Source organism: Haloferax sp. S2CR25, from assembly GCF_031624535.1.
GTDB classification, from domain to species: Archaea; Halobacteriota; Halobacteria; order Halobacteriales; family Haloferacaceae; genus Haloferax; species Haloferax massiliensis.
The window spans coordinates 606,102-714,589 of sequence record NZ_JAMQOO010000001.1 but is presented as its reverse complement, the minus strand read 5'-3'; the positions used below and the strand labels follow the sequence as shown (position 1 = coordinate 714,589).

General features: G+C 68.6%; 115 protein-coding genes, 1 tRNA gene, 1 other RNA gene and 1 pseudogene (1 of these 118 only partly in view). 48 read left to right on the top strand and 70 right to left on the bottom strand.

Going from position 1 to position 108,488, the window contains the following annotated elements; all coding sequences use genetic code 11:
- Positions 1-536 carry the 3' end of an NADH-quinone oxidoreductase subunit N gene (locus NDI65_RS03780; protein ID WP_042666518.1) on the top strand. Its footprint begins 985 nt before the window's first position, so only the last 536 of its 1,521 coding nucleotides appear in the window; the start codon falls outside the window, past its left edge; the stop codon is at positions 534-536.
- Positions 537-575: 39 nt separating this feature from the next.
- On the opposite strand, the gene NDI65_RS03775 is transcribed toward NDI65_RS03780, so the two are convergent.
- A complete protein-coding gene (locus tag NDI65_RS03775; protein ID WP_089778649.1) occupies positions 576-956 on the bottom strand; it encodes a hypothetical protein in 381 nt (126 codons plus the stop codon).
- 89 nt (positions 957-1,045) lie between these two features.
- On the opposite strand from NDI65_RS03775, the gene NDI65_RS03770 reads away from it, so the two are divergent.
- Both NDI65_RS03770 and NDI65_RS03765 read left to right on the top strand, forming a co-directional pair.
- Positions 1,046-2,503, top strand: a complete 1,458-nt coding sequence (locus NDI65_RS03770; protein WP_089778647.1) for a bifunctional oligoribonuclease/PAP phosphatase NrnA — start codon at positions 1,046-1,048, stop codon at positions 2,501-2,503.
- Between the two features lie 43 nt (positions 2,504-2,546).
- Entirely contained in the window at positions 2,547-3,329 is a 783-nt protein-coding gene (locus NDI65_RS03765; RefSeq protein WP_042666512.1) for a CBS domain-containing protein, read from the top strand.
- 1 nt (position 3,330) lies between these two features.
- Here the strand turns inward: NDI65_RS03765 and NDI65_RS03760 are convergent, their stop codons facing one another.
- From NDI65_RS03760 to NDI65_RS03745, 4 genes are all read right to left on the bottom strand, one after another.
- Entirely contained in the window at positions 3,331-3,558 is a 228-nt protein-coding gene (locus NDI65_RS03760; RefSeq protein ID WP_089778645.1) for a hypothetical protein, read from the bottom strand.
- Between the two features lie 30 nt (positions 3,559-3,588).
- A complete protein-coding gene (locus NDI65_RS03755; RefSeq protein ID WP_167344123.1) occupies positions 3,589-3,759 on the bottom strand; it encodes a hypothetical protein in 171 nt (56 codons plus the stop codon).
- Between the two features lie 165 nt (positions 3,760-3,924).
- On the bottom strand, positions 3,925-4,962 hold the full coding sequence (locus NDI65_RS03750; RefSeq protein WP_089778643.1) for a hypothetical protein: 1,038 nt from the start codon (positions 4,960-4,962) through the stop codon (positions 3,925-3,927).
- Positions 4,963-5,052: 90 nt separating this feature from the next.
- Complete coding sequence (locus tag NDI65_RS03745) at positions 5,053-6,384, bottom strand: S8 family serine peptidase (protein WP_089778641.1); 1,332 nt, start codon at positions 6,382-6,384, stop codon at positions 5,053-5,055.
- 132 nt (positions 6,385-6,516) lie between these two features.
- Here NDI65_RS03745 and NDI65_RS03740 point away from each other — a divergent pair, with 132 nt between their 5' ends.
- The 3 genes from NDI65_RS03740 (at position 6,517) to NDI65_RS03730 (ending at position 9,028) form a co-directional block, all read left to right on the top strand.
- Positions 6,517-7,620 carry a hemolysin family protein gene (locus NDI65_RS03740; RefSeq protein ID WP_089778640.1) on the top strand — a complete coding sequence of 368 codons (1,104 nt, stop codon included), beginning with the start codon at positions 6,517-6,519 and terminating at the stop codon, positions 7,618-7,620.
- 73 nt (positions 7,621-7,693) lie between these two features.
- Positions 7,694-8,800 carry a Xaa-Pro peptidase family protein gene (locus NDI65_RS03735; protein ID WP_089778638.1) on the top strand — a complete coding sequence of 369 codons (1,107 nt, stop codon included), beginning with the start codon at positions 7,694-7,696 and terminating at the stop codon, positions 8,798-8,800.
- A 39-nt stretch (positions 8,801-8,839) separates the two neighbouring features.
- Positions 8,840-9,028: a hypothetical protein gene (locus NDI65_RS03730; RefSeq protein ID WP_089778636.1), complete on the top strand. Its 189-nt coding sequence runs from the start codon at positions 8,840-8,842 to the stop codon at positions 9,026-9,028.
- A gap of 43 nt (positions 9,029-9,071) precedes the next feature.
- On the opposite strand, the gene NDI65_RS03725 is transcribed toward NDI65_RS03730, so the two are convergent.
- Both NDI65_RS03725 and acs read right to left on the bottom strand, forming a co-directional pair.
- Positions 9,072-10,175: a phosphotransacetylase family protein gene (locus NDI65_RS03725; protein ID WP_089778634.1), complete on the bottom strand. Its 1,104-nt coding sequence runs from the start codon at positions 10,173-10,175 to the stop codon at positions 9,072-9,074.
- Positions 10,176-10,201: 26 nt separating this feature from the next.
- Entirely contained in the window at positions 10,202-12,295 is a 2,094-nt protein-coding gene (gene acs / locus NDI65_RS03720) for an acetate--CoA ligase alpha subunit (protein ID WP_089778631.1), read from the bottom strand.
- A gap of 208 nt (positions 12,296-12,503) precedes the next feature.
- On the opposite strand from acs, the gene NDI65_RS03715 reads away from it, so the two are divergent.
- The 4 genes from NDI65_RS03715 to NDI65_RS03700 all read left to right on the top strand — a co-directional run bounded on the left by NDI65_RS03715 (position 12,504) and on the right by NDI65_RS03700 (position 15,099).
- On the top strand, positions 12,504-12,770 hold the full coding sequence (locus NDI65_RS03715; protein ID WP_089778629.1) for a hypothetical protein: 267 nt from the start codon (positions 12,504-12,506) through the stop codon (positions 12,768-12,770).
- 204 nt (positions 12,771-12,974) lie between these two features.
- A complete protein-coding gene (locus NDI65_RS03710) occupies positions 12,975-13,727 on the top strand; it encodes a hypothetical protein (protein ID WP_089778627.1) in 753 nt (250 codons plus the stop codon).
- Between the two features lie 237 nt (positions 13,728-13,964).
- Positions 13,965-14,762 carry a ZIP family metal transporter gene (locus NDI65_RS03705; RefSeq protein WP_089778625.1) on the top strand — a complete coding sequence of 266 codons (798 nt, stop codon included), beginning with the start codon at positions 13,965-13,967 and terminating at the stop codon, positions 14,760-14,762.
- 133 nt (positions 14,763-14,895) lie between these two features.
- Positions 14,896-15,099, top strand: a complete 204-nt coding sequence (locus NDI65_RS03700) for a hypothetical protein (RefSeq protein WP_007274736.1) — start codon at positions 14,896-14,898, stop codon at positions 15,097-15,099.
- A 28-nt stretch (positions 15,100-15,127) separates the two neighbouring features.
- Here NDI65_RS03700 and NDI65_RS03695 read toward each other — a convergent pair whose 3' ends face one another.
- From NDI65_RS03695 to NDI65_RS03685, 3 genes are all read right to left on the bottom strand, one after another.
- The gene (locus NDI65_RS03695) at positions 15,128-15,412 is read right to left on the bottom strand and encodes a hypothetical protein (protein ID WP_007274735.1); all 285 of its coding nucleotides are present in this window, start codon (positions 15,410-15,412) and stop codon (positions 15,128-15,130) included.
- A 101-nt stretch (positions 15,413-15,513) separates the two neighbouring features.
- Positions 15,514-16,269, bottom strand: a complete 756-nt coding sequence (locus NDI65_RS03690) for an ABC transporter permease (RefSeq protein ID WP_089778623.1) — start codon at positions 16,267-16,269, stop codon at positions 15,514-15,516.
- Positions 16,266-17,219: an ABC transporter ATP-binding protein gene (locus NDI65_RS03685; RefSeq protein ID WP_089778621.1), complete on the bottom strand. Its 954-nt coding sequence runs from the start codon at positions 17,217-17,219 to the stop codon at positions 16,266-16,268. The genes NDI65_RS03690 and NDI65_RS03685 overlap by 4 nt, the downstream gene beginning before the upstream one ends.
- Positions 17,220-17,360: 141 nt before the next feature.
- On the opposite strand from NDI65_RS03685, the gene NDI65_RS03680 reads away from it, so the two are divergent.
- Positions 17,361-18,752 carry a PQQ-dependent sugar dehydrogenase gene (locus NDI65_RS03680; protein ID WP_089778619.1) on the top strand — a complete coding sequence of 464 codons (1,392 nt, stop codon included), beginning with the start codon at positions 17,361-17,363 and terminating at the stop codon, positions 18,750-18,752.
- Between the two features lie 33 nt (positions 18,753-18,785).
- Here the strand turns inward: NDI65_RS03680 and NDI65_RS03675 are convergent, their stop codons facing one another.
- Positions 18,786-19,784, bottom strand: coding sequence for a Gfo/Idh/MocA family oxidoreductase (locus NDI65_RS03675; RefSeq protein WP_089778617.1), 999 nt, complete (start codon positions 19,782-19,784; stop codon positions 18,786-18,788).
- A gap of 79 nt (positions 19,785-19,863) precedes the next feature.
- Between NDI65_RS03675 and NDI65_RS03670 the strand changes: the two genes are divergently transcribed.
- Positions 19,864-20,085 carry a hypothetical protein gene (locus NDI65_RS03670; RefSeq protein WP_089778615.1) on the top strand — a complete coding sequence of 74 codons (222 nt, stop codon included), beginning with the start codon at positions 19,864-19,866 and terminating at the stop codon, positions 20,083-20,085.
- Positions 20,086-20,137: 52 nt separating this feature from the next.
- The gene (locus tag NDI65_RS03665) at positions 20,138-21,160 is read left to right on the top strand and encodes an aldo/keto reductase (protein ID WP_089778613.1); all 1,023 of its coding nucleotides are present in this window, start codon (positions 20,138-20,140) and stop codon (positions 21,158-21,160) included.
- Between the two features lie 51 nt (positions 21,161-21,211).
- Here NDI65_RS03665 and NDI65_RS03660 read toward each other — a convergent pair whose 3' ends face one another.
- The 4 genes from NDI65_RS03660 to NDI65_RS03645 all read right to left on the bottom strand — a co-directional run bounded on the left by NDI65_RS03660 (position 21,212) and on the right by NDI65_RS03645 (position 24,026).
- Positions 21,212-21,616 carry a metal-dependent hydrolase gene (locus tag NDI65_RS03660; RefSeq protein ID WP_042666490.1) on the bottom strand — a complete coding sequence of 135 codons (405 nt, stop codon included), beginning with the start codon at positions 21,614-21,616 and terminating at the stop codon, positions 21,212-21,214.
- Between the two features lie 12 nt (positions 21,617-21,628).
- Positions 21,629-21,862 (bottom strand): Rdx family protein, encoded by a 234-nt coding sequence (locus NDI65_RS03655; protein ID WP_089778611.1) that lies wholly within the window; start codon positions 21,860-21,862, stop codon positions 21,629-21,631.
- A gap of 73 nt (positions 21,863-21,935) precedes the next feature.
- Positions 21,936-22,592, bottom strand: a complete 657-nt coding sequence (locus tag NDI65_RS03650) for a hypothetical protein (protein ID WP_089778609.1) — start codon at positions 22,590-22,592, stop codon at positions 21,936-21,938.
- Positions 22,593-22,619: 27 nt separating this feature from the next.
- A complete protein-coding gene (locus NDI65_RS03645; RefSeq protein ID WP_089779904.1) occupies positions 22,620-24,026 on the bottom strand; it encodes a heme o synthase in 1,407 nt (468 codons plus the stop codon).
- A 162-nt stretch (positions 24,027-24,188) separates the two neighbouring features.
- Between NDI65_RS03645 and coxB the strand changes: the two are divergent.
- Positions 24,189-24,944: pseudogene (gene coxB, locus NDI65_RS03640) on the top strand (cytochrome c oxidase subunit II); the annotation flags it as partial.
- A 300-nt stretch (positions 24,945-25,244) separates the two neighbouring features.
- Here the strand turns inward: coxB and NDI65_RS03635 are convergent.
- Together NDI65_RS03635 and NDI65_RS03630 are read right to left on the bottom strand one after the other, a co-directional pair.
- Complete coding sequence (locus NDI65_RS03635; RefSeq protein ID WP_042666480.1) at positions 25,245-25,673, bottom strand: adenylyltransferase/cytidyltransferase family protein; 429 nt, start codon at positions 25,671-25,673, stop codon at positions 25,245-25,247.
- Positions 25,670-26,155, bottom strand: coding sequence for a Mov34/MPN/PAD-1 family protein (locus NDI65_RS03630; protein ID WP_310893409.1), 486 nt, complete (start codon positions 26,153-26,155; stop codon positions 25,670-25,672). The genes NDI65_RS03635 and NDI65_RS03630 overlap by 4 nt, the downstream gene beginning before the upstream one ends.
- A gap of 102 nt (positions 26,156-26,257) precedes the next feature.
- On the opposite strand from NDI65_RS03630, the gene NDI65_RS03625 reads away from it, so the two are divergent.
- Together NDI65_RS03625 and NDI65_RS03620 are read left to right on the top strand one after the other, a co-directional pair.
- Positions 26,258-27,112 carry a fructosamine kinase family protein gene (locus NDI65_RS03625; protein ID WP_089778603.1) on the top strand — a complete coding sequence of 285 codons (855 nt, stop codon included), beginning with the start codon at positions 26,258-26,260 and terminating at the stop codon, positions 27,110-27,112.
- Positions 27,113-27,217: 105 nt separating this feature from the next.
- Positions 27,218-29,119 (top strand): OB-fold nucleic acid binding domain-containing protein, encoded by a 1,902-nt coding sequence (locus tag NDI65_RS03620; protein WP_089778601.1) that lies wholly within the window; start codon positions 27,218-27,220, stop codon positions 29,117-29,119.
- 30 nt (positions 29,120-29,149) lie between these two features.
- On the opposite strand, the gene NDI65_RS03615 is transcribed toward NDI65_RS03620, so the two are convergent.
- On the bottom strand, positions 29,150-30,835 hold the full coding sequence (locus NDI65_RS03615; RefSeq protein ID WP_089778599.1) for a phospholipase D-like domain-containing protein: 1,686 nt from the start codon (positions 30,833-30,835) through the stop codon (positions 29,150-29,152).
- A gap of 126 nt (positions 30,836-30,961) precedes the next feature.
- Positions 30,962-32,221 carry a HEAT repeat domain-containing protein gene (locus NDI65_RS03610; protein WP_089778597.1) on the bottom strand — a complete coding sequence of 420 codons (1,260 nt, stop codon included), beginning with the start codon at positions 32,219-32,221 and terminating at the stop codon, positions 30,962-30,964.
- 118 nt (positions 32,222-32,339) lie between these two features.
- Here NDI65_RS03610 and NDI65_RS03605 point away from each other — a divergent pair, with 118 nt between their 5' ends.
- The 3 genes from NDI65_RS03605 (at position 32,340) to NDI65_RS03595 (ending at position 35,137) form a co-directional block, all read left to right on the top strand.
- Positions 32,340-33,104: a carbon-nitrogen hydrolase family protein gene (locus NDI65_RS03605; RefSeq protein ID WP_089778595.1), complete on the top strand. Its 765-nt coding sequence runs from the start codon at positions 32,340-32,342 to the stop codon at positions 33,102-33,104.
- A gap of 63 nt (positions 33,105-33,167) precedes the next feature.
- Positions 33,168-34,256 carry an NADH:flavin oxidoreductase/NADH oxidase gene (locus NDI65_RS03600; protein WP_089778593.1) on the top strand — a complete coding sequence of 363 codons (1,089 nt, stop codon included), beginning with the start codon at positions 33,168-33,170 and terminating at the stop codon, positions 34,254-34,256.
- Positions 34,257-34,330: 74 nt separating this feature from the next.
- Positions 34,331-35,137: a hypothetical protein gene (locus NDI65_RS03595; protein ID WP_089778591.1), complete on the top strand. Its 807-nt coding sequence runs from the start codon at positions 34,331-34,333 to the stop codon at positions 35,135-35,137.
- Between the two features lie 30 nt (positions 35,138-35,167).
- On the opposite strand, the gene NDI65_RS03590 is transcribed toward NDI65_RS03595, so the two are convergent.
- The 3 genes from NDI65_RS03590 to NDI65_RS03580 are packed head-to-tail and all read right to left on the bottom strand — an operon-like array spanning position 35,168 to position 37,204.
- Positions 35,168-35,635 (bottom strand): hypothetical protein, encoded by a 468-nt coding sequence (locus NDI65_RS03590; RefSeq protein WP_089778589.1) that lies wholly within the window; start codon positions 35,633-35,635, stop codon positions 35,168-35,170.
- 40 nt (positions 35,636-35,675) lie between these two features.
- Positions 35,676-36,053, bottom strand: coding sequence for an OB-fold domain-containing protein (locus tag NDI65_RS03585; protein WP_089778587.1), 378 nt, complete (start codon positions 36,051-36,053; stop codon positions 35,676-35,678).
- Positions 36,053-37,204: a 3-ketoacyl-CoA thiolase gene (locus NDI65_RS03580; protein WP_089778585.1), complete on the bottom strand. Its 1,152-nt coding sequence runs from the start codon at positions 37,202-37,204 to the stop codon at positions 36,053-36,055. Before NDI65_RS03580 ends, NDI65_RS03585 begins: the two co-directional genes overlap by 1 nt.
- A 93-nt stretch (positions 37,205-37,297) precedes the next feature.
- Here NDI65_RS03580 and NDI65_RS03575 point away from each other — a divergent pair, with 93 nt between their 5' ends.
- Both NDI65_RS03575 and ffs read left to right on the top strand, forming a co-directional pair.
- A complete protein-coding gene (locus NDI65_RS03575) occupies positions 37,298-37,711 on the top strand; it encodes a hypothetical protein (protein ID WP_042665380.1) in 414 nt (137 codons plus the stop codon).
- 121 nt (positions 37,712-37,832) lie between these two features.
- An RNA gene (ffs, locus tag NDI65_RS03570) (signal recognition particle sRNA) lies at positions 37,833-38,144 on the top strand.
- 177 nt (positions 38,145-38,321) lie between these two features.
- Here ffs and tatA read toward each other — a convergent pair.
- The 10 genes from tatA to NDI65_RS03520 all read right to left on the bottom strand — a co-directional run bounded on the left by tatA (position 38,322) and on the right by NDI65_RS03520 (position 48,086).
- Positions 38,322-38,597, bottom strand: a complete 276-nt coding sequence (gene tatA / locus NDI65_RS03565) for a twin-arginine translocase TatA/TatE family subunit (protein WP_089778583.1) — start codon at positions 38,595-38,597, stop codon at positions 38,322-38,324.
- A gap of 221 nt (positions 38,598-38,818) precedes the next feature.
- Positions 38,819-39,589 (bottom strand): SDR family oxidoreductase, encoded by a 771-nt coding sequence (locus NDI65_RS03560; protein ID WP_089778581.1) that lies wholly within the window; start codon positions 39,587-39,589, stop codon positions 38,819-38,821.
- Between the two features lie 114 nt (positions 39,590-39,703).
- Positions 39,704-39,774, bottom strand: a tRNA-Gly gene (locus tag NDI65_RS03555).
- 177 nt (positions 39,775-39,951) lie between these two features.
- Entirely contained in the window at positions 39,952-41,178 is a 1,227-nt protein-coding gene (locus NDI65_RS03550; protein ID WP_310893456.1) for a DUF4382 domain-containing protein, read from the bottom strand.
- A gap of 122 nt (positions 41,179-41,300) precedes the next feature.
- A complete protein-coding gene (locus tag NDI65_RS03545; RefSeq protein ID WP_089778577.1) occupies positions 41,301-42,329 on the bottom strand; it encodes an NAD(P)/FAD-dependent oxidoreductase in 1,029 nt (342 codons plus the stop codon).
- Positions 42,330-42,461: 132 nt separating this feature from the next.
- Positions 42,462-43,115: a class I SAM-dependent methyltransferase gene (locus tag NDI65_RS03540; RefSeq protein WP_089778576.1), complete on the bottom strand. Its 654-nt coding sequence runs from the start codon at positions 43,113-43,115 to the stop codon at positions 42,462-42,464.
- 88 nt (positions 43,116-43,203) lie between these two features.
- On the bottom strand, positions 43,204-45,330 hold the full coding sequence (locus NDI65_RS03535; protein WP_310893408.1) for a type II secretion system F family protein: 2,127 nt from the start codon (positions 45,328-45,330) through the stop codon (positions 43,204-43,206).
- Position 45,331: 1 nt separating this feature from the next.
- Positions 45,332-47,026 (bottom strand): type II/IV secretion system ATPase subunit, encoded by a 1,695-nt coding sequence (locus NDI65_RS03530; protein WP_310893407.1) that lies wholly within the window; start codon positions 47,024-47,026, stop codon positions 45,332-45,334.
- A gap of 101 nt (positions 47,027-47,127) precedes the next feature.
- On the bottom strand, positions 47,128-47,625 hold the full coding sequence (locus tag NDI65_RS03525) for a hypothetical protein (RefSeq protein ID WP_310893406.1): 498 nt from the start codon (positions 47,623-47,625) through the stop codon (positions 47,128-47,130).
- 95 nt (positions 47,626-47,720) lie between these two features.
- On the bottom strand, positions 47,721-48,086 hold the full coding sequence (locus tag NDI65_RS03520) for a cupin domain-containing protein (RefSeq protein ID WP_042665363.1): 366 nt from the start codon (positions 48,084-48,086) through the stop codon (positions 47,721-47,723).
- 209 nt (positions 48,087-48,295) lie between these two features.
- Here NDI65_RS03520 and NDI65_RS03515 point away from each other — a divergent pair, with 209 nt between their 5' ends.
- Together NDI65_RS03515 and NDI65_RS03510 are read left to right on the top strand one after the other, a co-directional pair.
- Positions 48,296-48,769, top strand: a complete 474-nt coding sequence (locus NDI65_RS03515; RefSeq protein WP_089778568.1) for a DUF5793 family protein — start codon at positions 48,296-48,298, stop codon at positions 48,767-48,769.
- Between the two features lie 127 nt (positions 48,770-48,896).
- Positions 48,897-49,523 carry a uracil-DNA glycosylase family protein gene (locus tag NDI65_RS03510; protein ID WP_089778566.1) on the top strand — a complete coding sequence of 209 codons (627 nt, stop codon included), beginning with the start codon at positions 48,897-48,899 and terminating at the stop codon, positions 49,521-49,523.
- Between the two features lie 404 nt (positions 49,524-49,927).
- Here NDI65_RS03510 and NDI65_RS03505 read toward each other — a convergent pair whose 3' ends face one another.
- Positions 49,928-50,602 (bottom strand): MBL fold metallo-hydrolase, encoded by a 675-nt coding sequence (locus tag NDI65_RS03505; protein WP_089778564.1) that lies wholly within the window; start codon positions 50,600-50,602, stop codon positions 49,928-49,930.
- A gap of 62 nt (positions 50,603-50,664) precedes the next feature.
- The gene (locus tag NDI65_RS03500; protein ID WP_089778562.1) at positions 50,665-51,762 is read right to left on the bottom strand and encodes a DnaJ domain-containing protein; all 1,098 of its coding nucleotides are present in this window, start codon (positions 51,760-51,762) and stop codon (positions 50,665-50,667) included.
- 163 nt (positions 51,763-51,925) lie between these two features.
- Between NDI65_RS03500 and NDI65_RS03495 the strand changes: the two genes are divergently transcribed.
- Both NDI65_RS03495 and NDI65_RS03490 read left to right on the top strand, forming a co-directional pair.
- Positions 51,926-52,924, top strand: coding sequence for an MBL fold metallo-hydrolase (locus NDI65_RS03495; RefSeq protein ID WP_089778560.1), 999 nt, complete (start codon positions 51,926-51,928; stop codon positions 52,922-52,924).
- A 26-nt stretch (positions 52,925-52,950) separates the two neighbouring features.
- Positions 52,951-53,241 carry a DNA-directed RNA polymerase subunit L gene (locus tag NDI65_RS03490; protein WP_004970976.1) on the top strand — a complete coding sequence of 97 codons (291 nt, stop codon included), beginning with the start codon at positions 52,951-52,953 and terminating at the stop codon, positions 53,239-53,241.
- Positions 53,242-53,292: 51 nt separating this feature from the next.
- On the opposite strand, the gene NDI65_RS03485 is transcribed toward NDI65_RS03490, so the two are convergent.
- Together NDI65_RS03485 and hisF are read right to left on the bottom strand one after the other, a co-directional pair.
- Positions 53,293-53,853, bottom strand: a complete 561-nt coding sequence (locus tag NDI65_RS03485) for a DUF1684 domain-containing protein (RefSeq protein ID WP_089778558.1) — start codon at positions 53,851-53,853, stop codon at positions 53,293-53,295.
- A gap of 164 nt (positions 53,854-54,017) precedes the next feature.
- Positions 54,018-54,830: an imidazole glycerol phosphate synthase subunit HisF gene (hisF, locus tag NDI65_RS03480; RefSeq protein ID WP_089778556.1), complete on the bottom strand. Its 813-nt coding sequence runs from the start codon at positions 54,828-54,830 to the stop codon at positions 54,018-54,020.
- Between the two features lie 177 nt (positions 54,831-55,007).
- Here hisF and NDI65_RS03475 point away from each other — a divergent pair, with 177 nt between their 5' ends.
- From NDI65_RS03475 to NDI65_RS03465, 3 genes are all read left to right on the top strand, one after another.
- Complete coding sequence (locus NDI65_RS03475) at positions 55,008-55,163, top strand: hypothetical protein (protein ID WP_167344122.1); 156 nt, start codon at positions 55,008-55,010, stop codon at positions 55,161-55,163.
- Positions 55,164-55,271: 108 nt separating this feature from the next.
- The gene (locus NDI65_RS03470; protein WP_167344121.1) at positions 55,272-55,439 is read left to right on the top strand and encodes a hypothetical protein; all 168 of its coding nucleotides are present in this window, start codon (positions 55,272-55,274) and stop codon (positions 55,437-55,439) included.
- A gap of 92 nt (positions 55,440-55,531) precedes the next feature.
- Positions 55,532-56,503, top strand: coding sequence for an NADPH:quinone oxidoreductase family protein (locus NDI65_RS03465; RefSeq protein ID WP_089778554.1), 972 nt, complete (start codon positions 55,532-55,534; stop codon positions 56,501-56,503).
- Between the two features lie 44 nt (positions 56,504-56,547).
- Here the strand turns inward: NDI65_RS03465 and purL are convergent, their stop codons facing one another.
- Entirely contained in the window at positions 56,548-58,656 is a 2,109-nt protein-coding gene (purL, locus tag NDI65_RS03460; protein ID WP_089778552.1) for a phosphoribosylformylglycinamidine synthase subunit PurL, read from the bottom strand.
- A gap of 225 nt (positions 58,657-58,881) precedes the next feature.
- Here purL and NDI65_RS03455 point away from each other — a divergent pair, with 225 nt between their 5' ends.
- Positions 58,882-59,565, top strand: coding sequence for a PHP domain-containing protein (locus tag NDI65_RS03455; protein WP_089778550.1), 684 nt, complete (start codon positions 58,882-58,884; stop codon positions 59,563-59,565).
- Positions 59,565-60,656: an asparagine synthetase B gene (locus tag NDI65_RS03450; RefSeq protein WP_089778548.1), complete on the top strand. Its 1,092-nt coding sequence runs from the start codon at positions 59,565-59,567 to the stop codon at positions 60,654-60,656. Before NDI65_RS03455 ends, NDI65_RS03450 begins: the two co-directional genes overlap by 1 nt.
- A 38-nt stretch (positions 60,657-60,694) precedes the next feature.
- Here NDI65_RS03450 and NDI65_RS03445 read toward each other — a convergent pair whose 3' ends face one another.
- Together NDI65_RS03445 and NDI65_RS03440 are read right to left on the bottom strand one after the other, a co-directional pair.
- Positions 60,695-61,177, bottom strand: a complete 483-nt coding sequence (locus NDI65_RS03445) for an NUDIX domain-containing protein (protein ID WP_310893405.1) — start codon at positions 61,175-61,177, stop codon at positions 60,695-60,697.
- A 96-nt stretch (positions 61,178-61,273) separates the two neighbouring features.
- Complete coding sequence (locus tag NDI65_RS03440; RefSeq protein ID WP_193310934.1) at positions 61,274-62,230, bottom strand: transcription initiation factor IIB; 957 nt, start codon at positions 62,228-62,230, stop codon at positions 61,274-61,276.
- A gap of 262 nt (positions 62,231-62,492) precedes the next feature.
- On the opposite strand from NDI65_RS03440, the gene gatC reads away from it, so the two are divergent.
- The 4 genes from gatC to NDI65_RS03420 all read left to right on the top strand — a co-directional run bounded on the left by gatC (position 62,493) and on the right by NDI65_RS03420 (position 66,512).
- Positions 62,493-62,771 (top strand): Asp-tRNA(Asn)/Glu-tRNA(Gln) amidotransferase subunit GatC, encoded by a 279-nt coding sequence (gene gatC / locus NDI65_RS03435; RefSeq protein WP_004064004.1) that lies wholly within the window; start codon positions 62,493-62,495, stop codon positions 62,769-62,771.
- Positions 62,771-64,042 carry an Asp-tRNA(Asn)/Glu-tRNA(Gln) amidotransferase subunit GatA gene (gene gatA / locus NDI65_RS03430; protein WP_089778541.1) on the top strand — a complete coding sequence of 424 codons (1,272 nt, stop codon included), beginning with the start codon at positions 62,771-62,773 and terminating at the stop codon, positions 64,040-64,042. The genes gatC and gatA overlap by 1 nt, the downstream gene beginning before the upstream one ends.
- Positions 64,043-64,170: 128 nt before the next feature.
- On the top strand, positions 64,171-64,851 hold the full coding sequence (locus NDI65_RS03425) for a TrkA family potassium uptake protein (protein ID WP_089778539.1): 681 nt from the start codon (positions 64,171-64,173) through the stop codon (positions 64,849-64,851).
- A complete protein-coding gene (locus NDI65_RS03420) occupies positions 64,851-66,512 on the top strand; it encodes a TrkH family potassium uptake protein (protein ID WP_089778537.1) in 1,662 nt (553 codons plus the stop codon). Before NDI65_RS03425 ends, NDI65_RS03420 begins: the two co-directional genes overlap by 1 nt.
- A gap of 34 nt (positions 66,513-66,546) precedes the next feature.
- On the opposite strand, the gene NDI65_RS03415 is transcribed toward NDI65_RS03420, so the two are convergent.
- The 3 genes from NDI65_RS03415 to NDI65_RS03405 all read right to left on the bottom strand — a co-directional run bounded on the left by NDI65_RS03415 (position 66,547) and on the right by NDI65_RS03405 (position 70,220).
- Positions 66,547-68,151: a TrkH family potassium uptake protein gene (locus NDI65_RS03415; RefSeq protein WP_310893404.1), complete on the bottom strand. Its 1,605-nt coding sequence runs from the start codon at positions 68,149-68,151 to the stop codon at positions 66,547-66,549.
- A 109-nt stretch (positions 68,152-68,260) separates the two neighbouring features.
- Positions 68,261-69,598, bottom strand: a complete 1,338-nt coding sequence (trkA, locus tag NDI65_RS03410; protein WP_089778533.1) for a Trk system potassium transporter TrkA — start codon at positions 69,596-69,598, stop codon at positions 68,261-68,263.
- 85 nt (positions 69,599-69,683) lie between these two features.
- Positions 69,684-70,220, bottom strand: coding sequence for an SRPBCC family protein (locus tag NDI65_RS03405; RefSeq protein WP_089778531.1), 537 nt, complete (start codon positions 70,218-70,220; stop codon positions 69,684-69,686).
- Between the two features lie 99 nt (positions 70,221-70,319).
- Here NDI65_RS03405 and NDI65_RS03400 point away from each other — a divergent pair, with 99 nt between their 5' ends.
- The 3 genes from NDI65_RS03400 (at position 70,320) to coaBC (ending at position 73,487) form a co-directional block, all read left to right on the top strand.
- Positions 70,320-71,327 (top strand): hypothetical protein, encoded by a 1,008-nt coding sequence (locus tag NDI65_RS03400; protein WP_310893403.1) that lies wholly within the window; start codon positions 70,320-70,322, stop codon positions 71,325-71,327.
- A 123-nt stretch (positions 71,328-71,450) separates the two neighbouring features.
- On the top strand, positions 71,451-72,230 hold the full coding sequence (locus tag NDI65_RS03395) for an FAD-dependent oxidoreductase (RefSeq protein WP_089778526.1): 780 nt from the start codon (positions 71,451-71,453) through the stop codon (positions 72,228-72,230).
- Positions 72,231-72,326: 96 nt separating this feature from the next.
- Positions 72,327-73,487: a bifunctional phosphopantothenoylcysteine decarboxylase/phosphopantothenate--cysteine ligase CoaBC gene (gene coaBC, locus NDI65_RS03390; protein WP_310893402.1), complete on the top strand. Its 1,161-nt coding sequence runs from the start codon at positions 72,327-72,329 to the stop codon at positions 73,485-73,487.
- 15 nt (positions 73,488-73,502) lie between these two features.
- Here coaBC and mnhG read toward each other — a convergent pair whose 3' ends face one another.
- The 8 genes from mnhG to NDI65_RS03350 form a co-directional block, all read right to left on the bottom strand.
- Entirely contained in the window at positions 73,503-73,916 is a 414-nt protein-coding gene (gene mnhG / locus NDI65_RS03385; RefSeq protein WP_089778522.1) for a monovalent cation/H(+) antiporter subunit G, read from the bottom strand.
- Positions 73,913-74,206, bottom strand: a complete 294-nt coding sequence (locus NDI65_RS03380; RefSeq protein ID WP_089778520.1) for a cation:proton antiporter — start codon at positions 74,204-74,206, stop codon at positions 73,913-73,915. Before NDI65_RS03380 ends, mnhG begins: the two co-directional genes overlap by 4 nt.
- Positions 74,199-74,801, bottom strand: coding sequence for a Na+/H+ antiporter subunit E (locus NDI65_RS03375; protein ID WP_089778518.1), 603 nt, complete (start codon positions 74,799-74,801; stop codon positions 74,199-74,201). Before NDI65_RS03375 ends, NDI65_RS03380 begins: the two co-directional genes overlap by 8 nt.
- The gene (locus tag NDI65_RS03370) at positions 74,801-76,498 is read right to left on the bottom strand and encodes a proton-conducting transporter membrane subunit (RefSeq protein ID WP_310893401.1); all 1,698 of its coding nucleotides are present in this window, start codon (positions 76,496-76,498) and stop codon (positions 74,801-74,803) included. The genes NDI65_RS03375 and NDI65_RS03370 overlap by 1 nt, the downstream gene beginning before the upstream one ends.
- Positions 76,495-76,836 (bottom strand): sodium:proton antiporter, encoded by a 342-nt coding sequence (locus NDI65_RS03365; protein WP_004043872.1) that lies wholly within the window; start codon positions 76,834-76,836, stop codon positions 76,495-76,497. Before NDI65_RS03365 ends, NDI65_RS03370 begins: the two co-directional genes overlap by 4 nt.
- Positions 76,833-77,306, bottom strand: coding sequence for an MnhB domain-containing protein (locus NDI65_RS03360; protein WP_089778516.1), 474 nt, complete (start codon positions 77,304-77,306; stop codon positions 76,833-76,835). Before NDI65_RS03360 ends, NDI65_RS03365 begins: the two co-directional genes overlap by 4 nt.
- On the bottom strand, positions 77,303-79,708 hold the full coding sequence (gene mbhE, locus NDI65_RS03355) for a hydrogen gas-evolving membrane-bound hydrogenase subunit E (RefSeq protein ID WP_042662204.1): 2,406 nt from the start codon (positions 79,706-79,708) through the stop codon (positions 77,303-77,305). The genes NDI65_RS03360 and mbhE overlap by 4 nt, the downstream gene beginning before the upstream one ends.
- Positions 79,709-79,864: 156 nt before the next feature.
- Positions 79,865-80,038, bottom strand: a complete 174-nt coding sequence (locus tag NDI65_RS03350) for a hypothetical protein (RefSeq protein ID WP_167344102.1) — start codon at positions 80,036-80,038, stop codon at positions 79,865-79,867.
- A 144-nt stretch (positions 80,039-80,182) separates the two neighbouring features.
- On the opposite strand from NDI65_RS03350, the gene NDI65_RS03345 reads away from it, so the two are divergent.
- The 5 genes from NDI65_RS03345 to NDI65_RS03325 all read left to right on the top strand — a co-directional run bounded on the left by NDI65_RS03345 (position 80,183) and on the right by NDI65_RS03325 (position 83,587).
- Positions 80,183-80,521, top strand: coding sequence for a winged helix-turn-helix domain-containing protein (locus NDI65_RS03345; protein WP_042662203.1), 339 nt, complete (start codon positions 80,183-80,185; stop codon positions 80,519-80,521).
- 276 nt (positions 80,522-80,797) lie between these two features.
- On the top strand, positions 80,798-81,199 hold the full coding sequence (locus NDI65_RS03340) for a hypothetical protein (protein ID WP_042662202.1): 402 nt from the start codon (positions 80,798-80,800) through the stop codon (positions 81,197-81,199).
- A gap of 166 nt (positions 81,200-81,365) precedes the next feature.
- The gene (hpt, locus tag NDI65_RS03335) at positions 81,366-81,932 is read left to right on the top strand and encodes a hypoxanthine/guanine phosphoribosyltransferase (protein WP_004970945.1); all 567 of its coding nucleotides are present in this window, start codon (positions 81,366-81,368) and stop codon (positions 81,930-81,932) included.
- Positions 81,933-82,032: 100 nt separating this feature from the next.
- The gene (locus NDI65_RS03330; protein WP_042662201.1) at positions 82,033-82,716 is read left to right on the top strand and encodes a type 1 glutamine amidotransferase domain-containing protein; all 684 of its coding nucleotides are present in this window, start codon (positions 82,033-82,035) and stop codon (positions 82,714-82,716) included.
- 103 nt (positions 82,717-82,819) lie between these two features.
- Positions 82,820-83,587, top strand: coding sequence for an HNH endonuclease (locus NDI65_RS03325; protein WP_310893455.1), 768 nt, complete (start codon positions 82,820-82,822; stop codon positions 83,585-83,587).
- Between the two features lie 9 nt (positions 83,588-83,596).
- On the opposite strand, the gene NDI65_RS03320 is transcribed toward NDI65_RS03325, so the two are convergent.
- Entirely contained in the window at positions 83,597-83,896 is a 300-nt protein-coding gene (locus NDI65_RS03320; protein ID WP_042662199.1) for an ArsR family transcriptional regulator, read from the bottom strand.
- A 113-nt stretch (positions 83,897-84,009) separates the two neighbouring features.
- On the opposite strand from NDI65_RS03320, the gene NDI65_RS03315 reads away from it, so the two are divergent.
- Positions 84,010-84,978 carry an NDP-sugar synthase gene (locus NDI65_RS03315; RefSeq protein WP_089778514.1) on the top strand — a complete coding sequence of 323 codons (969 nt, stop codon included), beginning with the start codon at positions 84,010-84,012 and terminating at the stop codon, positions 84,976-84,978.
- A gap of 42 nt (positions 84,979-85,020) precedes the next feature.
- On the opposite strand, the gene NDI65_RS03310 is transcribed toward NDI65_RS03315, so the two are convergent.
- From NDI65_RS03310 to purB, 8 genes are all read right to left on the bottom strand, one after another.
- A complete protein-coding gene (locus tag NDI65_RS03310) occupies positions 85,021-85,731 on the bottom strand; it encodes a diphthine--ammonia ligase (protein WP_089778512.1) in 711 nt (236 codons plus the stop codon).
- Between the two features lie 73 nt (positions 85,732-85,804).
- Positions 85,805-86,758 (bottom strand): phosphoadenosine phosphosulfate reductase family protein, encoded by a 954-nt coding sequence (locus NDI65_RS03305; protein ID WP_089778510.1) that lies wholly within the window; start codon positions 86,756-86,758, stop codon positions 85,805-85,807.
- A gap of 122 nt (positions 86,759-86,880) precedes the next feature.
- Positions 86,881-87,858 (bottom strand): phosphoadenosine phosphosulfate reductase family protein, encoded by a 978-nt coding sequence (locus NDI65_RS03300; RefSeq protein WP_089778509.1) that lies wholly within the window; start codon positions 87,856-87,858, stop codon positions 86,881-86,883.
- A 137-nt stretch (positions 87,859-87,995) separates the two neighbouring features.
- Positions 87,996-88,562 carry a hypothetical protein gene (locus tag NDI65_RS03295; protein ID WP_089778506.1) on the bottom strand — a complete coding sequence of 189 codons (567 nt, stop codon included), beginning with the start codon at positions 88,560-88,562 and terminating at the stop codon, positions 87,996-87,998.
- A 168-nt stretch (positions 88,563-88,730) separates the two neighbouring features.
- On the bottom strand, positions 88,731-89,075 hold the full coding sequence (locus tag NDI65_RS03290) for a glutaredoxin family protein (RefSeq protein WP_089778503.1): 345 nt from the start codon (positions 89,073-89,075) through the stop codon (positions 88,731-88,733).
- 80 nt (positions 89,076-89,155) lie between these two features.
- Positions 89,156-89,788: a transcriptional regulator GfcR gene (gene gfcR / locus NDI65_RS03285; RefSeq protein WP_042662191.1), complete on the bottom strand. Its 633-nt coding sequence runs from the start codon at positions 89,786-89,788 to the stop codon at positions 89,156-89,158.
- Positions 89,785-90,858 (bottom strand): glucose 1-dehydrogenase, encoded by a 1,074-nt coding sequence (locus NDI65_RS03280; protein WP_089778501.1) that lies wholly within the window; start codon positions 90,856-90,858, stop codon positions 89,785-89,787. The genes gfcR and NDI65_RS03280 overlap by 4 nt, the downstream gene beginning before the upstream one ends.
- A 327-nt stretch (positions 90,859-91,185) precedes the next feature.
- Positions 91,186-92,577 carry an adenylosuccinate lyase gene (gene purB / locus NDI65_RS03275; RefSeq protein WP_089778500.1) on the bottom strand — a complete coding sequence of 464 codons (1,392 nt, stop codon included), beginning with the start codon at positions 92,575-92,577 and terminating at the stop codon, positions 91,186-91,188.
- A 189-nt stretch (positions 92,578-92,766) separates the two neighbouring features.
- On the opposite strand from purB, the gene purH reads away from it, so the two are divergent.
- The 5 genes from purH to NDI65_RS03250 all read left to right on the top strand — a co-directional run bounded on the left by purH (position 92,767) and on the right by NDI65_RS03250 (position 98,804).
- Positions 92,767-94,344 (top strand): bifunctional phosphoribosylaminoimidazolecarboxamide formyltransferase/IMP cyclohydrolase, encoded by a 1,578-nt coding sequence (purH, locus tag NDI65_RS03270; RefSeq protein WP_089778497.1) that lies wholly within the window; start codon positions 92,767-92,769, stop codon positions 94,342-94,344.
- Positions 94,345-94,540: 196 nt separating this feature from the next.
- Positions 94,541-94,966, top strand: a complete 426-nt coding sequence (locus NDI65_RS03265) for a universal stress protein (RefSeq protein WP_089778495.1) — start codon at positions 94,541-94,543, stop codon at positions 94,964-94,966.
- Positions 94,967-95,098: 132 nt separating this feature from the next.
- A complete protein-coding gene (gene folP / locus NDI65_RS03260; RefSeq protein WP_089778493.1) occupies positions 95,099-97,606 on the top strand; it encodes a dihydropteroate synthase in 2,508 nt (835 codons plus the stop codon).
- 66 nt (positions 97,607-97,672) lie between these two features.
- Positions 97,673-98,425 carry an NRDE family protein gene (locus NDI65_RS03255; protein ID WP_310893400.1) on the top strand — a complete coding sequence of 251 codons (753 nt, stop codon included), beginning with the start codon at positions 97,673-97,675 and terminating at the stop codon, positions 98,423-98,425.
- 25 nt (positions 98,426-98,450) lie between these two features.
- The gene (locus NDI65_RS03250) at positions 98,451-98,804 is read left to right on the top strand and encodes a transcription factor (protein ID WP_058567171.1); all 354 of its coding nucleotides are present in this window, start codon (positions 98,451-98,453) and stop codon (positions 98,802-98,804) included.
- Positions 98,805-99,070: 266 nt separating this feature from the next.
- On the opposite strand, the gene psmA is transcribed toward NDI65_RS03250, so the two are convergent.
- The 11 genes from psmA to dapA form a co-directional block, all read right to left on the bottom strand.
- Positions 99,071-99,832 (bottom strand): archaeal proteasome endopeptidase complex subunit alpha, encoded by a 762-nt coding sequence (gene psmA, locus NDI65_RS03245; RefSeq protein WP_089778489.1) that lies wholly within the window; start codon positions 99,830-99,832, stop codon positions 99,071-99,073.
- Between the two features lie 6 nt (positions 99,833-99,838).
- Positions 99,839-100,318, bottom strand: coding sequence for an Rpp14/Pop5 family protein (locus NDI65_RS03240; RefSeq protein ID WP_089778487.1), 480 nt, complete (start codon positions 100,316-100,318; stop codon positions 99,839-99,841).
- A gap of 7 nt (positions 100,319-100,325) precedes the next feature.
- The gene (locus NDI65_RS03235) at positions 100,326-100,949 is read right to left on the bottom strand and encodes a class I SAM-dependent methyltransferase (RefSeq protein WP_089778485.1); all 624 of its coding nucleotides are present in this window, start codon (positions 100,947-100,949) and stop codon (positions 100,326-100,328) included.
- Positions 100,933-101,628, bottom strand: a complete 696-nt coding sequence (locus tag NDI65_RS03230) for an RNase P subunit p30 family protein (RefSeq protein WP_089778484.1) — start codon at positions 101,626-101,628, stop codon at positions 100,933-100,935. Before NDI65_RS03230 ends, NDI65_RS03235 begins: the two co-directional genes overlap by 17 nt.
- A 108-nt stretch (positions 101,629-101,736) precedes the next feature.
- Positions 101,737-102,291 (bottom strand): BGTF surface domain-containing protein, encoded by a 555-nt coding sequence (locus tag NDI65_RS03225; RefSeq protein WP_089778482.1) that lies wholly within the window; start codon positions 102,289-102,291, stop codon positions 101,737-101,739.
- A 50-nt stretch (positions 102,292-102,341) separates the two neighbouring features.
- Positions 102,342-103,451 carry a M20 family metallopeptidase gene (locus tag NDI65_RS03220; protein WP_310893399.1) on the bottom strand — a complete coding sequence of 370 codons (1,110 nt, stop codon included), beginning with the start codon at positions 103,449-103,451 and terminating at the stop codon, positions 102,342-102,344.
- On the bottom strand, positions 103,448-104,314 hold the full coding sequence (dapF, locus tag NDI65_RS03215) for a diaminopimelate epimerase (RefSeq protein WP_089778478.1): 867 nt from the start codon (positions 104,312-104,314) through the stop codon (positions 103,448-103,450). The genes NDI65_RS03220 and dapF overlap by 4 nt, the downstream gene beginning before the upstream one ends.
- A 20-nt stretch (positions 104,315-104,334) precedes the next feature.
- Positions 104,335-105,582 carry a diaminopimelate decarboxylase gene (gene lysA, locus NDI65_RS03210; protein WP_089778477.1) on the bottom strand — a complete coding sequence of 416 codons (1,248 nt, stop codon included), beginning with the start codon at positions 105,580-105,582 and terminating at the stop codon, positions 104,335-104,337.
- Complete coding sequence (locus NDI65_RS03205; RefSeq protein ID WP_004063933.1) at positions 105,579-106,421, bottom strand: 2,3,4,5-tetrahydropyridine-2,6-dicarboxylate N-succinyltransferase; 843 nt, start codon at positions 106,419-106,421, stop codon at positions 105,579-105,581. Before NDI65_RS03205 ends, lysA begins: the two co-directional genes overlap by 4 nt.
- Positions 106,418-107,224 carry a 4-hydroxy-tetrahydrodipicolinate reductase gene (dapB, locus tag NDI65_RS03200; protein WP_089778473.1) on the bottom strand — a complete coding sequence of 269 codons (807 nt, stop codon included), beginning with the start codon at positions 107,222-107,224 and terminating at the stop codon, positions 106,418-106,420. The genes NDI65_RS03205 and dapB overlap by 4 nt, the downstream gene beginning before the upstream one ends.
- A complete protein-coding gene (gene dapA, locus NDI65_RS03195; protein ID WP_310893398.1) occupies positions 107,221-108,138 on the bottom strand; it encodes a 4-hydroxy-tetrahydrodipicolinate synthase in 918 nt (305 codons plus the stop codon). The genes dapB and dapA overlap by 4 nt, the downstream gene beginning before the upstream one ends.
- Between the last annotated feature and the right edge of the window lie 350 nt (positions 108,139-108,488).

The window sequence follows — 108,488 nt, the reverse complement described above, 5'->3', positions numbered from 1 at the left end:
ACGCGCTCATCGGTCTCGCGGCCATCACCGTCGACGGCGGTGCCGCGAACGGCGACGTGCTCGGCGCGAGCATGGCCCACCTGCTCGTCTACGGCTTCATGAACACGGGCGCGTTCCTGTTCATCGCCATGGTCGAAAAGTGGGGTCTCGGCCGCACGTTCGAGGACTACAACGGCATCGCGTCGAAGGCGCCCGTCGCCGCGACGGCGATGACCGTCTTCATGTTCTCGCTCGCGGGGCTCCCGCCGTTCGGCGGCTTCTTCTCGAAGTACGCCCTGTTCGAGTCGGCCATCGGCTCCGGCTTCTGGTGGCTCGCCGCGGTCGGCGCGGTCAACAGCGCGCTGTCGCTGTTCTACTACAGTCGCGTCGTGAAAGCGATGTGGATCGAGGAGCCGTCTGAGCCCCTCGAAATCGGCAGTCAGCCGGTCGGTCTCTACGTGGCGATTATCTTCGCCGCGGTCGGGACGTTGCTGCTCCTGCCCGGCTTCCAACCCGTCATCGAGACGGCCCAGACCGTCGCCGCGGCGCTCTTCTGAGCGTTCCGGCGATTCGGCCCGGTTCCGTTTCGGTTTCTTTTATTCGCGCAGTAACTCGCCGAGCGCCGATGCCAGCTCCTCGGAGCGCCTGAGCGTCAGGCCGTCGGTCGTGACGAACACGCCTTTGTCGTCGGCGGTCACCCGCGTCAGGTAGCCGTGGTCAAACGCGCGGACGGTGTAGCGGTAGTCACCGAGTTCGGAGCCGCGATAGGCGGTCCGGGCCTGAAACCCATCGGTCTCGTGTTCGACGAATCCGGTGAGGTCGGCGTCGGCTTCGAGGTCGCTCCGGAGGTAAATCTGGTCACAGCGGTCGTGGGTGAAGTACGTCACGCTCCTGAGGTCGTCGCCGACGACGGTTCGACAGGTTCGGACGAACGACTCGGCTCGCGATTCGGGGAGCAGTTGCGTCTCGAGTTCCATCGTATGTGTGTCATGGCGTGGCATGACATAATATCATCGCCGGATGGGAGGACGGTAGGGTTTTGCGGCCGGAGTTCGACCGTTCCTGTATGGTACGTCGCCTGGTTCTCGGCTGTGGGTCGCTCGGTGGGGGTCTCGTCGAGCAACTCACCGGTCGCGGCGGGACGGTGACGGTCGTCACCGACCGAAAGGGGCGCGCCGAGGACCTCCGCTCGGACGGTATCGACGCGAGAGAGGGCGACCCCGCCGACCCGTCGACCTACCCAGACGTGGTCGACCTCGTCGTCGTCGGCGGACAGTCTCCGCGGTCGAACCTCGACGCGGCGCGCGCGGCCAGCGAACACTGTCCGGACGCGCCGCTGGTCGTCTACCTCGGTGACGACGCCGACCCGTCGGTCCGCGACGAGGTGTACGACCTCGCCGACGAGGTCATCGACCCGCGGCGAGTGGTCACAGACCGCATCCTCGACGCGGTCGGCACGTCGCACACGGAGCGGCTGAACCGCCTGATGCGGGTCCTCCGAAACGTCGACGGCAAGCTCGCGGTCGTGATGCACGACAACCCGGACCCCGACGCTATCGCCGCGGCGCTGGCGCTACAAGCCATCGCCGAGCGGGCGGGTATCGACGCCGAAGCGTGTTACTTCGGCGACATCTCTCATCAGGAGAACCGCGCGCTCGTCAACCTCCTCGAACTGGACCTCCGCGTCCTCGACGAGGTACCCGCGGACGACGAGTACGCCGGCTTCGCGCTCGTCGACCACTCCCGGCCGGGCGTCAACGACCGCCTCCCGCCGGAGACGACGATCGACATCGTCATCGACCACCACCCGCCGCGCGCGCCGGTCGAGGCGGCGTACGTGGACCTCAGGCGCGGCGTCGGTGCGACGAGCACGCTCCTCGCGGAGTACCTCGAACGGCTCGGAATCGTCCCCGACACGACGGTCGCGACGGCGCTGTTGTTCGGGATTCAGGTCGACACCAACGACTTCACGCGGGAGGTCTCGACGGCCGACTTCGAGGCCGCCGCCTTCCTCATCCCCCACGTCGACGTTGACCTGCTCGAACGGGTCGAGACGCCGAGCCTCACCTCCGAGACGATGGAGACGCTCGCGCGCGCCATCTCGAACCGCGACGTCCGGGGGAACGCCCTCGCGTCGAACGTCGGCGATATCCGCGAGCGGGACGCCCTCGCGCAGGCCGCCGACCACCTCCTCGGGATGGAGGGCGTCGAGGTGACGGTCGTCTACGGCCTGATGGACGGGACGGTCTACGTCTCCGGCCGCGCCCGCGGTGCGCGGGTCGACCTCGGCGAGGCGTTTCGTGACGCCCTCGGCTCCATCGGGAGCGCCGGCGGCCACGCCGACATGGCGGGCGCACAGATTCCGTTAGGCATCCTCGACGACGTGGGCGACGACTCTCGGGAATCGCTGGCGACCATCGTCACGGACATCGTCGCTGGGCGGCTATTCGAGACGCTCGAACACGCGACGCCGACGCCGAGTCTGGACACCGACGTCGCCTTCGAGTACCCGCTCGATGAGTGAGCGCCCACACGTTTTTGCCGACGGTGGCCCTATGGGATGGGAGATGAGTACCAAAGCGACCGTCAAGGAGTACATGACGCGCGAGGTCCAGACCGTCTCTCCGTCCGACACGGTCGCGGACGTCGCCCGACGCATCGCAGAGAGCGACGGGCACAACGGGTTTCCCGTCTGCGACGGTCGCAAAGCGGAGGGGTTCGTCACGGCCCGAGATATCCTCCTCGCGGACGACGAGGAGTCCATCGAGACGGTGATGGCGACGGACCTCGTCGTCGCCCACCCCGAGATGGACGTGAACGACGCCGCCCGCGTCATCCTCCGGTCGGGCATCCAGAAGCTCCCGGTCGTCGACGACGCGGGCAATCTCGTCGGCATCATCTCGAACACGGACGTCATCCGAAGCCAAATCGAGCGCGCGACGCCCGAGAAGGTGGGTAAACTCATGCGGACGCTCGAACAGATTCACGGCATCACGGTCCACCAGGAGCGACGGACCGTCTCGCTTTCGAACCTCATTCCGACGCAGGCCCGCGTCTACGCCGACGAACTCGACGGCCGCCGCTACGAGCTCGAACGCGGCCTCGCCGAACCCCTCGTCGTCATCGACAACAACGGGACGTTGCTCCTCGCGGACGGCCACCACCGCGTCCTCGCGGCCGACCGCATCGGCATCGAGGAGATGGACGCCTACGTCATCGTCGTCGACGACCCGGTCGAACTCGGGATGCAGCGGACCGCCGAAAAGGAGGGTCTCAAGTCCATCTCGGACATCGACATCGTCGACTACGCCCGACACCCGCTGGTCGAGACGACCCGCCGGTTACAGTAGCTCAGTTCTCCACGTCGTACTCGGCCTTCCACGCGTCGACGGCCTCGCGGGCCTCGGCCTCCGACTCGAAGCGCTCGCCCTCGTAGCCGCGGCCCTCGGCGGACTGGTAGAGTCGGTCGACCCTGACGTGCCACGCGTTCGGCCCGCGTCGGAGCCGAATGGTCGCGTGGCCGTCGCTTCGCTCCCACTCCGCGATGCGGTCGTCCCGGCGGACCTCCGTCCAACTCATACCGGGCAATGACGGCGGAGGCCGAAGTGTCTACCCATCCGCCAGCGTCGAGGCGTCGGCCGTCACCGGGGCGGCCGGGCGCGTCTCCGCGCCGCAGTTCGGACAGATCGCGTACCCGAGGCGGTCGTAAGGGACCTCCGGCGACGGGCGCTCTAGCCCGCACTCCTCGCACGTGAAGTACGAGACCCATTCGAAGGACATACCGAAGCGTAGGATTGTCAACGTATTAATTAATCACCGCTTACCACCCGAGTCGGTCGCGTCGGCGACGGCGCGAAAAACGAAGTGCGACGGGGGTTTTAGGGTGTGACGGCGGCGCGCCCCCCGAGATTGGAGCGCGAGTCGGGGCGAGCGAGTCGCCGGTGTTCAGGCGGGCGTCGGTCCCTCGGGAGCCGACGAGTCGTCGTCGGACCGGAACTGCGAGACGAGGTCGAGCGAGTCGTCGGCGCTGCCGAGCAAGAACAGCGAGTAGTACCGGAAGTACGTCACGACGGGCATCTGGACGACCGCGCCGACCGCGATGGCCGCGAGGACGAACAGGACCCCGAGCGCGCCGAAGACGACCAGCCCGGCCGTCGAGGTCAACGCGACGTTCGCGGCGTTGAGCGCGAGGAACGCCGCGCCGCCGACGATGGCGAAGGGGATGGCGACGACGAGCAGGGCGAGGAGGGCCGCGATACCGATACCGATGCTCGCGAGGATGCCGAGGATGAACCGGACGATGACGTACAGTCCGAACTCGGAGAGTTCGGCGCGGAACACCGGAGCGACCCGCCCCCACGACGACAGGAGGGCGCGGTCCTCGGCTATCATCGTCGGGACGACGAAGTCGGTCGTCAACTGCATGACGACCGCGACCACGAACAGCAGCAAGAACCCGAGCAGTACGAGCGGGATGGCGAGGAGGGCCACCGCGGGCGTGAACGCGACCATGCCGAAGAACACCGCCGCTATCGGGAGTCCGATGACCGCGAGGACGGCGACGAGCAGGCCGACTTGGAACCCGAACAGCCTGACGCCGAGCCAGAAGCGCTCGCGGAACGGTTCGCGGATGCGCACGTCTTTCGTGACGACGGCGTCCACGAGGACGAACTGCATCACGGAGCCGACGAACGACCAGACGATGCCGAGGGCGATAGCGACCGCCGCGAGCGCGATAACCGCTGCGAGGACGTTCTCGGGGGTTACGAAACCGGGCAGCGAGTCGACCGGGATGTCGGTCGACCCGCCGCTGCCGGGCGCGGTTGTTCCGGCGTTGCCACCGGTGCCACCGCCACCGCCGAGGCCGCCGACGAAGAGGGCGATGAGTGCGAGGCGCGCCCACCGACCCGCGTCGAACGGGAGGAGGAGCGACGTCGTGGCGTCACGAGCGTCGTCGAGGGCGTCGATTGCTTTCCAACTCATGGCTAACAATGCGACGCCTCGCGGGATAAAGATGTTCGAGATCTAAGGTATCAGTTCGCTCGGTGGACTTTCTCGGGGGCGCGGAGGCCGTTACTCCGTGACGGCGGCCAGCGGGTCGAGGTAGCCCGACCCGTAGTACGCCCGGTCCGCGTCCGCTGGGACGGCCGCGGTGCGTCCGAGTTTCGAGGCGACCTGATCCGCGGTCAATCCCGGTTCGACCGACCGGACGAGTGCCGCGGCGGCGGCGACCTGCGGCGCGGCCATCGAGGTGCCGGCCTTCCAGCCGTAGCCGTTCGCCGAGCCGACGTAGTTCCCGTCGTCGTCGTAGGCGGGCGTCGAGACGGTGTTGTAGACGAGGTCGTAGAACCACGTGTCCGGATGGCTCTCCTGTGCGGAGAGGAGGGCGTCGCCGCCGGGCGCGGCCACGCCGACGGCGTTGGTCCCGTAGTTCGTGTAGAACGCCGGCGTCTTCGGCCCCTCCTCGGCGTCGCCCGCGTCGAAGGCAGTGCCCTTCGGTCCGGTCGCGCCGACGCTGAGCGCCTGCGCCCCCTCGTTGGGGAGGCTGATGAGGTCGCCGTCGTGTTGGAGGTCGGCGCTGTCGTTGCCGGCGGCGACGACGACGACGGTCCCCGAGCGGTTGGCGTGGGTCAGCGTCTTGTTCAGCACCTTCCCGTAGAAGCCTCCTTCACCCTGCCGAGGGACCGGGTAGGCACCGAGGCTGAGGTTCGCGGCGTCGCAGTCGATTTCGGCGCTGTAGACGACGGCCGCGAGGATGTCGGCGAACGAGGCGAGCGAGTTCGGCGAGAAGACGCGGCAGTCGACGAGTTCGGCCCCCGGCGCGGAGCCGACGACGCCCGTCTCGTTTCTGTCGTTCGCGGCGACGATGCCCGCGACGTGGGTGCCGTGGTCGCCGCCGGCGGGGACGCCCGCGCCGAACCCGTCGCCGGTGAAATTCCGCGAGAGCGACGTGTTGACCGCGTGTTCGAGGTCGGGGTGGTCGGCGGCGACCCCGGTGTCGATGACGGCGACGCGCGCGCCCTCGCCGCGGGTCACGTCGTGGACGGCGGGAATCCGCTGGCTCTGTTTGTCCCACTGCGCGCCGTATCCCGGCTCGTCGACGGCGCTCGTCGGTGCGGCGTCGTTGACCGCCGGCGCGTCGATTGCAATCTCCACGTCGGGCGCGTAGGTCACGTCCAGCGCGGCGACGGTCGATTCGCTCCCCTCGACGACGACCACCCCGGCCGGCGAGAGGTCGTAGACGAACTCTAGGTCGGCGTTCACCCGCGCCGACGCGTCTTTCCCGCCGAGGTCTACGATGAATCGGTCCGTCCGCTCGGCGGCGACGACGGTCGACCCGGCGGCGACGCCGCCGAGGAGGGAACCGCTCAGCTTCAGGAAGGCTCGCCTGTGTTGCTGACGCATACCAAACGACCCGGGCGTCGGAGACATAGTTGTTACGGCACATTTAGAGATTTAAAATAACACTTCGAAAAACCACAACGTCGTACCGGAGCCGACACGCTCAGGGGAGTCCGGTTCGAACGCTCGGCTCACATGGTAGGTGTCGAAACCGCGCTTCGTCTCGGCGGCGGCCTCGTGTTGTTGCTCGCGAACGCCTTCTTCGTCGTCTCGGAGTTCGCGATGACGCGCGTCCCCCAGTTCGAGGAATCCGCCTTCGAGGGCTCTCGCGGCCTCGAACTCGCGTGGGAGATGACCGAGCGACTGGAGGTGTACCTCTCGGGCTGTCAGGTCGGGATTACCATCGCCAGCGTCGGCCTCGGCGTCGTCGCCGAACCGGCCGTCGCGGCCACCTTCGACGCGATTCTCGGCGGCGGCGGGGCGGCGGGTTCCCACACGTCGCTGTCGGTCGGGCTGGCGCTCGTCGTCATCAACCTCTCGCACGTCGTCCTCGGCGAGCAGGTGCCGACGTACCTCGGCGTCGAGCGCTCCCGCGCGGTGGCGAAGTACACCGCGCCCGTCCTGTACGGCTGGACGAAGCTGATGTACCCGGTCATCGTCGTCGCCGACTGGCTGGCGAAGCGCCTGCTGTCGCTCGGCGGCGTCGAGATAACCCGGTCGTGGCAGGAGGCCGAACTCGACGACGAGGACGGCGACGGCTCCGGGAGCGGTGGCACCCGACTCAGTCGCGGCGAGGTTCGCAGCCAGATGGGTAATATCCTCGCACAGGGGTCGCTGCCCGAGGACCGCCGCGAGGAGGTGCTCAACGCGCTGCGAATCGGCGAGCTACCCGTCCGCGACGTGATGGTCCCCGCGGACCACGTCGTCGCGCTCTCGGCCGACGCGACCACGGACGAGAGCCTCGAACGCGTCCGGTCGAACCCCCAGCACTCGCGGTTCCCGCTCGTCGGCGACTCGCTCGACGACGTGCGCGGCGTCGTCTACGCGCCGACGGTCCTCTCGAACATCGACCGCCTCCAGTCGGGCGACCGCCGCCTCGACGACATCGCCGCACCCCCGCTTTCGGTCCCCGCGGACCTCTCGGTCAGCGACCTCATCGACCGCTTCCAGGAGGAGAATCAGGAACTCGCGATGGTCCGCGACCCCGAAAGCGGCTCCGTGGTCGGCCTCGTGACCGCCTCCGACGCCTTCGAGTCAATCACCGGCCAGCTCTACGACCCGCTCGACCTCGGGGCGTAGGACGCTCGCGGGTGGCGACCCGACGCGCTCGCGGACCGCCCACGCTTTTCCCCCGCCGCCCGTATCGACTCGCATGACGCCCTTCGAACGACGGACCCGCGCGTGTCAGGACCGACTGGCCGACGCGGACGCCGACGCGACCGCGCTGTTCCCCAGCCGAAACCTGCTGTACCTCTCGGGCTTCGACGAGGAACCCGCTGAGCGCCACCTGCTGCTTTTCGTCCCCCGCGAGGGCGACCCGGTGTTCCTCGTCCCCGACCTCTACGAGACGCAGGTCCGCGCCGAGTCGTGGGTCGCCGACGTGCGCACGTGGAGCGACGACGACGACCCGCGGGACGCCCTCGCGGACGTCGTCTCGGACCTCGACCTCGCCGGCGGGCGCATTCTCGTCGACGACACGATGTGGGCGCGCTTCTCGCAGGACCTCTGGGCGGCGCTCCCCGCCGCCGACTTCGGCCTCGCCAGCGAGGTCGTCGCCCCGCTCCGCGCGCGGAAGGACGACGCCGAACTCGACGCGCTCCGCCGCGCCGGCGCGACCGTCGACCGCGCGGTCGAGCGCGTCCGCGACATGGGCGCTGACGCCGTCGGCATGACCGAGAACGAGCTCGCGGCGGAAATCGAGCGCCTCCTCGCCGACGAGGGCGGCGAGGGGATTCCCTTCGGCCCGCTCGTCGGTTCCGGCCCGAACGGGGCGATGCCGCACCACGGCCACGGCGACCGCGTCATCGAGTCTGGCGACCCGGTCGTCCTCGACTTCGGGACCGTCGTCGACCACTACCCGAGCGACCAGACCCGGACCGTCGTCTTCGCCGGCGAGCCGCCCGCCGAGTTCGCCGAGGTCCACGGCGTCGTACAGGCCGCCCGGACCGCCGCCGTCGAGACCGTCGAACCGGGCGTCGCCGCCGGCGACGTCGACCGCGCGGCCCGCGAGGTCATCGAGGAGGCGGGCTACGGCGACCGCTTCATCCACCGGACCGGCCACGGCGTCGGCCTCGACGTGCACGAGGAACCCTACATCGTCGCCGGGAGCGACCGCGAACTCGAAGTCGGGAACGTCTTCAGCGTCGAACCGGGAATCTACCTCCCCGACGAGTTCGGCGTCAGAATCGAGGACCTCGTCGTCGTCACCGACGACGGCGCGGAACTCCTGAACGACACCGACCGCGGCTGGCGCTGCTGACCGGGAACCGTTTAACCCACTGACGTTCGTAGCGGGCGTATGGTCTCCCGACAGACACTCGTCGTCACCGGATTCGTCCTCGCCGCCCTCCCCACCGCCTATCTCGTGGAGCTAGTCACCGGACAGTTCGTCCTCTCGTTTTTCGCGCTCCTCGCGGTCGGCGTCGGTGCGCCGTCGCTCCTCAACGACTACCTCGATAGCCGCGAGGGTGGACAGAACGGGGTCTGAGTCCGAATCCCGAAAAAAGCGGTCGATGCCGACGCGTCGGCCGTTACTCGTCGTCGCCGTCGACAGCGTCGTCACCGGACGGTTCGATGTCGCCGATGATTGCGTCGATGTCGGCGTGTTCGTACAGCAGGTCGCGCATCCGGTTGACCGTGCGCTCGTCGCGGGTGCGGCCCGTGCTGACGATGTCCTCGGCGCGGTCGGTCACCGAGAGCGTGTCGCCGTTGACGAGGAGCACCGGGACGCCCTTCTCTTCGGCCTTGCCGATGACGGCTCCGACGGGTCGGTGGCCGCCGGTGAGGATGATACATTTGACGCCCGGGGCTTCGAGCGCGGCGCGCTGGATGTTCGCGCGGTCGCCGCCGGTGATGACCGCGGCGTTCTTCGTGCGGCGGAAGTAGCGGAGCGCCGCGTCGCCGCCCATCGCGCCGACGAGGAAGCGCTCGACGAAGGCGTCGGTCGGCGCGTCGGTGGCGAAGTTCGCGCCGAGTTCGTTCGCGAGTTCCTCGACGGTGACGCCCGCGAGGTCCTTCTCGGTCGGGACGACGCCGAGGACGGGGACGCCGCGGGCTTCGAGGAACGGCGCGACCTCGGTTTCGAGTTCGTCGTAGGCGGCGTCGCTCACGCGGTTGAACACGACGCCGGCGAGGCGGTCGGGGCCGATGTCTTCGACCGCCGCGACCACGTCGTCGAGGTCGCTCGGGTGCTGGTAGTCGGCGACGAGGACGACCTCGGCGTCGAGGAGGTCCGCCACGTCGCCGTCGGTGAGGTCGACGATGCCGCCGGTGCGGTAGGAGCCGCCGCCCTCGACGAGCATCAGGTCCTTGCCGGCCGAGATGTCCTCGAAGTGGTGGGAGATGACCTCCGAGAGCTCCTCGGCGTTCTCCTTGCCGCGGACGGCTCCCTGGATGAACGTCGGGGAGTAGACGACGGGTTCCAGTTGGTGCATCTCCGCGTCGATGTCGAGCAGTTCGCGGGCGAGCATCGGGTCCTCGTCGAGGGTCTTGCCGGTGCTGGACTGCAGGCGGGTGCCCTTGGGCTTCATGTAGCCCACGTCCAGTCCGCGCTCCTTGGCGAGGACGCCGAGTGCGAGCGTGATTGCGGTCTTCCCGGTGCTTTCTCCGGTCGAGGTGACGAGTACCGTGTTCATTGTTGAGTGATAGGGTGGTGAAGTGTTTAAAGTTCGTCCGGGTCGACGGTGAGTCGAACGTCGACGGCCTTCACGCCGTCCGGCAGGGCGACGAGCGGGTTGATGTCGAGTTCGAGGATGGCCGGGAAGTCGGTGACGAGCTGGGAGAGCCGCTGGATGGTCTCCGTGATGCCGCCGATGTCGACCGGGTCGTTACCGCGGGCACCGCGGAGCATCGGCGCGGCGTCGATCTCCTTCGTCATGTCCTCGGCCTCCGTCTCGGAGACGGGCGCGACGCGGAACGTCGTGTCTTCGAGGATTTCCACGAAAATGCCGCCGAGGCCGAACATCATGAGCGGGCCGAACTGCGGGTCGCGGTTCATGCCGACGATGGTCTCGACGCCGTCGTCGAGGTTCACCATCTCCTGGACCTGCACGCCGAGGATGTTGGCGTCGGGCTGGTAGTTCTTCGCGCGGGTGACGAGGTCCTCGTAGGCGTCGTAGACGTCCTCGTTTGCGACCCCGACCTTGACGCCGCCGATGTCGGACTTGTGGAGGATGTCCGGGCTGACGATTTTCATCACCACGTCGCCGTCGATGCGCTCTGCGACTTCGAGCGCGTCGGCGGGGTCGTCGACGATGTCGCCGGTCGGCGTCTCGATGCCGTAGGCGTCGAGCAGTTCCATCGCCTCGACGCCGAGTCGGGTCTCGTCGCGGTCCTCGACGGTTTCGAGGATTTCGCGGGCGCGCTCGCGGTCCACGTCGAACTCGGTGGGCGCGTCGTACTCGCGCTGGCGGATGTCGGCGTACTTCGAGAGCGCTTCGAGGCCGTCGACGGCGCGCGAGGGGTCGAAGTAGTTCGGGATGCCGGCGTCTTTCATCACGTCGGACGCGGCGTCGACGCGCTCGCCGCCCATGAAACAGGCGGCGATGGGCTTGTCGTGTTTCCCCTGCAGTTCGACGGTGTCGGCGGCGAGCTGGTTGTAGTCGAGGACGGCCGTCGGACAGGTCAGGACGAGCGCCATGCCGACGTTGTCGTCGGCGAGCGCCACGTCGAGGGCCTCCTTGAACCGGGCGTTGTCGGCGTCGCCGACGATGTCGACCGGGTTGTAGATGTTCCCCTCGGCGGGCAGCGACTCGGAGAAGGTTTCGAGCGTCTCGTCGGTGAAGTCCGCCATCTTCAGCTCCGACTCGCCGATGGCGTCGGTCGTCATGACGCCGGGGCCGCCGGCGTTCGTGATGACGGCCACGTCCTTGTTCTCGGGGACCGGCTGGTCGCCCAGCACGCGGGCGGTGTCGAACAGGTGCTGGACGGACTCCGCGCGGATGACGCCCGCCTGTTCGAGGCCGGCCTCGTAGGCGGCGTCGGAGCCGGCGATGGTGCCGGTGTGCGAGGAGGCGGCCTGCGCGCCGGCGTCGGTCTTGCCGGACTTGACGAGGACGATGGGCGTGTCCTTCGTCACCTCGCGGGCGGAGTCGATGAACTCGCGGCCCGCCGAGATGCCTTCGAGGTAGCCGATGATGACCTCGGTGTCGGGGTCGTCGTTCCACGTCTCGATGAAGTCGGCCTCGTCGAGGACGGCCTTGTTACCCAACGAGACGATGTCCTTGAAGCCGATGTCCTCGTCGTTGGCCCAGTCGATGACGGCCGTGATGAACGCGCCCGACTGGCTCATAAACGACATGTTGCCGTCGAGGGCCATGTCGGGGCCGAACGTCGCGTTCATGCCGACGTCCGTGTTCATGATGCCCAGACTGTTCGGGCCGACGACGTTGAGGTCGTACTCCTCGGCGATGTCGCGGAGCTCCTGCTCGCGGGCGGCCCCCTCGCTGCCCGTCTCGCCGAAGCCGGCGGTGATGACGACCACGTTCTGGATACCCGCCTCCCCGGCGGACTTCATCGCCGGCAGGACGACCTTCGGCGGGACGACGATGACCGCGAGGTCGGCGTCCGTCTCGCCGACGTCGCCGTAGCACCGCAGGCCGAACAGTTCGTCGTACTTGGGGTTGACCGGAACGACCTCACCGTCGAACTCGTCGATGAGGTTGTCCATGATTGCCCGCCCGACTGCTCCTTCGCGCTCGGTCGCACCGACCACCGCGATTCGGTTCGGCGCGAACAATTCGGATAGCTCTCCCATTACCTGTTGATTCCGGTCATTGACTGATAAACTCGGTGGTGTGGGCCGTCTCACGGCCTTTGGTGGCACGCTACAGTAGCGCAATTAATCGGGATTGTTCGCGATTTATACCGCGGAATTGGGCGGATTTCGCTCGTCAGTTGGGATGAGGTCGCCGCCGGCCTTCGGCGGCCAAACACATAATGCCATCCCCCGAAAACGACGGGTTATGTCCCCATCAGCAGACGGCACGCCCCTCCACCGGACCGCGGGCGTGAAAGTCGCCGTCACGGTGTTTCTCGCGCTGACGCTCGTCTACGCACTCCTCATCGCCCGGCAACTCCTCGCGTGGGTGTTCCTCCTCGTCATCGCCGTCGTCCTCTGGTACGCCGCCAGACTCGTCGTCGCCGTGGAGGAAATCGCGACACAGCTCGGCCGTCTCGCCGACGAGCGCGCCGGCTCCAACGACCGCGGCGACGAATCAAGCCGGGATTAAATCGCGGCCGACGCGCCCGAATCCGAGACGGTCCCGCCCGCGGGCCGGCAGGGAAAGAATCCGAAGATTCGCAGCGAGAACCGACTGTTCGTCCGTTCTCGCCGAGTATCGGCGAAATCTGAGGGTACCGATTACGAGATAATTTCAGCAACGGTTCTCCTACTATTAACTAACTGTCGGGAGCGCCATGTTCGACTCGGAACAATGTATCCGTTACAAGTCACGTTGACCGAGTCCGTCGCAGAGTTGACCAACGCCGTGCTCGCGTTCGTCCCGCGGCTCGCGGGCGCGCTGTTGATTCTCATCGTCGGCTGGTTCATCGGGAGTATCACGGCTCGCCTCATCACGCGACTCGCCGACCGCGTCGAGGTCGACAAGGCGGTGTTGGCGACGCCCGTCGGGAAGATTCTCGGCGGGACCGAACGGGCTGTCTCGGGCGCGTTCGGGACGCTCGGCAAGTGGTTCGTCTACGCCATCGCCGTACTGGCGGCCGCCGACGTGCTCGCGGTCGACCTGTTCTCCGAATGGGTCTCGACCGCGGCGTCGTACGCACCGTCGTTCGTGGCCGGCCTGCTCGTCATCGTCCTCGGGTTCGTCGTCGCCGACTTCATCGGTGACGCAATCACCCGGACCCGCGCGGCGACCGAGACGCCGTACACGAGCGTCTTCGCGGTCGGCACCCGGATGTTCCTCTACTTCACCGCGGTCGTCATCGGCCTGAGCACGATGGGCATCGACGTGGCCATCCTGTTCACCATCGCCCAGGCGTTCGCGTGGGGCATCGCCGCGGCCCTCGCCATCGGCGTCGGCGGCGCGGTCGCCTTCGGCGCGCGCGACTACGTCTCGGCCAACGTCGAGCGCTGGATGGGGTCGGCCCGCTCCGTCGCGGCCACCCCCGTCTCCCCGATGGGCGGCGACGGCGACTCACCCGAGGGCGCGTCGGCGGCCGACGACTGAGACCGCTCCGTTCCGGGTGCGCACACCGCGAAACCGGGTCCCTTTCTTCACCGACTATCCTCGGCGAGTGACCGCTTTCACGAGGAGAATTATCAGAATACATAGTATACGGTTCAGTTCGACTTTTCGGCCCGTCTAAACTGGTAGGTCGCCTCTATCTCCCACACAATACTTTAGGCTTGCCAAAATTATCTGGGATATGATAATACTTATCGGCACCGAGTGACTACCCTCGGTATGGACCAGTTTGCCGCTCTCACGTTCGTCTTTCTCGCCGGGCTCGTCACGGCCATCGCGACGGGTCTCGGCGCGATTCCGTTCTTCTTCGTCTCGGACGTGAGCGACCGCTGGAACGTGGCGCTGTGGGGTATCGCCTCGGGCATCATGGTGTCGGCGTCGCTGTTCGGACTCGTCTTCGAGGGGCTCGCCAACGGGACGCCGCTGCAACTCGGTATCGGGATGCTCGCGGGCGTCGCGCTCGTCCTCGTCGCCCACTACGTCATCGAGGGCGCGGACGTCGACCCGAAGCAGTACGAGGAGGCCGACTTCCGCAAACTGCTTTTGATTCTCGGCATCCTCACCGTCCACAGCTTCCCCGAGGGCGTCGCCGTCGGCGTCTCCTTCGCCGACCTCGGCCTCGACGGCGGCTTCCAGCTGTTCGGCTTCGTCGTCCCGCTGCTCGCGGTGTTCATGACTATCGCCATCTCGATTCACAACGTCCCCGAGGGGCTGGCAATCTCCATCCCGCTCCGGTCGATGGAGGTCTCGAACTGGAAGCTCGTCTGGTGGGCCATCTTCTCCAGTCTGCCCCAGCCCATCGGCGCGGTCATCGCCTTCTATTTCGTCCGCATCGCCCGGGAGTTCCTCCCCTTTGGCTTCGGCTTCGCCGCCGGCGCGATGGTCTTTCTCGTCCTCACGGAGTTCATCCCCGAGGCGCTCGAACTCGGCGAGCGCCTCCCGCGCGGCGGCCGGGTCGAACTCGTCGCCGGCCTCGTCGCCGGCTTCGCCATCATGGTGCCGCTGGCGTTCATCTGAGCGCGCCCGCTGAGACACATATGGTTCTGCGGGTTGTCAGAACAGCCGTGATGACCGGATTCGAACGGCGTTTCCCCGCGCTCGTCGTGATGTCGGGACCGAGTGAACCGCCACGCGTCCCGGTGAGCGAACGATGTCCGTGCTGACGCGGGTTCTCTCCGAGTTAGGGTTCCTCTGGGCGCTCGTCACGCTCGGCGGAGTTCTCGGGGTTCTCTGCTCGTGGCAACTCACGCGAGGGACGATATCTAGTCCGTACTTCATGCCCGTGGCGCTGGGCATCGTGCTCGTCGTCGTCGTGGCTGGGCTCTCCCTCGACAGGCGCGGCTACCTGTCGTAATTCGAGAAAATTCGGGTGCGACTGCCGCTTAGTGCGAGTGGCCGAGCGCGTCCGACAGCGGGACGCCGAAGCGCTCTTCGAACAGTTCCTCCATCTTCTCGTTGATTTCGGCGATGTCGGCCGGCGCGCCGCCTTCGCTGTGGTGGGCGACGACGTGGGCCTGCTGTGCGAACGCCTGTACGACGACGTCGGCGACGACGTCGGTCGGCTCTTCGCCCTGCTCCGAGAAGATGTCGACGAGGCCCGCGGGGAGTTCCAGCGCTTCGGTGTCTCCGTCCGGTCCCTCGATGGTGTACGTCTCAGTTTCGACCATGCCACCACGTGGGGTCGGCCGCGGGTTAAGGCTTGAGTTTGCGGGCGCGTCGGGGGCCCTCGGGACGCCTCGAACGTCGCGGGCGGGAGCGGTGCGTCCCCTCAGTCGGTCCGCGGAATCGCCAGCGTTCCGGCCGCGAAGAAGGCGACCGCGAGCGCCGCGAGCACCGCGAGGTTCGTGAGCCAGTCGCCGCCGCCGTAGGTGAGCGCCCGGACGCCGCGGGCGAAGTACGTGAGCGGCGAGAGGTTCAGCGCCGGGACGAACCACGCGGGAAGCAGGTCGGGCGTCACGAACGTCTCCGAGAGGAACAACAGGGGGAGCGCGATGGCGTTGCTCGCGGCGATGACGCCGTCCTGCGAATCGGCGACGCTCCCGATGACGGCCCCGAGGCCGCAGAAGAGCGTCACGCCGAGCGCGACGAAGGGGACGATGGCGAGCGTCGCGGGCGTCAGCGGAACCGACGCGCCGGTCACGAGCGCCGACAGCGCGAGGAGCAACAGCGCCGCGAGGCCGATGACGACGACGTTGACGAGCGAGTGCGCGAGGAGCCACTCGGCGCGCGACAGCGGCGTCGTCGCCAGCTTCTCGAAGCGGCTTCCCTCGCGGTGGCGGGCGATGGTGCTCCCGACCCGCGACAGCGGCGTGAACAGCACGACGACCGCGAGATAGCCGGCGATGTAGTACTCCTTCGGCTCGGCGAACAGGCCGCCGCCGGTCGGCTGGGTCTGCACGAGCGCCCCGAAGATGACGACGATGATGGCGGGGAAGAAGAAGGTGAAGAAGACCGCCGTCCGCCGCCGGAGGAACGAGTGCCACGAGGCGACGAACTCCGAGCGGACGCGGGCGGCGAGGCTCATCTGTCACCTCCGACCGCGGCGGCCGCGGCGGGGCGTGCGGCCTCGAACTGCTCGCCGGTCAGAGAGAGGTAGACCTCTTCGAGACCGGGCTGCTTCCAGACGAGCGACTCGTAGACGACGCCCGCGTCGTCGAAGGCGGCGACCACGTCGCCGATGTCGCGCGGGCCGACGCCGTGGACCGCGATGCCGTCACCCGTCACCGTCGCGTCGAGCGCGGGCGGCAGCGACACCGACCGGAGGGTCGCCTCGGCGTCGACGTCGCCGTCGGTCCGGACGACGAGACGACTGTCGCCGCCGTACTCGGACACGAGGTCGTCCGGCCGGCCGACCGTGACGAGTTCGCCCGCGTTGAGCAGTCCCACGCGGTCGGCGAGGCGCTCTATCTCTTCCATCGAGTGGCTGGTGAGAAACACCGTCGTCCCGCCGGCCGCGAGGTCCTCGACGAGCCCCCACAGCGACCGGCGGCCGGCCGGGTCGATGCCGGTGGTCGGTTCGTCCAGGAACAGCACGTCGGGGTCGTTGACGAGCGTCAGCGCGATGCAGGCCCGGCGCTGTTGGCCGCCCGAGAGGTTCTCGTACCACGTGTCGGCGGCGTCGGCGAGACCGACCTCGTCGAGCACCGCGCCGGGGTCGCGGGCGTCGTCGTAGAGCCCGGCGTAGTAGGCCACGAGCTCGCGGGCGGTGAGCCGACCCGCGGGCCGGAACTCCTGCGGGAGGACGCCGAGGCGCTGGCGGTCCACCTCGGTCGGGTCGCGCCCGAGGATGGCCGCCGACCCCGAGTCCACCGCGGTCGTGCCCGTGAGGGCGCGAACCAGCGTCGTCTTCCCCGCGCCGTTCGGACCGATGAGGCCGAAGACCTCCCCCTCGGCGACCGACAGGGAGACGCCCGAGAGCGCCTCCACGTCGCCGTAGGACTTCCTGAGGCCGTCGGCGGCGAGTACCTCGTCCATGTCGTACCCGTCGTCACTATCGGGTGGTAAGGGATTCGGAATCGCCGCTCGGTTCGAGTCGCGGAGCGGGCGGGAGCGCGAGAACGCATAGCCCGCTCAACCGTAGCAAGCCTTACTCCGCTTGCGCCGCACTTGGTTGACATGAACGGTTCCCGACGCGACTTTCTCGCCGCGACCGGCGCGGCCCTCCTCGGCGGCCTCGCGGGTTGTGCGAGCACCCCGACCGACGACGACGCCGGCGGAACGACTGGCGACGCGACGACCGACGAGACCGACGGCTCGACTGTGACCGCGGACACCGGGGGCGACGGCTCGCTCGCGGGCCTCGAAGTCGCCTACGAGACGGTGGCGACCGGATTCGCCTCGCCGGTCGACGTGGCCATCCCCGAGGCGTTCGGCGGGAGCCGACGGTTCGTCGTCGACCAGCCCGGTCGGATGTGGCTCCACGACGACGCGGGACTGCGAAACGAACCCTATCTCGACATCACCGACCGCGTCGTCGACGTCGGCGGCTACGACGAGCGCGGCTTCCTCGGCGTCGCCTTCCACTCCGAGTTCGCCGACAACGGGCGGCTCTACCTCCGGTACAGCGCTCCGAAACGGTCGGGGACGCCCTCGAACTACAGCCACACGTTCGTCCTGAGCGAACTGACGGTCGACCCCGGGGCGACGACGGTCTCGGCCGACTCCGAGCGGACGCTGCTCGAACTCCCCGAACCCCAGTCGAACCACAACGCCGGAGCCGTCGCGTTCGGCCCGGACGGCTATCTCTACGTCGCCACGGGCGACGGGGGCGGCGCGAACGACGAGGGCCGCGGCCACGTCGACGACTGGTACGACGCCGTTTCGGGCGGCAACGGGCAGGACGTGACCGAGAACCTCCTCGGGAGCGTCCTCCGCATCGACGTGGACTCGACCGGCGGCGTCTCGGGCGACGACGACCGGCCCTACGGGGTTCCGGAGGACAACCCGCTCGTCGGCTCCGACGGCCGCGACGAGCAGTACGCGTGGGGGCTCAGAAATCCGTGGCGGCTCTCGTTCGACGGCGAGGACTGCTACGTCGCCGACGTGGGGCAGGGCGCGTGGGAGGAGGTGAACCTCTTGGAGCGCGGCGGCAACTACGGCTGGAACGTCCGCGAGGGCGCACACTGCTTCCGCGCGGGCGACTGCCCGACCGAGACGCCCGACGGCGCGCCGCTCATCGACCCCGTGCTGGAGTACCCCCACAGCGGGGACGGGCCGTCCGGGGTGGCCGTCATCGGCGGCCACGTCTACCGCGGCGAGGCGATTCCGGCGCTGTCGGGCGCGTACGTCTTCGCCGACTGGCAGTCCGGCGGTCGGCTGTTCGCCGCCCGCCCGAGCGAGTCGCGGCCGTGGGACATCGCGGAGATCCCCGTGGCTGACCGCGACGACGGCGGGACGAACGTCCTCGCGTTCGGCCGCGCCCCCGACGGTGAACTGTACGTCTGCACCAGCGACCGGGGGGTTGTGACCGGCTCGTCGGGCGCGCTGAACCGGCTGACCCCGGTGTGAGCGTCGCCCCGCGCTTCACTCGGAACCGGGGCGTCAGGCGTCGCCGTCGACGTTGACCCGCCTGCCCGTCGTCGCCGACTCGTAGGCCGCCTCGGTCAGCGCGGTCACTCGGAGGGCGTCCTCGGCCGGGATGGCGAGGTCGGCCTCGTCGCGGGCGGCGTCCACGAAGTTCCGGAGCTTCTTCCGGGTTAGGTCCTCGAAGTCGGGGGTCGACGGCGTGGCCGTGTAGGTCGTCCCGCCCTCCGTCACTTCGATGGTCTCGCCGTCGAAGGCGACCATCCCCTCGGTGCCGATGACCCGGAGCGACTCGCCGGGGTCCGGGACGCTCTGTCCGTCGCCGGAGACGCCGACGCTCGCGGTGAGGCGGTCGCCGTCGCGGTCGAGGACGACCGCGAGCGCCGAGTTCACGTCCACGTCGTGACCGCGGTGGTCGACCGCCGCGGCGACCGTCACCGGCTTCGAGCGCGTCACCCAGAGCATCGCGTCGAGGAGGTGCGACCCCGAGTCGTACAGTTGGCCGCCGCCCGAAAGCGCGGGGTCGCCGCGCCACTCGTCTTTCGTCCAGCGAATCCACTCCTGTTCGAGGTGGCAGACCACCATGTGCGGGTCGCCGATGCGGCCGCTGTCGACGACGCGCCGCAGTTCGTGAAACCGCGGGTCGAAGTGGCGCTGGTAGCCGACCGCGAGGGTGAGCCCGCGCTCCTCGGCGCGGTCGATGAGCGCCCGCGCGCCACCGAGGTCCGTCACCATCGGCTTTTCGAGGTGGACGTGGAGGTCGGCGTTGAGCGCCGCGAGCGCCTGGTCGAAGTGCTTCGTGTGCGGCGAGGCGATGGTCACCGCGTCGAGGAACTCGGCGTCCAGCAGTTCCTCGGTCGTCTCGTAGGTCGGAACGTCGAACTCGTCTGCGAACCGCTCGCGCACCTCGTCGGCGGGGTCGACGCCGGCGATGACGCGGACCCCCTCAAGTTCGTTGAGGAGGCGGCACTCCAGCGCGCCGAGGCTTCCGAGGCCGATACCTGCGACTCTGAACATGCCGTATCAGTCGCGCGGAAGCCGCAAAAGCGTGCGGGCGAGTCACAAGGAATTACCGGGATGCAGGCGTGAGTCGGCCATGGACGACGCAGTCCTCCAGCGGTTCGCCGTCGTACTCGCGTTAGTTGGTGCGGCGCTCCACGCCACGTCGCTCGCCGAGAATCCGTCGCAGGGGTTCGTCACTGTTGGGTTCGCGGTGCTCCTCCTCGCGCTCGCGCTCGGCGGCGGGCCGGTCGCGCGCGACCTGTTCGAGGCGGACACGGCCCCCGCCGAATCGCCCGACGCCGACGAACAAAGCTGAATCCCTCGCCGCTACTCGCACCCTTTAGTCGCCGGCCGTCGTGGCTTCGACCATGAGTCTCGACTATCGACGACTCGGGTCGACCGGCACCCGCGTCTCGGAACTGTGCTTCGGTACGTGGCGATTCGGTCGGAAGAGCAGCGGCGTCCTGGAGACCGACGAGGAGGAGGCCCACGAACTCCTCGACGCGTTCGAAGCGCGCGGCGGGAACTTCATCGACACCGCCAACGTCTACGGGAATCCGAACGGGACCTCGGAGGAGTACATCGGCAACTGGCTGGCCGAGCGCGACCGCGAGGACTACGTGCTCGCCTCGAAGGTGTACTTCCCGTTCGACGAGGACAACCCCAACGGGCGCGGGCTCTCGCGGACCCACATCCGCAACCAGATCGAGGGCACGCTCGACCGCCTCGACACCGACTATCTCGACCTCTACTACATCCACCGCTGGGACGAGGAGACGCCCATCGAGGAGACGCTGCAGGCGCTCAACGGCCTCGTCGAGGAGGGGAAGGTCAACTACCTCGGCGCGTCCACGATGGCGTCGTGGCAACTCACGAAGGCGCTGTGGAAGTCCGACGTCAACGACTACGCCCGCTTCGACGTGACCCAGCCGCTGTTCCACGCGGGCTACTACGAGGACGTGAAGGACTACCTCGACGTCTGCGGCGACCAGGACATCGCGATTTGTCCGTACTCGCCGCTCGCGGGCGGCTTCCTCACGGGCAAGTACGAGCGCGCCGACCCCGACGACCCCACCGAGTACGTCGCGCCCGACGGCGCGCGCGGGTCGTTCGACGAGCGCTTCGACCGGTTCTACGTCTCCGAGCGCGGCTGGAAGGTGCTCGACGAGATTCGCGCCGTCGCCGACGAGGTCGACGCCAGCCCCGCGCAGGTCGCGCTCCGCTGGCTGATGGACTACCCCGAGGCGACGGTCGTCCCCATCGTCGGCGCGCGGACGACCGACCAACTCGACGAGAACGTCGGCGCGGCCGACGTGGACATCTCGACCGACCAGTGGGAGCGCATCACGAACGCCCGGTACGACGAAGACGGCAAGCGCTGGGGCCACTGAACGGCCGTCAGAAACGCGCGCAACCGCCGACCCGGACGATTCCGGCCTTTTTCACGCGATGCCGAGGTCTCGCAGGAAGTCGCAGACGACGTGGACGTAGAGCACGACCGCGAGGAACGCCGCGAGCGACCCGAGTCCCGAGAGCGCGAGCGCGCCGACCGCGACGCCGCCGACGAGGTGGTGGCTCAGGAGTCGCTTGCGGTCGAACTCGGTGTCGAACTCCTCGAACACTCGCTCTTGGTCGAGGAGGCCGACCCGCGGATTCGTCACCGCGAGCCGCAGGTTCGCCCAGTCGCCGCGCTGGACGCGGGCGATGACGAAGTGGTCGAGGTCGACGAAGACGCTCACGAGGACCGCGCCGGCGACGAGAAGCGGCAGACTCCCCGGTGGCTCTAGCGCGAGCGCGGCGACTGTCCCAGCGACCGCGCCGACGACGGCGTGTTCGAGTGACTTCACGGCTCGCCTCGGTCAGTCGACGTGCGGGCGGACCCGCCGGAGCACGAGGTCCGGGTCGAACTCGTCTTCCGACTTGTCCCAGACGCGCTCGCCGTCGACGGTGACGGTGAGGACGCCGTGGTCGCCCGTGACGAGCGCCACGCGGTCGAGTCGCTCGCCGAACTGTTCGAGGAGCGCGTGCTGGAGCTGTTCGGCGCGGTCGAGGAAGCCGCAGGGGACGCAGTACTCGATTTCGACCTCGGTCATGGTCGGACGTTCACGCCGAGCGGGTAAAAGCGAGAGGGAGGGTGGTGAACGCGCCCGCGGGAGCAAACCGTGATTACTTCCCGAAGCCGGGCCGCCACCGGAGCAGGACGACGGTGACGAGGAACACCAGCGTCGAGAGGTCGTACGAGAGCGTCGTCACGGTCGCCGCGACCGCGGTTCCGCCGCCGAAGACGGTCGTGGCGACCGACGCGAGGACGGGCCACGAACACGAGACGCAGGAAAAGAGGCCGACGACGCCGGAGACGGCCGCGCCCGCCGCCTCGACGACCGTGTCGTAGACGAGGAACGCGAGCGCCGCGTAGCCGACCACGCGCGCCGGCATGAGGACGAGGTTGAACAGGTCGCCGCCGTAGACGAGCGCCGGCCCCCACCCCGGCGGGAGGAAGGCGACGCGGACGCCGCTCGTGCCCCCCGGCACGGGCGAGGTGACGAGCCCGCCGGCGACCGCGAGGAGCGCGAAGTAGCCGACCGCGACGGCGGCCGCCTTGCGCTTCGTCGCGGGCGAGGCGGGCGCGACGTCGGTGTCGAACATGACCCAGAGGCCGACGATGACCCACGCGACGCCGTAAACGGCGTAGCGCGGCGCGCCGACGCTCGCGTCGGTGAAAAGTAGGTAGACGAACGCCAGAATCAGCGTCGTGTTCACGGCGAAGGCGGCGCGGAGCAGACTGGCCCGCGAGGGGCGGGGGAGTGCGGATGCGGTTGCCATGTGTTTGGGTGGTGTCGCAGTCGGTTCTCAGATGGCGAGCGTGTCGACGACGATGGCGAGGAGCAGCATCCCGAGATAGGCGTTCGAGGCGTGGAACGCCCGGAACGCGGCGGTGTCGTCGCGCTCGTAGTGCAGGCGCACGACGAAGTAGAGGAACGCCCCGCCGAAGAGGATGCTCGTCACGAGGTAGACGACCCCGAGGGCGTCCATGACCGCGAGGCCGGCGGCGGCGACGAGCGTCGCGCCGAGCCACCAGAGGATGTGCTTTCGCGTCTCGGTCTCGCCGCGGACGACGGGCATCATCGGGAAGCCGCCGCGGGCGTAGTCGTCCTTGTAGGCCAGCGCGAGGTTGTAGAAGTGCGCGGGCGTCCACAGGAAGATGACCACGGCGAGGACGACACCGCCGAGGCCGACGTCGCCGGTGACGGCGACCCAGCCGATGAGCGCCGGGAGCGCGCCGGCCGCGCCGCCGATGACGGTGTTCTGGACCGTGTTGGGCTTCAGGATGAGCGTGTAGACCACGCTGTAGAAGGCGATGGCGACGACGCCGAGAACGGCCGCGAGCCAGTTGACGGACGCGAACAGCGCCACCGACGCGACCGTCAGGAGCAGGCCGAACGCGATTGCGTTTCGGACGGGGACGAGGTCGACCGCGAGCGGCCGGTCGCTCGTCCGTTGCATCCGGCGGTCCACGTCGCGTTCGAGGACGTGATTGAACGTGCCGGACGCGCCGATAGAGAGGACGCCGCCGCCGAGGGTCGCCGCGATGACCTCTGGGGTGAGGCCGGGCGAGACGGTGCCGGCGAGCGCCATCGCCGCCGACGCGACGAGACAGAGGAGCCACATCAGCCGCGGCTTCATGAGCCGGAAGTACGCGTTGACCGTCGCTTTCGCGCGGGCGACCGGCTCGGTCGGGACGGGCGGTCGTTCGCCGTCGTCGGCCGGGGGGCTCATCGACGGGGTGCCGACCGGCGCGTCGTCGGGGTCGCCGGTGGCCGCTTCGAGCGTCCACGCGAGCGCGACGACGAGGCCGCCGAAGATGACCATTCCGAGGACCAAGTGGAGCGTCGACAGCACGGCTCCGACGCCGACGGTGGCGACGACCGCGCCGAGACCGGCCTGTGCGGGATAGAGCACCGCCGACGCGGTGACGGTCGCTCTCACCCGGCGAGACGTGTCAGTCCGCCACGCCGAGACGAGCGTGGCGGCCGTGAGGAGGCCGACGAGCACGGCCGCGACGCGGTGGCCGAGGGCGACCCAGCCGTCGAGCGTCGCGGGGAGCGAAAGGCCGTCGCCGCACGCGGGCCACGCGCTGCACGCGGCGGTCGCGTCCGTGAGCGCGGTCGTCGCGCCGACGATGAGCAGGAGATAGACGCCCATCGCGGTCGCGGCGAGCAGGCCGTGGAACGTGTTCGAATCGCGCGTCGTGGCCACGAAGTTCACCTACGGACGTGTTGGACCGTCCCGTATTTAGGACCCGCGCTTTTCGGCCCCGCGTTCGAGCGCCGCTCCCCGCGATATGGCGGGGAGGGGTTGATAAACGGCGGGCCGAGAGTCGGTACGCATTTATGCGGTTGTTCCTAACTCTCGCTCAGCATGAGAAAGACGCGTTTCGCGCTCGCGTCCCTGCTCGCGACGGCCGTGATGGCGCTCGTTGCCACCCCCGCCGCCGCGCAGGCGTCTGCCACGTCGGAACTCATCAACCAGCTGAACGGGGAGCTGCTGTACGTCGCTATCCCGATCACCGTGCTGGTGGAGGTCATCCTCCTCTACACCGTCATCAAGTTCCGCAACAGCGAGCGCGCACTGCCGACCAAGGAGAACCGCCGGCTCGAAATCACGTGGACCATCGCGACAGCGATTATCCTGCTTTTCGTCGGCGTCGCCTCCTACGGCGTGCTGGCCGACGAGAACGTCACGCACCAGGGCAACGATATCGCCATGGACGACGACCCGGTCGTCGTCACGGCGGAGGCCTACCAGTGGGGCTGGAACATGTACTACCCCGAGGAAGGTAACTTCTCGTCGGGCAACGAGATCGTCATCCCCGCGGACCGCCCCGTCTACTTCCAGGTCACCTCAGCGGACGTGATACATGGATTCCACGTCCCCGAACTCGCGCTCAAGCAGGACGCGATGCCGGGTTCGACGAACACCATCAAGACCGTCGCCTACGAGGAAGGCACCTACCAGGGCTACTGTACTGAGTACTGCGGCGTCGCTCACTCCCAGATGTACTTCACCGTCGAAGTCGTCTCGCAGGAAGAGTACCAGAACTGGCTCGACGAACAGCAGTCGGCCAACAGCGAGTCGTCGTCTTCGTCCTCGAACTCGACCGCGACGAATTCTACCGCGACGAACTCCACCGCGGCGAACTCCACTGCGACGAATTCCACCGCGGCGAACTCCACCACGACGAACTCCACTGCAACGAATTCCACCGCGACGAATTCCACCGCGACGAATTCCACTGCAACGAACTCCACCACGACGAACTCCACTGCAACGAATTCCACCGCGACGAATTCCACGCAGTAACGCATCCCTTCTCTTTCGACGCTCGCCGCCGAGTGACGACGCTCGCGCTCGTCGCGGTCGGCCGTCGGAAAATCAAACCAGTCGGCGGTCCGAGTCGTCTTCCGGGGCGAGCGCTCAGCAGCGCCGCTCGACGATGCGGTCGATGATGCGACCCGTCGAGAGCAGTTCGTCGTCGTGACGTTGCTCTCGCGGCGTCGCGCGCGTGACCTCGCAGTCGATGCCGCGGGCGTCGAGAGCGGCTTTGATTCCCTCCTCGTCGTGGTGTTGGTCGTAGCCGAGGACGATGACGTCGGGGTCGATGTTCTCGATGGGGACGAAGATGTCCTCCGGGTGGCCGAGATGCGCCTCGTCGACCACGTCGAGCGCGGCGACCATGTCGCGGCGCTGGCGGTCGTCGAGAATCGGCTTCGGCTTGTGCGTCACGTTCTCGCCGCGGGCGATGATGACGTGGAGTTCGTCGCCGAGCGACGCGGCGTCCGAGAGGTAGTGGACGTGGCCCGGGTGGAGGATGTCGAAGGTTCCCTGCGCGATGACCCGCCTCATCGGTCCAACTCCGCGTCGATGTCGTCCTGCGTGAAGTCGAAGAACGATTCGGGGTCGGGGAGGTCGACGTCGAGCACGTCGAGGTCGCGGACCTCGCCGGACTGGTCGAACGCCTCCCAGTCGTCGGGGCCGTAGGGCTTGCCGATGATGATGTGGACCCGGCCGCTTCCGAAGGTGTCGAGGTCGGCGTCGCTCGGGCGGAGGACGCCGTTGGGGTGCGAGTGAATCGACCCGACGGCGCGGAAGTCGTTCGGCACGAGGTCGTTCCTGACGGTCGCGCTGACGGGGTCCGACACGGTCCCCGGGATGATGAGCACGTCCGTCACGACGTAGCCGTCGCGGTCGACGCCGACCCGGCGGGCCTCCTCGCCGCGGAGGAGGCCCATGTACTCGTTCGGATGCGTCTCCGCAGAGGCTTCGAGCGCGAAGTCGAGGGCGTCGGCGGCGATGCCGACGACCTCCCGCGACCGGAAGAGTCGCATACCGAACCGTCCGCGGGCGCTCCATCTAAGGGTTCCGGAACGCCGAGTCGGTCGCCGGAACGGAACCGTCATACTGAGGTCGGCGGTCGCCCGAACTCGGGTGTGACGCTCGATTCCGACCTCGTCGCCCGCGTGACGGACGCGCTCGCCGCCGACGCGCCGCCGACCGCGACGACCGAACTCGACGGCGGGCACGTCGGCCGCGTCTACCGCCTCGATTTCGACGGGCGCGACCCCGTCGTCGCCAAGGTGGGCGACACGCCGCTCGACGTGGAGGCGGCGATGCTCGACTCGCTCGCCGCGGCCGGCCTTCCGGTCCCCGCGGTCCACCACGCCGACGCCGACCTGCTCGTCCTCGACTACGTCGAAGGCACGTCCGACCTGACCCCCGCCGCCGAGCGCGACCTCGCCGCCCGCCTCGCCGCGCTCCACGAGACGACCGCGCCGGCGTTCGGCTTCCCCTACGACACGCTCTCGGGACCGTACCGACAGCCGAACCCGTGGACCGACTCGTGGGTCGCGTTCTTCCGCGACCAGCGCCTCCTGCCGTGGGCCGACGCGGCGCGCGACGCCGGCTTACCGGCCGCGACCGCCGAGCGAATCGAGTCGGTCGCGGCCGACCTCGACAGCCTCCTCGTCGAGCCGGCGGCCCCGCGACTCGTCCACGGCGACGTGTGGGGCGCGAACCTCCGCGTCCGCGACGACCGCGTCGTCGCCTTCCTCGACCCGGCGTGTTACTACGGCCACCCCGAGGTCGAACTGGCCTACATCGACTGGTTCGACGCCGCGGGCGACGCCTTCTTCGACGCCTACGACGAGCGCCGACCCATCGCCGACGGCTTCTTCGGGGCGCGGTCGCCCGTCTACGCGCTGTTCCCGCTCCTCGAACACGTCCGCGTCTTCGGGGCCGACTACGTCCCGCCGGTCGAAGCCGCGCTGGACGAACTGGGCTACTGACGCCCCGAGCCCCCAAGGTTTCGGGTCACCACGGGTCGTGCGAACCGGCCGCGCACGCGAGATGCTTTTGTAAAGCTTAACACTACCCCCTGACCTAGCGGGACTATGAGCGACGAGCACGCCGGGGATTCCGGCGACGACTCGCGTCCGAATTCGGACGCGCGACCTATCGTCTACGATCTCGCACCGAACTGTACCACCGACGACGTCGAGACCGACGCCTACTACCACGCCGTCGTCAACGGCGTCGTCGAGTACGGCATCTTCGTTGACATCTCCGACTCCGTCTCCGGACTCATCCACGAGTCCAACCTCTCGGCCGACTACGAGGTCGGCGACCGACTGGTCGTCCGCCTCGAATCCGTCCGCGAGAACGGCGACATCGCGTTCGCCGAGGACACGCCGGACGACTACCGAACCCTGACCGTCGACCACGAGCCGACCATCACGCCCATCTCCAGTCTCTCGGTCGGCGAGTCGGTCACCGTCGAGGGCGTCGTCACGCAGATCAAGCAGACCGGCGGACCGACCGTCTTCCGCATCGCCGACGACTCCGGCATCGTCGCCGCCGCCGCCTTCGAGGAGGCCGGCGTCCGCGCGTTCCCCGAAGTCGACCTCGACGACGTGGTCCGCATGGCCGGCACCGTCGAAGACCACGAGGGCACCCGTCAGCTCGAAGTCGACGGCCTCACCGTCCTCGACGACGAGACCGCGGCCGACGCCCGCCAGCGCATCGACGCCGCGCTCGACGAGCGCGCCGAGCCGGAGCCGGTCGAGCCGCTCGTGGAGTGGGCGGCGTTCGAGAAGCTCCGCGACGACCTCGAAGACGTGGCGCGCCTGCTGCGCCGGACGGTCCTCGAAGGCCGCCCGATTCGCGTCCGCCACCACGCCGACGGCGACGGCATGTGCGCGTCCGTCCCGGTCCAACTGGCCCTCGAACGGCTCATCACCGAGGTCCACGACGACCCCGACGCGCCGCGACACCTGTTCAAGCGCCTGCCGAGCAAGGCCCCGTTCTACGAGATGGAGGACGTGACCCGCGACCTGAACTTCGCGCTCGAAGGGCGCGCCCGCCACGGCCAGCGGCTCCCCTTCCTGCTCATGCTCGACAACGGGTCGACCGAGGAGGACGTGCCCGCCTACGAGAACCTCGCGCACTACGACGTGCCCATCGCGGTCGTCGACCACCACCACCCCGACCCCGAGGCGGTCAACCACCTCCTCGACGCGCACGTCAACCCGTACCTCCACGACGAGGACTACCGCATCACGACCGGCATGATGTGCGTCGAGCTCGCGCGGATGATCCACCCCGACGTGACCGACGAACTGCGTCACGTCCCCGCCGTCGCCGGGCTGTCTGACCGCTCGAAGGCGGAGGTCATGGACAACTACATCGCGCTCGCCGAAGACGAGGGCTACGACCGCGAACAGCTCCTCGACGTGGGCGAGGCGCTCGACTACGCCGCCCACTGGCTTCGCTACAACGACGGCGCGTCCATCGTCAACGACGTGCTCAACGTCGGCTGCGACGACGAGGAGCGACACCGCGAACTCGTCGAGTTCCTCTCGACGCGCGCCGAGCGCGACGTCGAGCGCCAGCTCGAAGCGGCCGAGCCGCACCTCGAACACGAGCGCCTCGACAGCGGGGCCAACCTCTACCGCATCGACCTCGACAAGTGGGCCCACCGCTTTACCTACCCCGCGCCGGGCAAGACCACGGGCAAGCTCCACGACCGCAAGGTCCAGGAGACGGGCGAGCCGGTCATCACCATCGGCTACGGTCCCGACTTCGCCGTCCTCCGCTCCGACGGCGTCCGCCTCGACATCCCGCGGATGGTCGCCGAACTGAACGAGGAGGTCGTCGGCGGCGGCGTCTCCGGCGGCGGCCACCTCGTCGTCGGCTCCATCAAGTTCGTCAGCGGCATGCGCGGGGAGGTCATCGACAGCCTCGTCGAGAAGATGGCCGAAGCCGACATCGACGAAGAGCTGTCGACGACGGCGTAAGCCGGCGTTCGACGCACGGACTGCGGCCGCTCATTTTTCGAACTCCAGTCGCCTGAGCGCCGCGAGTCCGACGACGACCGCGAGGGCGGCCGCGGCGACGAGTCCCGGGTTCGACTCGGCCCCGCGGCCGCTGGCCCGCCAGTCCGCCGCGAACGCCTCGCGGAAGTACGCCGCGGCGGCCGGGTCAGACAGCGCGAGCACGACTTCGCGGTTCTCGCGGGCCGAGTGCCGGTTCCAGTTGAGACTGCCGACGAGCGCGGTGTCGTCGGCGACGACGCCCTTCGCGTGAATCGCGCCGTACCGCCCGCCGGGTCGCGAGAGCCGAACCGAGAGCGGATTTCCAGTCTCGTCGGCCCACTCGTTCAGCCGGTCGGCGAGTGCGCGGTTTTCCTCCTCGTCGTACCACGCGCTCCCGAGGAGGAGTCGGACGCGGACGCCGCGGCCGGCGGCGCGCTTGAGTGCGCGGACGAACGGGCCGTCGGCCTCGACGGTCGGCTGTAGCACGTCGATTCGGCTCTCGGCGGCGTCGAGTCGAGAGACGACCGCGGACTCGGCGTTGTCGGGCGCGCGGATGACGGCGACGCGGTCGACCCGGACCGACTCGGGCGCGATGCGCGAGGGATACGAACCGTTCGCCGATTCGGTGCGGACGAACGACCGGCCGACGCGGTACGTCTCCCACGGGGCGGTCTCGGGGAGACTCGCGTCGTCTTCGAACGTGGCCGCGAGGTCGGACGCGACGGCCGGCGAGCGCGCGACGACCCCCCAACCGCGGCTCTTTCGCCCCCCCGTCCCCGCGGGCTTCCAGTTTTCGGTCATCACGAGCGCCGCGTCGTCGACGACGGCGTACTTCGGGTGGTGAAACGAGTGGGGGTCGCCGACGACGCGGACCGAGACGCCGGCGTCGACGAGGCGGTCGAGGATGCGCGCCGACCGCCGTGGAAAGCCGCCGACCGGACTGTCTTCGACCAGTACCGAGACGGCAACGCCGCGCTCTCGGGCGGCGACGAGTTCGTCCGCGATGCGCGCGGAGGAGACGACGTAGCCGGCGAGCAGAACCCGCTCGTCGGCTGACTTGAGCGTCGAAATCGGCCGGTCCGGCGAGTCGGGGAGCACGAACAGCGTCGCGTTCGCGGGGCCGTGGGTCGTGACGCTCCGTCGGGGAAGCGCCCGCGGCCACCACGACCACCCGCCGTCTCGTCGTTCGAGGAGCGCGCCCTCGCGGCTCCGGTCGTAGCTGAGGCGGTCGGCGACGACGCCGTTTCCGCCCTCGTTGCCGTCGCCACTGACGACCCGGAGCGTGACCGTCTCGCCGCCGTTCGCGAGGTCGAGACCGGGCGCGACGACGGGGCGGCCGGTCAGGTTCGCCGCCGCGTCGGGGTCGGTGGCGACGGCGACCGCCCCGCCGGGCGCGACGAACGAGACGGTGTCTTCGCCGTCGGACAGCGCGAGTCCGGTTCCCGCGGGCGCGGCGACGGCGACGAACTCGCCGCGGTCGTCGGGCGTCGCCGGGTCGGGGAGCGCGGAGACGATTCGCGGGTCGCCCGATGCCGATAGGTCGGCGGTGGCGGCGGTGGCGGCGGTGGTGGCGGTGGCCGATTCGGTCGCGTTCTCCGACCCCGGCGCGGCCGCTATCGGCGCGGGGACGACGGCCGCGGCCGCGAGCAGGACGACGAGCGAGGCGGCGAACGCGGCGGTGAGTGGCCGGCGAGACACACCCCGCGATGGTCGCGTTCGCCTACAAAAACGTTCGCGACCGGGGACTCAGCGCGGGTGACTGCGGGAGAAATAGAACTAAGGGAGACCGCAGAACCGCCGGGGTGCCGCGTCGGTCGTGCGGCCTCAGACGGTCGCTTCGGCCTCGACGTCGTCGCCGAGGAACTCGGTGGCGAGCTCGGCCTCGCGCTGGACGAGGAACGAGCGGTCGTCTGCGTAGCCGGCGGCCGCTTCGAGCGCGTCCTCGGTGCCGATCTGCCGGAGCGCCCACGCGGCGCTGGCGCGGACGGAGTCGACGTCGTCGTCGGCGACGACGTCCGAGAGCGGTTCGACGGCACGGGTGTCGCCGATGAGGCCGAGCGCGCGCGCGGCGGCCGAGCGGACGTTGTCGTTCTCGGTGACGAGCTTGTTCGCGATGGGCTGGGTCGCCTCCTCGGAGCCGATTTCGCCGAGCGCCTTGAACACGACCTTCTGGAGCGCGGGGTCGCTGTCGGTGTCGACGTAGTCGACGAGCATCTCGACGCCCTCCTCGGCGGCCATCTTGCCGATGGCCTTGATGACGCCCTTGTCGCGGCGCTTGGCCTGCCCCTCGATGGTCTCGTAGGCGCGGTCGTCGTTCATCCGCGTGAACGCCTCGATGCAGTACTCCTGCATGAAGTCGGACTGGAAGCTCTCGAAGGCGAGGGCAATCATCTCGACGTTGCCGCGCTTCTCGTGTTCCTTCAGCGCCGACAGCTCCGGCGGGTAGTCCTTGTAGTGGCCGAGCACGTCGTAGAAGCCCTGGACCTGAAGTTGCTCGCGCGTTTCGAGGTCGTCCCACTCCTGAGCGTCGTCGAGGCCGTCCGCGAGGCCGTCGGCGACCTCGATGAGGTCCGCGATGGTCTCTGCGTCCTCGTCGGCGTCGAGGTCGGCCGCTTCGATAGCCGAGATGGCGTCGTCGACGGCGGCGGTGAGCGCCTCCTCGCCGTCGCCGTCGACCGAGACGCTCGCGTCGAGCACGCCGTTGAACTCGTCGGCGAACGTCTCGACCGCGGCGACGATTTCGCCTTCGCCCTGCTCGGTCCACCGGGTGTCCGTAATCGTGGACTTGGCTTCGTCGAGCGTCTCGACGGCGTCTTCGGCGTAGGGACCGCGCTGGGATTCGAGGTCGTCGCGCAGGTCGGACAGGCGCGATTCGATTTCCTCGGCGGGGTCCTCTTCGTCTTCGTCGTCCGGTTCGGGCAGGTCCGCGGCCTCCACGTCGGCCTCGATGTCGTCGAGCGTGGCCTCGACCTCGTCGAGGTCGGCTTCGGTCTCGGCCGCCTCCAGAGCCTCCTCGGCCTCGGTCAGGCGCTCGTCGAAGCTCTCGGGCGAGAGTTCTGTCGTGTCGTCGTCCCCGTCACTCATATGCCGGAAGTCCGTTCGACTGTGAAAAGAGCGTTTCCCTTCGCTTCGCGTCTCGGACCGGGACCGACCGTCGATTCCATCCGGGTCACTTTTTCGCGGCCCGTCCGTCCCTCCGAGCGTGACCGGTCCAACCATCGCCGTCCCGCAGCGCGCCGCGTTCGACCTCGACCCGGCGCGAAACGAGGCAGACGTGCGCGCCCGCGCCGCTGACCTCCCCGAGTCGGTCGACATCGCGCTGTTCTCCGAGTACGCGCTCACGGGCTTCGTCGCCGACAACCGCGCCTTCAGCGGTGCAATCTCGCGGGAGCGCGCGACCGACTTCCTCGCCTCCGTCGCCGCGGAAAACGAGTTCGACCTGCTCGCGGGCTACCTCGAACGCGACGGCGAGACGCTCTACAACGCGGCCGCCTACGTCCGGCCCGACGGCTCGGCGACCGTCTACCGCAAGCGACACCTCTGGGGCGGCGAGTCCGCGGTCGTCACGCCGGGCGACGAACTCGTCGTCGCGGACACGCCCGCCGGCCGGACGGGACTCCTCACCTGCTACGACCTGAACTTCGTCGGCGACAGCGCCGCGCTGACCGACGAGCGAGTCGACGCCCTGTTCGTCGTCGGCGCGTGGCCCGCCGCCCACTCGACGAACTGGCGACTGCTCTGTCGCGCCCGCGCCCTCGACGGGGTCCGGTGGCTCGTCGGCGCGAACCGGACGGGAAGCGGGTCGATTTCGGGGACCGCGGGCACGGAGTACGCGGGTCGCTCGCTCGTCGTTCGGCCCGACGGCGTCGTCGCGGCGGCGCTGAACCGCGGCGAGCGCGACCTCGTCTGGACGCTCGACCGCGACCTGCTCGCCGAACAGCGCGCGTTCGTCGGCTCGGTCGAGTAGCCGAAACCGGACTGCATCACCGGAACCGAGGGGGGTTTTTCCGACCCCGCCCAATCGAGGGCGATGACGGACACGCTCTTTACGCCGCTTACGCTCCGCGAGACGGAGGTCCGAAACCGAATCATGGTCTCGCCGATGTGCCAGTACTCCTCGACCGACGGCTTCGCCGACGACTGGCATCTCGTCCACCTCGGCAGCCGCGCCGTCGGCGGCGCGGGCATCGTGATGTCCGAGGCGACGGCCGTCTCCCCCGAGGGGCGCATCACGCCGAACGACCTCGGAATCTGGTCGGACGACCACGTCGAGAAGCTCCGGCAGATAACCTCGTTCGTCTCGTCGATGGGGAGCACGCCGGCCATCCAACTCGCCCACGCGGGCCGGAAGGCGAGCAAGACGCGGCCGTGGGAGGGAAGCGAGCCGGTCGCGCCCGAAGACGGCGGGTGGACCACCGTCGCACCCAGCGACCTGCCGTGGCCCTACGAGGGCGAGGCCCCGCCGACCCGAAAGCTATCGACCGACGGTATCGCGGGCGTCGTCGACGACTTCCGCGCGGCGGCCGAGCGCGCCCTCGACGCCGGCTTCGAAATCGCCGAGATTCACGCGGCCCACGGCTACCTCCTCCACGAGTTCCTCTCGCCGGTCACGAACCGCCGCGACGACGAGTACGGCGGCTCGTTCGAGAACCGGACGCGACTCGTCCGCGAGGTCACGGAAGCGGTCCGCGAGGTCTGGCCCGACGACAAGCCCGTCTTCGTCCGCATCTCGGCGACCGACTGGCTGGACGACCGCGAGTCGTGGGACGTCGAGCAGTCGGCCCGCCTCGCGGCCGACCTCGACGACCTCGGCGTCGACCTCGTCGACGTGAGTTCCGGCGGCATCCACCCCGACCAGCGGATTCCGAACACCGGCCCCGGCTATCAGATTCCCTTCGCGGAGGTCGTCCGCGAGGAGACCGACGCGATGGTCGGCGCGGTCGGCGGCATCCGAACCGCGCGCCACGCGGACGAGGTCGTTCGAAACGGCCGGGCCGACCTCGCCATCGTCGGCCGCGAGCATCTCTACGACCCGTACTTCGGGCTCCACGCCGCAGACGAACTCGACGCAGACGCGGAGTGGCCGCCGCAGTACCAGCGCGCCGTCCCGCGGCGGTAAGCGAGCGACTCTCGAAACGCCCTCCACGCTTCGCCCCTCGAACGCTTATCCCCGCGGCGGCCCAACCGTGGCCCATGAGCGACCGACGACGCGACGACGACATCCTCGACTTACTCGACGAACTCGGGGACACGCTCGACGAACTCGGCGCGGAACTCCGCGAGGAGCGCGACCGCAATCGGGGCCGCGGCCGCGACCGACGCGTCACCGGTGACGACCGGTTTCGGCCCCCGCGTCCGCCGACGTTCGGCGAGGTCCTGCGGTTCACCGAGTCGTACACCATCCCGACGGTCATCGCCGTCCTCGAAGCGACTATCGCCTCTCTCGAACTGCTCCGCCGCCTCATGCGGCTTTCCGACCCCGGCCGCGCGATGGAAGACGCCCGAGGCGAGACGGAGTCCCGGATGCGAAACGTCCCGAAGAGCGCCGTCTCCGGCGTCGACCGCGCCCTCGACGAACTCAGAAACGCGCTCTCGGAGGCCGACTTGCCCTCGAACCCCGAGGCTCGGGACGTGATGGACCGCGCCCGCTCGCTGGCCGACGAACTCGACGCGCGAATCACCGAGGCCGAACGCGAGCGGACCTCCCGCGAGCGCCGCTGGCGCGAGGACGAGCGCACGTTCGAATCCGAGTGGCAACGGCGCGACGAGAGCCGGCGCTCCCGCGACGAAACGCCCTCCCGCGACCCCGAACCGGTCGGCACGGGGCCGGTCCGAATCGACGTGACCGAGGAGGCCGACCCGGACGGCGACGACGGCGGGAGCGACGAGCCGACCGTCGACGTCGACGCCGAACTGGAGTCGATTAAGCGCGAAGTGAAAGGCGACGACGAAGACGACGAGACCGGCACGGACGCGGGCGACGAACCGAGCGACCGCTAAGCGCGGCACCCCCCGAGTTCTGCGTTCGACTCAGCGCGTCGGTCGCACGGCCACGCGGACCACGTCGCCGACCCACGCCGAAAGCGCGAGGAGCGCGACGCCCGCGCCGCCGGCCACGAGGACGGGCGTGAACTGCACGCCGTTGACGAGGACCGACAGCGCGAACAGAAGGGAGATGACGCCCACGAGCGCCAGCGCTGACGCCGCCCCGAGTCGCCACCACGCGAGGTGGGTCGCCCTCGATGTCTGGCGGACGGTCCGCGCAATCGCGGCACCGACGACGCCGAGGCCGACGAGATAGGCGGCGAACAGCACGTCGTAGCCCGCACCCGCGGACCCGAACGCGACTTCGAGGGCGTCGAAGCCGACGATGAGCAGGTACGTCGGGAGTTGGAACGGTTGGAACTGGACGCCGTAGCCGAGAGCGTACAGCCCGGCCAGTACCGCCGTGGCGACCGCCGCGTCGCGCGCGAAGGAGACGCCGCTAGTGCGGTTCATACCCGAGATAGAAGGTGTAGTTATATCAACACTCGCCCGCTCAGAGCGGTTCGAAGCGGTAGCCGTCCCACTCCTGACTCGCGGGTTCGCGGATGCCCGCGCCGGGTTCGCGGAGTTCCTCGCAGTAGACCGGTCGCACCTCGTCGCCGATGTCGACTTCGTCCTCGCCGGTGACCTGCCCGACGGCGCGGACGGGCTCGCCCTCCACGTCGAACTCGACGATGGCGAGCGTGTTGGGCTGGCGGACGCCCGGCGGCGTCGCCGTCGATTTCGTCCACGTCAGCACCGTCGCCGTGTAGTCGCTGAGGTCGACCGTGCCGACCGGCTCCTCGCCGCCGGGACCGACCGGGTGGCCGGGGTAGGTGATGCTCCCGTCGGGGTAGCGGTACGCCTCCATCGCGGGTTCGTCGTCGGACATTATCGGGACTCCATGATGGTCGTGGTCACGCAGTTGCCGAAGCCGCCGACGTTGCACGCGAGGCCCACGTCGGCGTCGACCTGCCGCTTGCCTGCGTCACCGATGAGCTGTTTGTAAATCTCGTACACCTGCGCGACGCCCGAGGCCCCGAGGGGATGGCCCTTCGATTTCAGGCCGCCGGACGTGTTGATTGGGAGGTCGCCGTCGCGGTCGGTGACGCCCTCGTCGACGGCCTTCCAGCCCTCGCCCTTCTCGAAGAAGCCGAGGTCCTCCGACTGGAGGAATTCGAGGATGGTGAACATGTCGTGGAGTTCGGCCACGTCGACGTCGTCGGGTTCGAGGTCGGCCATCTCGTAGGCGATCTCCGAGGAGTTGACGACGCCGCCCATCGTCGTCGGGTCGGCGCGCTCGTGGACGACGTGGGTGTCGGTCGCGCCGCCGATACCGGAGATGACGGCGTAGTCGTCGGTGTACTCGCGGGCGACCGACTCGGGACAGAAGACCAGCGCCGCCGAGCCGTCGGTGATGGGACAGAAGTCGTAGAGGCGAAGCGGGTCGGCGACGACCGGCGAGTCGAGGACGGTGTCGAGGTCGACCTCCTTGCGGAACTGGGCGTGTGGGTTGTCGACGCCGTTTTTGTGGTTCTTAACGGCGACCTTTCCGAGCGACTCCCGCGGGGCGTCGTAGGTGTCGAGGTAGAGGCGGGCGGTCAGCCCCGCGAAGGAGGGGAGCGTCACGCCGTGTTTGTACTCCACCGGGTGGGTCAGCGAGGCGATGACGTCGGTCGCCTCGGCCGTCGAGCGGTGGGTCATCTTCTCGCCGCCGACGAGCATCGTCATGTCGGACGCGCCGGAGGCGACCGACTGCCACGCGGCGTAGACGCCCGCGCCGCCGGACGAGGAGGTCTGGTCGATTCGGGCGGTGTAGGCGGGCATCGCCGCGAGGTCGTGGGCGAGGGCGTTCGGCACGCCCGTCTGGCCCTCGAACTCGCCGCTCGCCATGTTCGAGACGTAGAGGTGCTCGATTTCGTCGGGCGAGACGTCGGCGTCCGCGAGCGCGGCCTGCCCCGCCTCCGCGAGCAGTTCGCGAATCCACGCGTCCCGCTGCCCGAACTGGGTCATCGATGCACCGATAATCGCTACGCGGTCCATACGCGCACGTCGTCGCAGCGCGATTTAAAACCGGGCAATCCCTCGCCGGCACGTCTCAAACCGTTTATCAGTCGGTCGCCCGAACGACCGGCCATGGACGCCGAACGCCTCGCGCCGACGGTCGGAATCGTCGGCGCGCTGCTGCTCGCACTCGCCATCGCGATTCCCGCCGTCACCGTCGAGGCCGGGGACGGACAGGTGGCCGCCTACTACGCCGCGGGCCCGGTCGGCATCTCGTTCGTCGGGATGCTCGCACTGCTCGAAACCATCGTCTTCCTCTCGGGCAGACAGGGACGGACCGACCCGGCGACGGCCGCCGGACTCGCCTTCGTGCTCTCGCTTTCGATGCTCGGCGTCGCCGCGCTGTGGTCGTTCTCCATCGACCCGACGCTCCTGTTTAGCTTCGACCAGCAGTACTCGTGGCTCACCTACCACCGTTGGTCCGTCGTGGCCGCCGCGTTCGTCACCTTCGTCGGCGGCGCGTGGTACGCACGCGGCGTGTTGTAAACCGACCCACGGAACGAACGCCGACTTCTCGCGGGCGCGTCGCGTCGAACCACCCCGACGGTGTCCCCCGATTTTCCCGCCTCCGAGTCGAAAGGCCCTTAACAGTCGGTGGACAATGAGGGAGTGGACTAGGTCGGGCAGTTAGGCCCTGCTCTCCACCCGCGAAATAGGTCTTCAGCGGGGACCGAACACGGGCGCGTCCGGTCAGACCGGCGCGGGCCCCGGAAGCCAACGTAGAAACCTCGTCCTTCGGGGACAGCGGTTCCGCGTACCCCTTCCGCAGGGAAGGGTTCGCGCGGTTCATCGGTGGTACCCCGCCAGGCGCGGAAGCGAGCAGCGGACCATCGGACGTGCGTCGCTCGAGGGATCGCGGGGTGGAGGAGGCAACCGGGATTCCCCACGTCGGAACGCCGGGCAACCTCGCTGTCCACCCATTCATACCTCATTCAGTTACTCGCCGACCGGCCGGTCTCTCGGTCGGGAGTCATACGCCGCGCCTCGGGACTCGCGTGCCGGTCGTTCTCCGCCCCGCACGACTGCCGAGCGCCGACTGTCGGCACTCGGCGAACCTGAGATACCGCACAAGGGGTCTGTTTCCCCGGAGAGACGCTTACTGTTTGTTCTCGGGTTCCGTCTCGGTCGCGTCGGCCTCGTCTGCCTCGGCCTCGGCTTCGTCGTCATCGTCGTCGCTCTCGCCCTCTGCGCCCTTCTTCAGTTCCTCTTCGATTTCCTCGCGGCCGCGGCGGAACTCGCCCATCGCCTGCCCCGACGACCGGGCCAGTTGGGGGAGTTTGTTCGCGCCGAACAGGAGGACGATGATGAGCAGGACGATGAGCAGTTCTGGGCCGCCCGGCAGTCCGGGGAACAGCGGAATGGAATCCAGCATTACGTTCGGTTACGTTCGGGAGGAAGATAAGAGAGACGGTCCGGGATTGAGACCCGAACTCGCCGCAGTCCGCGTGTTTCTGCGATATCTCGGCGGTCACGCACCACAGTACGGTACGAGCGCCGCGGCCGACGCATCGGACCCGCGTCGGCCCGGTCTCACCTCTCACCTCGCGCCGCCCCGCGTTACTCTCGCGTCATCGCCAACTGGTTCATCCCGGGTTACCGCCAACTGGTCCAGCCGCCGTCGACGACGATGGACTCGCCGGTGACGTACTTCGAGAGGTCGCTGGCGAGGAACACCGCGACGCCGGCCACGTCGTCCGGTTCGCCCTGCCGACCGAGCGGAATCATCGCGGTCAACTGCGCCATCTGTTCCTCGCTGGTCTCCGCGGCCCCTTCCGGGCCGATTTTGGTCTTGATAGCGCCGGGGTGAATCGCGTTCACCCGTACGCCGTCCCCGCCGAGGCCGTGGGCGAGCGAGTACGAGAGCGTCCGGACGGCCCCCTTCGACGCGCTGTACGACGGGTAGTTGCCGTTGCCGAAGATGCCGTTGACGCTGGAGACGTTGATAATGCTCCCGCCGCCCGATTCGACCATCCGCCTTGCGGCCGCCTGCGCCCCGAAGTACACGCCCTTCAGGTTGATGTCCATCATCCCTTGGAACTCGTCTTCCGTGACGTCGAGGAACTCCTCGGGCCGCCAGATGCCGGCGTTGTTCACCATCACGTCCACGCCGCCGAACGCCTCGGCGGCGTCCATCGCCGCCTCGAACGCGGCCGGGTCGGTCACGTCGAGTTCGACGTACGTCGACGACGAGTCGGTGTCGGCCTCGATTTTCTCGTGGGTGGGCGCGCCGCCCTCCTTCGGGTCTTCGCGGATGTCGCAGACCACCACGTCCGCGCCCTCCTCGGCGTAGGCCAGCGCGATTCCCCGTCCGATTCCCGAGCTACCGCCGGTGACGACCGCAACGTGGCCGTCGAGCAGACTCATCTGTAATACACCTCACACGAATATCGACGGAATAATAGTTAAGGATAGCCGCCGATTCCGACGAGGCCGAGAGTCGCTGAGCGCTCTCCGCGGCGAGTAGCGGTCCGGAGAAGATGCACCGGCTGGGAATCGAACCCAGATAATTGGCTTGGAAGGCCAATGTCTTACCATTAGACCACCGGTGCTCATTTCATTCGCACCGTGCATCGACGGACTCCGTCCGTCTCAACACCGGTGCTCGCTCGCTTCACTCGCTCGCACCGAGCCTCGGCCTCGCTTCGCTCGGCCGAGACACCGGTGCGCGCGAACGTCGCGTCTATCCCTTCATTCTCGACGCCCCAATAAGGATGTTACCTTTTCGGTCAGGCGGCGAGGGAGGTCGATTCGCCGCCCTCGGCGGGGTTGTCGGGGGCGCTCCCGACCACTTCGAACCCGAACTCCGTCTCGGCTTCCGCCTCCCCGTCGACGACGACGACCGTCACGTCCCGCTCGTCGGGGATGGCGACGCCTAACTCGCCGTCGGCGTCGGTCGTGCCGGCGGTCTCGCCGTTTATCGTCACCGTCGCGTTCTCCACGGGCGTCCCGTTCCGCGTGACGACGACCGTCGCGTTCTCACCGGCGGAGACGTCCCCGTCGAAGCTCACGCTGAGGTTGCCCTCGGCGTCGGTTTCGGCGCGCTCTGCGTCGTCAGTCTCGTTTTCGGCCGCTTCGACCTCGGCGTTCGCGTCAGCCTCTGCCTCCGCCTCGGCCGTCTCCTCCGCGCCGACCTTCGTAATCGGGACGTCCGTCCCCGACTCGCTCACGACGGGCTTGAGGATGTACTTCCCGCTGCCCCCCGCCTCGAACGCGGTGATGTCGAAGACGAAGTCCACGGACTCGCCGTTGCCGACCTCGAAGTCCGTGTTGAGCTGAAGCTTGTTACTGGGGAGCTTCACGTTGACCTGTTCGCCGGTCTTCAGCGTCCCGTTCACGTCGCTCACGTGCACAAAGACCTTCGTGTAGTTGCCTTCCGGTACGTCGTATTCGCCCACGAGACTCGCGTTCTCGCCCTGCAGTTCGGTCAGGTCGACGGTCGCGTTGTCGACCTCGTAGGTGACGCTCGACTCGCCTTCGGCCGCGTCGGTGTCGTTCGCGTCGGCCGATTCGATGTCTGCATCGGCGTCGGCATCAGCGTCGGCGTCGGCGTCGGCGTCGACCGACCCGTTGGTCGAGGCGGACGTGTTCGTCGCGTTCGCCGTCGCGTCGGCTTCGATTTCCACCTCGACGCTCGCGTTCGCCTCCGCGTCGGCGTCGGTCTCAGTCTCGGTGTCGGTCTCGTTTTCCGCGTCGGCGTCGGCTTCGGATTCGGTTTCGCTCTCGGCCTCCGCGTCACCGTCCGCGCGGACGAGCGTCACGCGCTCGATGGTGACGTTGAGACGTTCGAAGTCCGCGATGGCGTTCTGCTCGTCGCTCACGTAGAAGTTCACGGTCCCGGTCCGGGCCGCGTCGCCGCCGTCGGACGACGCGGTCGTCGTCGCGTCGGCGCTCCCGTCAGTCTGCGTCTCGGTCGTCGTGCCGGCCCCGCCCGCACAGCCGGCCAGTACGACCATGAGCGCGAGCAGGACAGTCGCAAGTCCAGTACGTTTCATCGTGGGAGACCGTACTGGCCGCGGGAACTTTAGAAGGGTGTTCGTAGACCTCGGTTTTCACCGATTTTCGCCGAATTACCGCCTCAGTCGTCCGCGTGCGACTCGTTGAACCGTTTTGCCTTGTCGAGCAGGCCGGGCGAGATGCCGGGCACGTCGTCGACGCTCACCGCGCCCTCGGCGCGAATCTCGTCGAGGCTCTTGGGGAACTCGCGGAGTTCCATGTGGATGGCGATGCCTGCCTTCGCGCCCTTGCCCATCGCCACCGGAATCTGGTTGTGGCCGGGGGTGATGTCGCCGACGGCGAACACGCCGTCGACGCTGGTCCGGCCGTGGTCGTCCACGGGGACCGTCCCGTCGTCGTCGAGGTCCACGTCGAGCGCCTCGAACAGCGTCGTGTTGTAGTTCGAGCCGTACATGGCGAAGCCGCCTTTGTACTCGCGGACGGTGCCGTCTTCGAACTCGAAGCTCTCCAGCCAGCCGTCGTCGCGCTTCGTCATGCCCGAAATCTCCTCCTCGACGATGTCGACGGGGTGCGCGCGGACGAGTTCGTCCGTCTCGTCGGACCACGTCGGCTCGTCGCCCCGGAGCAGCAGGTCCACCTCGTCGGTGAAGTTGAGCATAATCATGGCGACGTAGGCCGCCGAGTCGGAGTGGCCCATCACGTACACCGACTCGTCGACGAACATGTAGGCGTCGCAGTGCAGGCAGTAGTGCAGGCCCTTTCCGGTGCGGGGAAGCGGCGGGTCGGGGCGCTCGTCGTTGAAGCCGACGCCGAGGACGACGCGCTCGGCGACGAACTCGCCCTCGTTGGCGACGAGGCGGAACCTGCCGTCGTCCAACTGCTCCGCGTCGGTCACGAAGTCGCGGTGGATGTCGGTCCCGTACTCTTCGAGTTGCCCGCGCGCGGTTTCGAGGAACTCGTTGCCGGAGACGTCCTCGGTGACGCCGATGACGTTGTGCGTGTCGAGCATCATGGCCGCGCGGCCGCCGCCGCGGTCCACGAGCGCGGTGTCGTGGCCCAGTCGCGTCGTGTAGAGCGCGGTCTGGAGGCCCGCGGGGCCGCCGCCCACGACGACAACCTCGTACTCCCGTGGTTCGTCGGTCTCGGTCATACACGGGAATTCGTCGCGGCGCTCTTAAGCCCACATCACCTGTGCGCGGCCGGCATCCACCCGAGACGAGTTAGCAACCCGCACGCCAACCGCGACGCCCGAAGCCGACCGCGCTCACAGCGACCGCGACGCTCAGCGCCCGGCGACGACGGCGTAGCAGTTCCCGCTGGACACCGTCGATTCGACGACCGCGAGGTCGCTCGCGTCGAGGTCGGCGTCGAACTCGTCGGGCGCGTAGATGTGGTAAAATCGGGGGACCGTCTCGCCGCCGGGGAGCGTCCAGTCGACCGTCGTGTCGAAGCCGTCCTCGCGGTCGAAGGTGTCGTGGGCCGTGCTCCACGCGCTGACGACCGCGCGGCCGTCGGCGTCGAGCACGCGCGCGAGTTCGTTCAGGCTCGCCACGCGCGCCGCCCGCGGCGCGAGGTGGTGAATCGTCGCCACGTACACCGCGAGGTCGAAGGCGTCGGCGGCGAATGGGAGCCGCGAGGCGTCGCCCTGCACGAGTCCGGCGTCGAAGCCGCGCTCGGCCGCCCGCGCGACCGCCTCGTCGAGCAGGCCGCGGCTCACGTCGAGGCCGACGACCTCGTCGGCGTGTGCAGAGAGGAGTTCGACGTGCCGACCGTTTCCACAGCCGAGGTCGAGCGCGCGTTCGGCCGCCCCCGACTCGGTCGCGTCGTCGACGAACGACTCGACTTCGGGCCACGGGTACTCGCGGGTCGACGCGAAGTGCGACGCGATGCGGTCGTACGTCTCGCGGACCCCGTCTCGGGGTTCGTCTCCGTCCATGCCGGTCGGTCGCGGCGGCGGGACAAAGACCGCACGGGTCGCGTCGCGGTCGGCGGGAGCAGGCGGTCGGCGGGCGGGCCACGCGCGGTCAGATGAACATGAACGTCACGTAGGTGATGACGAGCAGGATGGCCGCGTGTTTGACGCCGTCGGCGACCTGTCCCTCACCGAGCTGTCCGGCGATGAGCCCCGAGCAGAGCCCCTGAATCGCCGTGACGTGGAAGAACAACAGCGTGTACGAGGCCGTGTTCACGTCGCGCAGGCCCGAGAACGTGCCCGAACTGACGCCCGCGACCTCGCCGGAGCCGACGGCACCGGCGCTGGCCTGCTCGACCGCCGGGATGAACGACACCGTCAGCGCGGCGATGATACCGAGGAAGACGAGAAACGAGATGTAGATGACGAGGAGGTAGGTGACCATCTCTTGGTTCCGCTCGCGGGCGAGGCGGCGGCTGTCTTGGGCCTCGTTGGCCGCGATGCGGAGCACGGGCGCGAGGTCACCGCTGGCGCTCATCGCGTTGGCGATGAGGGTCACCGACCGCGACACCATCGGACTCGCCGTCCGGCGGTCCATCCGCCGGAGGGCGGTCTGGGCGTCGGCCCCCCAGTCGATGTCGCGGACGACGCGGGTGACCTCGTCGCCGAGCGGCCCGAGGTCCGACGCCGACACCCGGCGGAGGCTCTGGACGACCGTCAGGCCGGCCTCGTTGACGCTGGCGAGGCGGTCGAGGAAGTCGGGCATGCTCCGCTCGATGGCGCGGATTCGACGCTTCCGAAGCTCGTGGAACGCCGAGACGACGACGAGCGCGCCGATTGCGGCCTCGACGACGTGTTGGTCCGCCGCGTCGGCGACGCCGAGTATCGTCGGGTCCGCGGGGAGCGTGGTCCGGAGCGCGACCCAGACCAGCCCCAGCGGGACGGTGAGCGCGAGCGCGGCGAGCGGCTTGCGTCCGAGGGTGTCGAGCGGGCGCTCGAACCAGTCGCGAACCGCGCGGAAGCGGTCGAAGGCGGCGAGTCGCTCGCGGTTCGCGCCCCACGGGTCGCCTCGGACGTCGGTCTCGCCGCCGTCGGTCGCGGGCGGCCCGCCGCCGTCGGCGGATGTGCCGATACGGCGAACCGAGTCGCTCGCGGTGTCCGCGCCGTCGTCCGCGACCGTCGCGCCCCGGAGCGACTCGGTGATGCTGTCGATGTAGACGACGAAGCCGAAACTCGCCAGCGGGATGCCGACGTAGCCGACGACCCGGATGAGCGTCAGCGTGTCCGCGAGGACGAGGCCGATGACGACGAGGACGGTGATGAAAAACAGCGGGCCGGCGACGAGGACGGTGACGTACACCTCCGCGAACGTCGAAAGCAGGTCGAGGTACTGCTGTTGTTGGGCCTCCGCCTCCGCCTGAAACCGCTCGTACTGCTCTTGGAGGAACGACGAGAGGTTGCGGCCGCTCCCGAGGACGCTGGCGAGGTTCTCGGCGAACTCTTCGAGGCTCGGACTCGGCGTCCGCGTGGCCATCGACTGGAGGGCGGTGAGCACGTCGGTGCCGAAGGCGTCCATGTCGCGGACGACGATGCCGACCTCGCGCGCCGCCTCGCCGTAGATGGCCTCGTTTCGGGCCAGCGTCTCCAGCACCTTCGGGAACGGCATCCCCGACCGCGACAGCGCGAAGACGAACGCGACCGTCCGCGGGAGCGTCGCCTCGATTTCCGACGAGCGGGTCCGCGCCCGCTCGGTGAGGACGTACCACCGGCCCCAGTAGACGCCGAGCGCGAGGAGCGTCCCGAGCGTCGCGCTCGAAAGCAGAAGCGCGAGAAACAGGTCGTGGAGCGAGAGCGCCCGAATGCTCGTGAGGCCGCCGAGGAAGCCGAGCGGAGCGGGGAGGACCTCCCGAATCGTCTCGGACTGGACGGCGAGGGTGTCGAGCGCCGCGGCGGCGAGGTAGACGCCGAAGACGCTCCCGGCGACGCCGAAGACGCCCGCCATGAGGAGCGTCCGCGAGGCGTACACCCGGTGTGTGACGCTCACGTGCGCCGCCCGCAGTTGGTTTCGCTGTCCCCTGCGCCGGGGGTTCTCGTTGGCGACGTAGAACCCGAAGACGGAGAGCGCGACCCGCGAGACGAGGAGGTCGGCGGCGCGGCTCACCGGCGACAGGACGACGGGGAGGACGAGGAGGACGGCGAGGACGAGGGGGAGCAGAGACAGGAACTGCGCGGCGGGCATCTCAGGCCTCCGAGCCGGCGTCGACGATGTTCTCGTCGGCCTCGACGCGCCGCATCACGTCTTCGGAGTCCGCGTAGTACTCGTTGATGAGCGCCGTAAAGCGCCGGTAGTCGGTGACGCCCTTATCGAGGAGGTACCGGAGGAACGTCTCGCGTCGCCGGAGTTCGCGCCGGAGTTCGGTCCGCGACCAGCCGTTCTCGCGCTGAATTTCGGTGAGAAGCGAGCTGTCGTTCTGGCTGAACGTGTCGGTCTCGGGCTCCCACGCGAACGCAGACGAGTAGTCGAGTTCGCCGGTCCGCTGGTCGATGTCGCCGATTTCGCCGATGGTCTGCGAGCGGCGGACGCGCTCGCCGTCGTGGCGGGTGAGCGTCTGGACGCACAGCAGGTCCAGCGACTGCACCATCGCGCGGGGGACGTTGATGGGCTCGTTTTCGAGGCGGTTGATGACCGTCTCGATGCTGTCGGCGTGCATCGTCGAGAACGTCGTGTGGCCGGTGTTCATCGCCTGAAACAGCGTCACGGCCTCGTCGCCGCGCACCTCGCCGACGATGATGTACTCGGGGCGGTGCCGGAGCGCGGAGCGAAGCAGGTCGTACATCGAGATGTCGGTCCCCTCGTGGAGTCGCTCGCGGGTGACGGACGACAGCCAGTTGTCGTGGTAGAGCGCGAGTTCGCGGGTGTCCTCGATGGACAGCACCTTCGACCGCGGCGGGACGAACATCGACACCGCGTTCATCGAGGTGGTCTTGCCCGAGGCGGTGCCGCCCGCGAAGATGAGGCTCTTGTTGTGTTCGATACAGAGCCACAGGTAGGCCATCTGCTCGATGGAGAACGTGCCGTAGCGCACGAGGTCGATGGGCGTGAACGGCTCTTCGGCGTACAGGCGGATGGTGAACGCCGACCCGCGCGGGGTGACCTCCTCGCCGAGGGCCAACTCGGCGCGCGCGCCGTTCGGAAGCGTCGTCCCGAGGACGGGGTCGCCGACGCTGATGTGCTGGCCCGAGCGCTGGGCGAGTCGGATGACGTAGTTGTCGAGTTCCTCGGCCGCGAACGAGACGTTCGTGGCGATGTCGGTGTACTCGTCGTGGTAGACGAAAAGCGGCAGGTCGTAGCCGTCACACGAGATGTCCTCGATGTGCGGGTCCTTCATCAGCGGGTCCAGCGGGCCGTAGCCGTGGAAGTCGCGCCGGAGGTAGTACAGAAGCGTGTAGAAGGTGTTCATGTCGAGTTCCAGCCCGTACTGTTCGAGAATCGACTGGAGTTCCTCGACGAGCGCCGTCTCGGTCCGCGGGTCCGCCTCGCGGCGGTACAAAAGCGGGTCGCGGACGTCGGTGCGGACGCGTTCGAGCAGCGACGCCTCGAACGCGTCGAGGTCGGGTTCGACGGTGTGGTACCGGTGGGCGGTCGCGTCACCGTCGTAGGTGACGACGACGTAGGCGAAGGGGGCGTTCACCCAGTAGCGCTCGACCTCCTCGTGGCCCTCGGGGACCTCGTACGTCCCGAGCGGCGTGTCGTCGGGCGAAAGCGGGCGCACGTCGAGGTCAGACCCCCGCAGCATCTCCGCGGTTCGGCGCAGGAGCCGTTCGGCCTCGGCGGCCGCGGCGTCGAACTCCCCGTCGGCGAGGAGTCTCAGCACCCCTCGGTCGGCCCGCGGGTCGCGCGTCACCGTCGTCTCGCTCGTCGTATCTCGTGCCATCGTCACCCGGTCAGTTGGTCGGGAGGTATGGCGGGTCAGCACTTAAAAGGTCCGCGCGGGAGACTGTCACTCGGGGTGAACGACCGGCCCGCGGCGCGCGTTCAGGTCCGGTCGACGGTCAGGAGAACGCCGGCGAGGACGAGCGCGATGACGACGCCGACCGGGAGCGGAACCCCCGGGAGCCCGCGCGTCGCGAGCAGATACGTCGCCGCGGCGAAGACGACGCCGACGACGCCGAGGAGTCCGCCGAGGACTCGAACGGGGTCGACCGGGCCGGCCTCGACCCGCTCGTCGCGCAGGTAGTAGGCGATGGAGAACAGCACCGCGAGCGCGAGGACCGCCGCGCCGACGACCCACGTCTGGTAGGCGACGGCGACGGTCTGTCCCGACTGGAGCGACAGCGCGGAAAGCGGGGTCCGGACCGCGACGCGGCTGGAGAGCCCCCACGCGAACTGAATCTCGGCGAAGGGGAACCGGACGAAAAGCAGGCTCGCGCCCGAGACGTTCGGCGTGTACGCGACGTTCCACGGGAGGAGCGCGCAGAGCCACGTCGAGACGACGGCCAGCGCACCCGCGTGTTCGGAGCGGACCCAGACCATAGGACAATCGCACGGTCTGACAGGTAAAAACTACCGACAGTCCGGGCGCGTCGGCCGCCCGCGTCGTCGGGCGCGACGCCCGAGCGGACGAGCCCTCAGGAGAGCCGTTCGGGGTCGTGAGTCAGGTCGCCCTCCTCGGCGTCGCCGGTGTTTCGGGTCTCAGTCGGCTCGACGAGAAGCACTTCGGTCGGTTCGAGCGCCACGGGGCGGTGTTCGACGCCGCGGGGGACCACGAGCAGGTCGCCCGGCCCGAGGTCCGCGTCGTCGCGGTCGCGGAACTCGATTCGGAGCCGCCCGTCGCGGACGAGAAACAGCTCGTCTGTCTCGTCGTGGGCGTGCCAGACGAACTCGCCGTCGAGCTTCGCGACCTTCACCGCGTAGTCGTTCAGCTCCGCGGCGATTCTCGGGGCCCACGTCTCGTCGAACGACGCGAAGCTCTCGTCGAGGTTGACGGGTTCCATACGCGGTTCGCTCGCGGCGGCGACCGATAACGGTTGTGACCGACGCGGTGGCGGTCGTTCGCTCGACGCGTCCTGACTCCGGCGGCGGCAGGAACCGGCGAGAGCGGCGTTTTCGCGTCGAATCGGCGCATTCGGCCGGTTTCGACCCCGGAACCACGGTTCGGGTGGCGTCACGTTAATAGGCCGCGCAGTACAACCAACAGTACGGAATGCGGCGTGACTACTTCGAACTCGATGTCCGCGACGTCGATTGGTACGAGGACGACGGCGACCCCCGCCAACCGACAGTATCTATCGACTTCTACGGCCCGGCCGAGGAGCTTCGGTCTCGGTTCCTCTCGACCGGCGGCGACGTGGTCGCCGCGGAGGAACTGGACGTCTCCTTTCGGTTGCAAGACTCCGTCGACGACGACGACGCCCGCGGCGTCGTGAGCGTGACGGACCGACTCACCGGCGACTACGTCCTCGAACTCAACGCTCGGGCGGAGGACGTACTGGACTTCATCCGCGCGGCCCGCGAGTACGGGCGCGTCGCGGGCGACGACGAGGGGCGCTACCGCGTCGACGTGGCCATCGAGGGCGACCACTTCGAGACCTTCGAGAAATCGACGTTCCTCGTCTACGACGGCGACGGGACGCTCCTGCGGAGCCAGAGTCTCATCCCCTCGGGCGTCGAGCTCTGAGGGCGCTCGCCGAGCCGACGGCGCGGACGACGCTCTCTCACTCTCTCGACGCGTTCCTCACGCTCGTTCGTGTACGATATCGGGCGGAACCACGTCTTCTTTACCGACCGCTCCCACAGAGTGTACCGTGAGAAACGTAACCGACCGCACGAGAAACCCGTTCGACATGCGACCGTCGTGTGACCGGTACGTCCCCGGCTACGGCGACGCCAACGCCGACTTCCACGTCATCGGCGACCACCCCGGCGTCCACGGGGGCGTCGAGACCGGCATCCCCTTTTCGGGGGAGGCGGGCGCGAGGCTGTTCCCGGCGCTCGAAGACGGTGAACTGCTGGCCGAGGCGGGCGACGAACCGACCGTCAACAGCACGTTCCTCTCGTATCTCCACATGTGCGTGCCGGACGGGACGCCGTCGGCGGCCGACTACACCGACATGGAGCGGTTTTTCGACGCGGAGCTCCGCGCTATCGCCGCGCACGTCCTCCTGCCGGTCGGCGCGGTGGCGACGAAGCACGTCCTGAACAACTACACGTCCGTCGGCTGGAAGACCGACGTGGACATGGAGACGCTCCACGGGAAAGAACTCCGCGGGAGCGGCTTCCTCGTGTTGCCCATCAAGGACCCCGCCGAGTGGGACGACGGCGACCACGACGAACTCGTCGCCGGCCTGCTGGAGCTCCAGTCGACCGACTTCCGCCGCGAGTCAGACCTCGGCCGCTTCATGCCCGGAGCGGACCCGTATCTGGTCAGATAACCCGTTTTCGGCCGTATTCGACCGTCGTCCGCGGATTCGATAGATTCTTCACGATTCTACCGGCCGTTCGTCCAGTAACAACCATGATGGTTACCATGTGTACAGTTGAAGCGGCCAAATGACTCACATAAGAGCATATTTATCCAGTCGTTCTGGAGGCCGTGGTCCTAATTGGCGATAACAAAGGACTTTTTACAACTAGTGTCCAACGTGGTGTTGACGCGCGTGGTTCGATTCACTTCCGCCGGGCGCGTCAGGCAGCTGTGAGACTGGTGCTCCTCACAGTGGCTTGGTCAGTCTGGGGACCTGCGCTCGGCCGCGGTCCCCGCTCTTAACTCAGACGCGAGCGATAGCTCGGTGTCTCGCCTCCCGTCCCTCCGAACAGAGAGCGGCGTCGCTTCCGCTCAGAGCCTGTCGGCGAGTCGCTTGAGCGCGCCGTATCCGTACTCCGTGACCGGTTCGCCGTGGCCCACCGCGACGACGTCGACCGGCGGGCAGCGCGCCGCGAACTCGCGGACGCTCCGCCTGTTCTCCGCGGCGTCGGTCGCCATGAACGCCGGCAACGTACCGAGCCGCCCGTTCGACTCGCGGACCAGGTCACCGACGAACGCGACCCCGTGGTCCTCGTGGACGAACGCGGTGTGGCCGGGGGTGTGTCCCGGCGTTCGGTAGGCGACGAAGCCGCCGAGTTCGTCGCCGTCGCGGACGACCTCCACGGGGTTCGTCGGCCGCTCGACGAACGACCCGAGCGCGCGCTGTGCGGCGCCTTTCAGCGAGCGGAGCGACGGCTTCGACGCGCCGGTCAGGTGCGAGGCGTCCGGCTCGGCGAGGTGAATCGGCACGTCGTCGCGGAGGCTGAGCGAGGCGAGCGTCCCGACGTGGTCGAGGTCGAAATGCGTCACGAGCACCCGGTCGATTGCGCCGGGGTCGAGGTCCACGCGGGCGAGACCGCCGAGGAGTCGGTCGCGGTCCCACGGCGTCCCGGCGTCGACGAGCGCCGTCTCCGAGCCGTCGGAGACGAGGTACGCGTTCACGCCGCGGAGTCGGAACCGTCGGACCGAGTCGGTCGGAATGGTCATACCGGTTCGACGGACGCGGGCGACAAAAATCGTGGGCGACGGCGAAGCGCGCGTCGCGTCGGCTACCGCGAGGTGAAGAGATACCACCCGGCGTCGACGACGAAACCGCCCGCCCCGAGGAGCGGGCAGACGACGAAGCCGAGGAGGTCGACCGCGACGGGTCGTCCGACGCCGAGCGCGCCGGCCGCCACGAGCACCAGCGGGACGGCCGCCGCGAGCGCGTAGGCCCACGTGGTCCACGCGTGGCCGAACCGGGCGATGACCCCCGCGAGCGAGACGGCGAGGAGCGCCGCCGCGACCGGGAGGGCGAGCGCCGCCGGCGTCGCCGCGGCCTGCAGAGCAGCGAGAGACGGGAGCGACAGCGGCGACGACGCGAGGAGTCCCGCGGCGGGCGCGGCGGTGTCCAGCGACGCGAGCGCGGCCGCGAACCCCGCGCCGTCGCCCGCGAGATGCCACGCGAAGCCGCCGAGATACGCGACCAGCGCGACGAGCGAGACGCTCCAGCCGTACCAAAGCGGGTTCGTCGCGCCCGACGCGGGCGCGGTCGTGGCCGACGACTCGGAACCGTCGCGTCCGCGTTCGAACCGGCCGGTCGTCCCGGTCCGACCAGAGCGACCGGACTCCGAGGTTCGGGTGCGGCCGCGCGACGACCCGCCCGCGGCCGACGACTGCGATGCGCCCGTGGCCCGCGACGACGAGGACGACCCGGAGGCTCGCGACCGACTCGCCCGCGACGAACTCGACGCGGACGACGACCGCCGAGAGGACGACGACGAAGACGACGTTGTGGACGACGACGAAGCCGACCGCCCGGCCGACGACCGCCCGGCCGACGACCGCCCCGAAGCCGACCGACCGCCGGTGTCAGACTCGCCGCGTCCGCCGTCCTTGCCGGCCTTTCCGGGGTACTTGAACTTCGTCAGGCCGTCGAGGCGTCTCTCGACGTACGGGCCGTGACCCATCCGGTCGTAGTCGGCGCGCTCGGCGTCGTCTGTGAGGACTTCGTAGGCCTTCCGGACGACGGTGAACTGCGCGGTCGCTCGCTCGTCGTCGTTGACGTCGGGATGGTACTCCCGCGCCCGCTGACGAAAGGCCTGTTTTATCTCCGCCGTCTCGGCGTCGCGTTCGACCCCGAGGAGTTCGTAGAAGTCCACCGGCATTCGACGTGCGATTCGATGCGCGGCCGGCTTTTGAATGTGTCGGGCGTTAGGCCGGCGTGCGGGCCGCCGACTCGCCGATGGTCGGGCGACCCTCGGCCGCCCCGCGGGACGCCGCCGCCCGTGGAGTCGGAATAATCATGCACCTCGACGGCCAGGTGGTCGCATGGAACGAATACGGCTCGGGAACACCGTCTTCGAGGGGCGGAACAACGCCTATCTCCTCCCCGGCGACCGGCCGACGCTCGTCGACGCCGGCGTGGCGACCGACTCGGTCCGGCGGGACCTCCGCGAGGGACTCGCGGCGGCCGGCAACGAGGTCGCCGACCTCGAAGCCATCGTCCTCACTCACTGGCACGCCGACCACGCCGGACTCGCGGCCGAACTGCAGGCCGAAAGCGGCGCGCCGGTCTACGTCCACGCCGACGACGCGGGCATCGTCGCGGGCGACCCCGACGCGGTCTCGGCCGAGCGCTCGATTCGCGAGCGCCGCTTCGACGAGTGGCGCATCCCCGGCGAACCACGCGCCGAAGTGACCGAATACCTCGACGGTCACGAGGACCTCCGCGGCGGTCGCGTCGACGTGACGCCCGTCGAGGACGGCGACCGCATCGCCGCCGGCGACGGCGAACTCGAAGTCGTCCACCTCCCCGGCCACGCCGCCGGACTGAGCGCTCTCGCGTTCGACGGCGAGCGCGGGGCGGGCCGCGAGGCGTACGTCGGCGACGTCATCCTCCCGAAGTACACCCCGAACGTCGGCGGCGCGGACCTCCGGGTCGACCGCCCGCTCGAAACCTATCTCGACAGCCTCGCTCGCCTCGCCGACCTCGACTTCAAGCGGGCGTGGCCCGGCCACCGCGACCCCATCTCCGACCCCGCCGGGCGGGCGCGCGTCATCGCGGAGCACCACCGCGAGCGCACCGAGCGCGTCGTCTCGGTCCTCGACGAACGCGGCCCCACGGACGCGTGGACCGTGAGCGCGCACCTGTTCGGCGACCTCTCGGGCATCCACATCCTCCACGGTCCCGGCGAGGCGTTCGCCCACCTCGACCACCTCGTCGCCGAGGGCATCGTCGCGCCCCCGGACGACGAGGGGCGATACGAACTCCTCGACGCGGACCCGGACTTCGACGAACTGGTCGCGGTTCCCGAGACGAAACGTTAAAACGCCGCTGGAGGGAACGGAGAGCCATGGAACTGCGGGTCATCGACAAGACCGACGAGGAACTCCGCATCGAAATCGGCGGCGAGGACCACACCTTCATGAACGTCCTGAAGGGCGAACTCCTCCAGACCGACACCGTCACGGCCGCGACCTACGACGTGAACCCCGAGCAGTCCGGCGGACAGACGGACCCCGTCCTCTCTATCAAGACGGAGCCCGGCGTCGACCCCCTCGACGCGCTCGCGGAGGCCGCCCGCGGCGTCCAGCGCACCGCCGACGACTTCACCGACGCCTACCGCGCCGGCATCGACGCGTAATCTGCGGGTTCTCTCTCGTTTTCGCTCCCCCGCGAGCGGTGCGTCTCTCCGTTACGCGTCCGCGCCGCCCGGTCCCTCGTAGTCCTTCTCGCCGGCCTCGATGCGGACTTCGAGCCAGTTCTCCATCGGGACCAGCGGGCACTCGTACCGCGGCGAGTAGGCGCAAAACGGGTTGTAGGCGTAGTTGAAGTCGACCACCCAGCGTCCGTCGTCGGTCCGGTCCGCGGCTTCGAGGTCGAGGTAGCGGCCCGCGCCGTACGTCTCCTCGGTGTTCGTCTCGTCGCGGAACGGCACCCACAGGAGGTCCTCGTCGGGGTCGGCGCGGTAGGCGTCGAGCGCGTACGACTCGCCGTCGACCTCGAACTCGAAGCGACCCCACGCGAGGTACTCGCGCTCGCCGTCCGTCGAGGTGCCGATGGTGATGCGCTCGGGGTCGTCGTACTCGCGGAGGTCGAGTTCGAATCGGAGGTCGGGGTCGGGGTCGAAGTAGTCGAGACCGTCGAAAAAGTCCCGTTGGTCCGGCGGAATCGGTGAGTTGCGGTCCGCGGCGAGATAGCGGTCCTTCTGTTCGCGGTGCGTGCGGAGGGCGTCGAGCCACGCGTCGTCTGTCATCTCGGAGCGAGATACGACGCGCCGGCGGGTTAAGATTGGTTCCGACTGCGCGGGAGGCGCACGACCGGTCGGCGGGGTCGGTGACTGGGGGCGAAAAGCGGGACGGAGAGAGACGAAGAGAGTCGGAGAGAGACGGAGCAGAACGCGGCCGTGGAGCGCTGTGCTTACAGGCGAACCGGCACGCCGCGCTCGTCGAGGTACTCCTTGACGTCTCGAATCGTGTACTCGTCGAAGTGGAAGATGGAGGCGGCGAGACCGGCGTCCGCGCCGGCCTCGGTGAAGACTTCGTACATGTCCTCGGGGCCGCCGCAGCCGGAGGAGGCGATGACGGGCGTCGAGACGCTGTCGCAGACGGCCTTCGTCAGCGGGATGTCGTAGCCGTCTTTCGTGCCGTCGGCGTCGATGGAGTTGATAAACAGCTCCCCCGCGCCGCGCGATTCGGCCTCGTTGGCCCACTCGACCACGTCGACGCCGGTTCCCTCGCGGCCGCCCTTGACGGTGCACTCGAACCAGCAGGACTCGCCGTCGACCTCGGCGTAGTGCTCGCCCTCCTCGTCGAAGCGCCGGCGGGCGTCCACCGAGATGACGATGCACTGGCTCCCGAAGGAGCGCGCGCCCTCCTCGATGAGGTCGGGGTTCTGGAGCGCCGCGGTGTTGATAGAGACCTTGTCCGCGCCGGCGCGGAGCGTCTCTTTGATGTCGTCGCGGGTGCGGATACCGCCGCCGACGGTCAGGGGGATGAACACCTCGTCTGCGACCTTCGAGACGGTGTCGAGCATCGTCGCCCGGCCCTCGGCGGAGGCGGTGATGTCGAGGAAGACGAACTCGTCCGCGCCCGCCTCGTTGTACAGTTTGGCCATCTCGACCGGGTCGCCCGTGTACTTCAGGTCCTCGAAGTTGACGCCGGTGTAGACGGCCGGGTTCCCGTCCTCGTCGAGGTCGACGTCGATACAGGGGATGATTCGCTTCGTGAGCATTCGCTACCGAAACGTTTGCGAAAGAGCCGTTTCACCGTTTCGACTACGGCAGGTGCTGGCCGAAATCCGAACACCTCGGCGAGTCCCGGCGACGAGGATGCCGATTTCGGCCCCTCGTCCAGCGGGTGGTTTGATGACTCGTCGGCGAGAACCCCGGCGTGGGTTCCGATTCGAACGATGACGGATTCAGCCGAACTCCTCAGTCTGCTCGTGGTCGTCGAGTTCGTGGTGATGGCCGCGATAGTGGCGCTTTTGGTCCCGCTCGACGCCGCGCTCCCGTTCTTGCCGCTCGCGCTCGTGTTTCTGGTCGCGCTGTACCTGTATCGGTCCTGAACCGCCGGAGCGACGCTCGCCCGCGAGACCGGCCGCCGGCGATGCAGTCGTGGGGCTCGCGGGCGACGGTTAGGTGCGTTTTTGTACTGCGAGCCCGTCGCCCCGCCTATGAGCGACGACCACGACCACGGACACGACGACCACCACGAAGGCGAACAAGAAGGGCGCGTCACCTCTCCGATGCAGGACTTCTCGATGAGTCAGGTCACGACCGGCGTCCTCGTCTTCGTCGTCGGCCTCGCCGTCACGTTCGGCATCCCGCTGGTGCTGGCCTGAACACGGACGCGAGCGCCTCCGCGTAGAACCGGCAATCCGCACGAACTTCCGCGTTCTCTCCCCTTTTCAGGCCGCCGCGGCTACGACCCGCCGTGAAATCGATAGTCGTCACCGAGTACGGAAGTTCCGACGCCCTCGAACTGCGGGAGACCGAGACGCCGGAGCCGGCGCCGGGCGAGGTCCGCATCGCCGTCGAGGCCGCCGGCATCAACTTCGCCGACATCATGCAGCGGCGCGGGACCTACCGAGACGGTCCGGAACCGACGTACACGCCGGGTATGGAGGCCGCGGGAACCATCGACGCGGTGGGCGAGGGCGTCGACCGCGAGGTCGGCGAGCGCGTCGTCGCAATGACCGGCGGCGGGGCGTACGCCGAGTACGTCACCACGCCGGCCCCGACGCTGTTCGACGTGCCCGAGTCGATGTCGTTCGCCGAGGCCGCCGGCTTCCCCGTCCAGTTCCTCACCGCGTACAACTGCCTCCACGAGTGGGGCGGCCTCGACGACGACGAGCGCGTGCTGATTCAGGCGGCCGCCGGCGGCGTCGGCACCGCGGCGGTCCAACTCGCCTCCCACGCCGGCGTCGAGACGTTCGGCACGGCCAGCACCGAGGAGAAACTCGACCTCGCGGCCGACCTCGGACTCGACCACGGTATCCAGTACACCGAGGAGGACTTCCGCGAGGTCGTCGCCGACGAGACCGACGGCGCGGGCGTCGACCTCGTCCTCGACGGCGTCGGCGGCGAGACCTTCGAGCGCAGTCTCGACGCCCTCGCCGACTTCGGCCGACTCGTCACCTACGGCGCGGCCTCCGGCGACGCGGCCGCGGCGGACCCGACGCGCCTGCTGTTCGAGAACAAGTCCGTCATCGGCTTCCACCTCGGGAGCGCGATGCAGCAGCGCCCCGAGTCGATTCTCGGGTCGGTGCCGGAGCTGTCCGAACTGCTCGCCGCGGGCGAACTCGACGTGGTCGTCGGCGAGACGTTCGACCTCGAAGACGCCGCGGCGGCCCACGAGTACATCGAAGCCAGAAAGAGCAGCGGGAAAGTCGTCCTCGAACCGTAGCGGAAGCGACGTGACGCGGGACCGCGTTTTTTAGTGCAGTCTGTTCAGTCGAGTTCGCGGGCGAGCACGTCGCGCAGGTCGGCGATGTCGTCCGCGCCGTAGGCGACCTCGTCGCCGTCGACGGCGAGCGAGAGCGTCGCGTCGTCGGTCGTCGTTCCGAGTCCGACGACGGGCACGTCGCCCGCGAGGTCGCGCAGTGCGGCCTCGTCGGTCGTCTCGACGACGACGCGACCGGGCGTTTCCTCGAACAGCGAGACGGCGTCGGAGACGGACACGTCCGCGCCGACGTCGTCGGTGACCATCTCGGCCAGCGCGACCGCGAGGCCGCCGTGGCTCACGTCGTGGACGGCGACCGTGGACTCGTCGGCCGCGACGGCCCGAATCGTCTCGACCGCGGTCGCGGCGTCGGCGTCCTCCGGGAGCGCCGGGAAGGCGTCGGAGCCGCCGAGGTGTTCGAGGACCGTCGAGCCGCCGAGCGCCCCGCCGTCGAAGCCGACGAGGAACAGGTCGCCCTCGCCCGAAAGCGAGAGGCCGGGCGAGGAACCGTCGGCCTTACCCACCATCGCCAGCGTCGGCGTCGGCGGAATCGGGCCGGAGACGGAGTCGTTGTACAGCGAGACGTTGCCGCCGACGACCGGGACCGAAAGCGCCCGGCACATGTCCGCGAGGCCGTCGACGATGCCCTTGAAGCCGCCGTACACGTCGGGCTTCTCGGGGTTGCCGCCGTTGAGACAGTCGACGGTCGCGAGGGGCGACGCGCCCTTCGCGGCGAGGTTTGTCGCGTTCTCGAAGGCGACTGCGCGCGCCCCGTCGTAGGGCGCGGCGGTCGTCCAGTTGGGGTCCGCGCCGCCGGTGAACGCGAGTTTCGCGTCGGCCTCGGGCACGTCGAGGAGCGCCGCGTCGTCGCCGGGACGGCGGGCCGTCCGCAGGCCGACCTCGTGGTCGTACTGGCGGTAGACCCAGCGCTTCGACGCCGTGTTGGGGTCGGCGACGACCGCCTCGAACGCGTCTTCGAGGTCGAACGCGGGCAGGTCGCGCTCCGCGACTTCGGGTTCGACCGCGTCGAGGTCGTTCATCGGCGCGCCCTCCGCGAGGAACTCCGGGGGCACGTCGACGACGGGTTCGCCGTCGAAGGTACACACGTAGTTGCCCTCGGCGACCTCGCCGATGACGGCGCTCCCGAGGTCGAAGCGCGCGGCGAGTTCCCGCACGCGCTCGACGTTCTCGGGGGTCACCTCGTAGCACATGCGCTCTTGGGACTCCGAGAGGAGAATCTCGAAGGCGTTCATGTTCGGCTCGCGCTGGTGGACGTTTTCGAGGTCGATTTCCGCGCCGAAGCCGCCCTTGGCGACGAGTTCGGAGGACGCGCCGCCGAGGCCGGCGGCCCCGAGGTCGCGGGCGGACTCGACGAGGTCCTCGTCGATGAGCGCCTCGTTGCACTCGATGAGCAGTTTCTCCGTGTAGGGGTCGCCGACCTGCACCGCGGGCCGGTCTTCGGTCTCGGCGTCCTCCGCGAGGTCCTCGCTGGCGAACGACGCGCCGCCGAGGCCGTCGCGGCCGGTCGAACTGCCGACGAGGACGAGTTTGTTGCCCGCCTCCTGCGCCTCGGCCGTGACGAGGCGGTCGGCCGACAGGAGGCCGACGCAGGCGACGTTGACGAGGGGGTTGCCCTCGTAGTTCTCGTGGAACGAGGTCGAGCCGGTCACGGTGGGGACGCCGATGGCGTTGCCGTAGTCGGCGATGCCCTCGACGACGCCGTCGAGGAGGTACCGCGAGTGCTCGCGGTCGAAGTCGCCGAAGTAGAGGCAGTCGGCGAGCGCGATGGGGTACGCGCCCATCGAGAGGGTGTCGCGGACGATGCCGCCGACGCCCGTGGCCGCGCCGTCGTAGGGGTCGACGTAGGAGGGGTGGTTGTGGCTCTCGATACCGAGCGTGATGTAGGTGTCGTCGTCCAGAGCGACGACCGCCGCGTCGTCACCGGGGCCGATGACGACCTGGTCGCCCTCCGAGTCGAACGCCGACAGAAGCGGGCGAGACGACCGATAGGCGCAGTGTTCGCTCCAGAGGTTTTCGAAGAGTATCTCCTCGGCCGGCGTCGGGTCTCGACCGAGCTCGGCGACGACGAGGTCGCGGTCCGCGTCGGAAAGCGTCATTCACTGGTATGGTCAGAACGCACATTGTAAACCCTTTCTATATGCACGAACGTGCGCAAAATATGGTCGCGGTCGCCGTCGTCGCCGCCATCCGACTCGCGCGGGCGTGTACGGCGGCGACTCGGCGCTCCGATTCGCCGGGCCGCCGACCACCGTGCGTGAGGACCACACGCCAATCACACCGGGACCGGGGCGCTTTTTTAGCCTCCATCGTTAGGAGACGGTGTGTTATCGGTCGAGTTGCACTCGCACTCGTCTCTGTCCTACGACGGGCGAGACCCAATCGAGTACCTCCTCGAACAGGCGGTCGCGGTCGGCTTGGACGCCCTCGCCGTGACCGACCACGACGAGATAGACGCCAGCCTCGAAGCCGCGGAGCGCGCGGGCGACTACGGGCTGGTCGGCATCCCCGGGATGGAGGTCACCTGCGCCGCGGGCCACGTCCTCGCGCTCGGCGTCGAGGAACTGATTCCGGCTGGGCTGTCGTACGACGAGACGCTCGACCGCATCCACGACGCCGGCGGCATCGCGGTCATCCCGCACCCGTTCCAGAAGTCGCGTCACGGCGTCGCGCCGCACATCTCCAGCGCGCAACTCGCCAGCGCCGACGCCATCGAAATCTACAACTCGCGGCTCCTCACCGGCATCGCCAATCAGCGCGCCGAGCGGTTCGCCAAGCGCCGGAACCTCCCGATGACCGCCGGGAGCGACGCCCACATCGCGGAGATGGTCGGGCAGGCCGTCACCGAGGTCGGCACCGACACCCGAAGTGTCGACGCCATCCTCTCGGCCGTCGCCGACGGGCGAACCAGCGTCGTCGGCAACAAGACCCCGTGGCGCATCTCGTTCCGGCAGGCCGCGGGCGGCGCGACCCGACGCCTGAAACACGCCCTGGCGGACCTGTTTTGATGCGCGGCGCGTCCCCAGACCTCGTCCGGCGCGCCGTCTCCGAGCGCGACCCGCTTCCCGGAACCGCGGGCTTCGCGGGCGAACTCGACGGCCGACTCGTCCGCGACGTGCTCGGTCGCCAACCGCTCTTCTCCGAGTGCGGGGACCCCGCGACGTGGTCGTACGACCACCGCGACCTCGACGACCCGGTCGCCGTCCCCGCGGGCCACGCCCGCGAGACGACCGGCGGGGACGCCGGCGACGACGAGCCGATCTGGTCGCTTCCCGACCCGCCGGCCGCGACCGACCGCGACGCCGCGCTCGACCGCGTCCGCGACGCGGTCTTCGAGTCGGTTCGGTCGGTCGACGACGACGGTCTCGCCGTGGCCTTCTCCGGCGGCGTCGACTCCGCGGTCGTCGCGTCGGGCGTCCCCGACGCCCCCTGTTACGTCGCCGGCTTCGAGGGCTCCCACGACGTCGCCGCCGCCCGGGAGGCCGCCGCCGCGATGGACCGCAACTTGACCGTGGTCGAACTCACCCACGAGGCGCTCGAACGCGCCGTCCCCGAAATCGTCGCCGCGCTCGGCCGGACGAATCCGATGGACGTGCAAATCGTCCTGCCTCTCTACTTGCTCGCCGAGCGGGTCGCCGCCGACGGCTGCGACCGCCTCGCGGTCGGCCAGGGCGCTGACGAACTGTTCGGCGGCTACGCCAAAGTCCAGAAAGCGCCCGACGACCCCCGCGTCGAGGCCGAGACCGTCCGCGGGGCGGCCCGCGAGATGATTCTCACGCTCCCTGACCAGCTCGAACGCGACCTGCTCGTCCTCCGCGCCGCCGGGGTCGAACCCGTCGCGCCGCTCCTCCACGACCGCGTGGTTGAAGCGGCGCTCCCGCTTCCCGGCGCGTTACTCGTGGACGGCGACCGGCGGAAGGTCGCGCTCAGAGAAGCGGCGAGCGGCGTGCTCCCCGAGTCGGTCGCCGAGGCGGACAAGAAGGCGGTCCAGTACGGGACCTACGCTTCGCGCGAACTCGACAGACTCGCCCGACAGGCGGGGTTCAAACGTCGGATGGAGAACCACGTTCAGCGGTACGTCGAATCGCTCGTGGAGTAGGTCGGTTCCGCGCGGTTTCGGGCGTCAGTCCGTTCGGCTCAGTTCTCCGTTTCGTCGTCGCGCACGACCTCGATTGCCTCCAGCGCGAACTGCACCGTGTCGGGGTCGAGGTCGCTCTCGCGGAGGTCGGACTCGTCGTACCACGCCCAGACCTCGGGGTCGGCCTCGCCCGGCGCGGGGTCGATGTCGCGGGAGTCCACGCGGGCGTAGAAGACGTGGTCGATGTGCTGGTGGCCGACCGAGCCGTCGCCGTGGACGTTGATGTCGTAGAGCATCTGCTGGCGAGGCTGGGGGAGCGCCCGGCCGGCGGGTGCGGGGACGGATGCCGTGTCATCGACGAGTTCCGGGTCGAGACCCGTCTCCTCGCGGACCTCGCGCAGACCGGCCTCGTGGGGGAGTTCGTCGCGGTCGACGTGACCGCCCGGCGGGATGCGGATGCCGAGGCGCTCGTGTCGGTGGAGGGCCACCGCGCCGTCGTTGACGATGTACACGGTCGAGGTGAAATGTCGGGTCGTCTCCATGGTTGTGGCTCCGGAGCGAGCGGCATGGCTGTTGCGGAACGAAGCGGGACGGAACGAGGCGAGCCGAGACGGCGCGAAACGAACGGACCGGCCGAGTTAGGGCAGTTGGACCTGCTCTTCGGCTTCGAGCAGTTCATGGTAGCGGTTGCGGATGGTGACTTCCGAGATGTTGGCGACCTCGGAGACCTCGTTCTGCGTCACCTTCTCGTTGGTGAGGAGCGAGGCCGCGTAGACGGCGGCGGCGGCGAGGCCGACCGGCGACTTCCCGGAGTGGACGCCCTGTTCTTTGGCGTTCTTCAAGAGCTGTCGGGCGCGCCGCTCGGACTCGTCGGAGAGACCGAGTTCGCTGGCGAACCGCGGGACGTACTGCTCGGGGTCGGCGGGCTTGATTTCGAGCTTCAGCTCGCGGACGACGTACCGATAGGTGCGGGCGATTTCGTCCTTCTCGACGCGCGAGACGCTCGTGATTTCGTCGAGCGAGCGCGGGGTGCCGGCCATCCGGGCGGCGGCGTACAGCGCCGAGGTGGCGACGCCCTCGATGGAACGACCCGGAAGCAGGTCGTCGTCGAGCGCGCGGCGATAGATGACCGAGGCGGTCTCGCGGACGTTGTCCGGGAGGCCGAGCGCGGAGGCCATGCGGTCGATTTCGCCGAGCGCCTGCTTGAGATTGCGCTCTTTCGAGTCTCGGGTGCGGAACCGCTCGTTCCACGTGCGAAGCCGCTGCATCTTCTCGCGCTGGCGGGACGACAGCGAGCGCCCGTAGGCGTCTTTGTTCTGCCACCCGATGTTGGTCGACAGCCCCTTGTCGTGCATCATGTTCGTCGTGGGCGCGCCGACGCGGGACTTCTGGTCTTTCTCCGAGGAGTTGAACGCGCGCCACTCGGGGCCGTGGTCGATTTCGTCTTCCTCTACGACGAGGCCACAGTCGTCGCAGACCGTCTCGCCGTGTTCGGTGTCGGAGACGAGGCTCTCCGAGCCGCACTCGGGACACGTGGGCGTCTGCTCCCGCTCGGTGTCGGTCTGCTCGGTATCTTTAGTATTCTCTTTGCGCACGCGCGCGTTACCGGTCGTGAAACGTCGGACACTTTCTGTCATTTGTGTGCGAGAGAAGCAACTGGGAACGGTCGTTCTCCGTCTATTCGTATTGACCCTCGTTACTTATATCTGACGGCGACGGGAGGACGGAATGACGCGGGTTCGCGCGGTCGGTCCCGGCCGCCTCGCCGGTGGTCTCGACCGGGCGGGCTCGCGCCGGTGACCGGACGAAACGACCCACACCGAAACCCTTACTCCCGGTCTCCCATTCCTCCGATACATGAGCGATACGCCCGTCGACGCCGACGAGGTTCGACACGTCGCCGAGTTGGCGCGGGTCGACCTCGACGAGGACGAGGTCGAGGAGTTCGCGGCGCAGTTCGCGGACATCCTCGGCTACTTCGACGCCCTCGACGAGGTCCCCGAAGTCGACCGCGAGGACGAACTGGTGAACGTGATGCGCCCCGACGAGGTCCGCGACGGACTCACCCAGGAGGAGGCGCTGTCGAACGCCGCAGAGACCGAAGACGGCTTCTTCAAGGGACCGCGGGTGTCGTAATGTCGCTGAACGCCTTCATCACGAAAGAGACGCTCGACGGCTCCGACGACGGCCCGCTTTCGGGCAAGACGGTCGCCGTCAAGGACAACATCTCCACGGAGGGGCTGCGGACGACCTGCGGCTCCGCGATGCTCGAAGACTACGTCCCGCCGTACGACGCGACCGTCGTCGAACTCCTGAAGGACGCCGGCGCGACCATCGTCGGCAAGGCCAACATGGACGAGTTCGGCATGGGGACGACGACCGAGACCTCGGCGTTCGGCCCGACGAAGAACCCCGTCGACGAGTCCCGCGTTCCCGGCGGTTCCTCCGGCGGTTCCGCGGCCGCCGTCGCCGCCGGCGAGGCCGACCTCGCGCTCGGAACCGACACCGGCGGCTCCATCCGCTGTCCCGCCGCGTTCTGCGGCGTCGTCGGCATCAAGCCGACCTACGGCCTCGTCTCGCGCTACGGCCTCGTCGCCTACGCGAACTCCCTCGAACAGATCGGCCCCATCGCGCCGACCGTCGAGGACGCCGCCGCGCTCCTCGACGTCATCGCCGGCCCCGACGACCGCGACGGCACGACCCGCGACGCCGGCGCGGACTCGAACTACGCCGCGGCCGCCGACGGCGACGTCGAGGGCCTCACCATCGGCGTCCCGACCGAGTTCGTCGAGGGCGCGGACGACGGCGTCGAGGCGGCGTTCTGGGCCGCGCTCGACGAACTCGAAGCGCAGGGCGCGGAGTACCGCGAGGTCAGCATGCCCTCCGTCGAGAAGGCCGTCGCCGCCTACTACGTCATCGCCATGTCCGAGGCGTCGTCGAACCTCGCTCGCTTCGACGGCGTCCGCTACGGCAAGTCCGGCGGCTACGACGGCAACTGGAACGAGGCGTTCGCCCGCGCCCGCGAGGAGGGATTCGGTTCCGAGGTCAAACGCCGCGTCCTCCTCGGCACGTACGCCCTCTCCGCGGGCTACCACGACAAGTACTACGCGAAGGCGCAGGACGCCCGCGCGTGGGTCAAACAGGACTTCGACGAGGCGTTCGAGGACGTGGACGTGGTCGCGTCGCCGACGATGCCCGTCCCGCCGTTCGAACTCGGCGAGAGCCTCGACGACCCGCTGCAGATGTACCTCGCCGACGCCAACACCGTGCCGGTGAACCTCGCGAACCTCCCCGCCATCTCGGTTCCGGCCGGCGAGACCGACGGCCTCCCGGTCGGCCTCCAACTCATCGGCCCCAAGTTCGGCGAGGAGACCATCGTCCGCGCCGCGTCCGCGGTCGAGAACTGAGTCGGTCGCGGGGGTTTCTCGGGCGCTTGGTTCCGAAGCAGTAGGCTATCTCTCCTGCAGTCCGTTTTCGGGCGACGGAACGCCATGCCGATAGTTTTTCCACGACCCGACGCGCACGCCGGAACGTCATGTACATCATCGTCGTCGGCGCGGGAAACATCGGCACGCCGCTCATCGAAATCGCCACCGAGGGCGGCAACGAGGTCGTCGTCGTCGAACGCGACGGGGCGAAAGCCGAGGCGGCCGCCGCGACGTTCGACTGCCTCGTCCTCAACGACGACGCCACGGTCAAACAGACGCTCGACGAGGCCGGCGCGGACCGCGCCGACGCCATCATCACGACGACCGACAAGGACGCGACCAACATCATGGTCTGTCTGTTGGCGAAGGAGCTCGATATCCCCGACATCGTCTCGGTCGTCCACAACCCCGAGCACATGAACCTCTACCGTCAAATCGGCGTCAACACGATGGAGAACCCCCAGCGACTCATCGCGGAGTACCTCTACCGGGCGGTCAAACGCCCCTCTATCGTCGACTACATGCGCATCGGCGAGCACGCCGAGGTGTTCGAAATCCGCGTCGACGAGGGCGCGCCGATTACGGGAATGACGATTCAGGAGGCCGCACAGGAGAACCTCCTCGACGGCGACACCCTCATCGTCGCCGTCGAGCGCGAGGGCGACGACGACCCCGTGACGCCCCGCGGGAACACCACTATCGGGTCCGGCGACCTCCTGACGGTCTACTCCGCGAAGGGAGCGACGCCAGAGGTGACTGACGTGTTCGGCCACTACGAGGACCACTGATGCCCCGCCGCGGACGAACCGTCTCGGGGTGGCCCGCCGACCTCGCGGTCATCGGACGCGACGTGGGGTCGCTTCTCGTCATGGAGGCCGCCCTGATGACCGCCACGGTCCTCGTCGCGGTCGGCTTCCGCGAGTGGTACGCCGCGCTCGCGTTCCTCACCGCTGGGGGCGCGACGGCGTTCGTCGGACTGGGCGCGCGGAAGGCCTTCGAGGGCGCACCCAACCCCCGCATGAAACACGGGATGATAATCGCCGCCGCGGGCTGGTTCGCCACCGCCGCGTTCGGGTCGCTTCCCTTCTTCCTCACGGCGCAGTTCGCCCCGCAGAGCGTCTTCTCGGCGCTCGTCCCCGCCGGCGTCGACTACGCCCAGTCGAGCCTCGTCTACTTCCGCGACCCGCTGCACGCCCTCTTCGAGAGCATGAGCGGCTGGACCGGAAGCGGGCTGACGATGGGCGTCCACGAGCCGTCGCTCCCGCGGACGATTCAGTGGTGGCGCTCGCTCATCCAGTGGGTCGGCGGCGTGGGCGTCATCGTCCTCACCGTCTCCATCCTCTCGCGACCCGGGAGCGGGAGCTACGCCCTGTACCGCGGCGAGGCCAGAGAGGAGAAGATTCACCCGAGCGTCGTCTCGACGGTCCGCACGGTCTGGAAGATTTTCGTCGGCTACACGCTCCTGTCGGTGGCCGTCCTCTTTTTCGCCATCCGCGCCAGCGACTACGGGGCGACGCTCCCGCTGTGGGAGGTCGCGTGGCAGGCGCTCAACCACGCGATGACGGGGCTTTCGACCGGCGGGTTCGCCGTCACCGACGGCTCTATCGGCACGTACGACTCGCCGCTCATCGAGACGGTGCTGCTCCCCGTCATGGCGCTGGGCGCAATCGCCTTCCCCGTCCACTACGCCATTCTGAAAAACCGCGATATCGACCGCCTCTGGGGCGACCTCCAGACGCGCTGGCTCCTCGTTCTCTTCGCGGTCGGCGGGGTCGCGCTCGCCGTCCAGAACCTCGTCAGCCTCCCGGCGACCGCGGGGTCGGCGTTCGTCGAGACCGCCGACTACTTCGGACTCTCGGGCGTTCTCGGCGGACCGGGGTCGGACGCCGTCCGCGACGCCGCGTTCCACTGGGTGAGCGCGCTCACCTGCACCGGCTTTCAGGCCGCGCCGCTCGGCGAGTGGTCAGACGGCGGGAAAATCCTCCTGTCGGGGGCGATGACGCTCGGCGGGGCCGCCGGGTCGACCGTCGGCGGCATCAAAATCATCCGCGGCTACACCATCTCCCGCGGCATCCGCTGGCAGTTCTCCCGCGTCTTCCTCCCCGAGAGCGCCATCGTCAACATCGAGATGAACGGCCGCCGGCTCTCGCGGACCGAGATGGACCGCGAGTTCTCCGAGGCGGCCATCGTCTCGATGCTCTGGGTGCTCCTCCTCGTCGGGTCGAGCGTCCTCCTCGCGAACCTCGCCGGGCCGGAGTTCACCTACGCCGACGCGCTGTTCGAAGTCGCGTCCGCACAGGGGAACGTCGGCATCTCGACGGGCATCACCGGGCCGTGGATGAACCCGTGGGCCGAGGCGATGTTCCTGTTTAACATGTGGGTCGGCCGCCTCGAAATCATCCCGGTGTTGGTGTTCGCTCGCTCGGTCATCTACGGGCTGAACCCCTGATGAAAAGCGGGCACTGATTCCTGTTTTTCCGACGCTATCGCCGCCAGTACTCCGGCGTGAAGATGACTAACACGGGCAGTATCTCCAGCCGGCCCACCCACATGAGAAGCACCATGTACAGCTTCGAGCCGTTGGAGAAGCCGAGGTAGCTCCCCATCGGGCCGGCGACGCCGAAGCCCGGCCCGACGTTCCCGAGGGTCGCGGCGACGGCGCTCATGGTTTCGAGGATGCTCACGTCGAAGCCGATGCGCGCGGCGTCGAGGTGGAGCAGGCCGGTCGAGACGAAAAACAGCACGAGATACAGGAGCGTGAAGGCGTAGATGCCGCGGATGGCGCGCTCGTCGACCGCGCGGCCCGCGAGCCTGACGGGGCGGACCGCCTCGGGGTGGGCCGTCGTAAACAGCTCCCGGCGGAGCGACTTCACGATGACGTACCAGCGGACGATTTTGACCGCGCCGCCGGTCGACCCGCCGGAGCCGCCGATGAACATCGCGAACAGCAGGACGTACTGCGCCGGCGCGCTCCACGCGTTGAAGTCGATGCTGGCGTAGCCCGTCGTCGTGACGATGGAGACGACCTGAAACACCGACTGCCGGACCGCGGGCTCGACGTTGCCGATGATGGCTGTTCGGATGCCTTCGAGGTAGAGTTGGTCGTACGTCTCGCCCGCGGGCGCGACGGACATGAGCCCGTCGCCGAGGAACAGAACCCCCGCGAGGATGGCAGAGATGACGCCGATGACGCCGAGGTAGGACTTGAACTCGGTGTCGCGGAACAGCCGCTTCGGGTCGCCAGTGAGGACGTGCCAAAACAGCGCGAAGTTGGTCCCGGCGGCGACCATGAAGGGGACGATGACCCACTGCGCGGCCGCCGAAAACGCCTCGATGCTCCGGGCCTCCGGCGAGAACCCGCCGGTCGGCATCGTCGTCAGCCCGTGGGCGATGGCGTTGTACACGCCCATGTTCGGGGCGTGGCCGGTGACGTTGAGTCCGTAGAGGAGGACGATTTCGAGGACGGTGAGACCGAGGTACGCGCCCCAGAGCGCGCGGGCCGTCTCGGCGATGCGCGGGGTGAGCTTCTCGATGCCGGGGCCGGGCGCTTCCGCGTCCATCAGCTGTGCGCCCCCGACGGAGAGTTCTGGGAGGATGGCGACCGCGAGAACGACGATACCCATCCCGCCGAGCCACTGGGTGAGCTGTCGCCACATCATGATGCCGCGGGTGTGGGAGTCGAACGAGATGTCGCCGAGCACCGTCGCCCCGGTCGTCGTGAAGCCGCTCATCGTCTCGAACAGCGCGTTCGCCGGGTTACCGAGGGTCGATTCGGGGTGAACGGGCGACGCGAGGAAGGGGATGCCGTGGGCCTCGATGAGAAACGGTATCGCGCCGACTATCGTGACCGCCAACCACGTCACCGCGACCATCAGGAACCCCTCGCGGGCACCGATGTCCGGCTCGTCGGCGAGCCGTTCGAGCCCCGTGCCGACGAGGACCGTGACGGCCATCGTGACGACGAACGGGAGCACCGACTCGCCGTAGTACAGCGCGACCACGAGCGGGAAACAAAGAGGGACCGCGAGATACTTCAGGACGGTCCCCACGAGACGCAGGCTGGCTCTGTAATCGACCCGCAATTTCATCCGTGGACTAACGTACCGAGCGCCGGGTTCTTCCGTGTTCGGGTTCGCACCGGATGCGGCGTCGTACCGCGGCGGGGTCGTTAGGACGACCGTCCGGCGACGGGCCGACTCACAGGTTCGGGGCCACGTCGTCGATGACGCAGCTATCGACGAAGACGACGACGTGGTCGCCGGGTTCGATGACGGTGTCGCCGCGGGGGGTGATGAACTCCCGGCGGCGGGTTATCGCGCCGATGACGACGCCCTCGGGGAGCGTGGCGACCGACTCCCGAATCGGCTTGCCCGCGAGGACGCTCTCGGCGTCGACCTCGATTTCCAGCACCTCGGCCTTGTTCGATTCGATGAGCGCGACGTTCTCCGCGCCGCCCTCGCGGGTGAAGCGGGTTATCTCTTCCGCGACGACCTCGCGGGGGCTGACGCCCACGTCGACGCCGACGGCCTCGAACAGCTCCACGTACGGCGTCGTGTCGATGACGGCGACGGTGCGTTCGACGCCGAGTCGGGCGGCGAGAAGCGACACGAGCAGATTCTTCTCGTCGGAGTCGAGCGCCGACACGAGCAGGTCGGCGTCGCCGATGTACTCGCGTTCGAGGAAGTCCACGTCGGTCGCGTCGCTCTCCATGACGATGGTTCCGGGGAGCATCTCCGCGAGGTCGCGGGCGCGCTCCGCGTCGTGCTCGATGAGTCTGGGCTTGAAGCCGCGCTCTTCGAGCAGGCGGGCGACGTGGTAGCCGATTTCGCTGCCGCCGACGATGACGACCTCCTCCGCGGTCCCCGGCGGTTCGTCCGGCGAGACGGAGCTTGCGAACCCCTGGACGCTCTTGGGGCTGCCGATGACGACGACGCGGTCGCCGGGGCCGATGACGGAGTCGCCGCGGGGAATCGTCACCTCGCCGTCGCGGAGGATGGCCGCGAACGTCAGCGAGTCGAAGCGGTCGGCCTCGCTCACGGTCTGGTTGGCGACGGGGCTCTCCTCGTCGACTTCGAACTCCGCCATCTGGACCTGCCCGCCCGCGAAGGGGTCGACGTCGCGCGCGGCGGGGAGGCCGACGACGCGGACGATGGACTCCGCGGCGAGCAGGTTCGTACAGACCATGAAGTCGATGCCGAACGCCTTCTCGGAGCGCTGCCACGTCCGGAGGTACTCCGTGTTCTTGACGCGGGCGATGGTGAAGGCGTCCGAGATGGCCTTGGCGGTCGCGCAGGCGACGATGTTCGTCTCGTCGTCGTCGGTCGAGGCGATGACCATGTCGGCGCGCTCCACGTCGGCCTCTTCGAGCGTGTCCACGGACGTGCCGTCGCCGTGGAGCGCGAGCACGTCGAGCGAGTAGTTCAGTTCGTCGACGCGCTCCGGGTCGCAGTCGATGACGACGACCTCGTGGGTCTCGTCGAGGTCGGCCGCGATGGACGACCCGACCTGTCCGGCACCGATGATTATCACGCGCACCAGAGACCAGCCCCTGTCATACCCCTGTGTTGGTCCGCGGGCGCGTATGTGCATTTCCCTTCACGAATCGCCCGTACACCGCCGCTCACGGCCCCGGTTTCGAGTGTACCGTCAGTTCCACGCGCCGCGGTCGCCCCTCGATGTCGGCGACGATGCGCTCGACGATTCGCTCCGCCTCCTTCTGGAGCACCGGCCGGAGCTTGTCGATGACCCACCCCAGCGAGACGAACCGCGGCAGGTCGATATCGCCGGCGGAGACGCTGTCGGGGTCGTACTCGACCTCGAAGAAGACGCGGCAGGCGGCGTCGGCGTCCGACGGGGCCTCGGCCGGCAGGTCGTCGAGTTCCTCGACTCGCCAGCGGCCGACGGCGTGTACGTCCTTGGTGATGGTCCAGTCGATTCGCGTCGGCGGGGTGACGTCGGTCACCTTCGACTCGGCGGTGTAGCTGAGTTTCCACCACGAAAACGACAGGCCGTACCGCGTCCCCGGCGACCCGTCGCCCGACTGCCGCACGTCCCGCAGGTGCTTCGAGTAGTCGGCGTACCGCGGGAAGTCGACGAGGAACTCGTATATCTCCTCGGGCGGCAGGTAGACGACGGTGCTGACGGCTATCTCGTCCACGGGCGTCGAATGGGGTCGGCGGGACCAAAGCCTTGTGGGCCGCGTTGGGCCCGCCCGTGGCCCCTGCCCGGCATCGCAATCGCAACCTATAATCGGTCGGTGGGCCGACATAGAGCCGAATGGTGGGGGGGGACGCTTCGGGACATCAGAGCCGAGATTCGGTCTCTGGCGCGTTCCGACGGCGACTACGCAGTCGTGTGCGGCCGCACGGGGTCTGAGCCTGCGGCCGCAACGGGCCGGCGGTTTCCGGACCGGCGCGCCGCCGGGGAGGCCGCGGAACTGACGCGGGACTACCGGGCGGCGCTCCGGCGATACGACCCGAACATCCCGTACGACGACCCGCTCGTCTACGAGGTGTCGGAGGGGCTCCCTCGGGCGGTCACCGAGGCGTCGGCGGACGAGTACGCCCGCTACAGCGCCTTTTGCCACGACACCGCTGGCGCGCTGTTCGAGGCGCTGTCGGAACTCGGTTACAGAGAGGCCGAGACCGCCGCGATGGAGACGTACCTCACGCTGGCCGAGGTCGTCGACGACCACGACGACTTCTGTCTGACGCTGGTGTGGAGTCTGATGAGCGAACTGGACGTTCGCCTCTCGGCGGCCGAGCGGCGGGCGGCCGTCGAGGCGGCCGCGGACCTGTTTTCTCCGACCGCGACGCCGAACCCCGTGGACGCGACGCTTCGACACCTCGAAGCCGTCGGCTTCGTCGAGGGCTACTCGGTGCGGCCGATTCCCGACGCCGAGGCGGACGGCGCGCGCGATGTCGACGCCGGACCCGACGCTCGGGCCGACACCCGAACGGACGCCCGGACCGACGGGGACGACAGCGCTCGGACGTGGGAACTCACCTTCGGCGACTACGCGCTCGCGGAGCGCACCGGCCGGATTCCGACGCTTCCGATCGCCGTGGCTCTCCTCCGCCGGACGCCGGAGCGAGCCGTGCGCTTTCTCGACGGCGAGGCGCTCTCGGACGGCCGCTGGCGGCTCCGGCTCCGCATGTCGCCGAAAGGCGACGGGGGGCGAGACCCCGGCTCCGCGGGCCTCGTCAGCGTCGAGGCGGTCGAGAACCGCTGGCTCAACGACACGGGCGCGTCGCTGGAACGGTAGCGTAGCCCGCCCCGTCCCGTCCCGTCCCGTCCCGCTCCGTCCCGCCGCACCCGCACGCCGCGAGATTCGGCAGACTTCGGCGACATCCGTACGGTTTTACTCGCCGATGAGCTATCGCACGACATGACCGAGACCGCTCCACGAGACGCGCTCGTCGTCGGCGGCGGCGTCGCCGGCCTCACCGCCGCGACGTTCCTCGCGCGCGCCGACCTCGACACCCTCGTCGTCAACGACGACGAGCCGATCGTTCGCCGGAACGCCCACCTCGAAAACGTCCCCGGCTTCCCGGCGGGCGTCAACAGCCGGCTCTTTACCGACCTCCTCTCCGAACAGGCCGACCGCAGCGGTGCGGCCCGACTGGCGGGCCGCGTGACCGACCTCGACGTGCTCGGCGACGACGACGACCCGCTGTTCCGCGCGACGGTCGAGACCGACGACGGCGAAGAGACCGTCGAGGCGTCGCGGGTCGTCGCCGCGTCGTGGTCCGACGCGTCGTACCTCGAAGACACGGGCGTCGACCTCCGGGCCGCCGGCTCGAAGACCTACGTCGGCGTGGACGACCTCGGGCGGACGGCGGTCCCCGGCATCTACGCCGCGGGGCGACTGACCGAGATTTACCACCAGGCGGTCGTCGCCGCCGGCGACGCCGCGGAGACGGCCATCACGCTCGTCCACGACTCGGGGACGGCGTTCTACAACGACTGGGTCGCGCCGACCGGCTACTTCACCGACCGCGGCCGCGAGGTCCCGCCGGCCTGCGAGGAGATAGACGCCGACGAGCGCGACCGCCGCGAGAGCGAGTCCCGCGAGGTCATGCGCGAGTTCTTCGCCGAGCCGCACGACGAACCCCAGCGCACCCACCCGAGCCTCGTCGACGACGAACTCGGGCGACTCGACGAGTAACCGAACCAGCCACGCCGCGGGCGGGCCGACCGCCGGTCCCGCGTTCGCCCGCGGACGCGAATCCTTTTAGCGGGTAGCGGGCGCAGAGACGAGTGAATGCTCGAAGGTGTGAACGTCGCGCTCGGGGTGACGGGAAGTATCGCGGCCGTGAAAGTCGTCGAGTTGGCGCACGAACTCCGCCGCCGGGGGGCGTCGGTCCGCGCGGTGATGACCGACGCGTCGACTGGAATCATCCACCCGTGGGCGGTCGAGTTCGCCACCGACGACGACGTGGTGACCGAGATTACCGGCCGCGTCGAACACGTCGAGCTCTGCGGCCGCGACGGCTGGGCCGACGTGTTCCTCGTCGCGCCCGCGACCGCCAACACGGTCGGCAAGATAGCCGCCGCCATCGACGACTCCCCCGTGACGACCACCGCGACCACCGCCCTCGGCGCGGGCGTCCCGGTCGTCATCGCGCCCGCGATGCACGAGCCCATGTACGACCACCCCGGCGTCCTCGACGCTATCGAGCGGGTGCGGTCGTGGGGCGTCGAGTTCGTCGACCCGCGAATCGAGGAGGGGAAGGCGAAAATCGCGACCGAGGAGGCCATCGTCACCGGCGTGGCGAAGGCGACGACCGAACAGACCCTCGCCGGGAAATCCGTCGTCGTCACCGCCGGCGCGACGACCGAGTCCATCGACCCCATCCGCACCCTCTCGAACCGCGCGTCCGGCCGCACGGGCCGCGCCGTCGCCCGCGCGCTCGCTATCCGCGGCGCGGACGTGACGCTCGTCCACGACGGCGACGACGTGCACTACGCCGACGCGCTCGCCGTCGAGTCGGCCGCCGAGATGCTGGAGGCCGTCGAGGCCGCGGTCGACGCCGACGCCGACGCGCTCGTCTCGGCGGCCGCCATCTCCGATTTCACCGTCGAGGCGGCCGACGAGAAGATTCGCTCCGGCGAGGCGCGCACGCTCGACCTCGAACCCGCGCCGAAGCTCATCGACGCCGTCCGCGAGTCGCACCCCGACCTCACCATCGTCGGCTTCAAGGCCGAGACGACCGGTGACGACGAGGCGATGGTCGGCGAGGCCCGCCGCATCATGGACCGCGTCGGCCTCGCGTTCGTCGTCGCCAACGACGCCTCCGTGATGGGTGCCGACGAGACCCGCGCGCTCGTCGTCCGCGCCGACGAGGCGAGCGAGTACGTCGGGTCGAAAGACGGACTCGGCGCTCGCGTCGCTGCGGAGTTGGCGAACGAGTTCGAAAAATAGGCCCCCGGTGGGTCGTCAGTCGTCGCCGTTCGCGGCGTTCGCGGCGTCCGCACCGTCGGCGTCGCCCGGCGCGGCGTCCTGTCTGGGCCACGTGACCCCGTCGAGGAACGGGACGCCCATGCGCTGGGCGGCCTGCGAAATCATGTGCGCGCCCGTCGGCGCGGTGAGGAACAGGAACAACACCGTGACGAGCGCCATCAGTCCGTCGCCGTTGGGCAGGTAGTACACCGTCGCGGCGAGCGCGATGGAGGCCGCCCCCAGCGTGGTCGCCTTCGAGGTGGCGTGCATCCGGTTGTAGACGTTGGGGAACCGGAGCAGGCCGATGGTCCCGACGAGGAGGAAGAAGCTCCCCACGACCGTCAGGAGGATGACGAGCGCCGCGCGAACGGGACCGGCCGTCGCGGCGGCCGCGGTCTCTGCGGCGGTCATTCGATGATGTCCCCCTCCGTGACGTACCGAGCCACGGTAATCGTGCTGATGAAGCCGATGATGGCGAGCACGAGGCTCACGCCGACGAAGTAGCCCTGTTGGCTCCAGATGGCGTACAGCGCCGCGATGGCGACGACGTTCGTCCCGATGGTGTCGAGCGCGACGACCCGGTCGGGCACCGTCGGCCCGCGGATGACGCGGTAGCTCACGAGGAGCGTCAGCCCCGCGGCGAGCGCGAGGCCGGCGAAGAGGACGGCGTCCATCCACGCGAGGTACGCGGGCTCAGCCATGTTGCTCACCTCCCGGCGCGGCGGCGGGCGCGTCGCCGCCGTCCGCGGGGCGAACCCCGGCCTGCGGCGCGGGGTCGCCCGGTTTCAGTTCCTCGTCGAAGATGACGAGCGCGTAGTCCTCCCAGCGGCGGATGGGTTCGAGGGTGCCGTCGGGGTCGCTCCCGTCGATGCTGTGCACGTACAGCGAGTTGGTTTCGTCGTCGTAATCCATGGTCAGCGTCCCCGGAGTGAGGGTGATACTGTTCGCGATAGTCGTGATGGCGAGCGGCGTCCGCACGCGGAGCGGCACCTCGACCACGGCGGGGTCGATGGGCATCGACGGCGACAGCGTCCGCACCGCCACGTCGACGTTGGCCGTGAGGAGTTCCCAGAGGAACGTCGCGAGGTACAGCGCCGCGTAGGGCGCGACGCGGAGGCTCCGCGCGACGGGCGCTTCGTCGCCGTAGAACCGCCGGAAGAAGAAGGCGATGCCCATCCCGACGCCGAGGCCGATGATGAACTCCTCCAGCAGGCGCTGGGGCGTCAGTTCGACGCCGCGAACGAACAGCCAGAGGACGGCCATGATGACCCCCGAAACCGGCCAGCGGCGGCTCATCAGTGGCCACCTCCGCCGGATTCGAAGCCGACTCCCGGACCGTGCATCACGGCGTCGACGTAGCCGTTCGTGTCGAGGGCGGCGTGGGCCGCGGCGTCCGCGGCACCGAACAGCGCCTCGAAGCCGATACCGAAGCCGATGGCGGCGACGGCGAGCGCGACGACGACGGTCACCTGCGCGGTGAGTTCGAGCCGTTCGAGGCCGTCGTCACCGCCGTCGGTCATCGCCACGTCGCCCGCGCCGACGGCCCAGCGCTCGGGGAGCGCGGCGTCGACGAGGTCGCTCGGGCGACCCCAGAACACCGCGTTCCACGCGCGGGTGTAGTAGGCGATGGTCAAGATAGCGCCGGCGAGCGCGACGGCGAGCGCGAGTCCCGCGCCGGCCGCGCCCGCGGCGAACGCCTCCGCGGCCGCTTGGAAGACGAGGTACTTCCCGAAGAAGCCCGACAGCGGCGGGACGCCGATGAGCGTCAGCGCGCCGAGGAGGAAGCCGGCGGCGAGCACCGGCGCTCTGTCGGCGAGACCGCCGAGGTCGGAGAGGCGGTCGCTGCCGACGACGTCCTTGAGCGTGCCGCTCGCGAGGAACAGCAGGCTCTTGGCGATACCGTGGTTGAACGCGTAGACCAGCGCGGCGGTCACGCCGAGCGCCCGAACCGCCTCGGACGGCGCGGTCGCGGCCACCGCCAGCGGGAGGACGATGAAGCCAACCTGACTGATAGAGGAGTACGCGAGGATGCCGTCCACGTCGTCGCGGCCGACCGCGCCGATGCCGCCGAGGACGATGCTGACCGCGGCCATTGCGAACATGACCGGGCCGAAGAAGCCGAGGAACGACTCCCCGGTGATGCCGAGGAAGTTGAGGTCGATGGACGCCGCGGCGAAGACGGTGAAGTAGAGCCGGACGATGGCGTAGACGCCGACCTTCTTCACGACGCCGGCGAGCATCGCGGTCACCGGCGACGGCGCGGCGCGGTAGGCCGCGGGCACCCAGAACTGGAAGGGCGCGAGGCCGGCCTTTAGCGCGAACACCGAGAACAGCACCGCCGACAGGCCGAGCGTCGGCAGGAGTTCGATGTCGTAGGCGGCCGGTTCGGCCAGTCGCCGGGCGATGTCGGCCATGTTGAGCGTCCCGGTCGTGCTGTAGAGACCGCCGATGGCGACGAGCATCACCGCGCTCCCGATGAGGTTGAGCACGACGTAGTTGAGCGCCGCGCGGGTGTGCTCGCGGCCGGAGTAAAACAGCACGAGGATGTAGCTCGACATGAGCATCACCTCGAACCAGACGAACAGGTTGAACACGTCGCCGGTGAGGAACGAGCCGGTGACGCCGACCACCATGAAGTGGAACAGCGTGTGGTAGCTGAGGCGCTGGCCGAACGAGCCGACCGACGCGACGGAGTAACCGAGCGCCAGGAGCGACACGAAGCCGGTGAGCGCCAGCATGAACACCGACAGGGCGTCGGCGACGAGCGTGATGCCGAACGGCGCAGCCCAGTTCGAGACCTGATAGACGAGCGTGGTCGACTCGCCGCCGAGCGGCAGGACCACGGCGTCGAACAGGGCGGCGACGGCGACGAGGTAGGCGACGCCGCCGAGCAGGCTGACCGTCCGTTGGAGTATGTCGCTCGGGCGCGTGAGCAGCGTCAGAATCGCCGTCACGAGCGCCACGAGGAGCGGTGCGATGACGACCGTGCTCATCTGCTCCCTCCGAGTTCGTACATGTCGATTGTTCCGTGTTCCTCGTACACCCGGTAGGTCAAGACGAGCGCGAGCGCCGTCGTCCCGAAGCCGATGACGATGGCGGTGAGGACGAGCGCCTGCACGATGGGGTCCGAGGGTGCCGGACCGCTCGCGCCGTGTCCCGAGAGGATGGGTGCGAGCCCGTCGAATCCGCCCATGGTGACGAGGTAGACGTTGGCCGATTGGCTGATGATGCTGATACCCCAGACGACGCGAACCACGTCGCGTCGGAGCACGAGGTACGTGCCGATACTGAACAGGACGCCGAGCGTGGCGGCGAGGAAGAACTGGGTCATTCGTTACCGACCTCCGCGACGATGGTGAGCAGTCCGCCGACGACGGCGAAGAAGACGCCGAGGTCGAAGGCGAACGCGCTCGCGACTTCGAGTTCGCCGTAGATGGGCAGGTGCTCCAAGAAGAGCACGCCCTGCGTCAGGAACGGCGCGCCGAACGCGAGCGGGGCGAGGCTGGACGCCACGGCGATTGCGAGGCCGAGCGAGGCCATCCAGCGGTAGGTCTCGACGAGTCGGTGTCGCTCCGAGCCGTCGGGTTTGATGGCGAGCACCTCCCGCTGGATGAACTCCAGCCCGAAGATGATGTAGACGAGCGCGAACGCGGCCGCCGCGAGGACGGCCCCGATGAAGCCGCCGCCGGGGAGGTTGTGCCCGCGGAACAACAGCGCGATAGCCGTCACGAGGATGATGGGGACGACGATGCGCGCGACGGTCCGCGAGATGACGGTCGTCCGACCGGACGAGCCGTTCACTGGCCCTCACCCCGCGTCCGCATGCGAATCAGCGTCAGGATGGCGAGCGACGCCATCACGACGACCGAAATCTCGCCCATGGTGTCGAATCCGCGGAAGTCGACGAGGATGACGTTGACGATGTTCGACCCGCCGCCGTAGTCCGCGAAGAACGGCCCGTGTTCCGCCGGGACGCCGGCCCGAGACACGAAGAACTCCTGTAGCAGCGGGTCTGGGGAGGCGTCCGTCGAGAGCAGGACGGTGAGGAACACCGTCCCGCCGACGGCGAGCGACAGCAGGCCGTCGCGGACGGAGACGAGTCGGTCCGGCGCGTCGCCGTAGAACGCCGGCAGGCGGTCCAAGACGAGCAGGAAGATGACCAACACGAGCGTCTCGACGACCAGTTGGGTCAACGCGAGGTCGGGCGCGTCCGCGAGGATGTAGAAGATTGCGACCATGAAGCCGACGATAGACAGCGTCAGGACGCCCGCCACGTGCGACGGCGCGACGTCGACCGCAAAGGCGGCGACGAGCGCGACGAGGAGCACGAGCACGATGGGAATCGAGACGCTGAGTTCGCTGAACCCGGGCAGGGCGACGCCCGCGGCCGCGTAGCCGCCGAGCGCGAGCGCGACGAAGCCGAAGAGGCCCCACGTCGCGTAGGTGCGCAGGAGGCCGGTCTGAATCTTCGGCGTGACGGCGACGCTCGTCGTCGTCAGTCCCTCGACGAAGTTGTCGTACCACCAGTTCGCGCGGACGGGGCCGCGCAGCGCCGCGTTGATGGCGTCGTGGATGCGGTCGTAGAACGGGAAGGCGGCCGCACCGACGACGATGGTGACGATGCTCATGATCACGTACGGAGTGAGTTCGGTCGGGAAGTGGACCGAAAAGGAGTGCGCCTCGCCGGGGACGACGCTCCCGTACACGTCGCCGATGAGCCCCTCGATGAAGAGGTTCGGCTGGGCGGAGATGGCGAGGACGAGCGCGCCGAGAATCGCCGGCGGGACGAGCATCGCCACCGGCGGGCGGTGGACGTGGCCCAGTCCGTCGGGTTCGTCGCCGAAGAACAGCGAGGCGAACTTGATGGAGTAGAGGAACGTGAAGACGCTCCCGAACACCGCGACGACCGGGAAGACCCACGCGATGCCGCCCATGTGCTCGGCGGCGTAGTACGTCGACTCGAACAGCAGTTCCTTCGAGTAGAAGCCGTTGAACGGCGGGAACCCGGCCATCGACAGCGACGCGACGACTGCAATGACGGCCGTCACGGGCAGGTGTTTCCGGAGTCCGCCGAGGCGCTCTATGTTCCGCGTGCCGGCCTCGTGGGCGATGATGCCCGCGACCATGAACAGCGCGGCCTTGAAGCTCGCGTGGTTCAGGATGTGGAACGCGCCGGCCTCCGCGCCGTAGCTGTTGGCGAAGCCGAAGCCGGCGATGATGAGGCCGAGGTGCGAGGCCGTCGAGTACGCGAGCAGCTCCTTGATGTCGGTCGCGCTCACCGCGAGCATGGCCGCGACGGTCATCGTCAGCAGGCCGAGCACGGCGAAGACGAGCGTCCACTCGCCGAGCACCGCCGCGTCCTCGGGGAGGAAAAGCGGGCGGAATCGGCCGACGAGGTAGACGCCGGCTTTGACCATCGTCGCGGAGTGGAGGAACGCCGAGACCGGCGTCGGAGCCTCCATCGCGTTGGGAAGCCACACGTGGAACGGGACCTGCGCGGACTTCGTCGCCGCGCCGAGGCCGACGAGGACGAGCACGGGGACGAGCAGACCGGAGGCCGTCAGGACCTCGCGAATCGCGTCCGCGTGTTCGACCAAAAGCGGGATGCTGTAGGTCGTCCCCTCGATGGCCGTCGTCTGGCCGGACGCCCAGACGAGAAGCAGGAAGCCGACCAGCATGAACAGGCCGCCGGAGACGGTGATGAGCATCGACTTCCGGGCGGCGTACTGGGAGGCTTCCTCGCCGGTGTAGTGGCCGATGAGGATGAACGACGAGAGGCTCGTCAGCTCCCAGAAGACGAACAGGGCGACGAGGTCGCCCGCGAGGGCGACGCCGAGCATCGAGCCCATGAACGCCAACAGGGTCGCGTAGTATTTCGCCTGGCCCGGCTCGCCGTGCATGTATCCTCCGGAGTACGTGAGGATGAGCACGCCGACCCCGCTGGCGAGGAAGGCGATGAGAAGCGCCAACCCGTCTACGTGAAACGCCAGCGAGATTCCGAGCGAGGGAATCCAGTCGAACGGCACGGTTCCGTGCGCCCCCGCGAGATACTGGTCCGTCACGAGGCCGAGCGTGACCAGCGCGACGGCGGCCGCGAAGTACGCCGTGCGCTCACCCAAGAGCCGGTAGACTACCGGGGTGAACGCCGCGGCGAGAAACGGCAAGAAGACGACCGCGAGGACGACTTCCGGTGTGGGTTGCACGGGGGAAATTGCGGGAAGCGCCGACTTAGGTGTTGTCAAACCCGTTGGTTGTCCGGCATCGAAACGGGACGCCCGGTCGGTTTATTCGCTGATTTCTCAACTTCATGATTTTCTACTGAGGGCGAAATTTATATTCTCGGACGACGATAGTACGTCTTAGAGCACAGTCACCCCTTCGAGAATATTCGTCGCGCCGGCGGGATTCGTCCGCGCGGCCCGATCGGCGCTGTGCTCACGCGTCGCGTCGCCCGTCTCACCGACGAGCGCACGCGACTCCACCGCGTCGTCCGTGAGGGAGGCGGTCGCGCTGTCAGCCGTCTTCGTCCGCACGCGAGGTGTCCAATCAGAGATACTTGTCATAGTTTCTGGAGTCCCCGGTTCGGCCCTCTCTCACCCCGCTGGTCCGCCCTGAAAGCGGTCACCGTCTCGGGGGCGCAACTACTTTATACGCGCATTCGGAGGCTTTCATCAGAGATGGACGGACGTGCATCGAGCGACGAACTCTTGGATATACTCGGAGACACCGAGTCCCGGGCACTGCTCGTGGCGCTCCGCCGCGAGCCCCGCACCGCCAAGGAGCTCGGTGAGACGCTCGACCTCTCGCTTCCGACCGTGTACCGACGGCTCGACCGGCTGTGCGAGTGCGGTCTCGTCAGTTCGACGACCGAGGTCCGCGACGACGGCACGCACCGCCGCCGCTACGACTGCGACTTCGACGAGACGGTCGTCTCGCTTTCGGTCGAGGGGTTCCGGGCCGAGGTCCGCTTGACTCCCACGTTATCGAGCGAGCGAACCGAGCCCGGAGCCGACTGACGGCCGACCGTCCGCCGGCGTCTGCGCCCGTCCCTGTCACGTCCTTCGCAGCCCGTCGATCCCCGCTTCGCTGTCGTGTCTCGTTCTCCGAATCGGGTGTCAAACGGCGTCCTACCCGTCCTGAGGCCGGTTTTTCAGCGAGAGAAACTACACCTCTACATTTATAGCAACAACTGACAATCTGAGATTCATGATACGTCCAGGCGCGCGCTCCGGGCAGGGAGACGCGCAGCGTCAGGGCAGGGGGGGAAACGAATGATAATCGACCCGTCACGGATGGCATCCGTCAACGGACCGGGACCCGACAGCGAGGTCGCGATGGACGCGCTCCGGGGGACTGCGAAGGGGGCAGTCTCGCTGGTCGCCGTCTACGGTGCGACGGCGTTCGACCTGTTTCACGTCGGTGAAACGGTCCGTGAGGACTTCAAAAGCCGCGAGGAACTCGTGGCGCATCTGAGTTCGCTCGCCGAGGAGACTCGGCGCGAGTTCATGGAACGCGGGCTGTTTTCCGGGCTGAGTCCGGTACAGAACAGCGTCGAGTACCGCTTCGAGGAACGCGACGGCTACGGCGTGTTGCAGGTCTACTGCGGCGGTCGCGGCATGCTGCTTTTCGTCGACCCCGACGAGAGCGTCGAGCCGCTCGTGAAGACCGCGTCACAGCTTCTCGGCGGGATGTAACCGACTCTCCGGAGCGCCGCGCTCCGGACCGAGAATCAGGCCGGGCCGAGAGCGGCCGCGCTCGTCGGCGTCTCCTCCACGAGAGGAGATACCGTACGGCGTGGGTCGGCGTGTCCGAGAGCCTTCGAACCGCCACATTTTATGCCTAACCGGGGAAACGAGCGCCATGGACCAGTTGCGGCAGTCCCTTCTCGACGCGCCGATCATCGAAAAAGGAGACTACGAGTACTTCGTTCATCCCATCAGCGACGGCGTTCCGATGCTGAAGCCGGGGCTCCTCCGCGAGATCGTCATCAAGATCATCCGCAAGGCGAACCTCGAAAACGTCGACAAAATCGTCACGCCGGCGGCGATGGGCATCCACATCTCGACGGCCGTCTCGCTGATGACGGACATCCCGCTCGTCGTCATCCGCAAGCGCGAGTACGGCCTCGACGGCGAGGTGTCGCTCCACCAGCAGACGGGCTACTCCGAGGGCGACATGTTCATCAACGACGTCAACGAGGGCGACCGCGTGCTCGTCCTCGACGACGTGCTCTCGACCGGCGGCACGATGAAGGCCGTCCTCGACGCCCTCGACCACATCGGCGCGGACGTCGTCGACACCGTCGCCATCATCAAGAAGGCCGGCCCGAACGAGCTCGACGACTCGGAACACCACGTCAAGACGCTCATCAACGTGACCGTCGAAGACGGCGAAGTCGTCATCGTCGACGAGCACGGCGACGACTGACCCGACACCGACGCGGCCGCGGCGTCATCGCCGCGTCGCGTTCGCCCGCGGATTTCCGCCTCCGCGGGGCCTTTTTGTGACCGGGCCGTACCGGGGAGCGATGACATCGGCGCTTTTCATCGTCAGCGAAGACGGCTACTGGGGCGAAGAGTGCATCGAGCCGCTTACGAGCTTGACCGACGCCGGCGTGGACGTGACCGTTGCGACGCCGACGGGCGGCGTGCCGGTCGTCGACGAGCGCTCTGTCGACCCCGACGAGGTCGGCGAGGAACTCGCCGAGCGCGTCGTCGAGGTCCACGAGAACGACGAGCGACTCCAGAACCCGGAGCCGATCGCGCGGGTCGACGCCGACGAGTACGACGCCGTGGTGTTCCCCGGCGGCCACGGGACCGCGTGGGACGTCAATCAGGACCGACACGCCCGGCAGGCGCTCCTGCAGGCTGTCGCCGGCGACGGCTCGAAGGCGCTCGTCGTCTGCCACGCCGTCGGCATCCTCGGGTTCACCCGCGAGGCCGACGGCTCGTTCCTCGTCGAGGGGCGCGAGGTCACCGGCTTCCCCAACGAGTGGGAGGAGGGCATCGTCGACGACGACGACCTGATGCCCGACGGTCGGAAGCTTCCCTACTGGGTCGAAGACGAGGTGAAGGCCGCCGGCGGCGTCTGGGACGCCGAACTCGACAGCGACACGAGCGTCACCGTCGACGGCGACCTCATCACCGCGCGCGGCCCCGGCTCGTCGGCCGCGGCGGCCCAGACGCTGTTGGACGAGTTAGACGCGAACTAGTCGGTTCCGTCCGGGCGGCACCACCCGTCGCGGGAGAACGTTTTTTCGTCGGTCGGTCGTCGGAACTGCTGTGGAACTCGCAGCGCTCTCGCTCGAACCCGGAATGACGGGACGAGGCATCGAAATCTGTTACGACGACGACGACCAGCGGTATCTCCGTCTCTTTTCGAGCGACACCGGACCGTACGGTGACGACGTGACCGGCGGCGAGTTCACGTACATCGGAGAGGGACGGACCGGTGACCAGACGCTCACCGGCGGAAACAAGTTTCTGGCGCGGGCGAAACGCCACACGTTACCGATATTCTTCTTCCATCGGGAATCGGGGGAGGCCGACTGGGAGTACCAAGGTCAAGTCGAAGTCGTCGATTACGCGTGCGGACCGTTCGAAGGCGACGACAGGGACGTCTATCGATTCGTGCTTCGCCGCCGTCACGAAACGCGGGACCGAGTCGACGACGAGGAAGCCGCCGCGGACCTCGCGCCCGCGGAACGCACCGAGACGACGCGGAGCCGAATCATTCGGAACACGGCGCTCGCAACCGAGTTGAAGGCGCGGTACTCCCACACGTGCCAGGTCTGTGGAGAGCGCCGTCGCCGGGGTGTTCACGACGGATACGCCGAGGCGCATCACCTCAGACCGCTCGGTCGGCCCCACGACGGCCCGGACGTCGAGGCGAACCTCCTCGTCCTCTGTCCCGACCACCACGCGGATTTCGACTACGGCATGATAGCGGTCGACCCCGAGACGCGCGCTATCTCTCACGCCTACGAGCGCGAGTTAGACGGCGCTTCGCTCTCTGTCCGCGAGGACCACGACCTCGGTTCCGCGTTTCTCGACTACCACAACCGAACCATCGCGTCGTTTTGACCGCGCTCGCTACTCGATTTTGAACACGGCCTCTTCGATGCTTTCGCTTCGGCACTCCGGACACCGCGAGGGGTAGTTCACGGGGTCGTCGAAGGCGGTGAAGCCGCAGTGGTTGCACTCCGGCGGCGCGACGAGGAACTGCTCGCCGTCCTCCCCGTGGACCGTTCGGGCGACGTGTTGGAGGTGGCCGTACACCGACGACACCGAGACGCCGACGCTCGCCGAGAGTTCGGAGGCCGTCGCGGGGTCGTCGCGGAGGGCGTCGGCGATGCGCTGGCGGGCCGTCGTGTCGGACTCCCGGGCAGTCATATCGCTGGGTTGGGAGTCGAAGGGAAAATCCCTTGCGCCGTCTCCCGCCGAGAAATGTCAGCAAGATAGAGAGGATGCAAAAAGGCCTTGTCCACGTGGCGGGATTTGGGGATATGAAGGCAGTCGTCCTTGCCGGTGGGTACGCGACGCGTCTGTGGCCGATTACCAAACACCGACCCAAGATGTTCTTACCCGTCGGTGACCAGACGGTCATCGACACCATCTTTGAAGACCTGGAGGCCGACGACCGGGTCTCGGAGGTGTTCGTGAGCACGAACGAGCGCTTCGCCGGCGCGTTCGAGGAGTACATCGACGAGTCGCCGTTCGAAAAGCCGACGCTGTCGGTCGAAGACACGAGCGAAGAAGACGAGAAGTTCGGCGTCGTGGGCGCGCTCGCCCAACTCATCGACCGCGAGGAGGTCGACGAGGACCTCGTCGTCATCGCGGGCGACAACCTCATCAGCTTCGACGTGGGCGACTTCGTGGACTTCTTCTACGAGAAGAACGCGCCGTGTCTCGCCGCCTACGACGTGGGCGACAAAGAGCTCGCGAAGGCCTACGGCCTCGTCGAACTCGACGGCGACCGCGTCATCAACTTCCAAGAAAAGCCCGAAGACCCGAAGAGCACGCTCGTCTCCATCGCCTGCTACGCCATCCCGGCGGGCGACCTCCCCAAGTTCGACGAGTATCTCTCCGGCGACAACAACCCCGACGAGCCCGGCTGGTTCATGCAGTGGCTCCAGCAGAACGGCGACCTGTTCGCCTACACGTTCGACGAGGCGTGGTTCGACATCGGCACGCCCCAGAGCTACCTCGACGCCGTGGCGTGGTATCTCGGCGGCGAGAACTACATCCACGAGTCGGCGACGCTCACGAACACGGAGGTCGGCACCAACGTCCACGTCATGGCCGACGCGGTCATCGAGGACTCCGTTCTCGAAGAGTCCGTGGTCTTCCCCGGCGCGGTCATCCGAAACGCGGAGCTCAAGAACTCCATCGTCGACGAGGAGACCCACATCGATAGCCTCGACCTCTCGAACGCCCTCATCGGGGCGCACTCGCGGTTGACGAACGAGCAGTAACGCCGACCCGCGGTTCGAGCCGCGGACGCGGGTTCTTGTTTCTCAGCCGAGGTACGCGTCGGTGATGCGGAGCCGGCCGTGGGTCCCCTCCCACTCCGTCTCGTACTCCAGTTCGATGGGTCGGTCCATGTGCGGACCGTCGGTGACGAGCGTCTCGAACTCGCCGCCCTCGCCGAGGATGTGGACGCCGTACCGCTCGTTGAGCGCCTCCAGTTCGTCGAGCGCGTCGGCGTCGAGCGTCCGGCCGAGCCACGACTCGTCGAGGCCGTGGGCCGCGACCTGAATGATCGTGATTTCGAAGCCCGCCGAGAGCATGGCGTCGCCGAGTTCGCGGGGGTCTTCCTGCCACAGCGGGGCGAACAGGTCGATTCCGAGGCGGTCGCACATCGCCTGAATCCGGTCGGTCTGGAACTCGCTTTCGATGGCCCCGGCGGTGACGCCCGCGAGGTCGATGTCGGACTGGAGTTCCGACAGCGCCGCTTCGAGCGGTTCGAGCTCGGCGTCGCCCTGCGCGCCGGAGTCGTCGGCGTCGGTCGCTTCGAGGTCGCCGGGGTGGACCTCCACGAGTTCGATGCCGGTGCTCTCGGCGGCGAGCGCGGCGAGGTCGGTCGCCGGGACGTGGTACATATACGAGTCGTCGCTGGGGTGGACGGTCAGGAGGCGGGTGACGTTCAACCCCTCTTCGAGCGCGCGATAGAGCGCCCACGAGGAGTCCTTTCCGCCGGAAAAGAGACTGACCCACTCGGCTGTCATTAGAGGCGATAGCGCGTTGGGGGAGATAGGCGCTACGGTGTGGGCGTCGCGGGCGCGTTTCGCGCGGCTCGCATCACATGTAGCCCAAATCCCGGAGCCGACCCATCAGGTCCTCCTTGTCCTGCGCGCGCCCCTCGCGTTCCGCGCTCGCGCCGAGGTCCTGCACCCACGCGGGGCGGTCGTCGGACTTCGCGGAGCCGGACTCGGTGCCGAGCGAGCGGTAGCCCTCGAAGTACTTCGGCGAGACGGGGAGGTCACCGGGTTCGACGCCGTCGGGGAGGTCGTCGGACGTCTCGGGGACGTGGCCCGCGGGATAACCCTCGACCGAGTCGGGGACGATGTAGTTCCAGAACGCCGCCCACACGTCGGCCTCCTCGAACTGGAGGATCGAGTGGACGCGGTCGTGCGGCGGGTACTTCTCGGAGTCGTGACGGGGGCTGAAGAACGTCTCGTCGGCGCGAGACTCCTGTTCGTCCCAGCGGACGCCGGAGAAGACGCCGTCGAAGCCGCGGTTCTCGATGGCGTCGTTGAGCGCGACGGTCTTCAACAGGTGGTTGCCCTCGAAGGAGTCGGCGTCGAGGACGACGGTCTCGCCCTCGTAGCCGAGGCGGGCGAGTTCGCGGCGGGTGTCGTCGCCGAGGGCCGAGAGGGGAATCTCGTCGCCGGGCGACGCGCCGAGGCGCGCGAACTCCTCGTTGCGGGCGACGACGAGGTCGAGGCCCCAGCGGTCGGCCCACTCGCGGACGAACGCCTCGGTCTCGTCGAAGTGCTCGAAGTGGTCGATGAAGACGACGGGCGGCACGGGGACGCCCATGTCGGCGGCGACCTCGCGGACGACGTAGAGGACGAGCGTGGAGTCCTTCCCGCCGGTCCACATGACGGCCGGGCACTCGTACTGTTCGAGGGCGGTCGCGGTCACCGCGGCCGCCTTTTCGAGTTTGTCCGCCAGCGTCGGGTAGTCCGCGGCGGTCTCCTCGCGGCCGTCGTCGTAGTCGACGTCGAGGTAGTCGGGGAACGTGTGAACCATACAACAGGAATCGCTCGCAGAGAATATCGCTGTTTCCGCTGTGGGACGGTCGCAGTCGCTCTCGAAGCGGGGCCGCGAAAAAGTGGCCGCGACGCGGCGTTCGCGTCAGGCGTCGGCCGTCGTCACATGTAGCCGAGGTCGCGCAGGCGCTCCATCAGGTCCTCTTTGTCCTGGGCGCGGCCCGCGCGCTCGGTCGTGTTCTCCATGTCCTGCAGCCACGCCGGTTCCTCGGCGGACTTGTCGGTCGAGACCTCGCTGCCGAGACTCCGGAAGCCGGCGAAGTACTTCGGCGAGACGGGCACGTCCTCCTGCGTGACGCCCTCGGGGAGGTCGGTGTCGCTCGTCGGGACGTAGCCGTCCTCGGGGTAGTTCTCGACGGTGTCGGGGACCGCGAAGTACCAGAAGGCGTCCCAGACGGCGCTCTCTTCGAACTGGAGGATGGGTTGAATGCGGTCGTGCGGGGGGTAGATGTCGGGGTCGTGACGGGGGCTGAAGAACGTCTCGTCGGCGCGGGCCTCCTGTTCGTCCCAGCGGACGCCGGAGATGACGCCGTCGATGTCGTGTTCTTCGAGGGTGTCGTTGAGCGCGACGGTCTTCAGCAGGTGGTTGCCGACGTAGGTGTCGAGCAGGAAGGGGAACGTGTCCTCCTCGTATTCGAGGATTTCACGGACGTGGTGCTGGTTGTGCTCGGAGAGTTCGGACACGGGGATGTCGTCGCCGGGTTCCAGACCGTTCTCGTCGACGTACGCGCCGACGTCCTCGTTACGCGCCCAGATGACGTCGAGGTCCCACTCGTCGGCCCAGTGCTCGACGAAGTCCATGATCTCGTCGAAGTGCTGGTAGTGGTCGATGAAGACCGCCGGCGGGACTTCGAGGTCGTAGCGCTCTGCGACCTCCTTGATGAAGTAGAGCGTGAGCGTCGAGTCCTTGCCACCGGTCCACATCACGGCGGGGTTCTCGTACTGTTCGAGCCCCCGCTTCGTGACCTCGATGGCCTTCTCGATTTTGTCCTCGATACTCGGGTAGTCCTCCGGCGTCTCTCCCTCACCGTCGGTGTAGTCGACGTCGAGGTAGTCCGGGAAGGCTTCGGCTTCCGACATGGTGTGTAATTACATCTAATTAGGACGTGTAAATGCTTTTTGCCCGAGAAGTCGTGTGGGGCGCGATACCACCGAACACGATTTGGGCCGCTGGCTCACGTGGGTCGGCGGTGACGGGATGGGAAGATACGACGCGTTTAGGAGATGAACTTGTTGTCGCGCCAGTTGATTCCGCTGTCCGAGGAGCCGTTCTGCTGCGGGTTCTCGACGACTTCGACTGAGGCGGCACGCACCTCGCCCTCGACGATGCGCGTCGCCTGCAGTTCGTCGCCCTCCTCGGTGATGGCGGTCAGCGTCCCCTTCTCCGAGAGCATCGCAATCTCGCGGAGCACGAGGAACATCGGGTACTGGAGCGCCGTGTTCTGGAGCACGGTTTCGAGGTCGCCTTTGAAGCAGGCGAACTCGACGAGTTCGGAGGGAATCTCCTCTTCTTCTTCATCTCCCCAGTTGGGCGCGCCGGCGCGGGGCGGCTCTTCTTCGTAGACGCGGTTTTCCGTCACGCTCGCTTTCAACTGAGCCGTCGGCGTGTACTTGCTGAGGTTGTCGTCGGCGGAGACGGCTTTGATGATGAGTGTGTTGTTTCGGCGGGTGATGTCTACGTTCTCGACCTCAGGTGGGAGTTCTGGGTCGTTTTCGAAGTAGTCCATCACGTCTTCGAGTGGCAGTTCCAACGTCGAATGGAGTCGATATACGCGGCCTGACATTGTTGGCTTCGGTATCGACGAGAGCCACGGTGCGGGCGCACCCGGATGGCGATACCTGTGTTCGTGTACGAGTTCGAGGCTTATATGGCCTCCCCTTCGCGGTAGGCGAGAGATAAGAGGCCGGCGTCGGGCCGCAGTCCGGCGGTCTGTCGGGGTCGCTTCGGGCGGTTAGTTCGCGCCGGTCAGGGTCGCTTCGAGGTCGCCGCGCTCGTCGAGTTCTTCGAGGATGTCGCTGCCGCCGACGAACTCGCCGTCGACGAACGTCTGGGGGATGGTCTCCCAGTCGCTTTTCTCCTTGAGCGCCTCGCGGTAGTGCGGGAGCGCGGGCAGTACGTCGACGGTCTCGAACTCGTCGACGTACTGGGAGATGAGGTCGACCGCCTTCGCCGAGTAGCCGCACTGCGGCATCAGGCGGTTGCCCTTCATGAACAGAACGACGTGGTTGTTCCCGACCGCCTCGTCGACGCGGGTCTGTACTTCCTCCGGGTCCAAGCTCTCCGGTTGGAACGTCATGCACCCAGATAACGGCCGGGCGGACAAAGGAGTTGCGTCGCGGTCAAACGGGTACCGCCCGTACCGACCGAGCCCCCGACTTACTGCTCGCCGACGCGGACGACGTTGATGAGCGAGTGGACGGGGACGCCGTCTATCTCTTCGACGCCCTGCTTGTCGACGATGACCACGCACGCGAGCGGTTCGCCGCCCTCGGAGCGGATGGCGTCGATGGTCTCGCGGAGCGTCGTGCCGCTCGTCACCGTGTCGTCGACGATGAAGCACTTGCGGCCCTCGACGGGCGAGAAGTTCCGGGAGAAGCCGCCGCCGAGGTCTTCGAGGTCGCCTTCGTCCCACTGGTGTTTCGCGGGCGAGTACGCGCCGAGCGTCGTTTCGAGTTCGCGCGAGACGGAGGTAGCGAGGGGGACGCCCGCCTTCTCGATGCCGACGGTCACGTCGGCCTCGCCGTTCGTCTCCATGAGCAGGTCGGCGAGCGCGCGCCCGACGTAGGTGAGGCGCTTGCCGCCGCTCCCGATGGCGTTCCAGTCGACGTGGATGTCGTCGGGGCCTTCGGGTTCCGCCTTTGGTTCGGGTTCGGTCGCCGCACCGCTTCGTTCGACAAGCCAGCTGGCGGTCTCGCGGGAGACGTTCAACTCGTCGGCAATCTCGCCTTTCGAGAGGCCGCGGTCCGCGAGCTCAGCCGCGCTGGCGATGAGGTCGTCGACGTTCTTCATACAGTACCGAATTCGATGGCGGTTTTTATAGTGGTGTCGTCGTCTTCGAATGCTGCTTCGAACTCCGAAAGCGGGTAGACGCCGGTGACCAAATCGCGGAGGAACCACCGCGGGAGCTTGGTGAACGTCACGGTCGCGGCCTCGAAGTGCTTGACGTGGGAGTTGACGCTGCCGACGAGCGCCTTGTTGTGGAGCACCATCTCGCGGTGGAACGCCCCGGCGTCGACCTCGAACTCCCAGTCGCTCGGGACGCCGAGGAGCGCGGCCACGCCGTTGGGCGCGAGCGCCTGCACCGACTGGATGGCGTGTTTGGGGAAGCCGGTCGCCTCGTAGATGAAGTCCATGCCCTCGTGTGCGCTCGGAATCTCCTCGACCGGGGTCTCGCGGGAGTCGACGTACGTCGCGCCGAGTCTCTCCATGATGTCGATAGTCGGGTCGGGACGGTCGCGCCGACCGAGGCAGTAGAGGCTCTCGTAGCCCTTGTCGTCGGCCTTCAGCATGGCGAGCGTCAGGAGCCCGAGGCTCCCGTTGCCGAGGACGAGCGCCGACGAGGGGTTCCAGTCGAACGCGGACCGACTCGCGTAGGCGTGCTCGCGCGCCTTCTCGGTGATGGAGATGGGTTCGATGAGGAAGCCGAGGTCGGCCTGCGAGCGCGGGATGCGAACGAGGTAGTTCGAGGGGCTGGTGAAGTACTCGGACATGAAGCCGTGCGCGCCGACGATGCCGCGTTCGGCGTACATCCCGTCGGGGGCCATGTCGGGTTGGTCTTTCTCGAAGTACTCGTTTGTCCCCGAGGCCGGCGGGCGGCGGACCGTCGGCACGACGACGTCGCCTTCCTCCAGTTCGGTGTCGTTCGGGTCGACGACGACGCCGACCGCCTCGTGGCCGAGCACGAGGTGGTCTTCGCCCTCGGGGAACCCGCCGTGGCCGCCGGCGATGACCTCGTGGTCCGTCCCGTCCACGCCGACCCGAAGCGTCCGGACGAGCGCCTCCCCGGCGTCGGGTTCCGGTCGCGGCTTCTCGATGACGACCGGTTTGTCTTCCCCGCGCTCGACGGCGATTGCTTTCATACACCCACCAACGTACCACCCCACCAAAAGACTTATTCTATGATGAGTAAATAATTCATCCACGGTGAGCGCCCAGCGTCGTCACACCAGCCCATGACGAACCGCACCGCGCGGCCCAGCCTGTCCAGCCCATCCGTGCCGGCGCTCGCCGAACCCGTGCCCGAACCGTGCTGAGGCCGATACCCCGTGCCTGTCGGCCTCTGCGGCGGTTTTGGTTTTCTCCTGACGTTCGCTCGGCTCAGCGACGCGTTCGTCCGACTCGGAAAAGAGCGCGTGTCGATTCGGCGGGATTCGGCGGAAGGACGCCCCGGCGGCCCGGCCGACCCCTCAGTTGTCGATGTCGTCGACGAGTTCGTCCGCGAGGCCGACGTACGTCGCGGGCGTGAGCGCGAGCAGTTCCTCGCGGGTCTCCTCGTCCACGTCGAGGTCCGCAAACAGGTCGTGGAAGTCGTCGAGCGTCACCTCGCGGCCGCGGGTGAGCTCCTTCACCCGCTCGTAGGCCTGCGTGTCGCCCTCGCGGCGGAGAATCGTCTGGACGGCCTCGCCGATGATGGCCGGCGTGTCGTCGAGTTCGTCGCGCATGACCTGCTCGTTCGGGACGACCTTGCCGAGGCCGGTCTGGGTCTTCTTGTAGCCGATGAGGCAGTGGGCGAACGCCGCGCCGATGTTTCGCTTGACCGTGGAGTCGGAGAGGTCCCGCTGGAGGCGCGAGGTCGTCACGTAGTCGGCGAGGAACGTCAGGTCGGCGTTGGCCTTCGAGAGGTTGCCCTCGGAGTTCTCGAAGTCGATGGGGTTGACCTTGTGCGGCATCGTCGACGAGCCGGTTTCGCCCTCGACGGCCTCCTGTCCCAGATAGCGGTCGGAGACGTACAGCCACGCGTCGCGGTCGAGGTCGACGAGGACGTTGTTGACGCCGCGGACGGCGTCGAACAGCGCCGCGAGGTCGTCGCAGGGGTTGACCTGCGTGGCGAGCGCGGTGTGGTCGAGGCCGAGCGACCCGACGAACTCCCGGGAGAACGCCCGCCAGTCCACGTCGGGGTAGGCGGCGACGTGGGCGGCGTAGACGCCCGACGCGCCCGCGAGCTTGCCGGCGAGGTCGTCGGTCGCGGCCTCGACGCGGGCGAGCGTCCGGCCGAGGCGGGCGGCGTAGACGGCCATCTCCTTGCCGAACGTCGTCGGCGTCGCGGGCTGACCGTGGGTGCGCGCGAGCATGGGAACGCCGCGGAACTCCCGCGCGAGCGAGACGAGTTCGTCCCGCGTGTCGCGGAGTTCGGGTACGAGCACCTCCTCGACCGCGCCTTTCACCATGAGGCGCTGGGCGAGGTTGTTCACGTCCTCGGAGGTGAGCCCGAAGTGAATCCACGGGTGGACCGACTCGTCGGTCTCGGTGCGGATGAAGTACTCGACGGCCTTCACGTCGTGGTTCGTCGCCGAGAATCCCGCCGCGCCCTCGACTTCGAGCCGCTTCACGAGGTCGGCGTCGTCGGCGTCGAACTCCTCGTAGAGCGCCCGGAGGTCGGCGCGCTCGGCCTCGGAGAACGAAAGCGGCGTCGCGTCGAGGTCGGCGAGCGCGAGGAGGTACTCTACTTCGACTTCCACGCGGGCGCGCATGAGCGCGGCCTCGCTCACGTGCGGCGCGAGAGGTGCGGTTCGAGAGGCGTATCGCCCGTCGAGCGGGGACACCGCGTACAGCGGGTCGTGCCGGTCGGCGTCGGTCATGTCTGAGTCGTCACGATGGGGGACGTTAAACGCCGGGGGTTCGTCGCCGCCGCGATGCCGGGAATTACGCACGAGTATGCGTACTCAACGCCCATCTCCGGCCCCGGTCGGTTCTATATATACACAATTGAGTATATGTCGGCGACGCGGACCGCAACCACTTTGAGGGCCGCGAGTCGCCATCCTCACATGGACACCATCGCCGGTCTCGCGAGCAACCGCGGACGAAACCTTCGCAACATCGCCGACCGCGCCCCCGGCGGGGCGGAACTCGGCGTCGTCGTCTCGAACAGCGCCGACGCGCCCGTCGTCGACTGGGCGGACGAACACGGCATCCCCAGCGAGGTCGTCGAACGCGGCGACGACGAGTCCCGCGAGTCCCACGAGGAGCGCATCCTCGACGCCCTCGCGGACTACGACTTCGACCTCGTCTGCCTCGACGGCTACATGCGCGTGCTCACCTCGACGTTCCTCGACGCCGCGCCGACGACGCTCAACGTCCACCCGTCGCTGCTCCCCGCGTTCCCCGGCATGGACGCCCACGAGCAGGTCCTCGACGCCGGCGTCAAGACCACCGGCTGTACGGTCCATGTCGTCAGCGAGGAGGTCGACGCCGGCCCCATCGTCACGCAGGAAGCCGTCCCGGTGTACACCGACGACGACGCGGGCGACCTCAAATCGCGCGTCCTCTACGACGCCGAGTTCAAGGCCTACCCCCGCGCGGTCCGCTGGTTCGCCGAGGACCGCGTGACGGTCGAAGACGATTCGGTCACCGTCGAGGGCGACGTGGACGCCGGCCTCCCCGAGCGCCGCGTCACCTCGGAGGACCGCTACGACGAACTCCGCTACGGCGAGAACCCCCATCAGGACGCCGCCGTCTACGTGGACGAGACGTGCGACGAGGCGTCGGTCGTCGGCGCGCCCCAGCTCAACGAGGGCGCGAAGGGGCTTTCGTACAACAACTACAACGACGCTGACGGCGCGCTGAACATCATCAAGGAGTTCGACGAGCCCGCCGCGGCGGTCATCAAGCACACGAACCCCGCCGGCTGCGCCACCGCCGACACCCTCGCGGAGGCCTACGCCGACGCCCTCGCCACGGACCCGATGAGCGCCTTCGGCGGCATCGTCGCGCTCAACCGCGAGTGCGACACCGAGACGGCGGAACTCATCATCGACTCGTTCAAGGAAGTCGTCGTCGCGCCCGGCTACACCGACGACGCGCTCGACGTGTTGACGGAGAAGAAAAATCTGCGCGTCCTCGATGTTGGCGAACTCGGCGACCGGACCGAGACCTACACCGAGAAGGCGCTCGTCGGCGGCCGACTCGTTCAGGAGCGCGACCTCTGGACGCCGACGCTCGACGACCTCGAAGTCGTCACCGAGACGGAGCCGACCGACGAGCAGTTGGAGACGATGCTGTTCGCGTGGAAGGTCCTGAAGCACGTGAAGTCCAACGGCATCCTCTTCGCCAAGGGCACCGAGACGGTCGGCGTCGGCATGGGGCAGGTCTCCCGCGTCGACGCGGTCGAACTCGCGGCGATGAAGGCCGAGGAACACGCCGAGGGCAAGAACGCGCAGGGAGCCGTCATGGCCTCCGACGCGTTCTTCCCGTTCCCGGACGGCGTGGAGAAGGCGGCCGACGCGGGCATCGAGGCGGTCATCCAGCCCGGCGGCTCGGTGAACGACGAGGAGGTCATCGAGGCCTGCGACGAGCGCGGGATTGCGATGGTCTTCACCGGTCAGCGGTGCTTTAGGCACGACTGAGCGAAGCGAAAGAGAGCCTAAAGCTCGAAGCACGACCGGAGGGAGTGCTTCGGTGTTTCCGTCACGATTAGTGACGGACACGGTGCTTCCGCCACGACTGAGCGTCTGCAACTCACTTATAGACGCCTCACGACCCGTTCCCACGACCTAACACCGACGGTGTCCCTTCAAGTGTCGGCGAGGCGAACACAGAGGTATGTACGAACACATCCTAGTGCCGACCGACGGGAGCGAGGGGACGATGCAGGCCATCGAGCACGCGCTCGAACTCGCCGGGGCGGAGTCGACGATTCACGTGCTGTCGGTCGTCGACCAGCGGGTGTACCTCGCCGCCGGCGGCGACCAACAGGACGCGGTCATCCAGTCGCTCCGCGACGACGCGGTCGAGGCGGTCGAGATATGCGCCGAGAAGTGCGAGGGGAAAGCGCCGACGAAGACCGCGATTCGAGACGGCGTCCCCCACCGCGTCATCCTCGACTACGCCGACGAACACGGCGTCGACGTGGTCGTGATGGGGACTCACGGGCGGACCGGCCGCGACAAACTCACGTCGCTCGGGAGCGTCACCGAGCGCGTCATCGAGAACGCCAAGCGTCCCGTGCTCGTCGTCCACATCGACTGAGTTTGACGCGTCGGCGCGCCCGCGGCGCGTCGTCGCGACCCGCCGCGGTCGAAGCACGCCGGAGGCCGGCGTCGTGTCGCAGGAGTGACGTCGAGCGTTAGGCCTAAGCCCACCGTCCGGTTTCTCACGCGTATGGAGTACCACGAGGCGGTGAACTTCCTTTTCGACCTCCGGCGGTTTCAGGTCAAGCCGGGGACCGAGTCGATTCGGCGGTTGCTCTCTCACCTCGGCAACCCCCACGAAGACGTGTCGTTCGTGCAGGTCGCGGGGTCGAACGGCAAAGGAAGCACCGCCCGGATGGCCGACGCGATGCTGCGCGAGTCGGGCGCGCACGTCGGCCTCTACACCTCGCCGCACTTCGACGACGTGCGGGAGCGAATCCGCGTCGACGGCCGGAAGGTTCCGAAGTCCGCGCTGTCGGCGTTCGTGGCCGAAGCCAAGCCGTACCTCGTCGAGCGGGCCGCCGACGGCGAGCCGCTGACCTTCTTCGAGACCGTGACCGCCCTCGCGCTGTGGTACTTCGACCGCGCGGGCGTCGACGTGGCGGTGCTCGAAGTCGGCATGGGCGGCGAACTCGACGCGACGAGCGCCGTCGACCCGGTCGCCAGCGCCGTCACCAACGTCTCGCTCGAACACACCGCCGTCCTCGGCGACACGGTTGCGGAAATCGCGAAGACGAAAGCCGCCGTCGCGCCCGCCGACGCGCCGCTCGTGACCGGGGCGACCGGCGAGGCGCTGTCGGTCATCCGCGAGGAGGCCGGCGACGTGCTGACCGTCGGCGACGCCGACTCAGACGCCGACGTTCGCGCCACCTACGGCGGCCGCGTCAACCATCAGGAGGCCGCCGTCACCGTCGAGACCGACGCCGAGACGCTCGACGTTCGCATCCCGCTTTTGGGCGCGTATCAGGCGCGAAACGCCGGTATCGCCGTGTCGCTCGCCCGGCAGGTCCGCCCCGACATCGGCGCGGAGGCGATTCACCGCGGCCTCCGAAACGCCCACTGGCCGGGTCGGTTCGAGGTCATGGGCACGGAGCCGACGGTCGTCCTCGACGGCGCGCACAACCCCGACGCCTGCGCGCAGGTCGCCACCGTTCTCGACGAGTTCGACTACGACGACCTCCACCTCGTCTACGGCGCGATGCACGACAAGGACCACGGCGAGATGGTCGGGGCGCTCCCGGAGGTCGCGTCGGTCGTCACCTGCAAGGCGGACATCTCGCGGGGCGAAGACCCCGAGATACTGTCGTCCGTCTTCGAGCGACTCGACGGCCCCGACGTCGAGACCGGCGGCGCGGTCGCCTCGGCGCTCGACCTGGCGCGCGCCCGCGCCGACCCCGACGACTGCGTGCTCGTCGTCGGGTCGCTGTACGTCGTCGCCGAGGCCCGCACGACGTGGACGCGGGCGGTCGTCCCGAAGGCCCACCGGACGCTCGACGACGCCCGCCGGACCCTCGAACGCGCGAACGTCGCCGACGCCGCAGAGCGACGCGACCGCGCGAAGCGGGCGGTCAACCGAACGGTCCACACCCGCGTCCAGCGCCGACAGGCCCGGGTGCTCCGCGAGGAACTGCTGTCGGTCGGGGGCGACTGCGCCGTCTCGGGCCACGAGTTCGGCGGCGAACTCGTCGACGTGGTCCTGACGGGGACGCTCGACCAGTTCGAGCGATTGACGGCAGCCCTCGAAGACAGGCCGTACGCCCTCGCGGGGGTCGCAGCGGAGATTCGCGAGACGCTCGAATTCGGTTCGGCTGACGCCGCCGCCGACGAGGGCGACGCTGGCGACGCCGGCCACGACGAAGCCAGCGACTACCCGTGGGACGACGGCACGGCCGTCATGGGCATCCTGAACGTGACGCCGAACAGCTTCCACGACGGCGGGGAGTTCTACGACATCGACGACGCCGTCGAACAGGCGCGGGCGATGGTCGACGCCGGCGCGGACATCATCGACGTGGGCGGCGAGAGCACTCGTCCCGGCGCGGACGAAGTCCCCGTCGACGAGGAGATTCGCCGCGTCGCGCCGGTCATCGAGGCTATTTCCGACCTCGACGTGCTCGTCTCCGTGGACACCCGAAAGGCGGCCGTCGGCGAGGCCGCCCTCGACGCCGGCGCGGACATCCTCAACGACGTGACCGGCCTCGAAGACCCCGAGATGCGCTTCCTCGCGGCCGACCGCGACGCGCCGGTCATCGTGATGCACAGCATCGACGCGCCGGTCGACCCGACCCGCGAGGTGGACTACGACGACGTGGTCGAGGACGTCATCGACGAACTGACCGAACTGGTGTTGCTCGCCGAGAAGGCGGGCATCCCGCGGCGGAACATCATCGTCGACCCCGGCCTCGGCTTCGGGAAGTCGAAGGCCGAGAACTTCGAACTCCTCGGGCGCACCGACGAGTTCGCCGCGCTCGGCTGTCCGATTCTCGTCGGCCACTCCCACAAGTCGATGTTCTCGCTCGTCGGCGAGAGGCCGGGCGACAACCTCGCGGCGACCGTCGCGGGCACGGCCATCGCCGCCGACCGCGGGGCCGACATCGTCCGCGTCCACGACGTGCCGGAGAACGTCGCGGCCGTGAACGTCGCGCTCGCCTCGCGGGACCCGAGCCGGTTCGAAGCCAGCGCGGAACGCGAAGACTGAGACCCGACGCGCCGGACGTCGGGGTGAGACCGATGTTTTTCTGCGCCGAGTGCCTACCCCCACCTCGTGTGCACACTCATCCTCGCGTGGCAGGTGTTCGAAGCCGCGCCGGTCGTCGTCGCCGCCAACCGCGACGAACTCCTCGGCAGGCCCGCCGAACCGCCCCGGCGGTGGGAAAACGGCGACGGCCCCGCAGTCGTCGCTCCGCGAGATGCCGAGGCTGGCGGCACGTGGGTCGGTTACAACGACGCGGGCGTCTTCGTCGGCATCACCAACCGCTGGGTCGAGGTCGACGGCGGCGGCGAGCGCTCTCGCGGTCACCTCGTCCGCGACGCGCTCCGCCGCGAGACCGCCGAGGACGCGGCGCGGTTCGTCGAGCGCGCGGTCGACGACCACGTCTACGACGGCTTCAATCTCGTCGTCGCCGACGAGAACGCCGCGCTGTTCTTCGAGTGGGACGGCAGTCTGTCGGTTCGGAACTTCGACCCCGGCGTCCGCGTCGTCGTCAACGTCGGCACGCCCGACTCGTGGTTCGTCCCCGAGCGACGGCCCGAGGTGGGCGAGACGCAGGCCGACAACGCCCGGCGACTGGAGGAGGCGCTTCAGCCCGAGCCGAGCGAGTCGGTGACGGCGTGGCGAGAGCGGGCGAAGGCGGCGCTGGGCGACCACGACTTCGGCGTCTGCGTCCACGACCCGGAGGGTCGGTTCGGCACGCGCTCGTCGTCGGTCATCACGCTCGGCGAGGCGGGATTCGCGTACGAATTCGCCGACGGCCCGCCGTGTCAGACCGCCTTCGAACCGGTCGAACGTCAGGATTAAACCGCTCGCACGACGTGTAGGTGGTATGAGCGCGAGCGAAGCCGAGCAAGACCTTTCTTCCGACGAGCACGCGGGACTGGAACTCATCCGCGAGTCGGGCGGCATCCACCAGAGCGACTTCTGGAAAGAACTCGACATCTCCTCCCGGAAGGGGAGCCGCATCGCCGAGGTGCTGGAGTCGCTCGGTCTCATCAAGCGGACCGAGACCGTCTACAACGGCCACACCACCTACTACCTCGAACCCGCCGCGCGCGACCTCGACTTCTCGATGCTGATGGCGGGCGACATGCTCTCGCCGCTCATCGGCGAAGAGGAGATCAACGCCAACAGCAACGCCTTCTCGCAGTGGCTCATGAACCTCGCCTACGAGGAGTACTGAGTCCCCGCGGTCGGGTTGAGAACCAGAGAGACGACCGCTATCCGGTTCTGTTTCCGTTTTTTCCGTGTTTCCGTTTCGTCTCGGCTTCGTCGCGTTCCCCCGAGCCGTGTCCCGTTCCCGCGAGTCGTCGCACTCCTCGCCGACCGTGAGCGACGCGACTCGTTCGCCCGTCGAATCCGGGGCGACGACGCGGTCGCTCGCGGCGTGAGAGTCGCGGCGGAATGCGCGAGAACGGGAACCGAGAACCGAGAACCGCGGGACGCGGCTTACTCTTCGGACTGCTCGTCGTCGTCCTCGGTCGCCAGCAGGTCGTTGGCTTCGAGGTAGCTCTCGATTTCGTCGTTCGACAGTTCGACGAAGCGCTCGGACTCCGCGGAGACGGTCGCCACGTCGACGCCGTCGGGCGCGGTGCCCTCGTCGCTGGTCGAGGCGATGGCTTCGAGCGCGAGTTCGATGCCCTCGTCGAGGGTCAGGTCGTCGCGGAAGTTCTCTTCGAGGTGCTCCTGGTGGTCGCCGCGGTCGGCCCCGATGGAGACGGCCTTCCACTCGTAGGGGGTCCCCGAGGGGTCCGTCTCGTAGAGGCGGGGCGTGCCGTTTTCGACGCCGCCGATGAGGAGCGCGACGCCGAACGGGCGCGCGCCGCCGACCTGCGTGTACTGCTGGATGTGGTCGGTGACTTCCTTGGTCAGCGTCTCGATGCCGATGGGTTCGCCGTAGCGGAGGCGGTTGACCTGCGACTGGCGGCGGGCGAAGTCGATGAGCTGGCGGGCGTCGGCGACGTGGCCGGCGCTCGCGATGCCGATGTGGTCGTCCGCCTTGTGAATCTTCTCGACGCTCGTCGGTTCCATCAGTGGCGAGCGAGAGCGCTTGTCCGCCGCGAGGACGACGCCCTCGGGCGTTCGCACGCCGATGCTCGCGGTGCCGCGCTTGACGGCCTCACGAGCGTATTCGACCTGATAGAGTCGACCATCCGGCGAGAAGATCGTAATCCCGCGGTCGTACGCCTGTTGTTGCGCTTGTCCCTGCATGGAATATCACTCGAAATCGAGTTGCGTCGCGCCCGTGAACCCGTCCGGACCGCCGACGTCCAAGAGTGAGTCGCGGACGACGGCGGTTCGGGATTCGTTCTCGAACACGACGGTTCTCTCCTCGGAAATTCCGGCCCGGCCGTGTAAATACCTTTCCGAACAGGCACGCACTGTCCCCGAGACGCCTCGCACTCTCACCCCGACCGGGTCACCGCCGACGGCGTCGATACAGGCGAGTGCTGCCCGGGCGTCTTCGACGTGCCCGCGCCGGGCGCGGACGACGGTCTCGGCGACGCCGTCGGCGTACTCGAACCCGAGGACGGTCAGGTCGGCGTCGGCGCTCCCGGCGTCGCCGTAGAGGTTCTGGGCGGCGTACCAGAGTTCGCGCTGGAACGGCCCGCGGGCGAGGTCGGCGTCGGGCCACGTCTCGACTTCGACGGCGAGGTAGCGCCGCCGCGGCCGGAGGTGTTTGGGCAGGTGTTTCATCCGTCGCTCACTCGTCGGCGGTCGGCGCTCGCTCGGCGACGAGGACGCCCACCTGCTCGTGGACCGATTCGACGGCCGTGAGGACGAACCCGGCGTCGGTGAGCGCGTCGGCGAGGAAACCGACGGTCGCGGGGTCGTCCACCTCGGGCGAGTAAAACGGCTCGTCGGGGTCGGGCGTCCCGAAGAACATCACGTCGCCGAGGACGAACCGGCGCGGTTCGAGGTCGGCGATGACGCCGATGGCCTCGCGTTTCTCCTCGTCCGAGAGGTGGTGCATGGCGAAGTTCGTGACCACGATGTCCACCTGTTCGTCCCCCGCGTTCGGTTCCCGGAACCGACCTTCGCCGAACTCGACGTTCTCGATGCCGACCTCGGCGGCTTTGGTTCGGGCCTGTTCGAGCATCCCCTCGCTGATGTCGCGGCCGACGACGCGCTTCGCGTCGGGGGCGAGCGCGAGGGCGATAGCGCCCGTGCCGGTTCCGAGGTCGAGCACCACGTCCTCGGGGGAGGGGTCGGCGTAGTGGACGACGAGCGAGACGCACGCGCGGTACTCGTCGCTGTCTTGGGAGTCGTCGTACTCCGCGGCGATGTGTGAAAAGCGGGCGGCGTGTTCCTCAATCGTCTTCTTCATACCGTCCCCGTTTGACGCCGGGGGCTATGAACGACTCGGACGTGCGCTCGCGGTTGCGCGCCGCGAGGCGGCCCCACTCGCGGAGGCCGTCGAGCACCTGCTCGCGGTCGAAGCCGACGACCTCGCCCACCGCGGCCAACTCGCGGGGAGCCCGCAGTTGGAGGTGCGACGACGGGGTCGCGGAGACCACGTAGGGCGCGTCGTAGTACTCGACGAGTTCGCGGAGTTTTCGGAGCGCCGAGATGGCCTGCACGCGGCTTCCGCCGTCGCTTCGGAGCACCGGCCCGAAGTCGAATTCGACGCGGACGCCGTTGTCGCGGGCGGCCTTGGCGAGGACGTGGTTGAAGTTGCCCTCGCCCGCCATCGGCCGGGAGAGCACGTCCACCCGCGGCTGTTCGACGGCGAATCGGTTGAGCGCGTTCGTCCCCCCGCGGAGGACGAGCAGTTCGCGCTGTGGCCGGTAGTTGCCGACCGCGCCGCTGGCCTGCTCCGGGTTCGAGGCGTCGATTTCGACGGCGTCGACGAGATCCGCGTCGAGCGCCTCGCGGAGGCGGTCGTAGTCGGGGCGGGCGTCGAGCGCGCGGACGACGACGCCGTCGTAGTCGTACCGCCCGGCGGCGACGGCGACGCGACTGACCGTGCTCTCGCCGTCGGGGTGTGCGTAGACCGCCTCGTACATACGCCGACTCAGGAACGGGTGGGAAAAGGGCGTTGCGTTCCGGGGCGGCGTGGCGGTGGGGCGGCGTGGCGGCGTGGCGAGCGAACGGGCGAACGCTGGACCGTACGCTCAGATGCCGCGGGAGACGACGAGCGACGCGACGAGGATCGCGGTGACGCCGACGCCCGCGCCGAAGCCGGGGACGTCGATTCCTGACGACGGATCGGCCGTCGTCGCGGCCGGCGAGGACGTCGTTTCGGCCGTCGCGTCGGCGTCTTCGACGTCGGGCGTGAGCGTCGAGCTCTCGGGCATGTCGTACGTCACGAGCGTGGCGTTCTCCTCGTAGATGGTCTGTTGGTCGCGGCGAACCGAGACCTGGACCGGACCGCCGCGGAGCCGCGACAGTTCCGAGAGGTCGAACGTCACGTCGAAGCTGCCGTTTTCGTCGACGCGGACGGCCTTCGAGACGAGGAACGGATGGGTGTCGCCGACGGACTTCACGCGGACGCCGATGAGCGTCCCGGGCGCGTACGGGGTCGTCCCGTGGACGTGCTCGCCGTCGACCGCGTCGAGCGTGAGTTCGTCGCCCGCGTGGTCGATGGCGGTGCCGTCGGCCGCGGCGACGCCGGACAACGGCAGCGCGACCACGACGACGAGGGCGACGATGAGGTGGGGAGGGCGCATCGTCCGGAACGTATCGTCCGGGCAACAAGTACGTTTTGATTAATCAACACTTAGGCGACGAGCGCGGCGACCGCGGCTCGGAGCGCGGCGGCCGCGGTCCGCACGTCGTCGGTGCGCACGTACTCCCTGTCGGCGTGCGCGACCGCACCCTCGTCGTCGGCGAGGTGGCCGGGGCCGAAGACGACGACGGGCGCGGGAGAGAAGTAGGAGGCCTCGGTCGCGGCGGTGAAAGGGCGGACGTCCGCCCGCCCGCCGGCGTCTCGGGAGGCCGCGGCGAGCGTCGTCACGAGTTCGTGGTCGGGGTCGGTCGCGAACGCTTCGAGGAACGGCGTCGGCCGTTCCGTGAGCGCGAAATCGACGCCCACGTCGTCGGACACGCCGTCCGACACCGCGGCCCGGAGCGTCGACCGGAGTTCTTCGCGGAAGCCGTCTGCCGTCTCCGGCGGGACGCTCCGGCGGTCGACTACGAGTCGGCAGTCGGCTGGCACCTGATTCGAGTTCGCGCCGCCGTCGACCATCGTCGGCGTCAGCGTCGCCGGCCCGAGGTCGGGGTGGGCCTCGCGGCCGTCGTCGAACGACCGGAGAGCGTCGAGCACCGGCGCGAGCGCGTCCACGGCGTTGCTCCCGGACTGGGGTTCCGCGGCGTGCGCGGCGACGCCCGACAGGGATACCGTCCCCTCGAACCGGCCCTTCGCGGCCGTACACACGTCGAGGCCGGTCGGCTCGCCGACGATGTACATGTCGCCGTCGAGGTCGAGGGCGGCCGCGCCCGTCGAGAGGAGTTCCTCGTCGGGCGTGATGGCCAGCGTGACTCGGCTGTCGGGGCCGGGGTCGGCGGCGAAAAAGGCCGACAGCAGGGCCGCGAGCGGTCCCTTCGCGTCGCAGGAGCCGCGACCACGGATAACGCCGTCGTCGCGTTCGTACGGGACGTGCGGCGAGACGGTGTCGATGTGCGTGTTGAGGACGAGGTGCGTCGCCGGCTCCGCCGCTCCCTTCGAGGCGACGGTGTTGCCGGCGTCGTCCACGGTCGGGTCGACGCCTGCGGCTTCGAGCGTCTCGACCAGCAGGTCGCGCATCTCGCTCACGTCGTCGTTCGACGCGACGGGGACGGCCCGTTCGAGGAACGCGACGGGGTCGAACCCGTCGGCGTCGCCGCTCATCGCTCGCGGAAGACGATGTCGGCTTCGCCGTCGCCCTCGTGGACGGCGGGGCCGCCGAGGAGCGCCGACCCCTCGTCGGGGACGGTCACGGAGAGCGCGCCGCCCGGCGGGGAGACGGTCACGGGGTCGTCGCCGGAGACGCGCCCGAGTCGCTTCGCGGCCGCGACGACGGCGACCGCGCCGGTGCCGCAGGACTGCGTCTCGCCCTCGACGCCGCGCTCGAAGGTGCGCTGGCGGAAGCCGCCCTCGCCGTCGGGGGAGGCGAGCGTGACGTTCGCGCCCTCGGGGAACACCGGGGCGTGGCGGACCACGGGTGCGACCGATTCGAGGTCAACGTCGTCCACGTCGTCGACGAACGCGACGGCGTGGGGAACGCCCGTGTTGACGGCCGTGACCGTCAGGCCCTCGACCTCGGTCTCGACGAGTTCGTCGTCGGCCGAAAGCGGCACGTCGCGGGGCGAAAAGGAGGGCGCGCCCATCTCGACGGTCACGTCGGTGCCGTCGAGGTTCGCGCGGCGGGTGCCGGCGGGCGTGTCTATCATGACTTCGTCCGTGCCGGTTCGCTCGGCGGCCCACGCGGCCGCGACGCGAGCGCCGTTGCCGCACATGGCGGCGACCGAGCCGTCGGGTTGGACGAGCGTCATGACGACCCGCGGCGGGTCGTAACGCGATTCGAGCGCGAGAAACAGGACGCCGTCGGCGCCGCGTCGCTCGCTTTCGCTCATGGTGATTCCGGCCTCGCGGTCGCAGTGGGTGCGCGCGAAGGCGGGGCGGTCCGGGACGGGGTCGTCTGCGTCGACGACGAAGAAGTCGTTTCCAGTACCGTGGAACTTTTCGAAGGGAACGGTGTTGAGTACGCTCATGGTTCTGTGTGGGTGCTTGGTCAGTTGGGGATGTGCTCGGGTGCGGTTCGTTCGAGTGCGGTGACGTCGTCGAGGGTCTCGCGCCGGCGGGCCACTCGGGGACCGTCGGCGTCGAGGACGACTTCCGGGGGGCGCGGTCGAGAGTTGTAGGTGCTTACCATCTCGTAGCCGTACGCCCCCGCGTTGCCGAGCGCGAGACAGTCGCCGCGCTCGGGTTCGGGGAGGTCGCGGCCGTCGGCGAACACGTCGCTCGTCTCGCAGACGGGGCCCGCGACGATGGTCGAAACCGGGTCGGCGTCGGGCCGAGAGAGATTGGAAATCGCGTGGTACGCGTCGTACATCGCCGGTCGGAGCAGAGTCGTCATACCAGCGTCGATGCCGACGACGGTCGTCTCGGGGGTCTCTTTCACCGTGTTGACTTCCGAGAGGAGGACGCCCGCGTCGGCGACGACGTAGCGGCCGGGTTCGACTGCGAGTCGCGCGTCGACTTCGCCGAGCGCCTCGCGGGTCGCGTCGGCGACGGCGGCGAGGTCGAGCGGCGGTTCGTCCTCGCGGTAGGGGACGCCGAAGCCGCCGCCGACGTCGACGAATTCGAGGTCGCCGACCTCGCGGGCGAGGTCGCCCATCCGGCGGACCAACTCGCGGTGCGCCGAGAGGTCGTCGCCGGAGATGCCGCTTCCGGCGTGGGCGTGGACGCCGACGAGGTCGAACTCCTCGCGCACGTCGGTGGCGAGGTCGGGGACGCGGTCGATGGGGATGCCGAACTTCGCGTGCCCGCCGGTCGTGACCTTCTCGTGGTGACCCGCGCCGACGCCGGGGTTCGCCCGGAGGCAGAGCCGCCCGTCGAAGCCGCGCTCGCGCAGGCGGTCGATAGTGTCCGCCGCGCCGACCGTGACGGTCATCTCGGGGTTCGACTCCCAGCGCGAGACGACGTGGTCGAGGTCGGCGTCCGGCGGGTTGACCGCCGTGTAGCGGACGCGCTCGCCGGGGAAGCCCGCGTCGAGGGCGCGCTCGACCTCGCCCGCGGAGGCGCACTCGGCGTCGACGCCGGCCTCGCGGACGGCTTCGAGCACCGCTCGCCCGGCGTGGGCCTTGACGGCGTAGCTGACGTGCGCCTCGGGGAACGCCTCGCGGAGTCGGACGCAGTTCTCGCGGACGCGACGGAGGTCGGTCACGTACAGCGGCGAGCCGAACTCGTCGGCGAGCGACAGCAGGCGCTCGCGGTCCCAGTCGGCAAGCCGCCGGACGGCCGGCCCGCCGCCGCTCATTCGCGCAGCGCCTCCTCCCGACGGGTCGCGTCGAGGGTGTCGTCCTCGATGTCGAGGGCGACGACCGCGGGCTTGTACGCGCCGCCGGCGAACAGGTCGTGGTCGCCGAGCGACGACTCCACGAACCGCGTGAACGCGCGGCGGTTCGCGGGCAGGTGGCCGTAGTAAATCTCCTCGTCCACGAGGTCGTAGACGGGGATGCGGGGCGTGAGAAGCGTGTTCTCTCCGACGATGGAGTTCTCGCCGACGACGAAGCCGGAGGTGACCCGACAGCCCGCGCCGAGCGCCGCGCCGTCTTCGACGACGACCGGGGCGTCCTCGACGGGTTCGAGCACGCCGCCGATGAGCGTGTTCGCGCCGAGCTTGACGTTCGCGCCGATCTGCGCGCAGGAGCCGACGGTGTCACAGGAGTCCACGAGCGTGCCGTCGCCGACGTGCGCGCCGACGTTCACGAACGAGGGGCTCATCATGATGCAGTCGGAGCCGAGGTACGCGCCGCGGCGGATGGCGGTGCCGTCGGGGGTGTTGCGCGTGCCGCGGTCGCCGAGGTCCTCGGTGTCGCGCAGCGGGAGCACGTCGTGATAGCGGACGTCGCCGTACTCGCGGGCGAGCGTCTCGCGCAGGCCGAAGTTGAGCAGGATGCCCCGCTTGACCCACTCGTTTGCCTCCCACGAGGTCACGTCGGAGCCGGTCTTCTCGGCGGCGCGCACCTCGCCCGCTTCGAGGGCGTCGAGGAACGCGTCGAGCGTGTCGAGCTCGTCGACGGTCGCCGATTCGGCGTCGACGTCGCCGTCGTCGTATCGCTGCCACAGGTCTCGTACGTCGGATTCCAGATTCATTCGAGTACCTCGGTGAAGTCGTACCACCCGGCGTCGCGGTCGGCGAGCCACGCCGCGGCGTCGAGCGCGCCGGCGGCGAAGACCCCCCGCGACCCCGCGCGGTGCGTCAGTGAAAGAGACTCGTGATTTCCAGCCAGTAATACCTCGTGCTCACCGGCAATATCCCCCGCCCGGCGAGCGTGGACGCCGACCTCGCCCTCGGACCGGGACGCTTCGCCCTCGCGGCCGTGGACGCGCTCGGAGTCGCCGCGTACTTCGTCGATGTCGTCAGACTGCGTCTGACGGACCGACGAACGTGCTTCGTCGATGTCGTCGAGGAGGGTCAGCGCCGTCCCGCTCGGGGCGTCGCGCTTGGCGTTGTGGTGCGTCTCCGTGAGTTCGATGTCGTAGCCGTCGAGGGCCGGGACCGCCTCGCGGACGGCCCGGCGGAGCGCCGCGATGCCCCGCGAGAAGTTCGAGGCGTACAGCACCGGGACTTCCGATGCGGCCTCGCGGAGCGCGTCGAAGCCGCCCTCGCTCAGGCCGGTCGTGCCGGTGACGAAGGCGACGCCCGCCGCCGCGCAGGCCGACGCGTACTCGATGCAGGACGCCGGGCCGGTGAAGTCAACCACGGCGTCTGGCTGGTTCGAGGCGAGCAGGTCGGCGAAGTCGGCCGCGTCTTCGACGGCGACGCCCTCGACCTCGTCGCCGGGCGAGCGGCTGACCGCGAAGGCGACGGAGAGGTCGTCGCGGTCGGCGGCCGCGGCGAGGACTTCCCCGCCCATGCGGCCGGTCGCGCCGGTGACGCCGATGGAGACCGTCACTCGCCGGCACCCCCGTCCGGAATCGCCTGCTCCGCTTCGAGGTCGGACAGCAGGCGGCGCAGTTCCTCGGTGTTCTCCTCGGTGAGGCGGGTGAGCGGCGGGCGCAGGCGCGCCGGGCCGTAGCCCCGAATCTCCATGGCCTCCTTGACCGGGATGGGGTTCGTCTCGGAGAACAGGTGGCGGTTCAGCGGGGCGAGGTCGTGGTGAATGTCGCGGGCGCGCTCGTAGTCGCCCTGCAGGGCCGAGTGGACCATCGCGCCGACGCGCGCGGGTTCGACGTTCGCCGTGACCGAGATGGCCCCGACGCCGCCGACCGAGAGAATCGGGAGCGTGAGCGCGTCGTCGCCCGACAGCACCGCGAACTGCTCGTCGCGGGTCCGCTCGACGACCTCCGAAATCTGCCCGAGGTCGCCGCTGGCGGCCTTGTAGGCGGTGATGTTCGGGTGCTCGGCGAGCGTCGCGGCCGTCTCGGGGAGGATGTTGCTCCCGGTGCGGCCGGGGACGTTGTAGACGATTTGCGGCAGGTCGATTTCGTCGGCGATGGTCCGGTAGTGCTCGACGAGGCCGGCCTGCTCGGGCTTGTTGTAGTACGGCGAGATGAGAAGCAGCGCGTCGGCTCCGGCGTCGGCCGAGCGCCGGGAGAGTTCGAGCGCCTCGCGGGTCGAGTTCGACCCGGACCCGGCGATGACGGGCACGTCCTCGACGGCCTCGACGGCCGCCTCGACGACCTCGACGTGTTCGTCGTGGGAGAGCGTCGCGGACTCGCCGGTCGAGCCGACGGGGACGACGCCGTCGACGCCGGCCGCTTCGAGGCGTTGCACGTCGGCTTGGAACTGTTCGAAGTCGATACTGCCGTCCTCGTGGAACGGCGTGGTCATCGCGGGATAGACGCCGCGGAAGTCGAATGATGTCATTGTGGTTGGATGGTGTGGTGACGGTCGTGGAAGCGTTGATATCGGTCGTGTGACCGGAACGTGCGTCAGCCGAAGGCCGCCCGAGACGGGGTCGCTACTCCCGCAACGAGCGATTCAGTACGCACGTTTTTTCGAAAAGAAAGCGGCACGCGACGCTGTCGAGGGTGTGGTGACCTGCGAGAGCCGCGTCGCGTCGTTCACACCGGATGCAGGTGCCGGAAACGTAATATAACTTGCGCCGTCTGCAGGTCCTGCCGGAGCGAGTGGGCGGACTGAGAGGTGTCTCGGGACGCCTTCCGTCCGGTTCTCGGTCGGCGAGGTGGACGCCCGTCCGGGCCACCCCCGTTTCC

What these genes read in the sequence shown, in the direction of transcription:
- NDI65_RS03365 (WP_004043872.1), bottom strand. Translation starts at nt 76,836, where the DNA reads ATGACCCAGTTCTTCCTCGCCGCCACGCTCGGCGTCCTGTTCAGTATC.
- NDI65_RS03225 (WP_089778482.1), bottom strand. Translation starts at nt 102,291, where the DNA reads ATGCGCCCTCCCCACCTCATCGTCGCCCTCGTCGTCGTGGTCGCGCTG.
- purB (WP_089778500.1), bottom strand. Translation starts at nt 92,577, where the DNA reads ATGACCGACGCCGACCGGCACGACCCGCTGTACGCGGTGTCCCCGCTC.
- NDI65_RS03305 (WP_089778510.1), bottom strand. Translation starts at nt 86,758, where the DNA reads ATGGTTCACACGTTCCCCGACTACCTCGACGTCGACTACGACGACGGC.
- NDI65_RS03710 (WP_089778627.1), top strand. Translation starts at nt 12,975, where the DNA reads ATGTATCCGTTACAAGTCACGTTGACCGAGTCCGTCGCAGAGTTGACC.
- NDI65_RS03395 (WP_089778526.1), top strand. Translation starts at nt 71,451, where the DNA reads ATGACCGAGACCGCTCCACGAGACGCGCTCGTCGTCGGCGGCGGCGTC.
- mnhG (WP_089778522.1), bottom strand. Translation starts at nt 73,916, where the DNA reads ATGACCGCCGCAGAGACCGCGGCCGCCGCGACGGCCGGTCCCGTTCGC.
- NDI65_RS03290 (WP_089778503.1), bottom strand. Translation starts at nt 89,075, where the DNA reads ATGACGTTCCAACCGGAGAGCTTGGACCCGGAGGAAGTACAGACCCGC.
- NDI65_RS03450 (WP_089778548.1), top strand. Translation starts at nt 59,565, where the DNA reads ATGCGCGGCGCGTCCCCAGACCTCGTCCGGCGCGCCGTCTCCGAGCGC.
- gfcR (WP_042662191.1), bottom strand. Translation starts at nt 89,788, where the DNA reads ATGAAGAACGTCGACGACCTCATCGCCAGCGCGGCTGAGCTCGCGGAC.
- NDI65_RS03235 (WP_089778485.1), bottom strand. Translation starts at nt 100,949, where the DNA reads ATGAAGAAGACGATTGAGGAACACGCCGCCCGCTTTTCACACATCGCC.
- NDI65_RS03490 (WP_004970976.1), top strand. Translation starts at nt 52,951, where the DNA reads ATGGAACTGCGGGTCATCGACAAGACCGACGAGGAACTCCGCATCGAA.
- NDI65_RS03240 (WP_089778487.1), bottom strand. Translation starts at nt 100,318, where the DNA reads ATGAAACACCTGCCCAAACACCTCCGGCCGCGGCGGCGCTACCTCGCC.
- purH (WP_089778497.1), top strand. Translation starts at nt 92,767, where the DNA reads ATGGACACCATCGCCGGTCTCGCGAGCAACCGCGGACGAAACCTTCGC.
- NDI65_RS03475 (WP_167344122.1), top strand. Translation starts at nt 55,008, where the DNA reads ATGACGGATTCAGCCGAACTCCTCAGTCTGCTCGTGGTCGTCGAGTTC.
- NDI65_RS03315 (WP_089778514.1), top strand. Translation starts at nt 84,010, where the DNA reads ATGAAGGCAGTCGTCCTTGCCGGTGGGTACGCGACGCGTCTGTGGCCG.
- NDI65_RS03280 (WP_089778501.1), bottom strand. Translation starts at nt 90,858, where the DNA reads ATGAAAGCAATCGCCGTCGAGCGCGGGGAAGACAAACCGGTCGTCATC.
- NDI65_RS03265 (WP_089778495.1), top strand. Translation starts at nt 94,541, where the DNA reads ATGTACGAACACATCCTAGTGCCGACCGACGGGAGCGAGGGGACGATG.
- NDI65_RS03655 (WP_089778611.1), bottom strand. Translation starts at nt 21,862, where the DNA reads ATGACCGAGGTCGAAATCGAGTACTGCGTCCCCTGCGGCTTCCTCGAC.
- NDI65_RS03470 (WP_167344121.1), top strand. Translation starts at nt 55,272, where the DNA reads ATGAGCGACGACCACGACCACGGACACGACGACCACCACGAAGGCGAA.
- NDI65_RS03520 (WP_042665363.1), bottom strand. Translation starts at nt 48,086, where the DNA reads ATGGAACCCGTCAACCTCGACGAGAGCTTCGCGTCGTTCGACGAGACG.
- hisF (WP_089778556.1), bottom strand. Translation starts at nt 54,830, where the DNA reads ATGCTCACGAAGCGAATCATCCCCTGTATCGACGTCGACCTCGACGAG.
- NDI65_RS03545 (WP_089778577.1), bottom strand. Translation starts at nt 42,329, where the DNA reads ATGACCGAGACCGACGAACCACGGGAGTACGAGGTTGTCGTCGTGGGC.
- NDI65_RS03325 (WP_310893455.1), top strand. Translation starts at nt 82,820, where the DNA reads ATGACGGGACGAGGCATCGAAATCTGTTACGACGACGACGACCAGCGG.
- NDI65_RS03530 (WP_310893407.1), bottom strand. Translation starts at nt 47,026, where the DNA reads ATGGCACGAGATACGACGAGCGAGACGACGGTGACGCGCGACCCGCGG.
- purL (WP_089778552.1), bottom strand. Translation starts at nt 58,656, where the DNA reads ATGACGCTTTCCGACGCGGACCGCGACCTCGTCGTCGCCGAGCTCGGT.
- NDI65_RS03495 (WP_089778560.1), top strand. Translation starts at nt 51,926, where the DNA reads ATGGAACGAATACGGCTCGGGAACACCGTCTTCGAGGGGCGGAACAAC.
- NDI65_RS03515 (WP_089778568.1), top strand. Translation starts at nt 48,296, where the DNA reads ATGCGGCGTGACTACTTCGAACTCGATGTCCGCGACGTCGATTGGTAC.
- NDI65_RS03715 (WP_089778629.1), top strand. Translation starts at nt 12,504, where the DNA reads ATGTCCCCATCAGCAGACGGCACGCCCCTCCACCGGACCGCGGGCGTG.
- NDI65_RS03740 (WP_089778640.1), top strand. Translation starts at nt 6,517, where the DNA reads ATGGTAGGTGTCGAAACCGCGCTTCGTCTCGGCGGCGGCCTCGTGTTG.
- NDI65_RS03735 (WP_089778638.1), top strand. Translation starts at nt 7,694, where the DNA reads ATGACGCCCTTCGAACGACGGACCCGCGCGTGTCAGGACCGACTGGCC.
- NDI65_RS03745 (WP_089778641.1), bottom strand. Translation starts at nt 6,384, where the DNA reads ATGCGTCAGCAACACAGGCGAGCCTTCCTGAAGCTGAGCGGTTCCCTC.
- NDI65_RS03340 (WP_042662202.1), top strand. Translation starts at nt 80,798, where the DNA reads ATGGCATCCGTCAACGGACCGGGACCCGACAGCGAGGTCGCGATGGAC.
- NDI65_RS03300 (WP_089778509.1), bottom strand. Translation starts at nt 87,858, where the DNA reads ATGTCGGAAGCCGAAGCCTTCCCGGACTACCTCGACGTCGACTACACC.
- dapF (WP_089778478.1), bottom strand. Translation starts at nt 104,314, where the DNA reads ATGAGCGTACTCAACACCGTTCCCTTCGAAAAGTTCCACGGTACTGGA.
- NDI65_RS03650 (WP_089778609.1), bottom strand. Translation starts at nt 22,592, where the DNA reads ATGGCAACCGCATCCGCACTCCCCCGCCCCTCGCGGGCCAGTCTGCTC.
- NDI65_RS03750 (WP_089778643.1), bottom strand. Translation starts at nt 4,962, where the DNA reads ATGAGTTGGAAAGCAATCGACGCCCTCGACGACGCTCGTGACGCCACG.
- NDI65_RS03690 (WP_089778623.1), bottom strand. Translation starts at nt 16,269, where the DNA reads ATGAGCCTCGCCGCCCGCGTCCGCTCGGAGTTCGTCGCCTCGTGGCAC.
- NDI65_RS03295 (WP_089778506.1), bottom strand. Translation starts at nt 88,562, where the DNA reads ATGTCAGGCCGCGTATATCGACTCCATTCGACGTTGGAACTGCCACTC.
- NDI65_RS03675 (WP_089778617.1), bottom strand. Translation starts at nt 19,784, where the DNA reads ATGTTCAGAGTCGCAGGTATCGGCCTCGGAAGCCTCGGCGCGCTGGAG.
- NDI65_RS03375 (WP_089778518.1), bottom strand. Translation starts at nt 74,801, where the DNA reads ATGAGCCGCCGCTGGCCGGTTTCGGGGGTCATCATGGCCGTCCTCTGG.
- NDI65_RS03770 (WP_089778647.1), top strand. Translation starts at nt 1,046, where the DNA reads ATGGTACGTCGCCTGGTTCTCGGCTGTGGGTCGCTCGGTGGGGGTCTC.
- lysA (WP_089778477.1), bottom strand. Translation starts at nt 105,582, where the DNA reads ATGAGCGGCGGCGGGCCGGCCGTCCGGCGGCTTGCCGACTGGGACCGC.
- NDI65_RS03485 (WP_089778558.1), bottom strand. Translation starts at nt 53,853, where the DNA reads ATGACAGACGACGCGTGGCTCGACGCCCTCCGCACGCACCGCGAACAG.
- hpt (WP_004970945.1), top strand. Translation starts at nt 81,366, where the DNA reads ATGGACCAGTTGCGGCAGTCCCTTCTCGACGCGCCGATCATCGAAAAA.
- NDI65_RS03250 (WP_058567171.1), top strand. Translation starts at nt 98,451, where the DNA reads ATGAGCGCGAGCGAAGCCGAGCAAGACCTTTCTTCCGACGAGCACGCG.
- NDI65_RS03310 (WP_089778512.1), bottom strand. Translation starts at nt 85,731, where the DNA reads ATGACAGCCGAGTGGGTCAGTCTCTTTTCCGGCGGAAAGGACTCCTCG.
- NDI65_RS03380 (WP_089778520.1), bottom strand. Translation starts at nt 74,206, where the DNA reads ATGGCTGAGCCCGCGTACCTCGCGTGGATGGACGCCGTCCTCTTCGCC.
- NDI65_RS03230 (WP_089778484.1), bottom strand. Translation starts at nt 101,628, where the DNA reads ATGTACGAGGCGGTCTACGCACACCCCGACGGCGAGAGCACGGTCAGT.
- NDI65_RS03665 (WP_089778613.1), top strand. Translation starts at nt 20,138, where the DNA reads ATGAGTCTCGACTATCGACGACTCGGGTCGACCGGCACCCGCGTCTCG.
- NDI65_RS03725 (WP_089778634.1), bottom strand. Translation starts at nt 10,175, where the DNA reads ATGAACACGGTACTCGTCACCTCGACCGGAGAAAGCACCGGGAAGACC.
- NDI65_RS03685 (WP_089778621.1), bottom strand. Translation starts at nt 17,219, where the DNA reads ATGGACGAGGTACTCGCCGCCGACGGCCTCAGGAAGTCCTACGGCGAC.
- NDI65_RS03535 (WP_310893408.1), bottom strand. Translation starts at nt 45,330, where the DNA reads ATGCCCGCCGCGCAGTTCCTGTCTCTGCTCCCCCTCGTCCTCGCCGTC.
- NDI65_RS03755 (WP_167344123.1), bottom strand. Translation starts at nt 3,759, where the DNA reads ATGTCCTTCGAATGGGTCTCGTACTTCACGTGCGAGGAGTGCGGGCTA.
- NDI65_RS03695 (WP_007274735.1), bottom strand. Translation starts at nt 15,412, where the DNA reads ATGGTCGAAACTGAGACGTACACCATCGAGGGACCGGACGGAGACACC.
- NDI65_RS03610 (WP_089778597.1), bottom strand. Translation starts at nt 32,221, where the DNA reads ATGAGTGACGGGGACGACGACACGACAGAACTCTCGCCCGAGAGCTTC.
- NDI65_RS03580 (WP_089778585.1), bottom strand. Translation starts at nt 37,204, where the DNA reads ATGGACCGCGTAGCGATTATCGGTGCATCGATGACCCAGTTCGGGCAG.
- NDI65_RS03445 (WP_310893405.1), bottom strand. Translation starts at nt 61,177, where the DNA reads ATGGAGACGACCCGACATTTCACCTCGACCGTGTACATCGTCAACGAC.
- NDI65_RS03630 (WP_310893409.1), bottom strand. Translation starts at nt 26,155, where the DNA reads ATGCGACTCTTCCGGTCGCGGGAGGTCGTCGGCATCGCCGCCGACGCC.
- NDI65_RS03525 (WP_310893406.1), bottom strand. Translation starts at nt 47,625, where the DNA reads ATGGTCTGGGTCCGCTCCGAACACGCGGGTGCGCTGGCCGTCGTCTCG.
- NDI65_RS03635 (WP_042666480.1), bottom strand. Translation starts at nt 25,673, where the DNA reads ATGAGGCGGGTCATCGCGCAGGGAACCTTCGACATCCTCCACCCGGGC.
- NDI65_RS03670 (WP_089778615.1), top strand. Translation starts at nt 19,864, where the DNA reads ATGGACGACGCAGTCCTCCAGCGGTTCGCCGTCGTACTCGCGTTAGTT.
- NDI65_RS03620 (WP_089778601.1), top strand. Translation starts at nt 27,218, where the DNA reads ATGAGCGACGAGCACGCCGGGGATTCCGGCGACGACTCGCGTCCGAAT.
- NDI65_RS03425 (WP_089778539.1), top strand. Translation starts at nt 64,171, where the DNA reads ATGTACATCATCGTCGTCGGCGCGGGAAACATCGGCACGCCGCTCATC.
- NDI65_RS03595 (WP_089778591.1), top strand. Translation starts at nt 34,331, where the DNA reads ATGAGCGACCGACGACGCGACGACGACATCCTCGACTTACTCGACGAA.
- NDI65_RS03700 (WP_007274736.1), top strand. Translation starts at nt 14,896, where the DNA reads ATGTCCGTGCTGACGCGGGTTCTCTCCGAGTTAGGGTTCCTCTGGGCG.
- NDI65_RS03560 (WP_089778581.1), bottom strand. Translation starts at nt 39,589, where the DNA reads ATGAGTCTGCTCGACGGCCACGTTGCGGTCGTCACCGGCGGTAGCTCG.
- NDI65_RS03505 (WP_089778564.1), bottom strand. Translation starts at nt 50,602, where the DNA reads ATGACCATTCCGACCGACTCGGTCCGACGGTTCCGACTCCGCGGCGTG.
- NDI65_RS03420 (WP_089778537.1), top strand. Translation starts at nt 64,851, where the DNA reads ATGCCCCGCCGCGGACGAACCGTCTCGGGGTGGCCCGCCGACCTCGCG.
- NDI65_RS03345 (WP_042662203.1), top strand. Translation starts at nt 80,183, where the DNA reads ATGGACGGACGTGCATCGAGCGACGAACTCTTGGATATACTCGGAGAC.
- NDI65_RS03540 (WP_089778576.1), bottom strand. Translation starts at nt 43,115, where the DNA reads ATGGACGGAGACGAACCCCGAGACGGGGTCCGCGAGACGTACGACCGC.
- NDI65_RS03765 (WP_042666512.1), top strand. Translation starts at nt 2,547, where the DNA reads ATGAGTACCAAAGCGACCGTCAAGGAGTACATGACGCGCGAGGTCCAG.
- NDI65_RS03320 (WP_042662199.1), bottom strand. Translation starts at nt 83,896, where the DNA reads ATGACTGCCCGGGAGTCCGACACGACGGCCCGCCAGCGCATCGCCGAC.
- folP (WP_089778493.1), top strand. Translation starts at nt 95,099, where the DNA reads ATGGAGTACCACGAGGCGGTGAACTTCCTTTTCGACCTCCGGCGGTTT.
- acs (WP_089778631.1), bottom strand. Translation starts at nt 12,295, where the DNA reads ATGGGAGAGCTATCCGAATTGTTCGCGCCGAACCGAATCGCGGTGGTC.
- NDI65_RS03730 (WP_089778636.1), top strand. Translation starts at nt 8,840, where the DNA reads ATGGTCTCCCGACAGACACTCGTCGTCACCGGATTCGTCCTCGCCGCC.
- NDI65_RS03330 (WP_042662201.1), top strand. Translation starts at nt 82,033, where the DNA reads ATGACATCGGCGCTTTTCATCGTCAGCGAAGACGGCTACTGGGGCGAA.
- dapA (WP_310893398.1), bottom strand. Translation starts at nt 108,138, where the DNA reads ATGACATCATTCGACTTCCGCGGCGTCTATCCCGCGATGACCACGCCG.
- NDI65_RS03705 (WP_089778625.1), top strand. Translation starts at nt 13,965, where the DNA reads ATGGACCAGTTTGCCGCTCTCACGTTCGTCTTTCTCGCCGGGCTCGTC.
- NDI65_RS03760 (WP_089778645.1), bottom strand. Translation starts at nt 3,558, where the DNA reads ATGAGTTGGACGGAGGTCCGCCGGGACGACCGCATCGCGGAGTGGGAG.
- NDI65_RS03500 (WP_089778562.1), bottom strand. Translation starts at nt 51,762, where the DNA reads ATGCCGGTGGACTTCTACGAACTCCTCGGGGTCGAACGCGACGCCGAG.
- NDI65_RS03370 (WP_310893401.1), bottom strand. Translation starts at nt 76,498, where the DNA reads ATGAGCACGGTCGTCATCGCACCGCTCCTCGTGGCGCTCGTGACGGCG.
- NDI65_RS03415 (WP_310893404.1), bottom strand. Translation starts at nt 68,151, where the DNA reads ATGAAATTGCGGGTCGATTACAGAGCCAGCCTGCGTCTCGTGGGGACC.
- tatA (WP_089778583.1), bottom strand. Translation starts at nt 38,597, where the DNA reads ATGCTGGATTCCATTCCGCTGTTCCCCGGACTGCCGGGCGGCCCAGAA.
- coaBC (WP_310893402.1), top strand. Translation starts at nt 72,327, where the DNA reads ATGCTCGAAGGTGTGAACGTCGCGCTCGGGGTGACGGGAAGTATCGCG.
- NDI65_RS03585 (WP_089778587.1), bottom strand. Translation starts at nt 36,053, where the DNA reads ATGTCCGACGACGAACCCGCGATGGAGGCGTACCGCTACCCCGACGGG.
- gatC (WP_004064004.1), top strand. Translation starts at nt 62,493, where the DNA reads ATGAGCGATACGCCCGTCGACGCCGACGAGGTTCGACACGTCGCCGAG.
- NDI65_RS03575 (WP_042665380.1), top strand. Translation starts at nt 37,298, where the DNA reads ATGGACGCCGAACGCCTCGCGCCGACGGTCGGAATCGTCGGCGCGCTG.
- NDI65_RS03550 (WP_310893456.1), bottom strand. Translation starts at nt 41,178, where the DNA reads ATGGTCGTACTGGCCGGCTGTGCGGGCGGGGCCGGCACGACGACCGAG.
- NDI65_RS03680 (WP_089778619.1), top strand. Translation starts at nt 17,361, where the DNA reads ATGAACGGTTCCCGACGCGACTTTCTCGCCGCGACCGGCGCGGCCCTC.
- psmA (WP_089778489.1), bottom strand. Translation starts at nt 99,832, where the DNA reads ATGCAGGGACAAGCGCAACAACAGGCGTACGACCGCGGGATTACGATC.
- NDI65_RS03775 (WP_089778649.1), bottom strand. Translation starts at nt 956, where the DNA reads ATGGAACTCGAGACGCAACTGCTCCCCGAATCGCGAGCCGAGTCGTTC.
- NDI65_RS03590 (WP_089778589.1), bottom strand. Translation starts at nt 35,635, where the DNA reads ATGAACCGCACTAGCGGCGTCTCCTTCGCGCGCGACGCGGCGGTCGCC.
- gatA (WP_089778541.1), top strand. Translation starts at nt 62,771, where the DNA reads ATGTCGCTGAACGCCTTCATCACGAAAGAGACGCTCGACGGCTCCGAC.
- NDI65_RS03600 (WP_089778593.1), top strand. Translation starts at nt 33,168, where the DNA reads ATGACGGACACGCTCTTTACGCCGCTTACGCTCCGCGAGACGGAGGTC.
- NDI65_RS03220 (WP_310893399.1), bottom strand. Translation starts at nt 103,451, where the DNA reads ATGAGCGGCGACGCCGACGGGTTCGACCCCGTCGCGTTCCTCGAACGG.
- NDI65_RS03205 (WP_004063933.1), bottom strand. Translation starts at nt 106,421, where the DNA reads ATGAATCTGGAATCCGACGTACGAGACCTGTGGCAGCGATACGACGAC.